This is a genomic window from Burkholderia sp. FW306-1C-G01B (assembly GCF_058781685.1).
Genome location: NZ_JBYSWZ010000007.1, coordinates 259,545 through 372,302, shown reverse-complemented (window position 1 = coordinate 372,302; position 112,758 = coordinate 259,545). Strand labels below are relative to the sequence as shown.

Annotated in this window: 104 protein-coding genes, 2 tRNA genes and 1 pseudogene (1 of these 107 cut by a window edge); 53 read left to right on the top strand and 54 right to left on the bottom strand. The window is 67.0% G+C overall.

Annotated elements, in window-relative coordinates:
- Positions 1–1,632 carry the 3' portion of a membrane protein insertase YidC gene (yidC, locus tag AC3WLY_RS16910; protein WP_492310844.1) on the top strand. The gene continues 33 nt to the left of window position 1, outside the view, so 1,632 of the gene's 1,665 nt are visible here — the last part of the coding sequence; its start codon lies off the left edge, out of view; it ends in the stop codon at positions 1,630–1,632.
- Positions 1,633–1,761: 129 nt separating this feature from the next.
- Here yidC and AC3WLY_RS16905 read toward each other — a convergent pair whose 3' ends face one another.
- Positions 1,762–2,196 (bottom strand): transcriptional regulator, encoded by a 435-nt coding sequence (locus AC3WLY_RS16905; protein ID WP_175964359.1) that lies wholly within the window; start codon positions 2,194–2,196, stop codon positions 1,762–1,764.
- A gap of 338 nt (positions 2,197–2,534) precedes the next feature.
- Here AC3WLY_RS16905 and mnmE point away from each other — a divergent pair, with 338 nt between their 5' ends.
- Positions 2,535–3,929 (top strand): tRNA uridine-5-carboxymethylaminomethyl(34) synthesis GTPase MnmE, encoded by a 1,395-nt coding sequence (gene mnmE / locus AC3WLY_RS16900; RefSeq protein WP_492310845.1) that lies wholly within the window; start codon positions 2,535–2,537, stop codon positions 3,927–3,929.
- A gap of 495 nt (positions 3,930–4,424) precedes the next feature.
- Here the strand turns inward: mnmE and AC3WLY_RS16895 are convergent, their stop codons facing one another.
- The 5 genes from AC3WLY_RS16895 to AC3WLY_RS16875 form a co-directional block, all read right to left on the bottom strand.
- Positions 4,425–5,642: a DUF6402 family protein gene (locus tag AC3WLY_RS16895; protein WP_492310846.1), complete on the bottom strand. Its 1,218-nt coding sequence runs from the start codon at positions 5,640–5,642 to the stop codon at positions 4,425–4,427.
- Between the two features lie 1,180 nt (positions 5,643–6,822).
- Positions 6,823–6,945 carry a hypothetical protein gene (locus AC3WLY_RS16890; RefSeq protein WP_256260617.1) on the bottom strand — a complete coding sequence of 41 codons (123 nt, stop codon included), beginning with the start codon at positions 6,943–6,945 and terminating at the stop codon, positions 6,823–6,825.
- 151 nt (positions 6,946–7,096) lie between these two features.
- The gene (locus tag AC3WLY_RS16885; protein ID WP_310135836.1) at positions 7,097–8,455 is read right to left on the bottom strand and encodes a diguanylate cyclase; all 1,359 of its coding nucleotides are present in this window, start codon (positions 8,453–8,455) and stop codon (positions 7,097–7,099) included.
- Positions 8,456–8,565: 110 nt separating this feature from the next.
- The gene (locus AC3WLY_RS16880; protein ID WP_425132063.1) at positions 8,566–8,814 is read right to left on the bottom strand and encodes a DUF2795 domain-containing protein; all 249 of its coding nucleotides are present in this window, start codon (positions 8,812–8,814) and stop codon (positions 8,566–8,568) included.
- A gap of 115 nt (positions 8,815–8,929) precedes the next feature.
- The gene (locus AC3WLY_RS16875; protein ID WP_034179470.1) at positions 8,930–9,100 is read right to left on the bottom strand and encodes a hypothetical protein; all 171 of its coding nucleotides are present in this window, start codon (positions 9,098–9,100) and stop codon (positions 8,930–8,932) included.
- Between the two features lie 151 nt (positions 9,101–9,251).
- On the opposite strand from AC3WLY_RS16875, the gene speG reads away from it, so the two are divergent.
- From speG to AC3WLY_RS16860, 3 genes are all read left to right on the top strand, one after another.
- A complete protein-coding gene (gene speG / locus AC3WLY_RS16870; protein ID WP_175963260.1) occupies positions 9,252–9,794 on the top strand; it encodes a spermidine N1-acetyltransferase in 543 nt (180 codons plus the stop codon).
- A 491-nt stretch (positions 9,795–10,285) separates the two neighbouring features.
- Entirely contained in the window at positions 10,286–10,633 is a 348-nt protein-coding gene (sap1, locus tag AC3WLY_RS16865; RefSeq protein ID WP_034179393.1) for a surface attachment protein Sap1, read from the top strand.
- A 189-nt stretch (positions 10,634–10,822) separates the two neighbouring features.
- A complete protein-coding gene (locus AC3WLY_RS16860; RefSeq protein WP_072437633.1) occupies positions 10,823–11,377 on the top strand; it encodes a YaeQ family protein in 555 nt (184 codons plus the stop codon).
- A gap of 21 nt (positions 11,378–11,398) precedes the next feature.
- Here the strand turns inward: AC3WLY_RS16860 and AC3WLY_RS16855 are convergent, their stop codons facing one another.
- Positions 11,399–11,812, bottom strand: coding sequence for a VOC family protein (locus AC3WLY_RS16855; RefSeq protein WP_034179392.1), 414 nt, complete (start codon positions 11,810–11,812; stop codon positions 11,399–11,401).
- 430 nt (positions 11,813–12,242) lie between these two features.
- Between AC3WLY_RS16855 and ada the strand changes: the two genes are divergently transcribed.
- The 3 genes from ada to gshA all read left to right on the top strand — a co-directional run bounded on the left by ada (position 12,243) and on the right by gshA (position 16,199).
- Entirely contained in the window at positions 12,243–13,334 is a 1,092-nt protein-coding gene (gene ada / locus AC3WLY_RS16850) for a bifunctional DNA-binding transcriptional regulator/O6-methylguanine-DNA methyltransferase Ada (protein ID WP_492310062.1), read from the top strand.
- A complete protein-coding gene (locus AC3WLY_RS16845) occupies positions 13,331–14,290 on the top strand; it encodes a DNA-3-methyladenine glycosylase family protein (protein WP_492310063.1) in 960 nt (319 codons plus the stop codon). Before ada ends, AC3WLY_RS16845 begins: the two co-directional genes overlap by 4 nt.
- A 295-nt stretch (positions 14,291–14,585) precedes the next feature.
- The gene (gene gshA, locus AC3WLY_RS16840) at positions 14,586–16,199 is read left to right on the top strand and encodes a glutamate--cysteine ligase (protein ID WP_175963263.1); all 1,614 of its coding nucleotides are present in this window, start codon (positions 14,586–14,588) and stop codon (positions 16,197–16,199) included.
- A 103-nt stretch (positions 16,200–16,302) separates the two neighbouring features.
- Here gshA and AC3WLY_RS16835 read toward each other — a convergent pair whose 3' ends face one another.
- Positions 16,303–16,614: a DUF4148 domain-containing protein gene (locus tag AC3WLY_RS16835; RefSeq protein ID WP_175963264.1), complete on the bottom strand. Its 312-nt coding sequence runs from the start codon at positions 16,612–16,614 to the stop codon at positions 16,303–16,305.
- A gap of 432 nt (positions 16,615–17,046) precedes the next feature.
- Here AC3WLY_RS16835 and AC3WLY_RS16830 point away from each other — a divergent pair, with 432 nt between their 5' ends.
- Complete coding sequence (locus AC3WLY_RS16830) at positions 17,047–18,687, top strand: L-lactate permease (protein WP_425132067.1); 1,641 nt, start codon at positions 17,047–17,049, stop codon at positions 18,685–18,687.
- A gap of 100 nt (positions 18,688–18,787) precedes the next feature.
- Here AC3WLY_RS16830 and AC3WLY_RS16825 read toward each other — a convergent pair whose 3' ends face one another.
- Positions 18,788–19,687, bottom strand: coding sequence for a LysR family transcriptional regulator (locus AC3WLY_RS16825; RefSeq protein ID WP_492310064.1), 900 nt, complete (start codon positions 19,685–19,687; stop codon positions 18,788–18,790).
- Between the two features lie 229 nt (positions 19,688–19,916).
- Between AC3WLY_RS16825 and AC3WLY_RS16820 the strand changes: the two genes are divergently transcribed.
- Together AC3WLY_RS16820 and AC3WLY_RS16815 are read left to right on the top strand one after the other, a co-directional pair.
- Positions 19,917–22,088, top strand: coding sequence for a phosphocholine-specific phospholipase C (locus AC3WLY_RS16820; protein WP_492310065.1), 2,172 nt, complete (start codon positions 19,917–19,919; stop codon positions 22,086–22,088).
- Positions 22,089–22,283: 195 nt separating this feature from the next.
- The gene (locus AC3WLY_RS16815) at positions 22,284–23,012 is read left to right on the top strand and encodes a phosphonate utilization associated transcriptional regulator (RefSeq protein ID WP_492310066.1); all 729 of its coding nucleotides are present in this window, start codon (positions 22,284–22,286) and stop codon (positions 23,010–23,012) included.
- Positions 23,013–23,106: 94 nt separating this feature from the next.
- Here AC3WLY_RS16815 and AC3WLY_RS16810 read toward each other — a convergent pair whose 3' ends face one another.
- The gene (locus AC3WLY_RS16810; protein WP_492310067.1) at positions 23,107–24,495 is read right to left on the bottom strand and encodes an FAD-dependent oxidoreductase; all 1,389 of its coding nucleotides are present in this window, start codon (positions 24,493–24,495) and stop codon (positions 23,107–23,109) included.
- A 119-nt stretch (positions 24,496–24,614) separates the two neighbouring features.
- Positions 24,615–24,827 (bottom strand): annotated as a pseudogene (locus tag AC3WLY_RS16805) (2-aminoethylphosphonate--pyruvate transaminase); the annotation flags it as partial.
- Positions 24,828–25,032: 205 nt separating this feature from the next.
- On the opposite strand from AC3WLY_RS16805, the gene phnA reads away from it, so the two are divergent.
- Together phnA and phnY are read left to right on the top strand one after the other, a co-directional pair.
- Positions 25,033–26,271, top strand: coding sequence for a phosphonoacetate hydrolase (gene phnA, locus AC3WLY_RS16800; protein ID WP_492310068.1), 1,239 nt, complete (start codon positions 25,033–25,035; stop codon positions 26,269–26,271).
- Between the two features lie 29 nt (positions 26,272–26,300).
- On the top strand, positions 26,301–27,755 hold the full coding sequence (gene phnY / locus AC3WLY_RS16795; protein ID WP_492310069.1) for a phosphonoacetaldehyde dehydrogenase: 1,455 nt from the start codon (positions 26,301–26,303) through the stop codon (positions 27,753–27,755).
- An 89-nt stretch (positions 27,756–27,844) separates the two neighbouring features.
- On the opposite strand, the gene AC3WLY_RS16790 is transcribed toward phnY, so the two are convergent.
- Positions 27,845–28,120, bottom strand: coding sequence for a hypothetical protein (locus tag AC3WLY_RS16790; RefSeq protein ID WP_152860875.1), 276 nt, complete (start codon positions 28,118–28,120; stop codon positions 27,845–27,847).
- Between the two features lie 325 nt (positions 28,121–28,445).
- On the opposite strand from AC3WLY_RS16790, the gene AC3WLY_RS16785 reads away from it, so the two are divergent.
- The 3 genes from AC3WLY_RS16785 to AC3WLY_RS16775 are packed head-to-tail and all read left to right on the top strand — an operon-like array spanning position 28,446 to position 30,678.
- Positions 28,446–29,228: an amino acid ABC transporter substrate-binding protein gene (locus AC3WLY_RS16785; protein WP_492310070.1), complete on the top strand. Its 783-nt coding sequence runs from the start codon at positions 28,446–28,448 to the stop codon at positions 29,226–29,228.
- 14 nt (positions 29,229–29,242) lie between these two features.
- Positions 29,243–29,923, top strand: a complete 681-nt coding sequence (locus AC3WLY_RS16780) for an amino acid ABC transporter permease (protein WP_034179381.1) — start codon at positions 29,243–29,245, stop codon at positions 29,921–29,923.
- The gene (locus tag AC3WLY_RS16775) at positions 29,920–30,678 is read left to right on the top strand and encodes an amino acid ABC transporter ATP-binding protein (RefSeq protein ID WP_425132075.1); all 759 of its coding nucleotides are present in this window, start codon (positions 29,920–29,922) and stop codon (positions 30,676–30,678) included. The genes AC3WLY_RS16780 and AC3WLY_RS16775 overlap by 4 nt, the downstream gene beginning before the upstream one ends.
- A gap of 24 nt (positions 30,679–30,702) precedes the next feature.
- Here AC3WLY_RS16775 and AC3WLY_RS16770 read toward each other — a convergent pair whose 3' ends face one another.
- Positions 30,703–31,518 carry an alpha/beta fold hydrolase gene (locus AC3WLY_RS16770; RefSeq protein ID WP_492310071.1) on the bottom strand — a complete coding sequence of 272 codons (816 nt, stop codon included), beginning with the start codon at positions 31,516–31,518 and terminating at the stop codon, positions 30,703–30,705.
- 81 nt (positions 31,519–31,599) lie between these two features.
- Between AC3WLY_RS16770 and AC3WLY_RS16765 the strand changes: the two genes are divergently transcribed.
- Positions 31,600–32,214: a CGNR zinc finger domain-containing protein gene (locus tag AC3WLY_RS16765; RefSeq protein WP_492310072.1), complete on the top strand. Its 615-nt coding sequence runs from the start codon at positions 31,600–31,602 to the stop codon at positions 32,212–32,214.
- A gap of 49 nt (positions 32,215–32,263) precedes the next feature.
- Here AC3WLY_RS16765 and AC3WLY_RS16760 read toward each other — a convergent pair whose 3' ends face one another.
- Together AC3WLY_RS16760 and AC3WLY_RS16755 are read right to left on the bottom strand one after the other, a co-directional pair.
- A complete protein-coding gene (locus AC3WLY_RS16760) occupies positions 32,264–33,313 on the bottom strand; it encodes a DUF3592 domain-containing protein (protein WP_492332695.1) in 1,050 nt (349 codons plus the stop codon).
- 186 nt (positions 33,314–33,499) lie between these two features.
- Positions 33,500–33,575: transfer RNA gene (locus AC3WLY_RS16755), tRNA-Lys, on the bottom strand.
- A gap of 190 nt (positions 33,576–33,765) precedes the next feature.
- Here AC3WLY_RS16755 and AC3WLY_RS16750 point away from each other — a divergent pair.
- Together AC3WLY_RS16750 and AC3WLY_RS16745 are read left to right on the top strand one after the other, a co-directional pair.
- Positions 33,766–34,170 (top strand): PaaI family thioesterase, encoded by a 405-nt coding sequence (locus AC3WLY_RS16750; protein WP_175963278.1) that lies wholly within the window; start codon positions 33,766–33,768, stop codon positions 34,168–34,170.
- 8 nt (positions 34,171–34,178) lie between these two features.
- The gene (locus tag AC3WLY_RS16745) at positions 34,179–35,045 is read left to right on the top strand and encodes a patatin-like phospholipase family protein (protein ID WP_492310073.1); all 867 of its coding nucleotides are present in this window, start codon (positions 34,179–34,181) and stop codon (positions 35,043–35,045) included.
- A gap of 48 nt (positions 35,046–35,093) precedes the next feature.
- On the opposite strand, the gene AC3WLY_RS16740 is transcribed toward AC3WLY_RS16745, so the two are convergent.
- The gene (locus AC3WLY_RS16740; RefSeq protein ID WP_175749050.1) at positions 35,094–36,107 is read right to left on the bottom strand and encodes a D-2-hydroxyacid dehydrogenase family protein; all 1,014 of its coding nucleotides are present in this window, start codon (positions 36,105–36,107) and stop codon (positions 35,094–35,096) included.
- Positions 36,108–36,533: 426 nt separating this feature from the next.
- On the opposite strand from AC3WLY_RS16740, the gene AC3WLY_RS16735 reads away from it, so the two are divergent.
- Positions 36,534–37,583 (top strand): LysR family transcriptional regulator, encoded by a 1,050-nt coding sequence (locus AC3WLY_RS16735; RefSeq protein ID WP_492310074.1) that lies wholly within the window; start codon positions 36,534–36,536, stop codon positions 37,581–37,583.
- A gap of 128 nt (positions 37,584–37,711) precedes the next feature.
- On the opposite strand, the gene AC3WLY_RS16730 is transcribed toward AC3WLY_RS16735, so the two are convergent.
- The 3 genes from AC3WLY_RS16730 to dprA all read right to left on the bottom strand — a co-directional run bounded on the left by AC3WLY_RS16730 (position 37,712) and on the right by dprA (position 42,390).
- Positions 37,712–40,336, bottom strand: a complete 2,625-nt coding sequence (locus AC3WLY_RS16730; protein WP_492310075.1) for a DNA topoisomerase III — start codon at positions 40,334–40,336, stop codon at positions 37,712–37,714.
- A 194-nt stretch (positions 40,337–40,530) separates the two neighbouring features.
- A complete protein-coding gene (locus AC3WLY_RS16725) occupies positions 40,531–40,911 on the bottom strand; it encodes a thioredoxin family protein (RefSeq protein WP_072437616.1) in 381 nt (126 codons plus the stop codon).
- Positions 40,912–40,947: 36 nt separating this feature from the next.
- Positions 40,948–42,390, bottom strand: a complete 1,443-nt coding sequence (dprA, locus tag AC3WLY_RS16720) for a DNA-processing protein DprA (protein ID WP_175963282.1) — start codon at positions 42,388–42,390, stop codon at positions 40,948–40,950.
- Positions 42,391–42,461: 71 nt separating this feature from the next.
- Between dprA and def the strand changes: the two genes are divergently transcribed.
- The 14 genes from def to AC3WLY_RS16650 all read left to right on the top strand — a co-directional run bounded on the left by def (position 42,462) and on the right by AC3WLY_RS16650 (position 55,258).
- Positions 42,462–42,965: a peptide deformylase gene (gene def / locus AC3WLY_RS16715; protein WP_034179358.1), complete on the top strand. Its 504-nt coding sequence runs from the start codon at positions 42,462–42,464 to the stop codon at positions 42,963–42,965.
- Between the two features lie 34 nt (positions 42,966–42,999).
- Entirely contained in the window at positions 43,000–43,983 is a 984-nt protein-coding gene (gene fmt, locus AC3WLY_RS16710) for a methionyl-tRNA formyltransferase (protein WP_175963283.1), read from the top strand.
- Between the two features lie 120 nt (positions 43,984–44,103).
- Complete coding sequence (locus AC3WLY_RS16705; protein WP_072437613.1) at positions 44,104–44,739, top strand: LysE family translocator; 636 nt, start codon at positions 44,104–44,106, stop codon at positions 44,737–44,739.
- Between the two features lie 100 nt (positions 44,740–44,839).
- Positions 44,840–45,697, top strand: a complete 858-nt coding sequence (gene htpX / locus AC3WLY_RS16700) for a zinc metalloprotease HtpX (RefSeq protein ID WP_006485774.1) — start codon at positions 44,840–44,842, stop codon at positions 45,695–45,697.
- 220 nt (positions 45,698–45,917) lie between these two features.
- Entirely contained in the window at positions 45,918–47,309 is a 1,392-nt protein-coding gene (gene rsmB, locus AC3WLY_RS16695) for a 16S rRNA (cytosine(967)-C(5))-methyltransferase RsmB (RefSeq protein WP_175963284.1), read from the top strand.
- Complete coding sequence (locus AC3WLY_RS16690; RefSeq protein WP_034179354.1) at positions 47,306–47,896, top strand: DUF4390 domain-containing protein; 591 nt, start codon at positions 47,306–47,308, stop codon at positions 47,894–47,896. The genes rsmB and AC3WLY_RS16690 overlap by 4 nt, the downstream gene beginning before the upstream one ends.
- Positions 47,886–50,300 carry a sensor histidine kinase EsaS gene (gene esaS / locus AC3WLY_RS16685; RefSeq protein WP_492310076.1) on the top strand — a complete coding sequence of 805 codons (2,415 nt, stop codon included), beginning with the start codon at positions 47,886–47,888 and terminating at the stop codon, positions 50,298–50,300. The genes AC3WLY_RS16690 and esaS overlap by 11 nt, the downstream gene beginning before the upstream one ends.
- The gene (gene esaR / locus AC3WLY_RS16680; RefSeq protein WP_175963286.1) at positions 50,301–51,002 is read left to right on the top strand and encodes a response regulator transcription factor EsaR; all 702 of its coding nucleotides are present in this window, start codon (positions 50,301–50,303) and stop codon (positions 51,000–51,002) included.
- 60 nt (positions 51,003–51,062) lie between these two features.
- A tRNA-Phe gene (locus AC3WLY_RS16675) sits at positions 51,063–51,138 on the top strand.
- A 333-nt stretch (positions 51,139–51,471) separates the two neighbouring features.
- Positions 51,472–52,206: a 7-cyano-7-deazaguanine synthase QueC gene (gene queC, locus AC3WLY_RS16670; protein ID WP_175963287.1), complete on the top strand. Its 735-nt coding sequence runs from the start codon at positions 51,472–51,474 to the stop codon at positions 52,204–52,206.
- A 75-nt stretch (positions 52,207–52,281) separates the two neighbouring features.
- Complete coding sequence (gene queE, locus AC3WLY_RS16665) at positions 52,282–52,914, top strand: 7-carboxy-7-deazaguanine synthase (protein ID WP_175963288.1); 633 nt, start codon at positions 52,282–52,284, stop codon at positions 52,912–52,914.
- 18 nt (positions 52,915–52,932) lie between these two features.
- Positions 52,933–53,385 carry a 6-carboxytetrahydropterin synthase QueD gene (gene queD / locus AC3WLY_RS16660; protein ID WP_006477472.1) on the top strand — a complete coding sequence of 151 codons (453 nt, stop codon included), beginning with the start codon at positions 52,933–52,935 and terminating at the stop codon, positions 53,383–53,385.
- Between the two features lie 314 nt (positions 53,386–53,699).
- On the top strand, positions 53,700–54,485 hold the full coding sequence (locus AC3WLY_RS16655; RefSeq protein WP_492332694.1) for an HpcH/HpaI aldolase family protein: 786 nt from the start codon (positions 53,700–53,702) through the stop codon (positions 54,483–54,485).
- Positions 54,482–55,258 (top strand): tetratricopeptide repeat protein, encoded by a 777-nt coding sequence (locus AC3WLY_RS16650; RefSeq protein ID WP_105389501.1) that lies wholly within the window; start codon positions 54,482–54,484, stop codon positions 55,256–55,258. Before AC3WLY_RS16655 ends, AC3WLY_RS16650 begins: the two co-directional genes overlap by 4 nt.
- Before the next feature lie 81 nt (positions 55,259–55,339).
- Here AC3WLY_RS16650 and rodA read toward each other — a convergent pair whose 3' ends face one another.
- The 5 genes from rodA to AC3WLY_RS16625 form a co-directional block, all read right to left on the bottom strand.
- On the bottom strand, positions 55,340–56,488 hold the full coding sequence (rodA, locus tag AC3WLY_RS16645) for a rod shape-determining protein RodA (RefSeq protein ID WP_175963290.1): 1,149 nt from the start codon (positions 56,486–56,488) through the stop codon (positions 55,340–55,342).
- A gap of 11 nt (positions 56,489–56,499) precedes the next feature.
- Positions 56,500–58,779 carry a penicillin-binding protein 2 gene (mrdA, locus tag AC3WLY_RS16640; RefSeq protein WP_492310078.1) on the bottom strand — a complete coding sequence of 760 codons (2,280 nt, stop codon included), beginning with the start codon at positions 58,777–58,779 and terminating at the stop codon, positions 56,500–56,502.
- Positions 58,780–58,882: 103 nt separating this feature from the next.
- A complete protein-coding gene (gene mreD / locus AC3WLY_RS16635) occupies positions 58,883–59,395 on the bottom strand; it encodes a rod shape-determining protein MreD (protein WP_006482567.1) in 513 nt (170 codons plus the stop codon).
- Complete coding sequence (mreC, locus tag AC3WLY_RS16630) at positions 59,392–60,444, bottom strand: rod shape-determining protein MreC (RefSeq protein WP_492310079.1); 1,053 nt, start codon at positions 60,442–60,444, stop codon at positions 59,392–59,394. The genes mreD and mreC overlap by 4 nt, the downstream gene beginning before the upstream one ends.
- A 409-nt stretch (positions 60,445–60,853) precedes the next feature.
- A complete protein-coding gene (locus AC3WLY_RS16625) occupies positions 60,854–61,897 on the bottom strand; it encodes a rod shape-determining protein (protein WP_004189550.1) in 1,044 nt (347 codons plus the stop codon).
- A gap of 369 nt (positions 61,898–62,266) precedes the next feature.
- Here AC3WLY_RS16625 and gatC point away from each other — a divergent pair, with 369 nt between their 5' ends.
- The 5 genes from gatC to AC3WLY_RS16600 all read left to right on the top strand — a co-directional run bounded on the left by gatC (position 62,267) and on the right by AC3WLY_RS16600 (position 67,372).
- The gene (gatC, locus tag AC3WLY_RS16620) at positions 62,267–62,566 is read left to right on the top strand and encodes an Asp-tRNA(Asn)/Glu-tRNA(Gln) amidotransferase subunit GatC (RefSeq protein WP_072437604.1); all 300 of its coding nucleotides are present in this window, start codon (positions 62,267–62,269) and stop codon (positions 62,564–62,566) included.
- 65 nt (positions 62,567–62,631) lie between these two features.
- On the top strand, positions 62,632–64,122 hold the full coding sequence (gene gatA / locus AC3WLY_RS16615) for an Asp-tRNA(Asn)/Glu-tRNA(Gln) amidotransferase subunit GatA (protein WP_175963293.1): 1,491 nt from the start codon (positions 62,632–62,634) through the stop codon (positions 64,120–64,122).
- A 5-nt stretch (positions 64,123–64,127) separates the two neighbouring features.
- Complete coding sequence (gene gatB / locus AC3WLY_RS16610; protein ID WP_425133228.1) at positions 64,128–65,600, top strand: Asp-tRNA(Asn)/Glu-tRNA(Gln) amidotransferase subunit GatB; 1,473 nt, start codon at positions 64,128–64,130, stop codon at positions 65,598–65,600.
- A gap of 118 nt (positions 65,601–65,718) precedes the next feature.
- Positions 65,719–66,558 (top strand): polyphosphate kinase 2 family protein, encoded by an 840-nt coding sequence (locus AC3WLY_RS16605; RefSeq protein WP_175963295.1) that lies wholly within the window; start codon positions 65,719–65,721, stop codon positions 66,556–66,558.
- Positions 66,559–66,598: 40 nt separating this feature from the next.
- Positions 66,599–67,372, top strand: a complete 774-nt coding sequence (locus AC3WLY_RS16600) for an exodeoxyribonuclease III (RefSeq protein WP_175963296.1) — start codon at positions 66,599–66,601, stop codon at positions 67,370–67,372.
- A gap of 132 nt (positions 67,373–67,504) precedes the next feature.
- Here AC3WLY_RS16600 and AC3WLY_RS16595 read toward each other — a convergent pair whose 3' ends face one another.
- Positions 67,505–68,557: an NAD(P)-dependent alcohol dehydrogenase gene (locus AC3WLY_RS16595; RefSeq protein ID WP_492310080.1), complete on the bottom strand. Its 1,053-nt coding sequence runs from the start codon at positions 68,555–68,557 to the stop codon at positions 67,505–67,507.
- A gap of 229 nt (positions 68,558–68,786) precedes the next feature.
- On the opposite strand from AC3WLY_RS16595, the gene AC3WLY_RS16590 reads away from it, so the two are divergent.
- The gene (locus AC3WLY_RS16590) at positions 68,787–69,755 is read left to right on the top strand and encodes an AraC family transcriptional regulator (protein WP_175963298.1); all 969 of its coding nucleotides are present in this window, start codon (positions 68,787–68,789) and stop codon (positions 69,753–69,755) included.
- A 20-nt stretch (positions 69,756–69,775) separates the two neighbouring features.
- Here the strand turns inward: AC3WLY_RS16590 and AC3WLY_RS16585 are convergent, their stop codons facing one another.
- The 7 genes from AC3WLY_RS16585 to argB all read right to left on the bottom strand — a co-directional run bounded on the left by AC3WLY_RS16585 (position 69,776) and on the right by argB (position 76,773).
- Positions 69,776–70,828, bottom strand: coding sequence for a M48 family metallopeptidase (locus AC3WLY_RS16585; RefSeq protein ID WP_492310081.1), 1,053 nt, complete (start codon positions 70,826–70,828; stop codon positions 69,776–69,778).
- Positions 70,818–72,239 carry an AmpG family muropeptide MFS transporter gene (locus AC3WLY_RS16580; protein ID WP_034179338.1) on the bottom strand — a complete coding sequence of 474 codons (1,422 nt, stop codon included), beginning with the start codon at positions 72,237–72,239 and terminating at the stop codon, positions 70,818–70,820. Before AC3WLY_RS16580 ends, AC3WLY_RS16585 begins: the two co-directional genes overlap by 11 nt.
- A 96-nt stretch (positions 72,240–72,335) precedes the next feature.
- Positions 72,336–72,944, bottom strand: coding sequence for a methionine biosynthesis protein MetW (gene metW / locus AC3WLY_RS16575; protein WP_034179337.1), 609 nt, complete (start codon positions 72,942–72,944; stop codon positions 72,336–72,338).
- Positions 72,941–74,086 (bottom strand): homoserine O-succinyltransferase MetX, encoded by a 1,146-nt coding sequence (gene metX, locus AC3WLY_RS16570; protein WP_175963300.1) that lies wholly within the window; start codon positions 74,084–74,086, stop codon positions 72,941–72,943. The genes metW and metX overlap by 4 nt, the downstream gene beginning before the upstream one ends.
- A gap of 367 nt (positions 74,087–74,453) precedes the next feature.
- A complete protein-coding gene (gene slmA / locus AC3WLY_RS16565) occupies positions 74,454–75,119 on the bottom strand; it encodes a nucleoid occlusion factor SlmA (RefSeq protein WP_175963301.1) in 666 nt (221 codons plus the stop codon).
- The gene (locus tag AC3WLY_RS16560) at positions 75,086–75,877 is read right to left on the bottom strand and encodes a pyrimidine 5'-nucleotidase (protein ID WP_492310083.1); all 792 of its coding nucleotides are present in this window, start codon (positions 75,875–75,877) and stop codon (positions 75,086–75,088) included. Before AC3WLY_RS16560 ends, slmA begins: the two co-directional genes overlap by 34 nt.
- Positions 75,874–76,773: an acetylglutamate kinase gene (gene argB, locus AC3WLY_RS16555; RefSeq protein WP_006754950.1), complete on the bottom strand. Its 900-nt coding sequence runs from the start codon at positions 76,771–76,773 to the stop codon at positions 75,874–75,876. The genes AC3WLY_RS16560 and argB overlap by 4 nt, the downstream gene beginning before the upstream one ends.
- Before the next feature lie 294 nt (positions 76,774–77,067).
- Between argB and AC3WLY_RS16550 the strand changes: the two genes are divergently transcribed.
- From AC3WLY_RS16550 to AC3WLY_RS16540, 3 genes are all read left to right on the top strand, one after another.
- On the top strand, positions 77,068–77,292 hold the full coding sequence (locus AC3WLY_RS16550) for a cysteine-rich CWC family protein (protein ID WP_175963303.1): 225 nt from the start codon (positions 77,068–77,070) through the stop codon (positions 77,290–77,292).
- A 91-nt stretch (positions 77,293–77,383) separates the two neighbouring features.
- Positions 77,384–78,802: an ATP-binding protein gene (locus AC3WLY_RS16545; RefSeq protein ID WP_175963304.1), complete on the top strand. Its 1,419-nt coding sequence runs from the start codon at positions 77,384–77,386 to the stop codon at positions 78,800–78,802.
- Positions 78,803–78,815: 13 nt separating this feature from the next.
- Positions 78,816–79,358 carry a response regulator transcription factor gene (locus AC3WLY_RS16540; RefSeq protein ID WP_011546464.1) on the top strand — a complete coding sequence of 181 codons (543 nt, stop codon included), beginning with the start codon at positions 78,816–78,818 and terminating at the stop codon, positions 79,356–79,358.
- 172 nt (positions 79,359–79,530) lie between these two features.
- Here AC3WLY_RS16540 and AC3WLY_RS16535 read toward each other — a convergent pair whose 3' ends face one another.
- On the bottom strand, positions 79,531–80,649 hold the full coding sequence (locus AC3WLY_RS16535; protein WP_492310094.1) for a helix-turn-helix transcriptional regulator: 1,119 nt from the start codon (positions 80,647–80,649) through the stop codon (positions 79,531–79,533).
- Between the two features lie 251 nt (positions 80,650–80,900).
- Between AC3WLY_RS16535 and AC3WLY_RS16530 the strand changes: the two genes are divergently transcribed.
- A complete protein-coding gene (locus AC3WLY_RS16530; protein WP_492310084.1) occupies positions 80,901–82,973 on the top strand; it encodes a hypothetical protein in 2,073 nt (690 codons plus the stop codon).
- A 93-nt stretch (positions 82,974–83,066) separates the two neighbouring features.
- On the opposite strand, the gene hslU is transcribed toward AC3WLY_RS16530, so the two are convergent.
- The 8 genes from hslU to dapF all read right to left on the bottom strand — a co-directional run bounded on the left by hslU (position 83,067) and on the right by dapF (position 91,246).
- Entirely contained in the window at positions 83,067–84,410 is a 1,344-nt protein-coding gene (gene hslU / locus AC3WLY_RS16525; protein ID WP_175963306.1) for an ATP-dependent protease ATPase subunit HslU, read from the bottom strand.
- A gap of 10 nt (positions 84,411–84,420) precedes the next feature.
- Complete coding sequence (gene hslV, locus AC3WLY_RS16520) at positions 84,421–84,957, bottom strand: ATP-dependent protease subunit HslV (RefSeq protein ID WP_057924603.1); 537 nt, start codon at positions 84,955–84,957, stop codon at positions 84,421–84,423.
- Between the two features lie 235 nt (positions 84,958–85,192).
- Entirely contained in the window at positions 85,193–85,609 is a 417-nt protein-coding gene (gene dksA, locus AC3WLY_RS16515; protein ID WP_006477498.1) for an RNA polymerase-binding protein DksA, read from the bottom strand.
- 508 nt (positions 85,610–86,117) lie between these two features.
- The gene (locus AC3WLY_RS16510; protein WP_034179458.1) at positions 86,118–87,197 is read right to left on the bottom strand and encodes a CobW family GTP-binding protein; all 1,080 of its coding nucleotides are present in this window, start codon (positions 87,195–87,197) and stop codon (positions 86,118–86,120) included.
- Between the two features lie 193 nt (positions 87,198–87,390).
- Positions 87,391–88,605, bottom strand: a complete 1,215-nt coding sequence (locus AC3WLY_RS16505; protein WP_174421409.1) for a class I SAM-dependent rRNA methyltransferase — start codon at positions 88,603–88,605, stop codon at positions 87,391–87,393.
- Positions 88,606–88,681: 76 nt separating this feature from the next.
- Entirely contained in the window at positions 88,682–89,602 is a 921-nt protein-coding gene (gene xerC / locus AC3WLY_RS16500) for a tyrosine recombinase XerC (protein ID WP_492310085.1), read from the bottom strand.
- 11 nt (positions 89,603–89,613) lie between these two features.
- Complete coding sequence (locus tag AC3WLY_RS16495; RefSeq protein ID WP_310135693.1) at positions 89,614–90,339, bottom strand: DUF484 family protein; 726 nt, start codon at positions 90,337–90,339, stop codon at positions 89,614–89,616.
- 37 nt (positions 90,340–90,376) lie between these two features.
- Entirely contained in the window at positions 90,377–91,246 is an 870-nt protein-coding gene (gene dapF, locus AC3WLY_RS16490) for a diaminopimelate epimerase (protein ID WP_175963308.1), read from the bottom strand.
- Between the two features lie 417 nt (positions 91,247–91,663).
- Between dapF and AC3WLY_RS16485 the strand changes: the two genes are divergently transcribed.
- Positions 91,664–91,942: a type II toxin-antitoxin system RelE/ParE family toxin gene (locus AC3WLY_RS16485; RefSeq protein ID WP_492310086.1), complete on the top strand. Its 279-nt coding sequence runs from the start codon at positions 91,664–91,666 to the stop codon at positions 91,940–91,942.
- Between the two features lie 13 nt (positions 91,943–91,955).
- Positions 91,956–92,264 (top strand): HigA family addiction module antitoxin, encoded by a 309-nt coding sequence (locus tag AC3WLY_RS16480; RefSeq protein ID WP_175963310.1) that lies wholly within the window; start codon positions 91,956–91,958, stop codon positions 92,262–92,264.
- A 30-nt stretch (positions 92,265–92,294) separates the two neighbouring features.
- On the opposite strand, the gene lpxL is transcribed toward AC3WLY_RS16480, so the two are convergent.
- Complete coding sequence (lpxL, locus tag AC3WLY_RS16475; RefSeq protein WP_175963311.1) at positions 92,295–93,179, bottom strand: lauroyl acyltransferase LpxL; 885 nt, start codon at positions 93,177–93,179, stop codon at positions 92,295–92,297.
- 265 nt (positions 93,180–93,444) lie between these two features.
- Here lpxL and metK point away from each other — a divergent pair, with 265 nt between their 5' ends.
- Positions 93,445–94,632: a methionine adenosyltransferase gene (gene metK / locus AC3WLY_RS16470; RefSeq protein ID WP_175963312.1), complete on the top strand. Its 1,188-nt coding sequence runs from the start codon at positions 93,445–93,447 to the stop codon at positions 94,630–94,632.
- A 110-nt stretch (positions 94,633–94,742) separates the two neighbouring features.
- Here metK and AC3WLY_RS16465 read toward each other — a convergent pair whose 3' ends face one another.
- The gene (locus AC3WLY_RS16465) at positions 94,743–95,084 is read right to left on the bottom strand and encodes a hypothetical protein (RefSeq protein ID WP_072437584.1); all 342 of its coding nucleotides are present in this window, start codon (positions 95,082–95,084) and stop codon (positions 94,743–94,745) included.
- A 353-nt stretch (positions 95,085–95,437) separates the two neighbouring features.
- Between AC3WLY_RS16465 and AC3WLY_RS16460 the strand changes: the two genes are divergently transcribed.
- On the top strand, positions 95,438–96,211 hold the full coding sequence (locus tag AC3WLY_RS16460; RefSeq protein WP_492310087.1) for a phytanoyl-CoA dioxygenase family protein: 774 nt from the start codon (positions 95,438–95,440) through the stop codon (positions 96,209–96,211).
- 144 nt (positions 96,212–96,355) lie between these two features.
- Here AC3WLY_RS16460 and AC3WLY_RS16455 read toward each other — a convergent pair whose 3' ends face one another.
- Positions 96,356–96,562: a DUF3185 family protein gene (locus AC3WLY_RS16455; RefSeq protein WP_034179318.1), complete on the bottom strand. Its 207-nt coding sequence runs from the start codon at positions 96,560–96,562 to the stop codon at positions 96,356–96,358.
- 185 nt (positions 96,563–96,747) lie between these two features.
- Here AC3WLY_RS16455 and mgrA point away from each other — a divergent pair, with 185 nt between their 5' ends.
- Entirely contained in the window at positions 96,748–97,791 is a 1,044-nt protein-coding gene (mgrA, locus tag AC3WLY_RS16450) for an L-glyceraldehyde 3-phosphate reductase (RefSeq protein ID WP_131947895.1), read from the top strand.
- A gap of 100 nt (positions 97,792–97,891) precedes the next feature.
- On the opposite strand, the gene AC3WLY_RS16445 is transcribed toward mgrA, so the two are convergent.
- Together AC3WLY_RS16445 and AC3WLY_RS16440 are read right to left on the bottom strand one after the other, a co-directional pair.
- The gene (locus AC3WLY_RS16445) at positions 97,892–98,077 is read right to left on the bottom strand and encodes a hypothetical protein (RefSeq protein ID WP_072437673.1); all 186 of its coding nucleotides are present in this window, start codon (positions 98,075–98,077) and stop codon (positions 97,892–97,894) included.
- Between the two features lie 303 nt (positions 98,078–98,380).
- The gene (locus AC3WLY_RS16440; RefSeq protein ID WP_492310088.1) at positions 98,381–99,262 is read right to left on the bottom strand and encodes a DMT family transporter; all 882 of its coding nucleotides are present in this window, start codon (positions 99,260–99,262) and stop codon (positions 98,381–98,383) included.
- Between the two features lie 813 nt (positions 99,263–100,075).
- On the opposite strand from AC3WLY_RS16440, the gene AC3WLY_RS16435 reads away from it, so the two are divergent.
- Together AC3WLY_RS16435 and AC3WLY_RS16430 are read left to right on the top strand one after the other, a co-directional pair.
- The gene (locus AC3WLY_RS16435; protein WP_004198969.1) at positions 100,076–100,288 is read left to right on the top strand and encodes a hypothetical protein; all 213 of its coding nucleotides are present in this window, start codon (positions 100,076–100,078) and stop codon (positions 100,286–100,288) included.
- A 56-nt stretch (positions 100,289–100,344) separates the two neighbouring features.
- Positions 100,345–101,367 carry a serine/threonine protein kinase gene (locus tag AC3WLY_RS16430; protein ID WP_492310089.1) on the top strand — a complete coding sequence of 341 codons (1,023 nt, stop codon included), beginning with the start codon at positions 100,345–100,347 and terminating at the stop codon, positions 101,365–101,367.
- 72 nt (positions 101,368–101,439) lie between these two features.
- Here the strand turns inward: AC3WLY_RS16430 and AC3WLY_RS16425 are convergent, their stop codons facing one another.
- Positions 101,440–102,882 (bottom strand): coniferyl aldehyde dehydrogenase, encoded by a 1,443-nt coding sequence (locus AC3WLY_RS16425; protein WP_175963316.1) that lies wholly within the window; start codon positions 102,880–102,882, stop codon positions 101,440–101,442.
- 39 nt (positions 102,883–102,921) lie between these two features.
- On the bottom strand, positions 102,922–103,278 hold the full coding sequence (locus tag AC3WLY_RS16420) for a hypothetical protein (protein ID WP_492310090.1): 357 nt from the start codon (positions 103,276–103,278) through the stop codon (positions 102,922–102,924).
- A gap of 329 nt (positions 103,279–103,607) precedes the next feature.
- Here AC3WLY_RS16420 and AC3WLY_RS16415 point away from each other — a divergent pair, with 329 nt between their 5' ends.
- Positions 103,608–105,248 (top strand): GMC family oxidoreductase, encoded by a 1,641-nt coding sequence (locus AC3WLY_RS16415; protein WP_492310091.1) that lies wholly within the window; start codon positions 103,608–103,610, stop codon positions 105,246–105,248.
- Positions 105,249–105,302: 54 nt separating this feature from the next.
- On the opposite strand, the gene AC3WLY_RS16410 is transcribed toward AC3WLY_RS16415, so the two are convergent.
- Genes AC3WLY_RS16410 through fliF form a run of 6 tightly spaced genes read right to left on the bottom strand, consistent with a single transcriptional unit; the run spans position 105,303 to position 112,161 of the window.
- Positions 105,303–106,691 carry a flagellar hook-length control protein FliK gene (locus AC3WLY_RS16410; protein WP_492310092.1) on the bottom strand — a complete coding sequence of 463 codons (1,389 nt, stop codon included), beginning with the start codon at positions 106,689–106,691 and terminating at the stop codon, positions 105,303–105,305.
- Positions 106,692–106,722: 31 nt separating this feature from the next.
- Positions 106,723–107,181: a flagellar export protein FliJ gene (gene fliJ / locus AC3WLY_RS16405; protein WP_072437578.1), complete on the bottom strand. Its 459-nt coding sequence runs from the start codon at positions 107,179–107,181 to the stop codon at positions 106,723–106,725.
- 5 nt (positions 107,182–107,186) lie between these two features.
- On the bottom strand, positions 107,187–108,740 hold the full coding sequence (gene fliI, locus AC3WLY_RS16400; RefSeq protein ID WP_072437577.1) for a flagellar protein export ATPase FliI: 1,554 nt from the start codon (positions 108,738–108,740) through the stop codon (positions 107,187–107,189).
- Positions 108,734–109,417 (bottom strand): flagellar assembly protein FliH, encoded by a 684-nt coding sequence (gene fliH, locus AC3WLY_RS16395; protein ID WP_175963321.1) that lies wholly within the window; start codon positions 109,415–109,417, stop codon positions 108,734–108,736. The genes fliI and fliH overlap by 7 nt, the downstream gene beginning before the upstream one ends.
- A complete protein-coding gene (gene fliG / locus AC3WLY_RS16390) occupies positions 109,410–110,405 on the bottom strand; it encodes a flagellar motor switch protein FliG (RefSeq protein ID WP_175963322.1) in 996 nt (331 codons plus the stop codon). The genes fliH and fliG overlap by 8 nt, the downstream gene beginning before the upstream one ends.
- Complete coding sequence (gene fliF, locus AC3WLY_RS16385; protein WP_310135647.1) at positions 110,395–112,161, bottom strand: flagellar basal-body MS-ring/collar protein FliF; 1,767 nt, start codon at positions 112,159–112,161, stop codon at positions 110,395–110,397. The genes fliG and fliF overlap by 11 nt, the downstream gene beginning before the upstream one ends.
- Before the next feature lie 250 nt (positions 112,162–112,411).
- On the opposite strand from fliF, the gene fliE reads away from it, so the two are divergent.
- Positions 112,412–112,756, top strand: a complete 345-nt coding sequence (gene fliE, locus AC3WLY_RS16380; protein WP_072437573.1) for a flagellar hook-basal body complex protein FliE — start codon at positions 112,412–112,414, stop codon at positions 112,754–112,756.
- Positions 112,757–112,758 lie beyond the last annotated feature (2 nt).

Below are 112,758 nucleotides of genomic sequence, written 5' to 3'. Positions count from 1 at the left end.
TTCTTCATGTCAGCTGTCATGCTGTACGACAACTGGCAGCGGTCCCATGGACGCCCGTCGATGTTCTTCCCGAGCGCCACGCAGACGGCCCCCGCGGCCGCGGCCGGCGGCGCATCGGGCACGGGCGCGACGACGACCGCAGGTGAAGCGCCTGCCGCCGCAGCCGGCGCCGCACCGTCTACGACGGCACCGGCCGCCCAGGCGCAGCTCGTGAAGTTCTCGACCGACGTCTACGACGGCGAAATCGACACGCGCGGCGGCACGCTCGCGAAGCTGACGCTGAAGAAGCAGGGCGACGGCAAGCAGCCCGACCTGTACATCACGCTGTTCGACCACACGGCCGGCCACACGTACCTCGCACGCTCGGGCCTGCTCGGTGGCGACTTCCCGAACCACAACGACGTCTACACGCAGGTGAGCGCCGGCTCGACGTCGCTGACGGGCGACCAGAACACGCTGAAGCTGTCGTTCGAATCGCCGGTGAAGGGCGGCGTGAAGGTCATCAAGACCTACACGTTCACGCGCGGCAGCTACGTGATCGGCGTCGACACCAAGATCGACAACGTCGGCACGGCGCCCGTCACGCCGACGGTCTACATGGAACTCGTCCGCGACAACACGGCCGTCGAAACGCCGATGTTCTCGCACACGTTCCTCGGGCCGGCGGTCTATACGGACGCGAAGCACTTCCAGAAGATCGACTTCAGCGACCTCGACAAGAACAAGGCGAACTTCGAGAAGTCCGCCGACAACGGCTGGGTCGCGATGGTGCAGCACTACTTCGCGTCGGCATGGATTCCGCAGTCGGGCGTGAAGCGCGACATCTACGCTGAAAAGATCGATCCGGCGCTGTACCGCGTCGGCGTGAAGCAGCCGGTCGCGGCGATCGCCCCGGGCCAGTCGGCCGACGTGCAGGCACGCCTGTTCGCCGGTCCGGAAGAAGAGCGCATGCTCGAAGGCATCGCGCCGGGCCTGGAGCTCGTGAAGGACTACGGCTGGGTGACGATCATCGCGAAGCCGCTGTTCTGGCTGCTCGAGAAGATCCACGGCTACGTCGGCAACTGGGGCTGGGCGATCGTGCTGCTGACGGTGCTGATCAAGGCCGTGTTCTTCCCGCTGTCGGCCGCGAGCTACAAGTCGATGGCGCGCATGAAGGAAATCACGCCGCGCATGCAGGCGCTGCGCGAACGCTTCAAGAGCGATCCGCAGAAGATGAACTCCGCGCTGATGGAGCTGTACAAGACCGAGAAGGTCAATCCGTTCGGCGGCTGTCTGCCGGTCGTGATCCAGATCCCGGTGTTCATCTCGCTGTACTGGGTGTTGCTCGCGTCGGTCGAAATGCGCGGCGCGCCGTGGATTCTGTGGATTCACGACCTGTCGCAGCGCGATCCGTTCTTCATCCTGCCGGTGCTGATGGCCGTGTCGATGTTCGTGCAGACGAGCCTGAACCCGACGCCGCCGGACCCTGTCCAGGCGAAGATGATGAAGTTCATGCCGATCGCGTTCTCGGTCATGTTCTTCTTCTTCCCGGCCGGCCTCGTGCTGTACTACGTCGTGAACAACGTGCTGTCGATCGCGCAGCAGTACTACATCACGCGCAAGCTCGGCGGGGTCAAGAAGAAACCGGCCTGACGTCCTTGGCACACGCGGGCGGTGAGCCGCTCGCGATGCGCGCAAAAAACAAAGCCGCATGGTTCACCCATGCGGCTTTGTTGTTTCTTGGCGGCGGCGCGCGGTGTGCGATGCGCGAGCCGCTCCCGGTCAGGATTTCTTCGTTTCGATTTTCGGTTCGCCGTAGAACTGCTCGACCAGTTCCTGAACGAGGTAGCGGTGATGCGGAGACAGTGCCTCGATCTTCGACGCGAGTTCGATCGTTTCGGGCGTCGGCGGATAGCGTTCGTCGCGCGGCAGCGGTTGCGGCGTCGGGCGTTCGATCACGCTCGGCGACGGCCCGTAATGCAGCCAGTGCAGGTCGACGCGCAGCCATTCGGCGAGCGTTTCGAGTTTGTCCGACGTCGGAATCGTTCGGCCCGTCAGCCATTTGTGCGCGGTTTGCGGCGAAACGGGATGCGTTCCGCGGTGGCGCAGATTGAACTTGTTCGCAAGCTCCGTCGCGCCGGTGACCTTCTCCGGACTGCGCCGCAGGGCGAATTTCAGGCGTTCCGAGAACGCGGCTTTTTCTTCGGATGTCGGCATGGGGGAGATTGTGCAATTCCACCGACGTCTTTCAGACAACCATATGAGATAAACATATCTCATTCGGACTAATCCCGGACTTGGGCAGGATGAGCAGCGGAATTGAGGGACGCAGTGTCAGGCCGCTCCGGTAGGCAGACTTGTCCGAAACGGTGGCTGTGTCATCGCGCTGGGTTGATACTCGACTTATCCCCCGTGGGATAAATTCGGGTGAATCCGAATCCCGCGTGGCGCCCGGTGGCGTGTGAGCCGGCACGCTACAATGCCGGCGTTCCGATGCCCGAACTGTTGCGCGGGCGCACCACTCACTGCCTGATCACCCGATTCATCCGATTCCCATGCTCGCTACCGATTCCGATCCGATCGTCGCCATTGCCACTGCTGCCGGCCGGGGCGGCATCGGCGTCGTCCGCGTGTCGTTCGGGCGCGGCGGTGAGGCGATCGCGCTGCCGCTGATCGACGCGTTGTGCGGGCAGAAGCTCGCGCCGCGCCATGCGAGCTACGTGCCGTTCCTCGACGAGCACGGCGCGCCGCTCGACCGCGGGATCGCGTTGTACTTCCCGGCGCCGCATTCGTACACCGGCGAGCATGTGCTCGAGCTGCAGGGGCATGGCGGGCCGATCGTGATGCAACTGCTGCTGCAGCGCTGCCTGGATGCGGGGCGCGGCTTCGGGCTGCGGCTCGCGGAGCCGGGCGAGTTCACGCGGCGTGCGTTCCTGAACGACAAGCTCGACCTCGCGCAGGCCGAGGCCGTTGCCGACTTGATCGAGGCAAGCACCGAGGCGGCGGCGCGCTCGGCCGGGCGCTCGCTCGATGGCGCGTTCTCGCGGCAGATCCATGCGCTCGTCGAAGACGTGATCACGCTGCGGATGCTGGTCGAGGCGACGCTCGATTTTCCGGAAGAGGAAATCGACTTCCTGGAGGCCGCCGATGCACGCGGCAAGCTCGCGAAGATCCGCGCGCAGCTCGCGCACGTGCTCGGCGATGCGCGGCAGGGTGCGCTATTGCGCGAAGGGTTGTCGGTCGTGCTTGCCGGACAGCCGAACGTCGGCAAGTCGTCGCTGCTGAATGCGCTGGCCGGCGCGGAACTGGCGATCGTCACGCCGATCGCCGGGACGACGCGCGACAAGGTTGCGCAGACGATCCAGGTCGAAGGAATTCCGCTGCACATCATCGATACGGCCGGGTTGCGCGAGACGGAGGATGAAGTCGAGCGGATCGGGATTGCGCGCACGTGGAGCGAGATCGAGCGCGCGGACGTCGTGTTGCATCTGCTCGATTCGCGCACGGGGCTGACGCCGGATGACGAGACGATCGCGGCGCGGTTTCCGGGCGGCGTGCCGGTGGTGCGGGTGCTGAACAAGACGGATCTGACCGGTGTGCCGGCTTGCGTCGAGCATCCGGCGGCGGAAGGGGATCTGACCGAGGTGCATCTGTCGGCGAAGCGCGGCGACGGGATCGACATGCTGCGCGCGGAACTGCTGCGGATCGCGGGGTGGCAGGCGGGGGCCGAAGGCGTGTATCTCGCGCGCGAGCGGCATTTGATCGCGTTGCGGGCTGCGCAGGAGCATCTGGCGCAGGCGGCGGATCATGCGGAGCAAAGGGCGCAGTCGCTGGATCTGTTTGCCGAGGAACTGCGGCTCGCGCAGGAACAGCTCAATGCGATTACCGGGGAGTTCACTTCGGACGATCTACTGGGGGTGATTTTCAGCAGGTTTTGTATCGGGAAATAGAAGCGAAAAGGATTGCAGGGCGGGAATGGCACAGCCATCGCCCGGCAATAGAACGTGCCTGCATCCGCGTGACGACTGCAAGTCAGATTGACACTGTGGTTTTACAGATGCGGACGGGCCGCTAGCATCCGATCGATAAACGATGGCGGCAGCGATATATATACGGAATCATCTCCGCCGTCACCTTTTGAAAAGGACACGTAGGCCTCGCTATAACTATTCCAGGAAATTTCGGGAATCGGTATGCTGAATGTGTGCTGGGCTATTAACCTCCCAGTTTGTGCGATGTATACGCGACCAACATACCGCGAATCTCCACCCGGAACCCAAGCTAAAAGGCACAGGTCGGCAAGATACATCCCATCTGGAGATGTCGACGTTCTACACTCTTCCCCTCGAGGCGTTCGGTCAAAGGCAAAGGTACCAATCAGTGCCATGATGAGCAGTGTATGAGTAATTTTCAAAGAAATCGTCATGATTTATTGTTGAATTTGATCATAGTGAAATTTCTATGGGAGGGGAGATTGGGATGAATTTTTTGTCAGAGTAGATGATAAAGTCGCCGCCTCTGTCATGTATCTTAGACCATTTTCTAAAATCGATATTTTCTACCGGATAGTGGACGTTCCCCTTGATGAGTGAGTCGCCTCTGGCGACGGCGTATTTGACATATGGGATATGCTCGGAGTTCGAGAATGCAGCGATTGCACTATATGGAACAATGATGACGCCGTCGCTACTCCAATGCCCTAAGTATTGGGATCGCTCATTAGATTTGTCGGTGAATGTATAGTTGTCTTTCACATACACCCACACTCCGGTCACTTCAGCTATTGTTCTGTGTGAATCCACGTCCCACGAGAAGCGCGCGCTTCCGAGCGCCACATAGATATTGAAGGACCCGAGTGCTCCGGATAGGTCGTCAGGTACACCATTGTTGCGAAGTTGTGCATCTAGTTGAGTTTCGATTTTCTGCCCAAACGTGCTGTCTACTTTTGAGTATTGAAATTGGAATCTTCGGTGCAAATCGCGAAGATCATTGCCACATATGTCGTCGGTGTAGAGTCGCGCTGCGCAGTCTTTATGCGGGATCAGCAGTTTGTAAAGCCGGATTCTGGATTTTGGTGAGCGAATCATTTCATTAATAAGGTAGTCGAATTGCCGCTTCGCTCGGGGGAAGCGCAGAATCCAATCCAATTTAATGGTAGACATGTCATACATGTCGGATGGATATGGTTTTCCATATTGATTGATTTCTAACGACTCATCCGAGGAAGTCCGTGAATAATTTAATTTTCCAGAGAACCATCGCTCCATAAGTTTGGCAGATGTCGGAAGGTACATTTTGCGCATTGCTGCGGGAATCTCTTGGATATCGAACGCTGGTACGGGATCGCCCTTTTTTAGTTTCACGATGGCGGGTTTGGGAGGGGGGGAGGCATTTAGCCAAACTTGAAAGCGTGCCAGCGCCTTGCCGGCCCTTTCCAAGTCATCAACCATTTTGTCAAGCGAATCGCGCTTGGGCGTGGCGGAGGAATGTTTTAGTTCAGTTGCGTTCGATTTTTGTTGCATCGGAAGCAGTGGCGCAGGTTTATCCATGGATAACGAGATGTTTGGAACAATCTTGCATCCATCAGCGCCGTCATGGAGTTTCCACTTCCAAAAAATTTTATTTATCGTGAAATAGGGAATTTTTTCCTTGTTTGATGGCATTTCTATTTTAGATCCGGTGATGTTGGGCGGTTTGCGCGATGCCTGTTACGCTAGCGTGATCGCACCCGTAAAATCAATCGAGCTAGTTCGAAATCGTTGTTAACGTGACTGGGTTTAGGGTCAAATATTCTTGGGGTTTTCTTGGCCGTCGATAGGTATGCAGATATTCAAAGGAGTTGCGACTTTTTATTTTTCTTGGCAAGGTGACGGGTCGGGCGTTAGCTATCATTGTGCTGGCGTCAACGGTGGCCGGCGCAGCGGGTATTCCACGGGTAGAATATCCCGTTGCGGTCGGTGATATGCGAGTCGCGGGGAATGTCTATTACCCGGTCCGGAATGGCTCATTTCGCGAGTGGTAGCGGCGTCATCATCGAGGCGGCGATTTTGTTATTTTTTTCGGACTACTGCTAAGTGACGTTGCAGGAACCCATCAAACTTCGGCTCACATGAATCTTCGTATTAATGATTCGGGCGTGTTGTTAATGATAGCCCTCCTGACGATAATATTGCCCGTTGTCGTGCTCGCTTCGGCAGTGAGATTGCTGAATGCTTTCTTATCTGGCTCAAGAGGTTGGGCTGATGTTATTGCGAGTGAGATTAGGATTTTCATTCGGCGCGCATTCGTTTCGGCTGCCGTCGTCACTGTCCTCGGGTTTGGCTGAAGCTACTGGAAAGACGTACAACTGCGCGCGATTTGCGATTCACGCGAACAAAAGATCGAGCGTTCTTCGCACGGTGGCTATTGGGCACGGTACTGTTATTTTGGAGATACGATCGTTCTCAGGCTCTACGACAGGGGGGGCGAGCACCTCGTCGCCGAGCGAACGTATCGGGACGGGTCTCGCTTACCTGTTGAGCTTCATTGGGCGAAGGAGGCATTGATGTACCCCCAAGGGCTCGAGTTCGGCGCAATCAGTTTGCCGCCGACTTTTCTTGACCGGATGTTGGCGCGGCTTCCCTAGCAGACCACGTTCGGCGCTTATGCTTCGCAAGCACATCGCGCTCAAGGGAGTGGGGCTCCGATTGGGCGACGGTCGATGCAAATGCGATCGACAGCGTGCCAGGTGAATGTAGCTGCTGGCGTGCAGAGTGACTACGCCGGCCTGATTGAGTTGCGGTCCGGATCATCGATCCAGCATGGGCGAGCATGCTGATCGACTCGTCCGGACCCCCACCCGCATCAATCCCAATGCCGATGATGGTGGTAATACCCGCCACCACCATAATACCCGCCGTCCGGCACGACGATACAGCCGCTCAGCAACACGGCGACGCCGGCAATCAGCAAAAGGGTTTTCTTCATGGCGCTCACCTGCTCGGGTTCGATATGAAACCGAGCATAGCGAGCGCCCCGAACACCGGCTGTAAGCATTGGTATCCCTGCCCCGCATTGCGTAACGGCGCATTATTCCGGTCAAAATGACCGTAACAAATACCCCAAACAGCAGACGTATTCAGGCGACCACAACCCTGTTCCGCCCCGCATCCTTCGCACGATACAGAGCGGCATCGGCGGCTTCGATCAATGCATCGGGCGTGGACAGATCGTCGGCCGACACGGTCGCACAGCCGACGCTGACGCTTACGCGTCCTGCCGGCGAAGCAGGCATCGCGAGGTCCAGCCGCAGCACCGCTTCGTGCGCCTCCTCGGCAACGACCCGCGCGCCGCGCACACCCGTGTTCGGCAGCACGATCGCGAACTCCTCGCCGCCGTAACGCGCGACGATATCCGCTGGCCGCCTCACCGCGCCGGCCAGCGCATTTGCGATCGCGATCAGGCACGCATCGCCCTTCACGTGACCGAACGCATCGTTGTATGCCTTGAAGTGATCGACGTCGACCATCAGCAGCGACAGCGGTTCGCCTTGCCGCCGCGCCTGCAGGAACAGCGTGTGGAAATGATCGTTGAAGTGGCTGCGGTTGAACGCGCCCGTCAGCCCGTCGCGAGCGGAAGAACGAATCAGCATTGCATGCGCCTCGAACAACTGCTGGTACAGCATCGTCACTTCCCACGCGAGCACGCACACGAGCACACCGGGCGTGAACATGCTGAACACGCGCGCGACGTACCAGCCGACCGTGAAGCGGTTCGTGGTCAGCAGGTTCAGCGTCGTGTCGGTGAGACACGCGAGCACCGCGATCGCGAGCCAGAGGTCGAGCGTCGTGCGCAGCCGACCGGTGGCCAGCACGGCCACGAGCGCAAGCGCGTTGAGTATCCACACGACGAGCGCGACGCCGTTGAAGGGCAGCACGGCCGCGTCGCCGGGCGGATGGAACGCGGGCGGCAGCGGCACGTTCAGCGCGAGCGCGCACAGCAGCGCTGCCGCGATGGCCGGCCCGCCGACGAGCGCGACGGTCCACCGGCGCGTCTGCTGTTCGCCGACCGGTGCGCGCGTCAGTCGTTCGCGCGCGAGCAGCGCGGCCATCACGAAGCACGGGAAGCCCGCATGCCAGAAGATCCACATCCACGCGGCGCTTTGCGGGCGTGCGCCGAGCAGGCCGTGCGGCGCGAACACGCCCGGAAAGGTGAGCAACTGCAGCGCGACGGCGAGCGCGGTGAACGCATAGGCGCCGCCGAGCGCGCCGAGCACGGGCTGGCGCGTCACAGTGAACTGCGCGCCGAGGAAGAACGCGGCGATGCTTGCGGTCGTGAACACGGTGAGCGCGCACATTGGCATGAACGGCTCGACGGCCGGCAGCGTGACGTTCGCGTGCGGCGCGGCGATTCCGAGCGCGAGCAGGATGACGAGCGCCGTCAGCGCGCCGAACCAGAGCTGACGACGCGTCGTGTGCTGGATCAGGATGCCTTCCATGGAGTCCCCCGGACACGCGTGCGCAAACGCCCGCTCTTGCGCCGGGCGTCGCGCATCCCGGCCGCGACGCGACCGGTGCGGCCCGATCCTATCGCGTTATTGGCGCGCGCTCAAATGCCGAGCCCCGGGCCGAAGTTGCCGGCGACCCAGTGTGTGACGGCGTCGACGTCCGCGTAGTCCTGTTCGGGCAGGCCGTCGAGCATCGACAGCACCTCGTTGCTGGCGCCGGCGTCGCGCGCGGCATCGACGATCGCATCCTTGTTCGCCGGGTAGCGGACGGCCGCCAGCACGTCGGCGATCTGCAGGTCGATCGTTTCGTTGGGAATATCGTGCGGAGGGAGGGTGGGCTTGTCGTTCACGTCGGCGTCTCGCGGGTTGGGCGGGAATCGGATCGAAGCGGAATAAGGGTGCACTACGCGTTGTCCGACCCGGGGTGGCCCGGCCGGCGCGTGCCGCGGATCGACGGCGATCGGCTTAATGCCCGCGTCGCACGCGGCGCCACGGATGCTTCCAGTCGATGTGCGGGGCGTTTTCGTCGCGCGGATGCTGGCGCCGATGTTCCTGCCAAAGTTCGTCGGAAAACAGCGCCGTGACGATCACGAGCGGCAGTACGAGAAAAATACCGAGTATGACTTGCTCGATCACGATAGCCTCCTTGCGGTGGCAGGAACCCTTGCTCACATTCTAGGCTCTGAACTTCGCCGGCGTTCAACTTCTTGCAGTGCGGAACAGACCCGAGCGCGGCCGCGCCGCGCGGGCGTTCCGCACGTGCGCCGGCATCAAAAAGGACATGAACATGCAACTCCAGAACGATACCAACACGCTTGCGCTGCGGCCGCTGGAGCGCCAGGACCTGCGCTTCGTCCACGAGTTGAACAACGACGCGAAGATCATGCGCTACTGGTTCGAGGAGCCGTACGAAACCTTCTCGGAACTGTCGCAACTGTACGACCGCCACGTGCACGACCAGCGCGAGCGCCGTTTCGTCGCGGTCGATGCGCAAGGCGAACTGGTTGGTCTCGTCGAATTGATCGAGCTCGACTACATCCATCGCCGCGGCGAGTTCCAGATCATCATCGCGCCGCAATGCCAGGGGCGCGGCTATGCGGGCCAGGCGACGCGCCTCGCGATCAAGTACGCATTCAACGTACTGAACATGCGCAAGCTGTACCTGATCGTCGATACGACGAATGCGGCGGCGATTCACGTGTACGAAAAATGCGGGTTCCAGCACGAGGCTGAATTGAAGGAAGAATTTTTCGGCAACGGCGCGTATCACAATGCTTATCGCATGTGCATCTTCCAGCGCGATTATTTCGAGCGCCAGAAATCGGCCTGAATAAAGCAGGGTAAACACGCTGACGAAAGACGCCTGCGGCACGGCCTCCGCGGGCGCAGGATGCATGCGGGGAAACACGGATAAATACGGATGCGCTTATACCTGGCATTTTTCTTGTATCAGGTAAATGCGATTCCGCGCTGCGGTAAAGTCGGATCGTTTCGAATGACTTTATGTGCGGCGCATCAAAATGATCCGGATATCGAAATGGATTATCCAAACCGTTCAATCGCCGCCTTGTAACTTTGCTGAAAGTCTTGCCGGGTAATGCTTTCCGCCCGGCGCCACGAGCCTGTCCACCACGCGGCAGCCGTGGTCCCGCACGGAAAACACGCTGCGCACGGGGTGCGACAATCCGCCGCTATTGCGGTCGCACAACAAATGTGCTTGCTATCGCTTGCCGGTCTTCTAAAGTGAAAAACGTGGGTTCACGATCACCTTTAAACACATAGCTAACCCAAGCCTGGTGCCCGCAAGCCTGGAGACAAAAAATGATGAAGCGTACCGGTATCCTTTTTGCCCTCGTCGGCGCATTTTGCGCAGTGTCGATTGCCCAGGCCGGCGGCGATTCGGCCGTCAAGCCGAAGCAGGAAATCCAGCTGACGAAGAATGCCTGGGGCTGCCTGTCGAAAGACAATCTGGATTCCGTACTGAATCACGAGCGCGACGGCAAGTCGCAGGCGAAGCAGCAGTACTTCGACGACTACCGCTGCCTGTCGGTGCCGGAAGGCCAGCGTTTCCGCGTGGTGTCGGTCGACCAGGGCGACGTGCAGTTCGTCAGCGCAGACAACAGCGACCAGCAGGGTCTCTGGGCCGATTCGCGCTTCGTCAAGCAATAACCGCACAGTCCTGCGCAGTCGCACGACGCGCGAGCGCGCCGGCCCGATCAGCCGGCGGCGCGAACCGAACACGGCCCGGTGCATGCCGGGCCGTTGCGCTGTGAGGGCACACATGACACGCGCCGGACGGCGCGCATTCGGTATCATCACGGCCCGACCGAACCGAATGCCCGCCCGGGCCGCATCCGCATGGCGCTGAAATCCACGATCTACAAAGCCGAACTGCAAATTGCCGACATGGATCGGCATTACTACGCCGATCACGCGCTGACGGTGGCGCGCCATCCGTCGGAAACCGACGACCGGATGATGGTGCGCATCGTCGCGTTCGCACTGTTCGCGCACGAGCGGCTCGAATTCTGCAAGGGGCTGTCGGACGTCGACGAGCCCGATCTGTGGCAGAAGGACCTGACGGGCGCGATCGACGTGTGGATCGAGGCCGGCCAGCCCGACGAACGGCGCATCTCGAAGGCGGCCGGCCGCGCCGGGCAGGTCACGGTGATCGCGTACGGCGGCAAGACGTCGGATATCTGGTGGCAGGGCGTGCGCAGCAAGGTCGAGCGGCTGCGCAACGTGCAGGTGCTGTCGCTCGCCGATGGCGTCGCGGCCGAGCTTGGGCAGCTCGCGGAGCGCACGATGCGCCTGCAGTGCACGGTGCAGGACGGCGCGGCGTGGATCTCGAGCGCGGACCACGATCCGGTCGCGGTCGAATGGACGGTGCTGAAGGCGCGCGCGGGCGCGTGACGGCCCGCGCACCGGCCGTGCTCAGCCGATCGCGGCCGGCGGCCCCTTGAATTCCAGCATGTTGCCTTCGGGATCGAACAGGTAGATCGACGGCCCGTAGCCGCCGGCGCCGTAGCGCTCCGCGGGGGCGCCCGGCCGCGCGCCATGCGCGGCGAAATGCGCGATCAGTGCGTCGGGGTCGAACGGCTCGACGCGCAGGCACAGGTGATCGAGGTTGCGCCCCGTGCCGGGCGGGCCGCTGTCGGGACGGTCGATCGGGCCGCCAACCGACAGCAGGTCGATCAGCGCATCGCCGGCGCGCAACTGCACGAGGCCCAGATCGGGCTGTTCCTTCTCCACGTGACAGCCGACGGCGTCGCAGTAAAAGCGCGTCATCGCCGCCATGTCGGTCACGCGCAGCACGATGTGATCGATCGCGCGGATGGTGGGTTTCATGGGCAGGCTCCGTTCGTAGTCGACGAGCATCGAGTGTAGACGCAACGCGCCTGCGACGCCGGCCGGAACGCGGCACAATCGACAGACGAAAAAAAGCCCGTTCACGCAGAGCGGAACGGGCTTAATCCATATCAGGAGGAGACATGGAGGAGACAGTTCCAACTATACACACGGCGATGGTGCGACGCAATATTCAGAATGCAAAAAAACGTCAGGACGGCGATTTGTCGCATCCGCACTGCAGCAAATTGGTGACGGGACAATGACGAAAACCGCGCCGGATCAGCCGGAGCGGGCGTTTTGTCCGATTTATTTCGGGGTGATCCGCCCCCGGTTCGCCGGCGCGAATCACAGAGCAAGATTCAGGGCGCGACGGCACGTGCCGGTGTCTAGAGTAGGCACCATCTACACTAGAGAGTGCGAGGTTCAGATGAAAACCGCCTATCCGACCGACGATGCCCGCTGGGGCGCCGTGACCGAGCGCGATCCGCATGCGGACGGCGCGTTCTTCTATGCCGTGAGCACGACCGGCGTGTTTTGCCGTCCGACCTGCGCGTCGCGGCTGCCGCGCCGCGAGCATGTGTCCTTCTTCGCCGATCCGGCGGCCGCGCGTGCGGCCGGCTTCCGGCCCTGCAAGCGGTGCCAGCCGGAAGGGCTGCCGCGCGAACTCGAGATCGTCAACCGCGCGTGCGCGGTGCTCGACGCGCATGGCGAGCGGCTCACGCTTCAGCAACTGAGCGATGCCGTGCACGTGAGCCCGTTCCACCTGCAGCGGCTCTTCAAGCGCGTGGTTGGCGTGTCGCCGCGGCAGTACCAGGCCGCGCAGCGCGGCGCCGCGTTGCGGCAGGCGCTGCAAAGCGGGCAGCCGGTCACGCAGGCGGCCGTCGATGCGGGCTTCAACTCGCCGTCGCGGCTCTATGCGTCGGTGCCGCGCGAGCTCGGGATGGCGCCGTCCGCGTTCCGCCGCCAGGGCGCCGGCCTGCGGATCGACTATGCGACCGCGTCGACGTCGCTCGGCACGGTGCTCGTCGCCGCGACCGGACAGGGCATCTGCCGGATCGCGTTCGGCGACGAACCGGCGTTGCTGGTCGGCGAGCTGAAGGACGCGTTCGCGCGCGCCGAACTGGTCGAATCGTCCGCGCGGCTCGCGCCGTTCGTCACGCAGATCCGCGCGTACCTGGACGGCACGCGGCACGCATTCGACCTGCCGCTCGATATCGCGCCGACCGCGTTCCAGCAGCGCGTGTGGGAAGCGCTGACGCATATTCCGTACGGCGAAACGCGCAGCTACTCGGAGATCGCCGAGGCGCTCGGCTCGCCGCGCGCGGTGCGCGCCGTCGCGTCCGCGTGTGCGTCGAACCCGGTCGCGCTCGCGATCCCGTGCCACCGCGTCGTGCAAAAGGGCGGCGCGCTCGCCGGGTATCGCTGGGGCGTGCGCCGCAAGGCGACGCTGCTCGCGTCCGAGGCGCGCCATGCGCATCACGATGAAACCGAAGCCGTGACGGAGGGAAGTGCGGTTTGAGCATCGCTAAAACAACAATCACGTCAACCGTGAACGGCGGCCATGTGCCGCCGTCCGCGCAGATGGAACTGCGCTTCAACGCGCCCTACGACTGGGCGCGTGTTCTGCGCTTCTTCAGCGGGCGCGCGATTCCGGGTGTCGAGCAGGTCGCGGACGGCGTGTATCGCCGCATCGTCGACCTGCATGGCGACTCCGGCCGGCTCACCGTCACGAAACATCCGCGCAAGCATTGCCTGATCGCGACGGTCGAAGGGGCGGTCGCGCGTCATGTCGACGATGCATTCGCCGCGCGTGTCGCGACGATGTTCGACCTCGGCGCCGATCCGGCCGCGATCGGCGGCGGGCTCGCGCGCGATCCGTGGTTCGCGCCGCTCGTCGAGGCCGCGCCGGGGCTGCGCGTGCCGGGTGCATGGTCGGGGTTCGAGCTGGCCGTGCGCGCGATCGTCGGCCAGCAGGTGAGCGTGAAGGCTGCGACGACGATCGTCGGCCGGCTCGTCGAACGGGCCGGCGAGCGCGTGGTGCATATCGACGACGGCGCGCCCGCATGGCGTTTCCCGACACCCGACGCGCTGGCCGCGTGCGATCTCGACAAGATCGGGATGCCCGGCAAGCGCGTTGCGGCACTGACGGGCGTGGCGCGCGCGGTGGCGGCCGGCGACGTGCCGGTCGATCGCGCGCATGCCGATCTCGCGACGCTGCGCGGCGCGTGGCTCGATCTGCCCGGCATCGGCCCGTGGACCGTCGAATACATCGCGATGCGCGCGTGGCGCGACCCGGACGCGTGGCCGGCATCCGATCTCGTGCTGATGCAGTCGATCGCCGCACGCGATCCGGCGCTCGACCGGCTGGCGAGCCAGAAGCGCCGCACCGAAGGCTGGCGGCCGTGGCGCGCGTATGCGGCGCTGCATTTGTGGAACGAAGTGGCCGACCGGGCGGGCGGCGCGCGCGGCGGGTGACGGCGGCGGCCCGCGCTCGGGTGCGACCGGACGAGGCCGCAACGCGCGTCACGATCCGTCGGACGAATTCGCGTGACCGACGTGCCGATCGGTGCCGCCTGAATCCGGTAACACAGGCTGCGACAGCCGCGATCGGCCCGTCCGGCGGCCCGCTCCGGCCCGCGAGCCATGCCCGCGGCCACCTCAAGCGCGTGTTCCGGCGAGATGTTAAAGTGCCCGCTACCAACGAAGCGACCAACAATCCAGCCGGCCGCGCGCGGCGTTCTGCGCGCGGCCGTCACGCACTTGCGTCTCCATGTCGAACACCATGACTCACCGCCAGTCCGAACTGCTGCTGAATCGCCTCGAAGCACTGAGCTCGGGCCCGACGCGGCAGCATCTGCCCGACGGCCTGCGCGGCATCGAAAAGGAAAGCCTGCGCGTGACGCGCGACGGGATGATCGCGTTCACGCCGCATCCGCGCGCGCTCGGTTCGGCACTCACGCACCCGTCGCTGACGACCGACTACTCCGAAGCGCTGATCGAGCTGATCACGCCCGCGGAACCGGACGCCGCGATCACGCTCGAACGCCTCGACGAGCTGCATCGCTACGTCTATGCATCGCTCGGCGACGAGATGCTGTGGAACGACTCGATGCCGGGCCTGCTGCCGGCCGACGACCAGATTCCGATCGCCGACTACGGCACGTCGAACATCGGCCGCCTGAAGACGGTGTACCGGCGCGGCCTCGCGTATCGCTACGGCCGCACGATGCAGTGCATCGCCGGCATCCACTACAACTACTCGCTGCACGAGGAAGTGTGGCGGCGCCTGCACGCGGAAGAAGGGTCGACGGCCACGCTCGTCGATTACCAGTCGGAGCGCTATCTCGCGCAGATTCGCAACTTCCGCCGCCGCAGCTGGCTGTTGATGTACCTGTTCGGCGCGTCGCCCGCGCTCGACACGAAATTCCTGCGCGGCAAGCCGCACAAGCTCGATACGTTCGACGCCGATACGCTGTACCAGCCGTATGCGACGAGCCTGCGGATGAGCGATCTCGGCTACTCGAACACGACCGCGCAAGCCGCGCTGCACGTCGACTACAACACGCTGCCCGGCTATCTCGACGCGCTGTCGAAGGCCGTCAGCGAGCCGTATCCCGCCTACGAGGCGATCGGCACGCATCGCGACGGCGAGTGGATCCAGATCAACACGAACGTGCTGCAGATCGAGAACGAGTTCTACTCGACGATCCGGCCGAAGCGCGTCACGTATTCGGGCGAACGTCCGCTGCATGCGCTCGCATCGCGCGGCGTGCAGTACATCGAGGTGCGCTGCCTCGACATCGATCCGTTCGCGCCGACCGGCATCGCGCTGGAGACCGCGCGCTTCATCGACGCATTCCTGCTCGCGTGCGCGCTCGACGACAGCGCGCCGCTCGACTGCGACGCGTACAAGGAAGCGAACGCGAACTTCGGCAGCGTGACGATGGAAGGCCGCAAGCCGGGGCTCACGCTGTCGCGAGACGGGCAGCCGATCACGCTGCAGGCGTGGGCGGACGATCTGATGGCCGATATCGAAACCGTCGGCCGCCGTCTCGATGAAATCCGCGGCGGCGACGAGCATGCGCGCGCGATCGCCGCGCAGCGCGAGAAGCTCGCCGATCCGGAGCGCACGCCGTCCGCGCGCGTGCTGCGCACGATGCGCGAGAACGGGCAGTCGTTCCTTGCGTTCGCGCTGGCGCAGAGCGAAGCGCATGCCGCGTATTTCCGCGCACATCCGCCGTCGGCGGACACGCTGCGCACCGAGCAGGCGCTCGCCGCGAAGTCGCTGGCCGAGCAGGCTGAACTCGAAGCGAAGGAGGCCGGATCGTTCGACGCGTTCGTCGCAGCCTATCGCGCGTATACGCTGAACCGCTTCAGCGTCTGAGGATCGCGCACGCGGCCGCACGCGTTGGTGTGCAGGCCGCGTGCGTGTCGGCCGGCGCTGGTCGCGCCGCGCCGTTACCGGTTCAGTCCGGTTCAGTCCGCGTTCAGTGATGCGCGTACGTGCCGCGATCGATCGCGTGCGGCAGCGCCGGCTTGCCCGATTCTACGTGCGCCGGGCCGTTGTTGCCGTAACCGGCATCGTCGCCGCGTGCCTGCGCGGCGCGCCGCATGATCGCCTGCATGTTCTCCGGAAAGTCGGGACTGCTCGCGAGGCTCGTCCGGTAGCCGGCGGCCTCCAGTTCCGCGAGTTCCTGGCGGACCTCCGCGCGCGTCAGCGTCGATGCGGCCTGTGCATGGGCGGCGAAAACCGCGCCGATCAGCAGGAATGCGCATGCCGCCTGTTTCATCGTCTTCATCGTGTTCGCTCCGTGAGGTGCCGCGCCGTCGTCGGCGCGGGCGGAATCGATGCGGCCAGTCTAGGCTTCGGATGCCAAACGAAACATCCCGCTTGCCGGTAGTCTCCTTTGTCGCGCGCGCAACATTGCGCAGGTGATGATGTCGCGCACGCCGATGGGCCGTTCGCGACGGGTTTCCTGTCGGGTGCGACAGCGGCCCGCCAACTGCCGGTCATCGTGCGTCGGATGGTCCGTATCGGGTTGCTGCATTTCGGGCTTGTCCCCCTTGTACAAGCGCCGTACGCCTCCTAACCTCTTTTAAGCGACCGATCGGTTGGCCGTGCAACGTAGTTGCGTGCACAAGTGCCCGATCGTTGGCGCGACTGCAGAACGTCGCTTTGCACCGAATCCGGGGGCGCTGACGCGCCAACCCGGGTCGCCTTTGGAGACACGATGAATCCCACCGACGCCCTACCGCCCGGCATCGTCTTCGCGCAGCCGCTGACGCCGATCGCCAACTCGCTGTTCCTGTCCTTCCTCGTCGCCGTGATCCCGATCGCGGTCGCACTGATCGCGCTCGGCGTGCTGCGCCGCCCCGCTTGGCAGGCGTCGCTCGCCGGGCTCGTCACCGGCCTCGCGGTCGCGATCGGCGCGTGGGGCATGCCGGCCGGGCTCGCGTTCAACGCGGTCGGTGCGGGCATGGCGCTCGCGGTCGTGCCCGTGATGTGGATCGTCTTCAACGCGCTGCTGCTGTACAACATCGCGGTGAAATCGGGCCGCTTCGACCAGTTCCGGCAGTGGATGCTCGACAACCTGCCCGACGACCGCCGCCTCGTGCTGCTCGTCGTCGCGTTCTCGTTCGGCTGCCTGCTCGAAGGGATCTCCGGATTCGGCACGCCGGTCGCCATCACGAGCGCACTGTTGATCGCGCTCGGCTTCCCCGCGCTCGAAGCGCTCACCTATACGCTGCTGTTCAACACGGCGCCGGTCGCGTTCGGCGCGCTCGGCGTGCCGATCACCGTGCTCGGCGCGGTCACGTCGCTGCCGCCCGCGACGCTCGCGCAGATGGTCGGCCGCCAGCTGCCGTTCTTCGCGCTGCTGCTGCCGTTCTATGTGGTCGGCGCGTATGGCGGGCTGCGTTCGATCAAGCAGCTGTGGCCCGCGCTGCTCGTGTCGGGCGCCAGCTTCGCGCTCGCGCAGTTCGTCACGTCGAACTTCCTCGGCTACCAGCTCACCGACGTGCTGTCGTCGCTCACGTCGCTGATCGTCACGATCGGCTTTCTGCAGCTGTGGAAGCCGCAGCCCGATCCGCAATACGCGCTCGCGCGCAGCGTGCCCGCGGCGGCCGGCGCCGCGCGCGCGGGCTTCGGCGGCTGGCTGCCGTGGCTCGTCGTGTCGGTGGTCGTGATCGTATGGGTGCACGCGAACGTCGCGGCGATCGGCGACGTGAAGATCAAGTGGCCGGGCCTGCACAACGCGGTGTTCGTGTCGCTGTACCACAAGCCGTACGCGGCGATCTGGGATTTCCAGCCGCTCGGCACGGGCACCGCGATCCTGCTCTCGGCGATCGTCACGGCCGCGCTGACGCGCACCGGCGTCGGCGCGTTCCTCGAATGCGTGGTCAAGACCTGGCGGCAGACGTGGATCGCGATCGTCACGGTGATGATGATCGTCGGGCTCGCGTACCTGCTGAACTACTCGGGGATCAGCTACACGCTCGGCACCGGCGTCGCGTCGACGGGCGCGCTGTTCCCGCTGGTGTCCGCGTCGCTCGGCTGGATCGCCGTGTTCCTGTCCGGCAGCGACACGTCGGGCAATGCGCTGTTCGGCAACCTGCAGGTCGTCGCCGCCAGGCAGCTCGGCCTTGATCCGGTGCTGATGGCCGCGACCAACTCGTCGGGCGGCGTGATGGGCAAGATGATCTCGCCGCAGAACATCGCGACGGGCGTGTCGACGACGGACCTGAAGGGGCAGGAAGGCGTCGTGTTCGCGCGCACCTTCTGGCACAGCGTGATCCTCACGCTGCTGCTCGGCGTGCTCGTGTTCCTGCAGCAGCACGTGTTCACGTGGATGATCCCGGCGCTGCCGAAGTGACGCGTGGCCGGACGCGATAAGGAAGGCGCAAGGAAAAAACGCGGGAAGGCGCGACGAAAAGCGCCAGGAAATGCGCAAAACGCGGCGAACGCGCGGCGACTCAGCGCGCGTTCGCCCGCCGCGTCGCATCGCGCGTTGCGTGCTCCGCCGGCAGGATGCAGGCGAGGAACGCGTCGATCGCCGGGCTCTGGCGGCGCGCCTTCAGGTAGTACACGTACTCGTCGATCGTCGTGTCGATGCCGCGCAGCGCGATCACGCGCAGGTCCGGATGGCGCTCGGCTTCGCCGAGCGGAAACAGGCTGCCGCCCACGCCATGCAGGATCGCCTCGCGGATCGCTTCGCGGCTGCCGATCTCGGCGACCGACGCGGCCGCGACGCCGGCCGTCGCGAGGATCGTCTCCGTGCAGCGGCGCGTGACCGAGCCTTCCTCGCGCATCAGCAGCCGCACGTCGGCGAGCTGCACCGGGTCGATCGTGTCGAAACGCGCGAGCGGATGGTTGCGATGCACGACGAGCACGAGCGGATCGGTCGAGATCACCTTGCGTTCGAGGCCGTCGGCGTCGTTGCGCTGCGACGAGACGGCGAGATCGATGCGGAATTCCTGCAGCGCCTGCAGGATTTCCTCGGAGTTGCCGATCCGGCACGTGAGCGCGATCGACGGATGCGCGTTCGAGAAGCGGCCGACCGCGTCCATGATGTAGTACGGGCCCGTCGCGCCGATCCGCAGGTGGCCTTCGAACAGGCCGCCGACGTTGCGCAGCATGATGTCGGCCTGCGCTTCGAGCGCGATCATCTTCTCGACGAGCGGCAGCAGGTCGATACCGGTCTCGGTGACTTCGAGCTTGCGGCCGCTGCGGTAGAACAGCTCGACGCCGTACACTTGTTCGACCTGCCGGATCTGCGCGGCAATCGTCGGCTGGCTCACACCCAGGTGGCGCGCGGCGCGCGTGATGCTGCCCTGTCGGACGGTCGCGTGGAACGCCTTCAGCTGATCGAACACGACTCGGCTTCTCCCCCTCTTGATCGCGCGTCAGCGTAGCGCATGCGTGTGTCGGCCGCATGAAAGGCGCGTCGTATGCCGCTTCGAAAAAAAGCTGGGGGTAACCGCAAGAAACCTGCTGGAACCGGTCACGGCCGGGACATGCCGGTGCGGGGTAATAACGGCAACGCACCGACCGCCGGCCCCGCTCGACCGGCGCCCCACTCCTACCGACCACAGGGTCTTCTTCATGTCCTCGAACAATCGACGCGATTTCCTGCGCCTCGCCGCGCAGTCGGCCGGCGCGATGGCCGCTTACGCGGGCTTCCCGCCCGCGATCCGCAATGCGCTGGCGATGCCGGCCGCCTATCGCACCGGCACGATCCGCGACGTCGAACACGTCGTGATCTTCATGCAGGAAAACCGCTCGTTCGACCATTACTTCGGCGGCCTGCGCGGCGTGCGCGGCTTCAACGACCCGCGCCCGCACCTGCTGCCGAGCGGCGCACCGGTGTGGCAGCAGCCGCCGGCGTCGGTGTTCACGAAGAACTACCATTCGCGCGGCCTCGATCCGTCGGCGCCGTACGTGCTGCCGTTCTACCTCGATCCGAAGCAGACGACCGAATTCCAGCCGGGCACCAACCACGGCTGGAGCAGCGGCCACCTCGCCTGGAACAACGGCCAGTGGGACCAGTGGGTGAACCAGAAGCAGGACGTGCTGACGATGGGCTACCTGAAGCGCCAGGATCTCACGTACCACTACGCATTGGCCGACGCGTTCACGATCTGCGATTCGTACTTCTGCTCCGCGCACGCCGACACGGCGCCGAACCGCATCTACCTGTGGACCGGCACGGTCGACCCGCGCAACATCTACGGCAACCCGCCGAACGGCCCGGGCATCGGCGAGCGCGACGACGTGAACGGCTACACGTGGACGACCTACGCCGAGCGCCTCGAAAACGCGAAGATCAGCTGGAAGGTGTACCAGGGCGGCACGGGCATCCCGGGCGACCCGACCGACAACTACACCGACAACTCGCTGATGTTCTTCAAGCGCTTCCAGGTGAAGGAAGGCGCGAGCGGCCCGCTGGTCGACAAGGGCGCGTCGGACCACACGCTCGCCGAGCTGAAGGCCGACGTGCAGGCGAACCGGCTGCCGCAGGTGTCGTGGATCGTGTCGCCGTACAAGTACAGCGAGCACCCGCAGGCATCGCCGACCGACGGCGCGTTCTACATCAACATGGTGCTCGAGGCGCTGACGTCGAACCCCGAGGTGTGGGCGAAGACGGTGTTCATCCTCAACTACGACGAGAACGACGGGCTGTTCGACCACGTGGTGCCGCCGGTGCCGCCGGTGACGAGCGGCGTGGGCGGCCAGGGCATCGTGTCGTCGAACCTGCTGTCGAACCTCGGCGACGAGCTGCTCGACCTCAACAAGTACCCGGGCGAGATGAGCCCGCTCGTGCCGGGCGCCGACCCGGGCGGCATCCAGCCGATCGGCCTTGGGCCGCGCGTGCCGCTGATCATCATCTCGCCGTGGACGAAGGGCGGCTGGGTGTGCTCGGAGACGTTCGACCACACGTCGGTGCTGCGCTTCCTCGAAGCGCGCTTCGGCGTGCAGGAGCCGAACATCAGCGCGTGGCGCCGGTCGATCTGCGGCGACCTCACGTCGGCATTCGACTTCTCCGCGCGCCCCGACACGCGCACGGTGAGCTTCACGGTGCCGCAGCACATCGCGACGGCCGGCCACGCATACCAGGTGCCCGCGCAGCAGTCGATGCCGGCGCAGGAGCCCGGCACGCGTCCCGCGCGTGCGCTGCCGTACGAGCTGTTCGTGCACAGCCGCGTGAGCGGGCACGACGACAGCGTGTCGCTCGACTTCGCGAACTCGGGCGACGCGGGCGCGGCGTTCTACGTGTACGACCGCCGCAACCCGGCGACGCCGCCGCGTCGTTATGCGGTGTCCGCGCACGACCGCATCGTCGATACGTGGAGCACGTCGGCCGCGCACGGCGAGTACCATCTCGCCGCATACGGCCCGAACGGCTATCTGTGCGAGTTCCAGGGCAACGCGCGGCTCGCCGCGGACGGCCGCCACGCGAACCCCGAAGCGAAGATCGGCTACGACGTGCGCAACCGCCACGTGTACCTGCAACTGCGCAACAGCGGGCGCGCGACGTGCCGCGTGACGGTCGACAACGCGTACAGCCATGCGCATGCGCGCACCTACACGCTGGAGCCGGGCGAGCGCGTCGAGGATCACTTCGCGCTGTCGTCGAGCCACGGCTGGTACGATCTGACGATCACCGCGACGACGCTGCGCGGCGGCGACGACAAGGTCGTGCGCCGCTTCGCGGGCCACGTAGAAACGGGCCGGCCGAGCCACAGCGACCCGGGGCCGGTGAAGCACACGGCCTGACGGGCGGCACACGTCGCGCGGTTCGGGCAAGCTTCGCCCGCCGTGCGACGGCCGCCTGCCGGATGCACCCCGGCAGATGGAATTGGTTTTTGGAAACTGAAGACTGTTGACAATGTGTCGGGCCGAGGGTATAGAAGGATCATTCGCCGATCCGGCGCCCTCGTTTTCACCCGCAGCCCCGCTGCCTGCCCGACCATGACTGCCCCGAACACGCTCAGTGCCATCGAACTCCTGCAAAGCCAGTCGCTCGCGATGATCGTCCAGGACATGCTCGAGCGCGCGATCGTCTCCGGCGAATACGCACCAGGCGAGAAGCTCAACGAAGTCGAGATCGCGACGAAGCTGAACGTGTCGCGCGGCCCCGTGCGCGAAGCGTTCCGCGCGCTGGAGCAGGCCGGACTGTTGCGCAACGAGAAGAACCGCGGCGTGACCGTGCGCGTCGTGCCGCTGCGCGAGGCCGAGGAGATCTACGAAGTGCGCGCGATGCTCGACGAGTCGGTCGCGCGCGCGCTCGCGAAGCGCATCTCGCCCGACACGCTGAAAGTGCTGAAGGGCATTATCCAGTCGATGAAGGGCGCCGCGAAGTCGCACGACGTCACGCGCTATACCGAGCTGAACGTGCAGTTCCACGATGCGATGGTCGTCGGCGTCGGCAATACGCACCTGACCGACACCTACCGCCGGCTCGTGCGTCAGCTCGGGCTGCTGCGCCAGGCCGCGATCGAGGCCGAGGAAGATGCGATCGCGGTGTCGGCGGCCGAGCACGACAAGATCGTGCAGGCGCTCGCGAGCGGCGACGAGAAGAAGGCTGTCGCGCTGGTGCGCGAGCACGTCGCGCATGGCCTCGCGCGGATGCGCCGCACGCATGAGCAGGGGCTGCCGGTAGCGGGCAAGGCGGCGCGGGAGAAAACCGCGCGCGCTTGACGCAGCCGCAAGAATCGCCGGATAAAAAGCAAAGGGACGCCTTGCAGCGTCCCTTTTGCATTGCGTCGTTACCGTCGTCACGTCGAACGCATCGTCACGCCTTGTCGGCCTTCCCGGCCGCGCTCGCGAACTTCGCGAGCCACGTATCGAAGGCCGACGGCTGCCGGCTCTCGTCCTCCGCGCGCTCCTTGCGGCGGATCGCATTGCGCACGACGTGCGCGCCGGCATAGCGGATCGGCTCCGGCGGGAAATGGCCGAGCGGGCCGCGCGCGATCGGGCTGCGCGTCCACGCGTTGTCGATGCCGAGCACGAGCGACGACAGGATCTGCCCGCCCATGTAGGTCGGCCCGACGCCGTTGCCCGAATAGCCGAAACCGTAGAACACGTTCGGCGCGCCGTCGAGGCGGCCGAAGAACGGGAAGCCCGTCACCGAGCGATCCGACGGGCCGTTCCAGCTTGCGGTGACCGGCACGCCCGCGAGCGACGGGAAGAACTCGCGCAGGCTTTGCGTGAGCTGCGCCTCGTACGGCGAACGCCGGTCGAACACCGGCGCGATGCGACTGCGCCACGAGAACGTGTTGCCGCCCTTGCCGAGCATCAGCCGCCCGTCGGCCGTCGTGCGGTAGTAGTAGACGAAGATCCGCGAATCGAGCACCGACACGCCGTCCACGAGCCCGGTCTTATCGAGCAGCTCCGGGCATTTCTCGGTGATGACCATGTCGCTCGACACGACCGCGATCGTGCGCTCGAACTGCGGGAAGCGGCTCGCCATCCACGCATTGATCGCGAACACGAGCTTGCCCGCCGCGACGCTGCCGGACGGCGTGCGCACGACGGCCGGCTGCCCGGGCGTGAAGTCGAGCATCGGCGTGCGTTCATGGATCCGGATGCCCATCGCGAGCGCGACGCGGCGCAGCCCGCGCACGAGCTTGCCGGGGTGCACGGTCGCGGCGATCGGCGAGTAGACGCCGTCGAGATTGCGCGCGGAACCCGAGCGGCGCGCGACTTCGGCGGGCGGCAGCGGCTCGTAGCTGTGGATGCCGCATGCGGCGAGCGCGTCGAGCACCGGCGCGAGGGTGCCGACCTGCGCGCGCGAAGTCGCGGTGTACAGCGTGCCGTCGAGCCGCAATTCGGCGTCGATGTCGTGTGCGCGGCAGAAATCGGCGATGTGCTGTACGGCCGCTTCCGACGCCTTCACGAGCCGGATCGCCTCGGCTTCGCCGAACAGGCGCCGCAGCGTCAGGAATTTCGCGGACCACGTGAGCAGGCAGCCGCCGTTGCGGCCGCTCGCGCCGGCGCCGCACAGGTCGGCTTCGAGTATCGCGATGTCGAGCGCCGGGTTCTGCTGCTTCGCCTGGATCGCGGTCCAGAGCCCGGTGAAGCCGCCGCCGACGATGCAGACGTCGGCCTGCGTTGCGCCCTGCAGCGCGGGGGCGAGATCGCCGTCGTTGAACAGCGCTTGTTCGATCCAGAAGGGTCGCATCGGATGGTTCTTCAGTAAGGGTCGGTATCGTGCACGGCCGGAAAACCTCGCCGCCGCGTGGCGACACACGGCGGGATTGGCCGCGCGCACGGGCACGCGGCCGGGTGCATCGCGTCACGTCAGGCCGCCGCTCCTGCCGGTACACGGCTCACGCCCATCGCCCGCAGCATGTCGGCGATTGCGGTGACGGCGCCCGGAATGCCGGCCTCATCGAAGTGGCCGATGCAGCCGACGCGGAACGTCTCGACTTCGGTGAGCTTGGCCGGATACGGAATGTAGTCGCGCTTTTTGACCTCCTGATAAAACCGCTTGAAGTCGTAGTTCGGTTCATCTTCGGAATCCTTGACCGAGATGCCGCGGCACGCGGCGGATGAGTCGAGCCCTCTCTTTTCACTGCGCTACTTTGCTTTCTGTTCTCTGCATGTTGTTGACAATCTACAAATCATCAATTTTAATGTCAAGCATCGAAAACACCTCCCTTCGGCGCGGCGCGGGCGCCGACGGCTCAATCCCGTCGAACTGAAAGGAACGAACGTCATGACTGGAACGCCTGTTTCCGTGGAAGTGAACGGCCGCCGCTACAACTGGATGAGCCGGCCCGTGGTGGTGATCTGCGTCGATGGCTGCGCATACGAATATCTGGAAGAAGCGGCCGAGGCCGGCGTCGCGCCGTTCCTGCGCACGCTGCTGAAGCCCGGCACGGCGCTCAAGGGCGAATGCGTGGTGCCGAGCTTCACGAACCCGAACAACCTGTCGATCGTTACCGGCGTGCCGCCGGCGATCCACGGGATAAGCGGCAACTATTTCTACGATCGCGACACCGGTGCCGAGGTGCTGATGAACGATCCGAAGTACCTGGTCGCGCCCACCGTGCTCGCGACTTTCGCCGAACAGGGCGCGCGCGTCGCGGTCGTCACCGCGAAGGACAAGCTGCGTCGCCTGCTCGGCAAGGGGCTGAAGGGCATCTGCTTCTCGTCGGAAAAGGCAGACGAAGCGAGCCTCGAGGAAAACGGTATCGACAACGTGCTTGAGCTGGTCGGCAAACCGGTGCCGGGCGTGTACAGCGCGGATCTGTCGGAATTCGTGTTCGCGGCCGGCGTGCGCCTGCTCGAGACGCGGCCGATCGACCTGATGTACCTGTCGACGACCGACTACGTGCAGCACAAGTGCGCGCCCGGCACGCCCGGCGCGAATGCGTTCTACGCAATGATGGACAAGTACCTGCAGCGCCTCGATGCGCTCGGCGCGATCGTCGCGATCACGGCCGACCACGGGATGAATGCGAAGCACGACGCCACCACCGGCGAGCCGAACGTGATCTACCTGCAGGAGCTGTTCGACGAATGGATCGGCCACGACGCGGCGCGCGTGATCCTGCCGATCACCGATCCGTACGTCATGCACCACGGCGCGCTCGGCTCGTTCGCGACCGTCTACGTGCCGGCGTCGGCCGATGTCGATGCGCTGCGCGCGCGTCTTGCGGCGGTGGACGGTATCGAGATCGTGCTGACGGGCGCCGAGGGCTGCGCGCGCTTCGAACTGCCGCCGGCGCGGATGGGCGACCTGATCGTGATCTCGAAGCGGGACGTCGTGCTCGGCACGCGCCGCATCAGGCACGACCTGTCGGGGCTCGACGTGCCGCTGCGCTCGCACGGCGGGATCTCCGAGCAGATCGTGCCGCTGATCTTCAGCAAGCCGGTCGCCGCCGACGTCACGGGCCGCGCGCGGCTGCGCAACTTCGACATCGTCGACATCGCGCTCAACCATCTGCAGTGATGCGCATGCATCCGCAAGGGAACACACTCATGAACGTCATTGCGGCCTCGACGGCCGTCCGCGAGATTCGTCGCGAAGCACTGCGAATCGACGGCGAACGGATTCACCGGGATGCGGTGATCGACGTGCGCAACCCGTACGAAGGCTCGCTGGTCGGCACCGTGCCGAAGGCGACGCTGGAAGACGTGCGGCGCGCATTCGCGGTCGCGCGCGCGTACCGGCCGACGCTCACGCGCCACGAGCGTGCGGCGATCCTGCGCCGCGCGGCCGACATCGTGTGCTCGCGCACTGCCGAGATCGCGGCGCTGATCACGGCCGAGGCCGGGTTGTGCATCAAGGATTCGACGTACGAAGCGGGCCGCGTGGCCGACGTGCTGACGTTCGGCGCCGGTGAAGTGCTGAAGGACGACGGGCAGATCTTCTCGTGCGATCTGACGCCGCACGGCAAGAAGCGCCGCGTGTACACGCAGCGCGATCCGCTGCTCGGCGTGATTTCCGCGATCACGCCGTTCAACCACCCGATGAACCAGGTCGCGCACAAGATCGTGCCGTCGGTCGCGACCAACAACCGGATCGTCGTCAAGCCGTCGGAGAAGGTGCCGCTGTCGTGCTACCTGTTCGCGGACATCCTGTACGAAGCCGGCCTGCCGCCGCAGATGCTGCAGGTGCTCACCGGCGACCCGGCGGAGATCGCGGACGAGCTGATCACGAACCCGGCGATCGACCTGATCACGTTCACCGGCGGCGTATCGATCGGCAAGTCGATCGCCGCGCGGATGGGCTACCGGCGCGCGGTGCTCGAACTCGGCGGCAACGATCCGATCATCGTGATGGAAGACGCCGATCTCGACGAAGCGAGCACGCTCGCGGTGTCGGGCTCGTACCGGAACTCGGGGCAGCGCTGCACGGCGATCAAGCGGATGCTCGTGCACGAAGCGGTGGCCGATCGTTTCACCGAACTGGTCGTCGAGAAGACGCGCGCGTGGTCGTACGGGAATCCGTCGGATCCGTCGGTCGACATGGGCACCGTGATCGACGAAGCGGCCGCGAAGTTCTGCGAGCAGCAGGTGAACGACGCGATCGCGCGCGGTGCGCGGCTGCTGGTCGGCAACGTGCGCGACGGTGCGCTGTATTCGCCGACGGTGATCGATCGCGCGACGCCCGACATGCCGCTGGTGAAGCATGAAACCTTCGGCCCCGTGTCGCCGATCATGCGCTTTCGCGACATCGACGAAGCGATCCGGATGTCGAACAGCACCGACTATGCGCTGTCGTCGTCGGTCTGCACGAACCGCTTCGACAACATCACGCGCTTCATCACCGAGCTGGAAGTCGGCAGCGTGAACGTGCGCGAGGTGCCGGGCTACCGGCTCGAGCTGACGCCGTTCGGCGGCGTGAAGGATTCGGGGCTCGGCTACAAGGAAGGTGTGCAGGAAGCGATGAAGAGCTTCACGAATACGAAGACGTATTCGCTGCCGTGGTAAGCGGCGCGTGATGCGGACGCGCCGGCTCGAAGGCCGGCGCGCGGAATTTCCTCCGGCGGGACGCGGCCGCGACGGCCGCCAGGCGACGGTCAATCGTCGTCATGGTGGTGATGACGCCAGCCGCGATGCCAGCCGTTGTCGTGCCGGTAGTAGCGGTAACGGTAGTCGCCATAGTACGGGCCGTAATAAACGGGTGCCGGCTCGTACACGACGGGCGGCGGCGGCGCGTAGTAGACCGGCGGCGGTGCTTCGATCACGGGCCCCGGCACGCCGAAATACACGCCGATGTCGGCACGCGCGAATGCGCTTGCCGACAGGCAGGCGGCCGCGATGCCGAGGGCGCAGGACAACAGGATGCGTTTCATTTGCCGTTCCCTCCGTTCGCGGGCGGCAAGGCCCGCGAGCAATCGATTCACCTGTTTTCATGGTATGTAGCGCGTGCCGAATGGGTGATACCGCGTTGTCGTTTCTGTAACCGCCGGTAACGAAACGTCGGACGATTGCCGCGCCGTATCGCGACGGATTTCGTCTGCGGAATGCGTGGCTGGCCGGCGCGTTATTCGACGCGCTCATATCGTTAGCGGATTTGCGTTTTTGCCGGGCATCGGCGCGTCGGTAGAATTCGCGGACCTCTCGCGCGGCCGCTCGGGCCGGCGGGTTCACTCCCTTCCATCGTTCGGGGTCCGCACCATGAAATTCATCCGCTCCATTCTGCTCGTCGCGCTGCTGCAGGCCGTCGCGGCCACGAGCGCATTCGCCGCCGACGATCTCGCGCAGATCAAGTCGTCCGGCGTGTTCCGGGTCGGCACCGAAGGCACGTACGCGCCGTTCACGTACCACGACGAGACGGGCAAGCTCACGGGCTTCGATGTCGACATCGCCACCGCGATCGCGCAGCGTCTCGGTGTGAAGCCGCAATTCGTCGAAGGAAAGTGGGATGGGCTGATCGCGGGCCTCGACGTGAACCGTTACGACGCGGTCGTCAACGAAGTGTCGATCACCGACGCGCGCAAGGCGAAATACGCTTTCTCGTCGCCGTACATCACGTCGCGCGCGGTGCTGATCGTGCGCACGGACAACACGACGATCCGCTCGTTCGCCGACCTGAAGGGCAAAAAATCCGCGAACACGCTGACGAGCAATTTCGGCAAGCTCGCGGCCGCCCATGGCGCCGACGTGGTGCCCGTGCAGGGCTTCAACGAATCGATCGACCTGCTGAGCTCCGGGCGTGTCGACGCGACGATCAACGATTCGCTGTCGTACCTCGATTTCCGCAAGCACAAGCCCGACGCGAAACTGAAGATCGCCGCGACCGATACGACCGGCGCCGACGACGCGTCGGGCGTGCTGCTGCGCAAGGGCAGCCCCGAGCTGGTGGCCGCGATCGACAAGGCGCTCGCGGACATCAAGGCGGACGGCACCTACGCGAAGATCTCGCAGAAGTACTTCGGCCGCGACGTGTCGCAGCCGTGACGCGAGGCTGAACGATGCCGCCCTGGCTGCACCTGATGGCGGAATCGCTGCGGCCCCTGCTTTACGCGGGGCTCGTGTTCACGGTTCCGCTCACGCTCGCGTCGTTCGCGATCGGCCTGCTGCTCGCGTTCGGCGCGGCGCTCGCGCGGCTGTTCGGGCCGCGCTGGGCGCAGGCCGTCGTGCGTTTCTATATCTGGCTGTTTCGCGGCTCGCCGTTGCTCGTGCAACTGTTCGTGATCTTCTACGGGCTGCCGAGCGTCGGCATCGTGCTCGATCCGCTGACGGCCGCCGTGATCGGCTTCTCGCTGAACGTCGGCGCGTACAACGCCGAGGTGATCCGCGGCGTGATCGAATCGATCCCGAAGGGGCAGTGGGAAGCCGCGTACTCGATGGCGATGACGCGTGCCCAGGCGTTGCGCCGCGCGATCCTGCCGCAGGCCGCGCGCGTCGCGCTGCCCGCGCTGTCGAATTCGTTCATTTCGCTCGTGAAGGACACGTCGCTTGCGGCCGTGCTGACCGTGCCCGAGATCTTCCAGGCCGCGCAGCGCATCGCGGCCGTGACCTACGAGCCGCTGATCCTCTATACCGAAGCCGCGCTGATCTACCTGCTGTTCAGTTCGGTGCTCTCCACGCTGCAACGTCGCCTCGAAATCCGTTTCGGCCGTCATGCGTTGTTCCAGGCGGAGTTGCGATGATCCGTCTCGAACGCATCGACAAATCGTTCGGCACGCATCGCGTGCTGAGCGCGATCGACCTCGCATTGCAGCCGGGCAGCGTGACCGCGCTGATCGGGCCGTCCGGCAGCGGCAAGAGCACGCTGCTGCGCTGCGTGAACCTGCTCGAAGTGCCCGAGGCGGGCGCGCTCACGGTGGGCGACGCGCGCATCGACTTTGCACCGGCGCGCCGGCCGTCGCGCGACGCCGTGTTCGCGGTGCGCCGGCAGACCGGCATGGTGTTCCAGAACTTCCAGTTGTTTCCGCACCTGAGCGTCGTGCAGAACGTGATGGAAGGGCTCGTGACCGTGCAGCGCTGGCCGCGCGAGCGCGCGCGCGAACGGGCGCTCGCGCTGCTCGACAAGGTCGGCATCGAGGACAAGGCCGACGCATGGCCCGCGACGCTGTCGGGCGGCCAGCAGCAGCGCGTGGCCATCGCGCGCGCACTTGCGCCGTCGCCGCAGGTGCTGCTGTGCGACGAGCCGACGTCGGCGCTCGATCCCGAGCTGTCCATCGAGGTGGTCGAGGTGCTGCGCCAGCTCGCACGCGAAGGCACGACGATGCTGATGGCCACGCACGACCTGCGCCTGGCCGCGTCGATCGCGCACGATGCAGTGTTTCTCGCCGATGGCCGCATCGTCGAGGCCGGTGCATCGCGCGACCTGTTCGGCCGGCCGCGCGACCCGCGCACCGCCAAATTCATCGCGACGCTCGCGCAAGGCGCGCCGGCGTTCTGACGCGATATACGATTCCGGCGGTGCTCAGCCCTGCGCTTGCCCGTCGAGCACCGCTGCGACGATCGCCTCCGGCGCGTCTTCCTGCACGAGATGGCCCGCGCGCGGCACCCGGATCAATTCGCCGTTCGCGATGCGATCGGCGAGCGCCTGCCCCTGTTCGAGCGGAATCCACGCATCGTCCTCGCCCCACACGATGCGCACCGGAAAGTCCGGCGGCGCATAACGAGCCTCCGCTTCCTCGATGTAGCGCTGGCGCATCTGCTCGATCTGGCGATAGAACGCGGATTGCCCGGACGGCGTGAGCCACGGCGAACGGTAGATCGACAGCGCATCGTCGCTCAGTGGCCGTGCCACGGCATTGCCGATGTAGGCCGATACGAGCGCGTGATGCGCATACGCCGGCAATCCGGTGAACGCGGCCTCATGCTGCGCGACGTGGCGCACGAACGGCGAACCCTGCGGCGCGATCGCGACCGGGTTCACGAGCGTGAGGTCCGCGTACGGGATGCCGTCGAGGAAGTGCGCGCGCAGCACGGTCGCACCGCCGTAGTCATGCGCGAGCACACGCGGGCGCGCAATTTTCCATTCATCCAGCATCGCGCCGAACAGTACGTTCTGGCGGCCGAGCGACACATCCGCGTCCGGCATGTCGGACTGGCCATAGCCGAGCAGGTCGTAGAAGTACACGCGGTGACGCCGCGCGAGCCACGGCGCGATCCGGCGCCACACCTGCGATGAAAACGGCGTGCCATGAACGAGCACGAGCGGCGGGCCTTCGCCGAACGTTCCCCATGCAATCCGGTGGCCTTCGAACATGAAGCGGTTGGCGAGTTCGAGCATCGGCATCTCCGTGATAACCTGTTTTCGCTGTAAACAGGTTACTCCGGATGGCCCGGACATGAAACCGATAGGTGAAAATAAATGGTTACTCGATACGAGCCTGCGCGACACGCGCACGAATGGGGCGCGGCCGATTTCGTCGGCGGCCATCCGGCGCTCGACTTCCTGAACACGGTGGCCGATACGGGCAAGACGCGCGACGAGGACAAGCTCGTCGACTGGCCGGCCGTGCGCGCGTGGGCCGAGCAAGCGGGATTGCTGGCGCCGGCCGATCTGGCGCGGCTTCTGCGTCATGCGCGGCAGGACGGCCTGGACGAGCTGGTGGCGCTGCATCGTTTTCGAGAGGATGCATACGCCGCGATCGTGCACCTGACGGCCGGAGGCGGCGGTAGCGCCGGTGCGCGTGCGGCGGACCGGCTCGCCGTCGCGATCCGCGATGCGATCGGGCGCAGCGCGTTCGACGCGGTCGACGGCCGGTTCGCGTGGCGGCCCGACGCGCGCGCCGCGTCGCGCTGGATCGATGCGGCCGCGCTCGGTTTCGAGCATCTGCTGCGCAGCGACGATTTCGCGCGCGTGCGGCAGTGCGGCCGTTGTACGTGGTTCTTCGTCGATCGCGGCCGCGGCGTCGGGCGGCGCTGGTGCGACATGCGCACGTGCGGGAACCGCGCGAAGGTGGAGGCGTTCAGGGAACGGTGAAGCGCGCGCCGTTACGGTTGCCGCGCCGCGCGCGGCCGGCGCGCGAGCGTCATTGAGCGGCTTCGTGCGGCCGATGGTCCGGCCATAGCGTCGCGGCGACGAACAGCCCGGCCGCGAGGAACGGCGCGCCGATCGCGAACAGGATGGCCGTGAGGCCCCAGCGATCCCAGAAGCGGTCGACGACCGCGCGTTCGGGAGTGACGGGGTCGTACAGCACGTTGACCGCTTCGCCTTCGCGCAGGCCCGGATGCGACGACGCCGCGCCCTGCGCGAACGTGATCTGGCGCCCGCTGTCGGTCGTGAACGCGACGATTGCCGAATACAGCGACGTGCGCGCCCGGGACGACCGCGCGTTTTTCGCGATATCGACGACATGGCCGGTCGAGTGCGCATAGTGGCGGACGATCTGCCACTGACGCAGGCCGGCCGCGCCGGCACCGGCGAGGAAACCCGTACCGATCGCGATCGGGATCAGCACGACCGCGATATCCCAGCGGCGCCGCGCCTGCTTGCGTGCGGCGCGGGCCGGCGGCGGGTCGGGCGGTCGGCGGCGGCGCTCGCCGGCGATCAGCAGGCCGCCGATCGCGAACGACGCGATGGCGAGCAGCGTGGGCACCGCAACCGGAAACCAGCGTTGCGCGAAATCGTCGATCAGTGCGGGGCGGTCGGGATGGGCGGGGTCGAGCAGGATGTCGACGCTCTCGCCGATGTCGTACGCGGGGACGGTCGACGCGGTATTGCCGGCGATTTCGCGGCGCTGGCCGTCGTTCGCGAGGTAGGCGACGATCGGCCGGTACGCGCGCATCGCGTCGCTGTCCTGCACGATGCGCACGACCGTGCCTGGCGCGCGGACCAGATGGCCGGTCGCGCGGTCGGTCGTGACCGCGAGTACGGCTGCGAGCACGAGCAGCACGACGCCGAGCGCCAGCGCGGCGAGCGCGTCCTTACCCGGCATGACCGGATCCGGCTGGTGCGTCGCGCGGCGGATTCGGGGGCGATCGGGTGAATGGCGTGTCCCGACGGACAGGCCGATATCGGCGCAACCAGGCCCTTTGAATGGTCGCGTCTCGTTCACATGCTTCCATGTATGACGTCCCATGTTCTCTCTGTGCCGGCGGGCAAACGACAGTACCTGCGCCGGTCGTGTGATATTTGTCGGACGATTCTAGCGGAAACGGTGCGGAAGGGGCGTGCGGATGCGCGCGCGCGAGGGAGCGCGCCACGAACGTGGCGCGCGGAAATGAAAAAGGCCGGTCAGCTTTCGCTGACCGGCCTTTTGAAATCCTGGTGGGGCGTGAGTGACTCGAACACTCGACCTACGGATTAAGAGTCCGCTGCTCTACCAACTGAGCTAACGCCCCCAACAGAAAAAAGATTATGCACGGGTTTTTGGGGCATGGCAAGCCCTTTGTGCAAATTTCCTGAAAATATTTCGTCACGCCAACGGCGGCCGTCGCCGCGGTAACGAGCGGTCGCAGTTTGCGCGCTCCCGGTATGATGACGCCACACGCGTTGCGCGGCGGTCGCGCAACGTTTTCTGGACATTCGAAGATGGACGAAAACGCAGTCCGCGAATTGCTGGATCGCCTGCTGGCCCCGTGGGTCCGCTCGCTCGGTCTGGTCCCCGTGTCGATCGGCGACGACAGCGTCACGATGCGCCTGCCGTTTTCCGGCGAATTCCGCCATTCGGGCGGCGTGATCTGCGGCCAGGTGTTCACGGCGGCCGCCGACACTGCGATGGTGGTCGCGATCTCGGCTTCGCTCGGCGAGTTCCGGCCGATGACGACCGTGTCGCTGAACACGAACTTCATGCGCCCCGTGCGCAAGGGCGACGTGCTCGTCACCGCGCGCGTGCTGCGGATGGGCCGCAACCTCGTGTTCGGCGAAGTCGAGCTGTTCGACGAGGACGGCAAGATGGCCGTCCACGCGACGTCGACCTACGCGCTCGTCAGCTGAGCGGCGCGATGTTCGACCAGATCGTTTTTGCGGGCGGCGGCAATCGCTGCTGGTGGCAGGCCGGCTTCTGGGACGTCGCGCAGCCGGCCCTCGGGCTGCGCCCGCGCGTGATCACCGGCATCTCGGCCGGCGCGGCGACCGCGTGCATGCTGTATACGCGCGACGCCGCTTGGGTGATGCGCTATTACGAAGAGGCGCTGCGCCACAACCGGAAGAACGCATACTGGGGCAACCTGTTCGGGCGCGAGCCCGTGTTTCCGCATTACCGGATTTATCGCCAGGCATTGCTCGACATCTACGGCGAGCCGTTCGCGAAGCTGGCCGAGGCGCCGGAGATCCGCATCGGCGTGTCGCACGTGCCGCGCTGGCTCGGTGCGCGCAGTGCGGTCGCTGCCGGCCTCGTCGCGTACAACATCGAGAAGTACGTGCGCAAGACGCTGCACCCGACGCTCGGGCGCGCGCTCGGCTTTCAGCCTGAATTCGTGCGGGCGCAGGCCTGCACGCAAGTCGACGAACTCGCCGACCTGATCCTGCAGTCGTCCTGTACGCCGCCGTTCACGCCGGTGCTGCGCCGCGGCGGCCGGCCCGTGCTTGACGGCGGAATGGTCGACAACGTGCCGGTCGACGCGCTCGACCCGTCGCCGGGCGACGTGCTGGTGCTCGTCACGCGGCTGTATCCGCGCCCGCAGATGTTCACGGTCGTGCACGGCGACCAGCGGCGGCTGTACGTACAGCCGTCGAGCAAGGTGCCGATTTCGAGCTGGGATTACACGAGCCCGTCGCAGATGCGGCATGCGTACGACCTCGGGCGGCGCGACGGCGAGCATTTCCTCACGCGCGTCGGTGCGATGACAGGCGGCCGCGTGGCCGCCTGATGGCGGGGAATGGAGCAGCGGAGCCGCGCGGGTGCGCAGCCCGCGCGATCAGCGCTTGCGGATCGGCGTCAGCGCTTCCGGATTGGCGACGCTCGACATGTCGCCGTCGTCGAACGCGAGGATGTTCCTGAACGCCGCGCTGAAATAGAGTTCGTAGCTCTCGCGCTCGACATAGCCGATGTGCGGCGTGCAGATCACGTTCTCCATCCGCAGCAGGCTGTAGCCCTGCAGGATCGGCTCGCTCTCGAACACGTCGATTGCGACCATCCCCGGACGGTTGTGCGACAGCGCGTTGACGAGCGCGTTTTCCTCGAGCAGCTCCGCGCGGCTCGTGTTGACGAGCAGCGACGTCGGCTTCATCCGCATCAGGTCTTCCTGCTTGACGATCCCGCGCGTGTCGTCGTGCATGCGCAGGTGCAGCGACAGCACGTCGCTCTGCTCGAACAGCGCCTCGCGGCTCTCGGCGGCCGTGTAGCCGTCGGCGCGCGCGGCCTCGAGCGAATGCTCGCGGCCCCAGATCAGCACGTTCATCCCGAACGCCTTGCCGTAGCCGGCGACGAGCCGGCCGATCTTGCCGTAGCCCCAGATGCCGAGCGTCTGGCCGCGCAGCACCTGGCCGAGGCCGAAGTTCGGCGGCAGCGCCGACGTCTTCAGGCCCGACTGCTGCCATGCGCCCTGCTTCAGGTTCGCGACGTACTGCGGAATGCGGCGCTGGGCGGCCATCACCAGTGCCCAGGTCAGCTCGGCGGGCGCGACCGGCGAACCCGTGCCTTCGAGCACCGCGATGCCGCGGTCGGTACACGCTTCGAGGTCGATATGGCTCGAGACGCGGCCGGTCTGACTGATCATGCGCAGGTTCGGCAGCTTGGCGAGCAGTTGCGACGAAATCGGGGTCCGTTCACGAATCAGCACGAGCGCCTCGACTTCCGCCAGACGGCTTGCGAGCTGTCCCAGGCCGCGCACCGTATTGTTGAAGACCTTCACGTCGTGGTCGGCAAGCATCTCGAAGCAGTTCAGCTTGCGGACGGCGTCCTGGTAGTCGTCGAGGATGGCAATTTTCATGGTGAACGGGTGTCGCGCGTTGAAAGCGGCAGTGGCGGCGGCGCACGTCGCGCACCCGTCCCGCCCGGCCGGGGCCGACATGATGCTACGTCGGCCGCGTTCGTGGTGTCTTTTTAACAGGTTGTTACGCTCCGCCGCAATTGGCGGCAGCCACACCCGGCGCCGCTTGCGTGCGGTGCGCAAGGGTGCGCTGTTGTGTCGCATCAAATACGTCCTTCCTGATTCGGCCGCTTACTCGACGAGGTTCACCCAATTGTTGCTCCAATCAGAATAGTTGGATCAACTATCCACAAATGGCGAGGATTTTTGACTATTTTTATCGTCAACCGGCACCTTGTTGAGCAACTCTGCATCATTTCCGCTGTCGTAGGAGAATTACGCATTTGCTTCATCTTTTTGAAGTTGTAACAGCGGCAGGAGTCGTTTATGGATCATTTGCAGTCGATGCGCGTGTTCGTCAAGGTTGCAGATCTCGGCAGTTTTGCGCGGGCCGCGAGTGCAATGGATATTTCCAACGCGGTCGCGACGCGTCACGTCGCCGATCTGGAAGGCCGGCTCGGCACGCGTTTGCTGAACCGCACCACGCGCAGCCTTTCCCTGACGGAGTCGGGCCAGGTCTATCTGGAGCGTGCTCGCCAGATCCTCGATGAGCTCGAGGATGTCGAGCAGATGGTCGTTGCGCGCAATCACGAGCCGGTCGGCACGCTGCGCATCGTCGCGCCGGTCGTGTTCGGCCTGCATAACCTCGCGCCCGTGTTGCAGACGTACACGGAGAATTTCCCGAAAGTGGTGCCGGATCTCACGCTGGTCGACCGGCAGGTCGATCTCGTCGAGGAAGGCTTCGATGTCGGCATTGTCGTCACGCGACAGATGCGCAGCGCGAGCATCGTCACGCGGCGGCTGACCACGGGCTGCATGACCGTGTGCGCGACGCCGAGCTATCTGGAGAAGCACGGCGTGCCGACCCATCCAGAGCAGCTCGTCGCGCACCCGAGCCTGAGCCTGCCGGCCGAATACTGGGGCGACGAGCGCGTGTTCACGGGGCCGGACGGCGAAGTGCGCGTGCGCCCGACCAACGTGATCGTCGCGAACAACACCGCGATGCTGCGCCAGTTCGCGCTGCTCGGGATGGGCGTCGCGATCCTGCCGAGCTACCTGATCGGCAGCGACATCGCGCGCGGCGCGCTGGTGCGGCTGCTGCCGGATTTCCGGCTGCCGCAGGTCGAAATCAACATCGCTTACCCGAGCCGGCGCCATTTGCCCGCGAAGGTGCGCACGTTCATCGACCACCTCGTCGAGTATTTCAGTCACTCGACCGATGCGACGATCGGCGAGCAGTGGGCAGCGCAGGGTGCGGCGCTCGCGTCGATCGGCGTCGAGACGCGCGCCGAGCAGCCCGAATCGGCCGACCCGAACCTGTCGCCGCGCCTGCCGCGTTCGACACGCACGCGCGTCGCGGTGCCGTCGCCGCTGTAACGGCGCGACGGCCGGGCGGCCTTTGCCGCCGGCACAAAGAAAAAACGCGGATCGAGCGATCGATCCGCGTTTTTTTTCGGCTGTCTGCCAGCGCCCGGTACGCCGGGGGAAGCCCCGGCGGCCCGCCGTTACGAGCCCGTCTTGCGCGCCGTCGTCTTGCGGGCGGCAGTCTTGGTCGCTGCGGTCTTGGTTGCGGTCTTGCGGGCCGGTGCCGGTTTCTCTTCGGCGCCTTCCGTCACGGTTTCGGCATCCTTCGTCGCCGATTTCGCCGTCTTCTTCGCGGCAGCGGCCTTCGGTTCCTTCTTCTCGAACTCGAAGCCGATCTTGCCGTCCGGCTGCTTCACGAGGAACGCCTTGAAGTTGCGGCCCGTGCGCGACGACTTGAAGTTCGGCAGCAGGTCCGTGCGGCCGTCGGCAAGCAGCTTGCCCATCTGCTCGCGCGTGATTTCCTGCTGCAGGATCACCTTGCCCGAGCGGAAGTCGCAGGTCTTCGGGTTCGCAACCGAGTGCTCGCACACGTAGCTCATCCCGTGCTCGAACACGCGGCCCTTGCACTTCGGGCACGCGCCGACCGGCTCCTGCGCGGAGAAGTCGGGCGCTTCGCCTTCCTCGCCGCCCTGGTCCTGGCCGAAATCGAACTCGAGCTTGTAGTTCTTCGTCTCGTCGTCGAAGGACAGCTTGAGGATCGCCGAGAACGGGCGGCCCATCTTGCTGCGGAACCCGGACAGCGGACCGATTTCCTTCTTCTGCAGCAGCTCCTCGACTTCGGGGATCTCGAACTGCCGGCTGCCCGGGATCTTCGAGATCGAGAACTCGCACTTCGTGCACGCGAAGCGGCGGTAATTTTCCTTCACCTGGCCGCCGCAGTTCGGGCACGGCGTCTCGAGCGTCGCGTAGTCGCCGGGAATCGTGTCGGAATCGTATTCCTTCGCGCGCTTGACGATCTGCTGCGTCATGCGGGCGATTTCCTGCATGAACGCGTCGCGCCCGAGGTTGCCGCGCTCCATCTGCGACAGCTTGTATTCCCATTCGCCGGTGAGCTCCGGCGCGGTCAGCTCCTTCACGCCGAGCCCGCGCAACAGCGTCATCAGCTGGAATGCCTTCGCGGTCGGGATCAGCTCGCGGCCTTCGCGCAACAGGTATTTCTCGCCGAGCAGGCCTTCGATGATCGCCGCTCGAGTGGCCGGCGTGCCGAGGCCCTTCGCGGCCATCGCCTCGCGCAGCTCGTCGTCCTCGACGAGCTTGCCCGCGCCTTCCATCGCGGACAGCAGTGTCGCTTCCGAGTAGCGTGCGGGCGGCTTCGTCACGAGCGCGACGGCGGCGATTTCGTCCGTCTTCACCTTCTCGTCCTTCTGCACCGGCACGAGGTTCGCGTCCGCGCCTTCGGCGTCGCGGCCGTACACCTGCAGCCAGCCCGGCTCGACGAGCACCTTGCCTTCGGTCTTGAAGTGATGGCCGGCGACTTCGGTGATCCGCGTCGTGACGCGGAATTCGGCCGCCGGGAAGAACACGGCGAGGAAGCGCTTCACGACCAGGTCGTACAGCTTCTGCTCCGGCTCGGACAGCGACTTCGGCGCCTGCAGCGTCGGGATGATTGCAAAGTGGTCGCTGATCTTCGAGTTGTCGAAGATCCGCTTGTTCGGCTTCACCCAGCCCTTGTCGAGCACCTGCTTCGCATGCGGCAGGTAGTTGTTGCTCTCCTTGAGCATCTCGAGCGTGGACTGGACCGTCGAAAGGTAGTCTTCCGGCAGCGCGCGCGCGTCGGTACGCGGGTAGGTCAGCACCTTGTGCTTTTCATACAGCGCCTGCGCGAGGCCAAGCGTGTTCTTCGCGGAGAAGCCGAAGCGGCCGTTCGCCTCGCGCTGCAGGCTCGTCAGGTCGAACAGCAGCGGCGACAGCTGTGTCGACGGCTTCGATTCCTCGGAGACCGTGCCGACCTGGTCGCGACATGCGGCGACGATCGTTTCGGCAGCCGGCAGGCTCCACAGGCGGGAGTCGCGCTTTTCCGGGTCGAATTCGTCGCGCTTGAATTTCGGGTCGTACCACTTGCCTTCATAGAAACCGCCCGCGCACGCGAATGCGGCCTTCACTTCCCAGTAGTCGCGCGGGATGAAGCGGCGGATTTTCTCTTCGCGTTCGACGACGATCGACAGCGTTGGCGTCTGAACGCGGCCGACTGTCGTCAGGAAGAAGCCGCCGCCCTTGCTGTTGAACGCGGTCATCGCGCGGGTGCCGTTGATCCCGACGAGCCAGTCGGCTTCCGAGCGGCAGCGTGCGGCGTCGGCGAGCGGCTGCATGTCCGTGTCGCTGCGCAGGTTCGCGAAACCGTCGCGGATCGCCTGCGGCGTCATCGACTGCAGCCACAGGCGCTGGACCGGCTGCTTCGCCTTCGCGTGCTGCGCGATCAGGCGGAAAATCAGTTCGCCCTCGCGCCCCGCGTCACATGCGTTGATCAGGCGGTCGACGTCCTTGCGCTTCATCAGCTTGGTGAGCACCTTGAGGCGCGACTCGCTTTTTGCGATCGGGTTCAGGTCGAAATGCGGGGGGATGACGGGCAGATGCGCGAAGCTCCATTTCCCGCGCTTGACCTCGTACTCTTCCGGGGCGGCGATTTCGAGCAAGTGGCCGACAGCGGACGAAAGGACGAATTCGTCGCTTTCATAGTATTCGTCATGCTTGGTAAAGCCGCCCAAAGCGCGCGCGATGTCGTTCGCGACAGAAGGCTTTTCCGCAATGATCAGTGCTTTGGACATGACAGGTGTGTGATGGTAGACCGGGTTCGCCGGTTGAGGGTCCCTTTTACGACCGCTTTATAGCACACGCCGGAGCGACGGCGGCTCGGCGTGCAAAAAGCGGCTCATCATAGAGGGGGGCTGCAACGGCGGCAAGCGCCCGGCGCGGCGGGCGCGCGCAAACGCGCGAAAAACCGTTGGGCTGGCACGCGAATTCAGGCTTCGACGTTCAGGACGTTGCGCAATTTCGGTGCGTGTGGCGCACCGGGTACCGCACTCAGGTCGGACAGCATTCGTTCGACGATCGCCGCGTGCGGCAGCACCGTGCCGAAGAAGCGTGCGGTGTTGGCATCCTCGATCAGGATCGTCGGGAAGTTCTCGACGTCGAGATCGTCGAGGCGGTCGGCATGCGTTTCGATGTCGATCCAGGCGAAGCAGGCGTCGGGATGCGCGTCGGCGAGCTGGTCGAAGGCCGTCCGGTAGTCGCGGCACGTGCCGCACCACTCGGCGCACAGGCAGGCGACAAGCAACGTGCCGGGATCGGCGAGGCGCTCGGCGATCCGATCCGCATCGGTGTCGAGATTCAGCGCGGGCATGGATTTCCTTGAGTATCGTCGGCGGCGCGGCCGCCCCTATTCGGGGAAATGTAGCACGCCGCGCGCGGGCGGGGTGGGCGCGGCGTCAAGCCGCGCGAAGCGTCCGCCGGGGAGGCTCGCGACGCGACCGGCCAGTTCGAGCGCGAGCAGCGCGCGGTGCAGCATGTCGTCGGACAGGCCGCTGTGCTCGGCGAGCCATTCGAATGTGACGGGGCCGTATCCCAGTGCGGCGAGCACGGCCTGTTCGAATGGGGTGCAGGGCGAAGGCGGCGGTGATGCTTCGATTCGGGCTGGCGCGGCGGCCGGACCGGCGGGGGGCGCTTCCATGATGGCGGCGCCGGCGCGCTGGCCGGAGGCTTCGGTTTCGCGAACCTCGTCGGGATTCGCGCCCCGAATTCCGGGGCGCGCCGCACCGGTCGTCGGTTCGCCCAGCCCGTATTCCTCGAGAATATCGAGCGGCGCCGCCGTGAGCTTCGCGCCGTCGCGGATCAGCGCGTGGCAGCCCTGCGCGAGCGGTGCGTGGATCGAGCCCGGCACCGCGAACACATCGCGCCCCAGTTCGTTCGCGAGCCGCGCGGTGATCAGCGAGCCGGAGCGCGGGGCGGCTTCGACGACGAGCGCGCCGATCGCCAGCGCCGCGATCAGCCGGTTGCGCTGCGGGAAATGCGCTGCGCGGGCCGGTGTGCCGAGCGGCCATTCCGACAGGATCGCACCGTGCGCGGCGATCTCGTGGGCGAGTGCGCGGTGCCGCGCCGGATAGACGAGATCGGCACCCGTCGCGATCACCGCGACCGTGCCCGACCGGCCGTCGAGCCCGCCGCGATGCGCGGCGCCGTCGATCCCGAGCGCGAGGCCCGACGCGATCGGGAGCCCCGCGTCGGACAGCGCGCGTGCGAAGTGCGTCGCATCGGCGAGCCCCTGCGGCGTCGCGTGGCGGCTGCCGACCACGGCGAGGCTGCGTGCGTGCAGCAGGTCGAGCCGGCCCTTTACATATAGCAGTGGCGGCGGGTCGTGCAGGTCGCGCAGCCGCGGCGGGTAGGCCGGATCGCTGAGCGTGACGAGCGCGTTGCCCGGCGCATCGAGCCATGCGAGCGCGGCGTCGGTGCGCGCATCGAGATCGTCGCGTTCGCTTGCGCGCACGGCCTGCGCGGCGGCGGGGCTGCTCACGGCGGCAATGGCCTGGTCGGACGCGCGCAGCAGCGCCGCCGGCGAGCCGAACGCGTCGAGCAGCGCCTGCAGTACGGCGGGTGCGAGGCCAGGCGCATGCCCGAGCTGCAGCCACGCGCGCAACGCGGAGGTGGTCAGCGCTTGAGGCGACATGAGGCTGCCCTCGAACGCGACGGCCAGCGGACCGCGTGGCGCCATGATAAAATTTTCATCATCCGAAATACTCGACAGGGCCGCGCGCGCAGGCGCCCGGCCAATTGCAGGAGGCGCGATCCGCGGCATTGATACGCCGCGCATCCGCCTCATCTTCATTGCATCGCGGCGGCGGCGCCAGCCGGCCGGATGGCCGATGCCGCACCCTGCTCTACCGAATACCGAACGCCATGGCTTTGCTCAACATTCTTCACTACCCCGACAAGCGGCTGCACAAGGTCGCCAAGCCCGTCGACAAGGTCGACGACCGAATCCGCAAGCTCGTCGCCGACATGGCCGAGACCATGTACGCGGCGCCCGGCATCGGCCTTGCGGCCACGCAGGTCGACGTGCACGAGCGCGTGATCGTGATCGACGTTTCCGAGGAAAAGAACGAGCTGCGCGCGTTCATCAACCCCGAGATCGTCTGGTCGAGCGACGTGAAGCAGATCTATGAAGAGGGCTGCCTGTCGGTGCCCGGCATCTACGACGAAGTCGAGCGTCCCGACCACGTGCGCGTGCGCGCGCTCAACGAGCAGGGCGAGGCCTTCGAGCTCGACTGCGAGGGCCTGCTCGCCGTATGCGTCCAGCACGAGATGGATCATCTGATGGGGCGCGTGTTCGTCGAATACCTGTCGCCGCTCAAGCAGACGCGCATCAAGACGAAGATGAAGAAACTCGAACGCGCGATGTGACGCGCGTTCATCCTGCCCGACCCCGAACGCTGTCATGACCCATACGTTGCGCGTGATTTTTGCCGGCACGCCGGAATTTGCCGCGGCTGCCCTCGCCGCGATCCACGAGGCTGGTTTTCCGGTGCCGCTCGTGCTCACCCAGCCCGATCGCCCGGCCGGCCGCGGGATGAAACTGCAGGCGAGCGCCGTGAAGCGCTACGCCGTCGAGCATGGCATGCCCGTCGCGCAGCCGCCGTCGCTGCGCCGCGCGGGCAAGTACCCCGCGGAGGCGGCCGACGCGCTCGAGCTGCTGCGCACGACGCCGCACGACGTGATGGTGGTCGCCGCGTACGGCCTGCTGCTGCCGCAGGAGGTGCTCGACATTCCGCGCAGCGGTTGCATCAACATCCATGCGTCGCTGCTGCCGCGCTGGCGCGGCGCCGCGCCGATCCACCGCGCGATCGAGGCCGGCGACGCCGAGACGGGCGTCACGCTGATGCAGATGGACGTCGGCCTCGACACCGGCGCGATGATCGAAGAGGCGCGCATCGCGATCGCGCCCGACGACACGACCGCGACGCTGCACGACCGGCTGGCCGCCGACGGCGCGCGGCTGATCGTCGACGCGCTCGTGCGGCTCGAGCGCGACGGTACGCTGCCGGCGACGCCGCAGCCGGCCGACGGCGTGACCTATGCGGAAAAGATCGGCAAGCACGAAGCGGCGCTCGACTGGCGCAAGCCTGCCGACGTGCTCGCGCGCCAGGTGCGTGCGTTCGATCCGTTCCCCGGCGGCGTCGCGACGCTCGACGGCGCGGCAATCAAGCTGTGGGCTGCCGAGCCGGTGGCGGCGCGCGGCGACGCAGCGCCGGGCATGATCGTCGAAGCCGCGCCGGAAGGCGTGGTCGTCGCGTGCGGCAGTGGCGCGCTGCGCGTCACGCAGTTGCAGAAGCCGGGCGGCAAGCGGCTGCCCGCGCGCGAATTCCTCGCCGGCTCGCCGCTCGCCGCGGGGCAGCGTTTCGCGCTGCCTGACGTTGCCTAACGTGACCTGACCGCCATTCGACACGGCCTGCCGGCCCTGCGCAATCGGCCGAACGGTCGAGTCGCGCAGCGCGGCAGGCGCGCGTAGAATTTCCCTGCGCTCTCCGGTTTCGAGGTTTTCATGTTCGGCATCACCCATTTCGGCTTCTTCGTGCTGGCAGTTTTCTTGCTGAACGTCACGCCCGGCCCCGACACGGCCTACATCGTCGGCCGCAGCGTCGCGCAGGGCCGCGGCGCGGGGCTGATGTCGGCGCTCGGCATTTCGGCCGGCTGCTGCGTTCACGCACTCGCGTGCGCATTCGGCCTCACGGCGCTGCTTGCGGCGTCGGCTGCCGCGTTCACGGTGATCAAGCTGGTCGGCGCCGCGTACCTGATCTATCTCGGCGTGCGGATGATCGTCGCGAAGCAGGCCGCCGCGCCGTCGGGCGCCGAGGCCGCCACGGCAGCAAAGCCGCTGCGCCAGCTGTTCATGCAGGGCTTCTGGACCAACGTGTTGAACCCGAAGGTCGTGCTGTTCTTCGTGTCGTTCTTCCCGCAGTTCGTGTCGGCCGACAGCCCGCACAAGGCATTGGCGTTCCTGACCCTCGGCGCGGTGTTCGTCGCGATGAGCACGGTCTGGACCAGCCTGGTCGCATGGGTCGCGGGCAGCGTCACGCAGCGCTTTTCCGACAAGCCGGGCGTCAGGAAGTGGCTCGACCGCACGGTCGGCAGCGCTTTCGTCGGCCTCGGCCTGCGTCTTGCAACATCGCAACGCTGAGATTGAATTTTTCCGGCAAGACCTTATCTAACAAATCGCTTACAATTTTCCGTCGCGCCCTGTGATGCGCGGCGGGTTCCCTGACGGATAAGGAGTGGGTATGTTCAATTGGGTCAAAACGGCGATGCTGATGGCCGCGATCACGGCCCTGTTCATCGTGATCGGCGGAATGATCGGCGGCTCGCGCGGCATGACGATCGCGCTGCTGTTCGCGCTCGGCATGAATTTCTTCTCGTACTGGTTCTCCGACAAGATGGTGCTGCGCATGTACAACGCGCAGGAAGTCGACGAGAACACGGCGCCGCAGTTCTACCGGATGGTGCGCGAGCTGGCCACGCGCGCGAACCTGCCGATGCCGCGCGTCTACCTGATCAACGAGGATGCGCCGAACGCGTTCGCGACGGGCCGCAACCCCGAGCACGCGGCGGTCGCCGCGACGACAGGCATCCTGCGCGTGCTGTCGGAGCGCGAAATGCGCGGGGTGATGGCGCACGAGCTCGCGCACGTGAAGCACCGCGACATCCTGATCTCGACGATCACCGCGACGATGGCGGGCGCGATCTCGGCGCTTGCGAACTTCGCGATGTTCTTCGGCGGGCGCGACGAGAACGGCCGGCCGGCCAACCCGATCGCGGGTATTGCGGTCGCGCTGCTCGCGCCGATCGCCGGCGCGCTGATCCAGATGGCGATTTCGCGGGCACGCGAGTTCGAGGCCGACCGCGGCGGCGCGCAGATTTCCGGCGATCCGCAGTCGCTCGCGACCGCGCTCGACAAGATCCATCGCTATGCGGCCGGCATCCCGTTCCAGGCGGCCGAAGCGCATCCGGCCACCGCGCAGATGATGATCATGAACCCGCTGCACGGCGGCGGCCTACAGAACCTGTTCTCGACGCACCCGGCCACCGAGGAACGCATCGCGCGCCTGATGGAGATGGCGCGTACCGGCCGCTTCGATTAAACCTCGGCGCACCGCGCGGCCGTTGCCGCGCGGCGTCCGCCTCGCCACCCCGCACGCTTCGCGCTGCGGGGTGTTTCATTTGTGCGCGCCCTAAAGGGGCCAAAGGGGCCGCATGGTCGCACGCTACAATGCGCGGTTTGGGATCGCAGGGCCGCGCGGCCGCCGCAATCCCGCCGTTTGCCGCATTTGTTAGCTGCGCTTGTTTGCCGATTCCGCTCCGATGACACGAACCCGTTCTCCCGCTCCGTCTTCTTCCGGCCGCCCGGCGCGCCTGTCCGCGCCGCATCTTGCGCCCGATTCGCTCGGCTTCGCACTCGACGCGGCCGCGCAGGCGGTCGATGCGGTACGGCGCGGCACTGCGCTGCCGGCAGCGCTCTCGGCGGTATTCGCGCAGATGGCGTCCGGTGCGCAGGCGCTCGCGCGCGGCGCGACGCAGGACGTCGCGTACCGGACGATGCGTCGCCTCGGCAGCGTGGACTGGCTGATCGGCCGGCTCGTCAGCAAGGCGCCGCCCGCGCACGTGAACGCGGTGCTCGCCGGTGCGCTCGCGCTGCTGCTCGATCCGGCGGACGATGCCGCATACTCGGCGTTCACGGTGGTTGACCAGGCCGTGACCGTGATCGGCGCGCGCCGCGAATACGCATTCGCGAAGGGGTTGGTCAACGCGGTGCTGCGTCGGTTCCTGCGCGAGCGCGACGTGCTCGTCGCGGCGATGCAGGACGACGCCGTTGCGCGCTGGAATTACCGCGCATGGTGGGTCGATGCGGTGAAGCGCGCATGGCCCGACGCATGGCAGGCGATCCTCGCGGCCGGCGAGCGCCAGGGGCCGCTGACGCTGCGCGTGAATGCGCGTCGCGCGAGCGTCGACGCGTATCTCGATACGCTGCGCGCGAGCGGCATCGACGCGACCGCGATCGGCCGGCATGCGGTGCGGCTCGCATCGGCGCTGCCGGTCGAGCGCATTCCGGGATTCGCCGACGGCGTGGTGTCGGTGCAGGACGCTGGCGCGCAGCTCGCGGCCGAATGGCTCGGTGCGCGCGACGGCATGCGCGTACTCGACGCATGCGCGGCGCCCGGCGGTAAGACCGGCCATATTCTCGAGCTGGCCAACGCGGAAGTCGTCGCGCTCGAAAGCGACGCGACGCGCGCGGCGCGCATCGGCGAGAACCTCGTGCGCCTGTCGCTCGCAGCAGACGTGCGTGTCGGCGATGCGGGTGCGCCCGGCGCGTGGTACGACGGGCGCCCGTTCGACCGCATCCTGGCCGATGTGCCGTGCTCGGCATCGGGCATCGTGCGGCGGCATCCCGACATTCGCTGGCTGCGCCGCGAGGCCGACATCCCGGCGCTCGTCGCGGAACAGCGCCGCATCCTGTCGGCGCTGTGGCCGCTCGTGAAGCCGGGCGGCGAACTGCTTTACGTGACCTGCTCGATCTTCCCCGAAGAAGGCGAGTTGCAGGCCCGCTGGTTTGAAGCGGTCTGTGAAGATGCGGTACGATTGGACGCTCCCGGCCAGCTGCTGCCGGGCGGAGTGCAGGGAGGGGCTGCCGCCGGCGCACTCGACCAGAACACCGATCACGACGGATTTTTCTACGCGCGGTTTCAGAAACGGTGACGATCAAACACCTTTTTCCACTTCGGCTCGCGGCCGTCCTGATGGTCGCGTTGACGCTGTGCCTGGCCGTCGTCCGGCCGGCGCATGCCCAGTCGATCGCCGTGCAGCGCGCGTCGCTCCAGGCCGACGGAAGCGGCTGGAGCCTCGATGCCCGCTTCGATTTCGAGCTGAATCCGAACCTCGAGGATGCCGTCAACAAGGGCATCCCGCTTTACTTCACGACCGACTTCGAGCTGAGCCGCGCGCGCTGGTACTGGTTCGACGAGCAGCCGGTGTCGGTGACGCAGACGATCCGCCTGTCGTTCCAGCCGCTCACGCGCGAATACCGCGTGTCGACGGGCGGCCTGCAGCTCGGCTTCCCGTCGCTGAAGGATGCGCTCGCGGTCGTCAGGCACATCACGTCGTGGCATGTGATCGACCGCAACCAGGTGCGCCTGGGGGAAACCTACATGGCGTCGGTGCGGATGCAGCTCGATACGGCGCTGATGCCGAAGCCGTTCCAGGTCGACGCCGTGAACAATCGCGACTGGACGCTCGGGTCGGACTGGAAGCGCTTCAACTTCACGGTGACCGAACGTGCTAAATAAAGTGCGCCGCGCGGCCAGCGGGAAGAGCCTCCTTGTTCGCGTGATCGTCTCGACCGTCGCGTTCACCGCGCTGCTGCTGCTCGTGCTGCTCGCGGCCGCGAGCGCGAATACCGAATTCTTCGATCGCTACTACTCGTGGCTGTACGCGACCAACATCGTCGTCGCGCTGGTGTTCCTGCTCGTGGTGCTCGGGCTGATCGGGATGATCGTCGTGCGCCTGAGGAAGGGCAAGTTCGGCACGCGGCTGCTCGCGAAGCTCGCGGTGTTCTTCGCGCTCGTCGGCGTGGTGCCGGGCGGGATCATCTACATCGTGTCGTACCAGTTCGTGTCGCGCAGCATCGAGTCGTGGTTCGACGTGAACGTCGAGACGGCGCTGACGGCCGGCCTGAACCTCGGCCGCGGGATGCTCGATGCGTCGCTGTCCGATCTGCAGACGAAGGCGCGACTGATGTCCGACCAGCTCGCGAGCGTCGACGCGAACACGAACGGCACGACGCTCACGCTGCTGCGGCTGCGCGACCAGTTCGGCGTGCAGGACGCGACGATTGTCGAGCCGAGCCGCGGCGGCTCGGGCGCGGCGCCCGACCTGCACATCGTCGCGCAGGCGTCGGGCAATTTCGCGGCGCTGATTCCGGACGACCTGCCGACGCCGCTGATGCTGAGCCAGGCGCGCGAACACGGCGCGTACGCGGCGATCGAAGGCGAAGTCGATGGCGACCCGCGCGCGCACGGCGCGAAGGGTGCGCTGCGGCTGCGCGTCGTGCGGCCGATTCCCGATGCGACGACGTCGCTGCTGCAGCCGGCCGAACGCTTCCTGCAGCTCACGCAGCCGGTGCCGCCGACGCTCGCGCACAACGCGGACGCCGTGCAGCGCGCGTACCGCGAGTATCAGGAAAAGGCGCTCGGCCGCACGGGCCTGCGCAAGATGTACATCGGCACGCTGACGCTCGCGCTGTTCCTCGCGACCTTCATCGCGATGATGCTCGCGCTCGCGCTCGGCCAGCAGCTCGCGCGGCCGCTGTTCCTGCTCGCGCAGGGCACCAAGGAGATCACGGAAGGCGACTACACGCCGAAGCGCGAGATCAAGACGCGCGACGAGCTCGGCTTCCTCACACAGTCGTTCAACGCGATGACGCGCCAGTTGTCCGAGGCGCGGCTCGCGGTCGAAAAGAACCGCATCGCGCTCGAGCATTCGAAGACGTATCTCGAGAGCATCCTCGCGAACCTGACGGCCGGCGTGTTCGTGCTCGACCGCCAGTTCCGGCTGACGACGGCCAACCGCGGCGCCGAGCGGATCTTCCGGCAGCCGTTCAACGCGCTGATCGGCACGACGCTCGACCAGATCGGCGTTGCGGCGGGATTCGGCGCGATGGTGCGCAAGGCATTCGCCGATCGCGAGGCGGCATCCGACGGCGGCAGCGGCGATCGAGGCCACTGGCAGCAGCAGTTCGCGATCGAGATGCCGGGCGAAACCGAACCGCTGACACTGCTCGTGCGCGGCGCGCGCCTCGTGTCGACGGTCGAGGGGCAGGCCGACGATCCGCAGACGTCCGGTTACGTCGTGGTATTCGACGACATTTCCGACGTGATTTCCGCGCAGCGCTCGGTTGCGTGGGGCGAGGTCGCGCGGCGGCTCGCGCACGAGATCAAGAATCCGCTGACGCCGATCCAGTTGTCGGCCGAGCGGCTGCAGATGAAGCTGTCCGACAAGCTCGCGCCGTCCGACGCGGATGTGCTCAAGCGCGGCGCGACGATGATCGTCAACCAGGTGGCCGCGATGAAGCGGATGGTCGACGATTTCCGCGAATACGCGCGCACGCCGCCGGCGGTGCTCGCGAACCTGCAGTTGAACGAACTGGCGAGCGAGGTGCTCGGGCTGTACGGCGTCGGCGAAGGCAAGAGCCCGATCGTCGCCGAGCTCGCGCCATCGCTGCCGGTGATTCGCGGCGACGCGACGCAATTGCGCCAGGTGATACACAACCTGCTGCAGAATGCGCAGGATTCGGTCGCGGAAGCCGAGCATCCGCGTGTGTTGATCGAAACCAAGACAGTAGAATATGGCGATCCCGACGCCGAGGGCAAAACGCGCGTCGCGGTACGTCTTACCGTGTCCGACAACGGGCCCGGTTTTCCGGCACGCATCCTGACCCGCGCGTTCGAGCCTTACGTGACGACGAAGGCGAAGGGCACGGGGCTCGGGTTGGCCACGGTCAAGAAGATCGTCGACGAGCACGGTGCGCGGATCGATCTGCGCAATCGCATGCACGGCGAGACCGTCGAGGGTGCGCAGGTGTCGATCCTGTTCCTGCAGATGGCGAGCGATGCGCCAGGCGCCGAACCGGGCGCGCAGGGCGGGACGACCCCCGCTAAGACAAAAGCAAGTGAGCAGACAAGGGCAGCGTAAATGGCAACCATCCTGGTGGTAGATGATGAAATGGGCATCCGGGAATTGCTCTCGGAGATCCTCAGCGATGAAGGACATGTCGTCGAGGCAGCGGAGAACGCGCAGGCCGCGCGGGAATACCGGCTGAATCAGGCGCCCGATCTCGTGCTGCTCGATATCTGGATGCCCGATACCGACGGCGTCACGTTGCTCAAGGAATGGGCGGCGCAGGGGCTGCTGACGATGCCCGTGATCATGATGTCCGGGCACGCGACGATCGACACGGCCGTCGAGGCGACGAAGATCGGCGCGCTCGATTTCCTCGAGAAGCCGATCGCGCTGCAGAAGCTGCTGAAGTCCGTCGAGCACGGTCTCGCACGCGGCGCGGCGCCGGTGTCCGCCAACGCGGCGGCGAAGGGCGGCGCCGGACAGGCAGCGGGGCCCGCGGCGGTTGCGTCCGCGGCTGCGCTGCCGACGCTCGGCGACGACATGGCGGCGGCGCTCGGCCTCGCGGGGCAGACGGCCGCGATCCCGTTCGACATCCCGTTGCGCGAAGCGCGCGATGCGTTCGAGCGCGCGTACTTCGAATATCACCTCGCGCGCGAGAACGGCAGCATGACGCGCGTCGCGGAGAAGACGGGCCTCGAGCGCACGCACCTGTATCGCAAGCTCAAGCAGCTCGGCGTCGAGTTGGGCAAGAAGCCGTCCGAAGGCGCGGCATAAATTTTTTTGCGAAAACGCTTGAGCAGGTGGGGAAAGCTCGATATACTTTCATTCTTCGTTGGCCCGGTAGCTCAGTTGGTAGAGCAGCGGATTGAAAATCCGCGTGTCGATGGTTCGATTCCGTCCCAGGCCACCAGCAGTTCCAACCCCAAGAATCGGAAGGTTCTTGGGGTTTTTCGTTTGTGGTGGGCATCGCGTGCGCGGCAGCATTCGCGCAGGCATGATAAAATCCGTTCCCGCTCAATGACTTAGCGCATCGCTGCGCACGGCAGGCTGCCGGTGATGCGCCGCCGTGACGCGCGGCAACGATGCCGCGCGATGGGCGGTATAAGCGCTCCGCCGCGTTCGCGGCCGACCGCGCTGCCTATACTGGTCGAGCCGGCGCAGGCCGGTACGCGTCGGGCCGCCCGGCGGCAGCCGGCCCCGGGGCGCAGCGCGACGCGAGCCTACACATTCACGGAGTATCACGGTGATTCGGACAGACGCTAAAGACGGCGCGCTCGTGTTGTTTTCCGGCGGGCAGGACTCGGCCACGTGCGTGGCGTGGGCCCTCGAACGCTACCAGACGGTCGAGACCCTCGGCTTCGATTACGGCCAGCGTCATCGTGTCGAGCTCGAATGCCGCGAAGGCGTGCGCGAAGCGCTGAAGCGCGACTTTTCCGCGTGGACGGACCGGCTCGGCGACGATCACATGATCGACCTGTCGGTGCTCGGCGCGATCAGCGATACCGCGATGACGCGCACGATCGAGATCGAGACGACGGCGAACGGCCTGCCGAACACGTTCGTGCCGGGCCGCAACCTGCTGTTCATGACGATCGCCGCGGCGATCGCGTATCGCCGCGGGCTGCGTGTGCTGGTCGGCGGGATGTGCGAGACCGATTTTTCGGGCTACCCCGACTGCCGCGACGATACGATGAAGGCGCTGCAGGTCGCGCTGAATCTCGGGATGGACACGCGCATCGTGCTCGAGACGCCGCTGATGTGGCTCGACAAGGCGCAGACGTGGCAGCTCGCCGAACAGCTCGGCGGCGAAGCGCTCGTCGAACTGATCCGCGTCGAGACGCACACGTGCTACGTGGGCGAGCGCGCGGAACTGCACGACTGGGGCTTCGGCTGCGGCGAGTGCCCGGCCTGCAAGCTGCGCAAGCGCGGCTACGAGGCCTACCTGAAGGGCGAGCGGGTGACCGAAGCGCCGCTGTGACGCGGCTGCGCCGGCAGCGCTTGATGAATAACGGATTCTGATCGACAACGAGCGGCGCGAGCCGGACGACGGACGATGACTTACGCGGTCAAGGAAATTTTCTACACGTTGCAGGGCGAGGGCGCGAACGCGGGCCGGCCGGCCGTGTTCTGCCGGTTCGCCGGCTGCAACCTGTGGTCGGGCCGCGAAGAGGATCGCGAAGAGGCCGTGTGCCGCTTCTGCGATACGGACTTCGTCGGCACCGACGGCGAGAACGGCGGCAAGTTCAAGGACGCCGAAGCGCTCGTCGCGACGATCGCCGGCCTGTGGCCGGGCGGCGAAGCGCACCGCTTCGTCGTCTGCACGGGCGGCGAGCCGATGCTGCAGCTCGACCAGCCGCTCGTCGACGCGCTGCACGCGGCCGGCTTCGAGATCGCGATCGAGACCAACGGCTCGCTGCCGGTGCTCGAATCGATCGACTGGATCTGCGTGAGCCCGAAGGCCGACGCGCCGCTCGTCGTCACGAAGGGCAATGAACTGAAGGTCGTGATCCCGCAGGACAACCAGCGGCTGGCCGATTATGCGAAGCTCGACTTCGAGTATTTCCTCGTCCAGCCGATGGACGGCCCGTCGCGCGACCTCAATACGAAGCTCGCGATCGACTGGTGCAAGCGTCATCCGCAGTGGCGCCTGTCGATGCAGACCCACAAATATCTGAACATTCCCTGAGCCCCGGCTTTTGACATCGTGCTGATTACCCGAAAACTCGAATTCGACGCGGGCCACCGCATTCCCGATCACCGCAGCCAATGCAGGAACCTGCACGGCCATCGCTACGTGCTCGAAATCACGTTGCGCGGCGATCTCGTCGATACCGAGGGCGCTCCCGACCGCGGCATGGTGATGGATTTCGCCGACGTGAAGGCGCTCGCGATGGAGCACCTAGTCAGCAAGTGGGACCATGCATTCCTGGTCTATGCGCGCGACGACGTCGTGCGCTCGTTCCTCGAACAGATGGCCGACCACAAGACTGTCGTGATCGACCGGATCCCGACCGTCGAGAACCTCGCGGCGATCGCGTTCGACCTCCTCGCGAACGTGTACGACGCGCACTACGGCGTGAACCTGCGCCTCGAGCGCGTGCGCCTGTACGAAACGCCGAACTGCTGGGCCGACGTCGAGCGCCAGCCCGGCCGCTGATCCTGCCTTCCCGGCAGCCCCGCCGGCCGGCGCGGGCTGCCCGTCACCGTGCCCTGCGGCCTCGTCCCGCGCCGGCGCTGCTTCCCGTCCGTTCCCACATTCCGCGTAACGCCGCGCTATGATCGTTGCGTGGCACTCGTAAAACGCACCCGTGCGCGGTCGCGCGGCCCGCGCTGTCAGATCGGCTGTTCACGGCCGACTAACGCTGAAGGGCGCGGTCTGGCGCCGCCGCGCTGTGCTGCCCGGCGTGTTGCGCCCCGCTTCGCCCGATGCTTGTCCCGTTCGATTGCCGTTCCGTCCAGGAGGCCGTATCGATGAGCACGCTCACCAATTCCCTCAAACAACGCCTGCGCGACGGCGACGAGCCGCTGTATGGCCTGTGGCTGTCGCTCGGCAGCGACTCGGCCGCGGAAGCGCTCGCGCACGCCGGCTACGACTGGCTCTGCATCGACATGGAGCACGCGCCGAACGACAGCCGCGACGTCGTGTCGCAGTTGCGCGCGATCGCCGCCGCGCACCTGCCGAGCGAACCCGTCGTGCGCGTGCCGGCGCGCGAGCCGTGGCTCGTGAAGCGCGCGCTCGACGCCGGCGCGCGCACGCTGATGTTTCCGTGCATCGAGACGCCCGACGGCGCCGCGCACGCGGTGCGGCTCACGCGCTTCCCGTCGCCGGAGTCGCCTGACGGGCTGCGCGGCGTCGCGGGCATGGTGCGTGCGGCGGCGTTCGGCATGCGCCGCGATTACGTGCAGACGGCGAACGCGCAGGTCGCGGTGATCGTGCAGATCGAATCGGCGCGCGGCGTCGACGAAGTCGAGCGGATCGCGGCGACGCCCGGTGTCGACTGCCTGTTCATCGGCCCGGCCGATCTCGCGGCGAGCCTCGGGCATCTCGGCGACATCCGCCACCCGGACGTCGAAACCGCGATGGCGCGCGTGCTCGCGGCCGGCAAGCAGGCCGGCGTCGCGGTCGGCATTTTCGCGGGCGACACGGCGGGCGCGCGGCAGTACCGCGACGCCGGCTATCGGATGATCACGCTGTCGGCCGACGTGAGCTGGCTGCTGCGTGCGACGCGGCAAGCGCTGCAGGAGGTACGGTCATGAACGGCGGCGACGGCGCGTCTTGCGGGCGCGCGCAGGGTGCGGCCGGTGCGCGCGGGCGGTTCGGCGCGATGCTCGGCCTGTGGGCCGTGTGTGTCGCGGCGGCCGCGCAGGGTGCGCCGCAAGCGAAGCCCGATCCGTCGCGCGAGACGCAATCGGCGGTCGCCGACTACAACGCCGGCGACTATCGCGCGGCGCTGGTGCAGTTCCACGACGCGGCCGAGCGCGGCGACCGTCTCGCGCAGTTCAACTACGCGATGATGCTGCTGACGGGCGAAGGCGTGACGGCGAACGTCGACGAAGGGTTGCGCTGGCTGAAGCGCGCGGCCGACGCGAACATGTCGCATGCGCAGTACGTGTACGGCCGGATGTTCGACGACGGCGAGTTCGTCGCGCGCAATCCGGCCGAAGCGCATCGCTGGTTCCTGCGGGCGGCGAAGCAGGGGCACGTGCAGGCCGAGCTGTCGCTCGCGAACCAGTTCCTCGACGGGCGCGGCACGCCGCGCGACAACCGGCAGGCGTTCGCGTGGTACAAGCAGGCCGCCGATGCGGGCGAGCCAACCGCGCAGTACGTGACCGCGTCGTTCTACGAGCGCGGCGGCGACGGCGTTGCGCAGAACCTGAACATCGCGCGGGCCTATTACGCGGCGGCTGCCGCGCAGGGCGACGAGACGGCCGGATTGAAATTCAAGGAGTTGAGCGCGCGGCTGAAGGCGCAGGGGCCGGCGTCGGGCGTCGGTGCTGAGCCGGGGAGCCCGCGCGCGGCACCGCAGTGAGTGGGCGCCGCGCCGCGTTGCCGCGTTCGAAACGCACGATAAAAAAACGGCGCCGGGGCGCCGTTCTTCTTTGCCGCGTGGTCAGCTCTTCATCAGCCGCCGCTGTCGCCCGACGCTCATGATCATCCCGATCGCGATGCCGAGCGTCGCGAGCGCGGTGCCGCCGTAGCTCATGAACGGCAACGGCACGCCGACGACCGGCAGCACGCCGCTCACCATCCCGATGTTGACGAACGCATAGACGAAGAACGCGAGCGTGAGCGAGCCCGCGAGCAGGCGGCCGAACAGCGTCGCGCCCTGCGCGGCGATATAGAGCCCGCGCGCGATCAGCGCCATATACAGCGTCAGCAGCACGATCCCGCCGACCAGCCCCCATTCCTCCGAGAACACCGCGAAGATGAAGTCGGTGTGCTTCTCCGGAATGAATTCGAGGTGCGCCTGCGTGCCTTTCAGGTAGCCCTTGCCGAGCGCGCCGCCCGAGCCGATCGCGATCACGGCCTGGATCGTGTGGAAGCCCTTGCCGAGCGGGTCGGAGGTCGGGTCGAGCAGCGTGCACACGCGGTGCTTCTGGTAGTCGTGCATCAGCGGCCACTGCACTTCGGGCTGGCAGATGCGATCCTCGAACACGGCGATCGACCCGACCGCGATCACGCCCGCGACGAGCACCGGCACGATCAGCTTGAACGACAGGCCGGCGAGGTAGATCACGAAGAAGCCGGCCGCGAACACGAGCAGGCCCGTGCCGAGGTCGGGCTGCTTCGCGATCAGTCCGACCGGCACCATCAGGATCCCGAACGCGGCGAGGAAGTCGTACCAGCGCAGCCCGCCTTCGCGGCGCTGGTAGTACCACGCGAGCATCAGCGGCGTCGCGATCTTGAGGATCTCCGACGGCTGGATCACGACGCCGACGTTCAGCCAGCGCTTCGCGCCCTTCTTCGTCATCCCGAACAGCGCGACCGCGATCAGCAGCGCGACCCCGAACGTATAGAGCGGGACCGCGAAGCGCATCAGCGTGGTCGGCGGGATGTTGGCGATCACCCACATCAGCACGAACGTCAGCAGGATGTTGCGCAACTGGTCCTCGACGCGGCCCGGCATGTCGATCGCCGCGCTGTACAGCGTGACGATGCCGACGCACAGCAGCAGGAACACGATGAGGGCGAGCGGGCGGTCGAAGCCCGCGAACATCTGCTTGATCTTGTCGAGCCAGGCGCGCTTGTCGAATTGCATGCCTTTCTCCGTTAATGAGCGGCGCCGGTGTCCGCCGCTTTCGCGGGGGCCGTCGCGCGGTGGTTGTCGTCCCGCGGCGTGGCGACGAGCGGCTGCGCATCGCTGGCGGGCCGGCGCGGCCGGTGCGGGCGCCGGATCGGCGGCAGGCTCGCGGCCATCGGCGCCGCGGCGCTCGCCGGCTGCGCTGCGTTTGCACCGGCCGCACCCGACGCATCGGGCGCCGACGCGGCCGATGCCGCATCCGCCGCGCTGGCCGCGGTCGGCACGACGGGCTGCGGCAGCGTCTTGAAGCCGGCCGCGACGGCGGCGGGCTTGTTCGCATCGCCGATCACCGGTGCATTGACGGGTTCGGTCGCCGACGCCGCGGCAGCCACGGCCGCGGCTTCGTTCTGCGGGTTCTGGCGCTCGACGAGGAAGAAGTCGAGCACGCGGCGCGCGATCGGGCCCGCGGCCTGCGCGCCCCAGCCGCCGTTCTCGACGACCAGCGCCAAGGCGATCTGCGGATGGTCGACCGGCGCGTACGCGATGAACAGCGCGTGGTCGCGCAGATGCTCGGCGAGCAGGTGGCCCTTGTAGTTGGAGCCCTGCAGCGAGAACACCTGAGCGGTACCGGTCTTGCCGGCGGCGAGATACGGCACGCCGCGGAACACCTTGTAAGCGGTGCCGGACGGGTTCTCGATCACGTTCTCCATCCCGCGCTTCACGACGTCGATGTCGGCTTGCTTGAGCGGGATCGTTTCACTTTCCTTCGGCACGGTCAGGCGGCGCCCGCGCGTGATCGGATCCTCGACTTCCTTCACGAGGTGCGGCTTCATCACGATGCCGTTGTTCGCGAGCGTCGCGGTTGCGTGCGCGAGCTGCAGGATCGTGAACGAGTTGTAGCCCTGGCCGATCCCGAGGCTGATCGTCTCGCCGTCGAACCACTTCTGCTGCGCGGCCTTCTTGAACGCCTTCTTCTTCCAGTCGGTCGACGGCAGGATCCCGCGCGCCTCGCCCTGGATGTCGATCCCGGTGATCTGGCCGAAGCCGAACGGCTTCATGAAGTTCGCGATCGCGTTCACGCCGAGGTCGCGCGCGAGCATGTAGAAGTAGGTGTCGTTCGACACCATGATCGCCTTGTTCATGTCGACCCAGCCCTGGCCCGAGCGCACGTCGTTGCGGAACGTGTGGCCGCCGAACGTGAAGTAGCCGGGATCCTGGAACCCCCAGCCCGGCGAGCGCTTGCCGAGCGTCAGGCCCGCGAGCGCCATGAACGGCTTGTACGTCGAGCCGGGCGGGTAGGTGCCGTGCAGCGGGCGGTTCAGCAGCGGCTTGTCGGTCGAGTTGTTCAGCTCGTCCCAGGTCTGCTGGTCGATGCCGTCGACGAACGAATTCGGGTCGAAGCTCGGCGACGACACGAACGCGAGCACGTCGCCCGTCTTCGGCTCGATCGCGACGAGCGCGCCGCGCTTGCCGGCGAACGCCTGCTCGGCGACCTGCTGCAACCCGATGTCGAGCGACAGCACGAGATTGTTGCCGGGCGTCGCCTGCGTGCGCGACAGCGTGCGCACGGGCCGGCCGCCGGCCGTCACCTCGACTTCCTCGAAGCCGGTCAGCCCGTGCAGCTCGGTCTCGTAGCTCTGCTCGACGCCGATCTTGCCGATGTAGTCGGTGCCCTTGTAGTTGTTCGCGTCGCGGCGCGGATCGTAGTTTTCCTGGTCGCTGTCGTTGTCGTCGCTCATCGCGTCGATGCGATCCTGGTCGCGCTTCGAGATTCGGCCGATGTAGCCGATCACGTGTGCGGCCGTCGTGCCGAGCGGATATTGGCGGAACAGCCGCGCGCGCACGTCGACGCCGGGGAAGCGGAAACGCTGCGCGGTGAAGCGCGCGACTTCCGCGTCGGTGAGCCGCGTGCGGATCGGCAGGCTCTCGAAGTTCTTCGAGTCTTCCTGCAGCTTCTTGAAGCGGCGGCGGTCGCGTGCGTCGATCGGGATGATCTCGGACAGCTTGTCGATCGTGTTGTCGAGCGTGTCGTCGAGCTTCGACGGCGTGATCTCGAGCGTGTACGCCGAATAGTTCTTCGCGAGGATCACGCCGTTGCGGTCGGTGATGATCCCGCGGTTCGGCACGATCGGCGCGACCGAGATGCGGTTTTCCTCGGCCTGCAGCGCGTATTTGCCGTGTTGCATCAACTGCAGGTAGAAGAAGCGGCTCGCGAGCAGCCCGAAGCAGACGAACACGAACACGCCCGCCGCCGCGACGCGCAGGCGGAACTTCGAGAGCTGCTGTTGGGTGTCGTTGAATTCGGTCATGCGGTTGAGCGTCTATCCGACCCGCGCGCGGGCGGGCGAGGTGCCGCCCCGGAGCGCGGCGCGCGGCGGGTTTGGGGGCGGCGGGTATTCAAGGTCGTCCGGCTCAGATGGGGCGCGTGTCGTCCGGATCGACCGGGCGACGTTGCGGCATCAGCAGCAGGTGGCTCGCGATCGGCCACAGCGCGGCCTCGACGAAGCCGTCGACCAGGTAGCGCCAGCCCGGGAACGCGGCGCCCATCAAGAGACGGATCACGAACGGCACGAGCTGCGCGACGACGAGCAGCGGCGTGACATACAGCACCTGCACGCCGATCGGCATCCACAGCACGCGGCGGTGGATCGTGATCGCGCCGTACGACAGCAGCGTATAGGCGAGCGCGTGCTCGCCGAGCAGCCCCGCGTCATGCACGTCCATCAGGATGCCGAGCGCGAACGCGACGCCCATCCCGACCTTGCGCGGCTGGTGGATGTTCCAGAACAGCAGCACGAGCGCGACGAAGTCGGGCACGCCGGGCAGGCGGCCCCACGGCATCAGGTTCAGCAGGAATGCGGCGGCGAGGCTGAAGACGATGAAGTACGGATTGACCGGCTGCAGGATGTATTGCGGGCGGTTCATCGCTGGGCTCCTGGTTGCCCGGCCGCGGGCTTCGCGGGTGCAGCGGCGGGCGCAGCCGGCGCGGGCTTCGCGCCGGGCTGGGCGGCGGCGGCCGGCTTTGCGTTCGCGTCGGCCTTGTCGGCTTTCTCGCCCTTCGCGGCGGCTTTCGCGCCCTTCTTGCCGCCCTTCGCGTTCTTGTCGGCGGCCGGTTCGAGCTCGGCCGGGCGCGGCGGGATGTCGTTCTGGTAATGCAGCACGAGCATCTGGCGCGCGCCGCGCACGGCCGCGACCGGCGCGCACGTCACGCGCGCGAATGCGGTATCGGCGAGCTTGTCGACGCGCACGACCTTCGCGACCGGCAGGCCGGGCGGATAGACGCCGTCGAGGCCGCTCGTGACGAGCTCGTCGCCGGCGAGGAGATCCGCGCTCGTCGGCACGAAGCGCAGGTCGAGCGAATCGCCCTTCGGCGTGCCGTAGATCACGCTGCGCAGGCCGGTGCGCAGCACCTGCACCGGAATCGCGAGATCGCGGTCGGTGACCAGCGTGACTTCGGACTGCAGCGGGAACACGCGCGTGACCTGGCCGACCACGCCGTCCTCGCTGACCACGGGCGCGCCGTTCTGGATGCCCTGCTGCGAACCTTGCCCGACCACGATCTTCTGCGTGAACGGATCGCTCGTGTCGTACTGGATCTCGACCGGCGTTGATTGCGTCGCGATGTGCTGGCGCAGCTCGAGCACCGCGCGCAGGTGCATGTTTTCCTGCGCGAGCACGGCGGCCTGGTTGGCCTGCGTCGACAGTTGCAGGTTGCGCTTGCGGAGGTTGTCGTTCTCGTGGCGCAGCGATGCGCCGGTGACAGCGATGTCGGCCGCGCCCATGAACAGGTCGCGCGGCACGAGCGCCACGCGCTGCAGCGGATAGAGCACGGTGCCGAGCACGCCGCGCAGGATTTCGAGCGTGCTGAAGCGCGCGTCCGACACGAGGAGCGCGATGGCGAGGGCAACGAAGAAGATGAGCCGCGCGAGCGCGGGCGGACCTTGCTTGAAGAGGGGCGGCGGACTGTATTCCATGGTCGGCGCCGGGCGCGTGTGATCGGTTAAATGATGCTCAGACGCGCAAACGGCGCGGCGGTTCGTTCTGAACGAGCGATCCGGCCACGCCGCAGGTGCGTCATGTCAAGAAATCTGGGGGGCTGTTTTCCCATGAAACGTGCGTGCGTTGACCCGAAACGGGCCGCTCGCAAGGATCGCGACGCCGCGAATACTTGACGTATTCGCAAGGAGCATGACGCAGCGAGCGGCCCGTTTCGGGTCAACCCCAAATTTAAAATTCGTTTCACGGGAATGCCCGAAATCGGCCGCATGGCGGCGTCGTTCGTCGCTTGTTTGGCGCGGCCAAACGGCGCTCCTCACTTCTTGCCCTGCGACCGATTTCGGGCATTCGCACGTACGTTTCATGGGAAAACAGCCCCCTAGACGATCACTCGTACGAGAAGATGCTGCCCAGCTTGTCCATGCGCTCGAGCGCCATGCCCGAACCGCGCACGACGCAGGTGAGCGGATCTTCCGCGACGAGCACCGGCAGGCCGGTTTCTTCCGCGAGCAGGCGGTCGAGGTCGCGCAGCAGCGCGCCGCCGCCCGTCAGCATCATCCCGCGTTCGGCGATGTCGGCGCCGAGTTCCGGCGGCGTTTGTTCGAGCGCGATCTTCACCGACGACACGATCTGGTTCAGCGGATCGGTCAGCGCTTCGAGGATTTCGTTGCTGGAGATCGTGAAGCTGCGCGGAATGCCTTCCGACAGGTTGCGGCCCTTCACTTCCATTTCCTTGACTTCGGAGCCCGGGAACGCGGAGCCGATTTCCTTCTTGATCGCCTCGGCCGTTTGTTCGCCGATCAGCATCCCGTAGTTGCGGCGGATGTAGTTGACGATCGCTTCGTCGAACTTGTCGCCGCCGACGCGCACCGAGCCCTTGTATACGATGCCGCCGAGCGAGATCACGCCGACTTCCGTCGTGCCGCCGCCGATGTCGACGACCATCGAGCCGGTGGCTTCCGATACCGGCAGGCCCGCGCCGATCGCGGCCGCCATCGGCTCCTCGATCAGGTAGACCTGCGATGCGCCGGCGCCGTGCGCGGCTTCCTTGATCGCGCGGCGCTCGACCTGGGTCGAGCCGCACGGCACGCAGATGATGATGCGCGGCGACGGCGAGAACATGCGCGACTCGTGCGCCGTCTTGATGAACTGCTTGATCATCTGCTCGGTGACGGTGAAGTCGGCGATCACGCCGTCCTTCATCGGGCGGATCGCCTCGATGTTGCCCGGCACCTTGCCGAGCATCTGCTTGGCTTCCTTGCCGACCGCCTGGATCGTCTTCTTGCCGTTGGGGCCGCCTTCCTGACGAATCGACACGACGGACGGTTCATCGAGCACGATGCCCTTGCCGCGCATGTAGATCAGGGTGTTTGCGGTGCCGAGATCGATCGCGAGATCGTTGGAGAAGTAGCTGCGCAAAAAACCGAACATTCAGAATCCTGTTTCGCTCTGGGCCGGCCCTGCATAGCGAACGCTGAGGGCGGGCAGCGGAAAAAATAACAGCCTCGGGAAGCGTGGCGGAAGCGACCGCCGCGGCGCACGAAGCTGCGAGTGATGTCTACCGGGGATCGCACGAAGCACGCACGGCTTGCCGAAGCGGGGCGAAACGGTGCGGGAAAAGGCTGCCGGGTTTGGGTCGAACGCGTAATGATACCTTATAATTTCACGGTATTTGAATCGAAACGGGCGGTATTTTTGCCGCTTCGGTCCCGATTTTTGAGGGTGGGATCGCACCCTCCAACCCCCCGCAGCAGCGCTGCTTTCGATGCGCTGCACAGCCTTGTTTTTTCCGGTGATCGCATGGCCCTGACCCTGACCGATGTGAAACGCATCGCGCACCTGGCGCGACTCGAAATGGCCGACGCCGACGCCGAGCACATGCTCGGCCAGCTCAATGAATTCTTCGGCCTCGTCGAGCAGATGCAGGCGGTCGACACCGCCGGCATCGCGCCGCTCGCCCACCCGATCGAACAGATCCAGGAAGTCGCGCAGCGCCTGCGCGACGACGCCGTGACGGAAATCGTCCATCGCGACGACAACCAGCGCCCGGCGCCGGCCGTCCAGGACGGCCTCTATCTCGTGCCGAAGGTGATCGAGTAAGCATTCGACGACAAGCGCGCCGGCCAGCGCCGCGCGCCACCCAGAATTCCCAGGAAAACCACTCAATGCACGCAAAAAGCCTGACCGAACTGCGCGCCGCGCTCGCCGCCAAGGAATGCTCGGCCGTCGAGCTCGCGCAGCACTACCTGAAACGGATCGACGCCGCGCGCGGCCTGAACGCGTTCGTCCACGTCGACGCCGATCTGACCCTCGCGCAGGCGAAAGCCGCCGATGCCGAGCTCGCGCGCGGCGCGGGCGGCGCGCTGACCGGCCTGCCGATCGCGCACAAGGATGTGTTCGTCACGCGCGGCTGGCGCTCGACCGCCGGCTCGAAGATGCTCGCGAATTATGAAAGCCCGTTCGACGCGACCGTCGTCGCCCGCCTGCAGGCGGCCGGCATGGTCACGCTTGGCAAGACCAACATGGACGAGTTCGCGATGGGCTCGTCGAACGAGAACTCGGCGTTCGGCGCGGTGAAGAACCCGTGGGACACGAACGCGGTGCCGGGCGGCAGCTCGGGCGGCAGCTCGGCCGCCGTCGCCGCGCGCCTCGCGCCGGCCGCGACCGGCACCGACACCGGCGGCTCGATCCGCCAGCCCGCGTCGTTCGCGGGCGTGACGGGCATCAAGCCGACCTACGGCCGCGTGTCGCGCTACGGGATGATCGCGTTCGCGTCGTCGCTCGACCAGGGCGGCCCGATGGCGCAGAGCGCGTCCGACTGCGCGCTGCTGCTGAACGCGATGGCCGGTTTCGACGAGCGCGACTCGACGAGCCTCGAGCGCGACGACGAGGATTTCACGCGCCACCTCGGCCAGCCGTGGGCGGCCGGCAACGATGCGGGCAAGCCGCTCGCGGGCCTGCGCATCGGCCTGCCGAACGAGTATTTCGGCGACGGCCTCGCCGACGACGTGCGCGCGGCGATCGACGCGGCACTTAAAGCATATGAAGCGCTCGGCGCGACGCTCGTGCCCGTGTCGCTGCCGAAGACGGAACTGTCGATCCCCGTGTACTACGTGATCGCGCCGGCCGAGGCGTCGTCGAACCTGTCGCGTTTCGACGGCGTGCGCTTCGGCCATCGCGCCGCGCAGTACGGCGACCTGCTCGACATGTACAAGAAGTCGCGCGCCGAAGGCTTCGGCCCCGAGGTGAAGCGCCGGATTCTCGTCGGCGCGTACGTGCTGTCGCACGGCTACTACGACGCGTACTACCTGCAGGCGCAGAAGATCCGCCGCATCATCGCGCAGGATTTCCAGGAAGCGTTCAAGTCCTGCGACGTGATCATGGGCCCGGCATCGCCGACGGTCGCATGGGATCTCGGCGCGAAGGGCGACGATCCGGTGCAGATGTATCTCGCGGATATCTACACGCTGTCGGTGAGCCTCGCCGGCCTGCCCGGCATGAGCGTGCCGTGCGGCTTCGGCGCGGGCGCGAACGCGAAGCGCCCGGTCGGCCTGCAGATCATCGGCAACTATTTCAACGAAGCCCGGATGCTGCAGGTCGCCGACGCGTTCCAGCGCGCGACCGACTGGCACAAGCAAGTTCCGGCGGGAGTGTAAGCACCATGACTCAATGGGAAGTCGTTATCGGTCTCGAGACGCACGCGCAACTGTCGACCGTCTCGAAGATTTTCTCGGGCGCGTCGACGCAGTTCGGCGCCGAGCCGAACACGCAGGCCTGCCCGGTCGACCTGGCACTGCCGGGCGTGCTGCCGGTGTTGAACCGCGGTGCGGTCGAACGCGCGATCCGCTTCGGTCTCGCGATCGGCTCGACCATCGCGCCGCGCAGCATCTTCGCGCGCAAGAATTATTTCTACCCCGATCTGCCGAAGGGCTATCAGATCAGCCAGTACGAGATTCCGGTCGTGCAGGGCGGCTCGATCACGATCCAGGTGCCCGCCAACGAAAAGGCCGGCAAGCCGGCGTACGAGAAGACGGTCAACCTGACCCGCGCGCACCTCGAGGAAGATGCGGGCAAGTCGCTGCATGAAGACTTCGCCGGGATGACGGGGATCGACCTGAACCGCGCGGGCACGCCGCTGCTCGAGATCGTCACCGAGCCGGAAATGCGCAGTGCGGCCGAGGCCGTGGCCTATGCGAAGGCGCTGCACGGCCTCGTCGTGTGGCTCGGCATCTGCGACGGCAACATGCAGGAAGGCTCGTTCCGCTGCGACGCGAACGTGTCGGTGCGCCCGGTCGGCCAGGAGAAGTTCGGCACGCGCGCGGAAATCAAGAACCTGAACTCGTTCCGGTTCCTCGAGGAAGCGATCAACTACGAAGTGCGACGCCAGATCGAGCTGATCGAGGACGGCGGCGAAGTCGTGCAGGAAACCCGGCTCTACGACCCGGACAAGCGCGAGACGCGTTCGATGCGCAGCAAGGAAGACGCGCACGACTACCGCTACTTCCCCGACCCCGACCTGATGCCGCTCGTGATCGGCCAGGACTGGATCGAGCGCGTGCAGTCCGGGATGCCCGAGCTGCCGGCCGCGATGCAGCAGCGCTTCGTCGAGCAGTACGGCGTGTCCGCGTACGACGCGGGCGTGCTGACGTCGAGCAAGGCGATGGCCGCGTATTTCGAGGCCGTGGTCGCGAAGGCCGGCGCCGCGAACGCGAAGATCGCCGCGAACTGGCTGATGGGCGACGTGTCGTCGCAACTGAACCGCGACGGCATCGAGATCGACGCGATTCCGGTGTCGGCGGCCCAGCTTGCACTCGTGCTGCAGCGCATCGCCGACGGCACGATCTCGAACAAGATCGCGAAGGAAATCTTCGCAACGATCTGGGACGAGAAGGCGGACGACGAAGGCGCGGCCGACCGCATCATCGACGCGAAGGGGCTGAAGCAGATCTCCGACACCGGCGCGCTGGAAGCGATCATCGACGAGGTGCTCGCGGCGAACGCGAAGTCGGTCGAGGAATTCCGCGCGGGCAAGGAAAAGGCGTTCAACGCGCTGATCGGCCAGGCGATGAAGGCGACGAAGGGCAAGGCCAATCCGCAGCAGGTCAACGAACTGCTGAAGAAGAAGCTCGGCTGAACATGATCGCGCGCCTGAGCCGCGCTTGACGACGGGCCGCCCCGAACCTGTTCGGGGCGGCCCGTCGCGTTTGGTGGATGCGTTATCGTATGCACCACACCGCCCAACGGAGGAACGAATGGCGAAACAACCGTCGCTCGACGATTTCCGCGTGCCGTACAGCACGCGCGAGAAGGAAGCCGCCGCATTCAAGCTCGATGCGTTCGACCCGGCCGCGAAGCCGTTCTCGTCCGGTTCGAAGGAAGCCGACCGCGAACGGCTGTCGGCCGTGTCGACCGAGCTCGACGTGCAGCAGGAACGCCTGCACACGCAGCAGAAGAAGCGCGTGCTGCTCGTGCTGCAGGGGATGGATACCAGCGGCAAGGACGGCACCGTGCGCGCGGTGTTCCGCGAGGTCGATCCGCTCGGCCTGCGCGTCGTGTCGTTCAAGGCGCCGACGCCGATCGAAGCCGCGCACGATTTCCTGTGGCGCGTGCACGCGCAGGTGCCGGCCGCGGGCGAGCTCGCGATCTTCAATCGCAGCCACTATGAAGACGTGCTCGTGCCGCGCGTGCTCGATACGATCGACAGCAAGGAATGCGAGCGCCGCTACCGGCAGATCCGCGATTTCGAGACGATGCTCTTCGAGAACGGCACGACGATCGTCAAATGCTTCCTGCACATCTCGAAGGACGAGCAGCGCGAGCGGCTGCAGGCGCGCATCGACGATCCGACCAAGCACTGGAAGTTCGACATCGCCGATCTCGACGCGCGCAAGCACTGGGACGCGTACCAGTCCGCATACCGCGACGCGCTCGCCGCGACGTCGGCCGAGCATGCGCCGTGGTACGTGATCCCGGCGGACTCGAAGACGCATCGCAACGTGATGATCGCCGAGCTGCTGCTGCGCACGATGACCGACATGAAGCTGGAATTCCCGCCGCCGAAGCCCGAGCTCGAAGGCGTGAAGATCCGTTAAGCTGCCACCCTGTAAAACATCGAACTGAACGGAACCCGACATGATGCGAGTGATTACCGCCAACCTGAACGGCATCCGCTCCGCCGCGAAGAAGGGCTTCTTCGACTGGCTCGGCGAGCAGAACGCCGATTGCGTGTGCGTGCAGGAAATCAAGGTATCGGCCGACGACCTGCCGACCGAATTCGTCGAGCCGCACGGCTTCAGGAGCTATTTCCACCACGCCGAGAAGAAGGGCTACAGCGGCGCGGGCGTGTACAGCCGCCACGAGCCCGACGACGTGATCATCGGTTTCGGCAGCAGCGAATTCGATGCCGAGGGGCGCTACGTCGAGGCGCGCTACGGCAAGCTGTCGGTCGTGTCGGTGTACGTGCCGTCCGGCTCGAGCGGCGAAGAGCGCCAGCAGGCGAAGTACCGCTTCATGGACGAGTTCATGCCGCACCTCGCCCAGCTCAAGAAGAAGCGCGAAGTGATCCTGTGCGGCGACGTGAACATCGTCCACAAGGAAATCGACATCAAGAACTGGAAGAGCAACCAGAAGAACTCGGGCTGCCTGCCGGAGGAACGCGAGTGGCTCACGAAGCTGTTCGACGATGTCGGTTATGTCGACGTGTTCCGCACGCTCGACCAGCGCCCCGAGCAGTACACGTGGTGGAGCAACCGCGGCCAGGCGTACGCGAAGAACGTCGGGTGGCGGATCGACTACCAGATCGCGACGCCCGGCGTGGCCGGTACCGCGAAAAGCACGTCGATCTTCAAGGACATCAAGTTCAGCGATCATGCGCCGCTGACGGTGGACTACGACTACAAGAAGTGACCGCCGGCGCTACGCAGAGTGCGTAGCGGTCGAACCATCCGGTCGCCGGATGCAGAACGGGCCGCATGTCGAACATGCGGCCCGTTTCGTTTTTGCTTCGGCGCGGCGATCGTGCATGCCGCCCGGCGGCGCTCACTGCTTGATCGACGCCATGTCCACCACGAACCGGTACTTCACGTCGCTCTTCAGCATCCGCTCGTAGGCCTCGTTGATCTGCTGCATCGGGATCGTTTCGATATCCGACGTGATGCCGTGCTCCGCGCAGAAGTCGAGCATTTCCTGCGTTTCCGCGATCCCGCCGATCAGCGAGCCCGCGAGGCGGCGGCGCTTGAAGATCAGGTTGAACACCTGCGGCGACGGATGGTCGTGCTCCGGCGCGCCGACGAGCGTCATCGTGCCGTCGCGCTTCAGCAGGTTCAGGAACGGGTTCAGGTCGTGCTGCGCGGCGACGGTGTTCAGGATGAAGTCGAAGCTGTTCAGGTGCGCGTTCATCTGCGCTGCGTCCTTCGAGATCACGACTTCGTGCGCGCCGACGCGCTTGCCGTCCTCGATCTTCGACGGCGACGTCGTGAACAGCACGACGTGCGCGCCCATCGCACGCGCCAGCTTCACGCCCATGTGGCCGAGCCCGCCGAGGCCGACGATGCCGACCTTCTTGCCGGGGCCGACGTTCCACTGCCGCAGCGGCGAGTAGGTCGTGATCCCCGCGCACAGCAGCGGCGCGGCGCCGGCCGGGTCGAGCGTCTCCGGCACGCGCAGCACGAACGCCTCGTCGACGACGAGCTGCGTCGAATAGCCGCCGTACGTGACGTCGCCCGTCACGCGATCCTGGCCGTTGTAGGTGCCGACGAAGCCGTTCTCGCAATACTGCTCGAGGCCGTCGGCGCAGCTCGCGCAGGTGCGGCACGAATCGACGAGGCAACCGACGCCGACCAGCTCGCCGACCTTGAAGCGCGATACCTGCGGGCCGGTCGCGGTCACGCGGCCGACGATTTCATGGCCCGGCACGACCGGGTAGATCGTGTTGCGCCATTCGTTGCGTGCCTGGTGCAGGTCCGAGTGGCAGACGCCGCAGTAGAGGACGTCGATCTGGACGTCGAGATCGCGCAGCGCGCGACGCTGGAATTCGAACGGGGCGAGCGGCGATTGCGAATCGGTCGCCGCGTAAGCGTAGGTGGTGCTCATGCAGGGGGCTCCTTGTCCGGGAAAAACATCCGGCGAAACAGACTGCCGTCGCATCATGTGGCGATGCGGCGAGGCAGGACGTCATCGTAAGGAGCGCGGCGCCGCGGCGAAATACACGAAGGTCTGGAAGATTTGCCTATTCCTCTCGAATTGCACGCGAACGGCCGTCAAAACACATTCACGGTGCTACATTTCAAGCCAGATTCTCTTGCCGGACAGGACCGCGCCGATGAGCTTCCAGCCCCTTTTCGCCGACACGGGCGAGCGCGTGCAGCGCCGCATGATCGAACTGCACACGCGCCTCGCGCCGAACGAGGGCGACACGCTCGCGGCGCTCGACGGCGTGCGCTTCATCCGCGTGAGCCGTCCCGTGCCGCGCATGCCCGTGCTGTACGAACCGAGCATCATCGTGGTGTGCCAGGGGCGCAAGCTCGGTTATCTCGGCGACCGCTCGTTCGTCTACGACGCGCAGCAGTATCTCGTGCTGTCGGTGCCGCTGCCGTTCGAATGCGAGACTTTCGCGAGCATGGACGAGCCGTTTCTCGCGATCTCGATCCGCGTCGATCTCGCGGTGATCGCCGAACTCGCGATCCTGCTCGACGAGACGCTCGGCGCGGCCGCCAGCGAGCCGCTCGGCGTCTATTCGACGCCGCTCGACGCGCCGCTGGCCGACGCGGTCGTGCGGCTGCTCGAAGCGCTCGCGTCGCCGCACGACACGTGTGTGCTGGGGCCGGCAATCATGCGCGAGATCGCGTATCGCGTGCTGACGGGCGCGCAGGGCGACGCGATCCGCGCGGCGCTCGTGCAGCAGCATCACTTCGGCCGCATCGCGAAGGCGCTGCGGCGCATTCACGTCGACCTGAAGGCCGACCTCGACGTCGAGACGCTCGCGCGCGAGGCCGGGATGAGCCTCGCGGTGTTCCACGCGCAGTTCAAGCACGTGACGGCGACGTCGCCGATGCAGTACGTGAAAGCCGCGCGGCTGCATCAGGCGCGGCTGATGATGGTGCAGGACGGAGTCGGCGCCGGCACGGCCGCTGCCCGCGTCGGTTATGCGAGCGCGTCGCAGTTCAGCCGCGAGTTCAAGCGGCTGTTCGGCCGCAGCCCGGGTGACGAAGTGCGCTGGATGCGCGAGAGCGGCAGCCGTCCGGCGGGCGCAGCGTCGGCCAAGCCGGCCGCGGCGGATGTCGGCGCATGACGATCGGCGTCGCGCGCCGCTCAGCGCCGCACGATCTTGCGTCGCTGCGCGCTGATGCCCGCGTAGTCGGGCAGCGTGTCGATGCGCTTGGCCGTAGCCTTCGCGTACAGCGGCATCAGGTCCGGCAGGCGGTTCAGCAGATCCTGGCGCCGGGCCGTGCTGTACGGGTGCGTGTAGATGAAGCCCGACGCCTTGTTCGCGCGTGTCGCGACCGCGAGCTTGTCCCACAGCGTGATCGCCGCGCGCGGATCGAAGCCCGCGCGTGCGGCGATGTCGCCGCCGATCACGTCGGCTTCGGTCTCGTCGGTCGGGTCGTAACGGAGCGCCTGCAGGCGCTCGCCGAGGTTCAGTGCCTGAGGCAGCGGATCGCCGACGCCGAACAGCGGCGGCAGCGTAGCCGCGCGCAGCGACGTCTGCGAGGTTGCGCTGAAGTTGCTGCGCGCGTGTTCGCGCAGCGCGTGCGCGATGCCGTGTGCGAGCAGCACGCCGAGTTCGTCGTCGTTCAGGCGGATGCGCTCGAGCAGGCCGCCGTACACGAGCACCTTGCCGCCCGGCAGGCAGGTCAGGCGGATGTCGCGCGAGCGGATCACGTTGACGTCCCACGCCCAGTTCTTCACGCGATCGTTCCACTTCACCGAATACGGCGCGAGCTTCGCGACGATCGCGCGCAGGCGCTTCACGCGCGGCTGGTTCGCGCCGAGCAGACGGTTGCTGTCGGCGGCCGCCTGCACGATCTGCGCGTATTCGTTCCCGGTGAGCTGCTCGAGCAGCGGCGACGGAAGCAGCGTGCGGAACGCGATCTCGTTACCGTAGCGAACTTGCTGCGGCGTCGGCGTATACGCCTTCGCCGACACGGCGGCGCCGGTCGGCTGCGCGGCTTCGGCGGCGGACGGCGGGACGGGCGTGGCGGAAGTCGCCGGCGTGGATGACGTTGCCTGCGCAGCGGCCGGCGCGGAGCCCGCCGCGGTCGCGCCGGCGTCGGCCGCATGCGCGAACCCCGCGGCGAGTGCCGCGGCACCGACGCTCAGCGAAGCCGTAACGCGCGCGACGCGGTGCAGGCGGTTACTGAGCACGGCTGGCCTCGCCGTTGCGTGCGGCACCGTTCCACGGCGCGATCCTGAACAGCAGCAGCATGCCGGGAATCGCGAGCGCGGTGCACACGATGAAGTAGTCGAACCAGCCGATCTTCGCGACGATGAAGCCGCTCGCGGCCGATGCGAGCGTGCGCGGCACCGATGCGAGGCTCGTGAACAACGCGAACTGCGTGGCCGTGTAGCGCGGGTCGGTCGTGCTGGCGATATACGCGACGAACGCGGCCATCGTCAGGCCCGTCGTGAAGGTTTCGACGCCGTACACGATCGCGAGCGCGACCGTCATCGGGCTGAATTGCGGCGCGACGGCAATGCCGAACACCGACAGCGCCGATGCGATCGCATGGCTCGTCGAAACGGTGAAGTCGTAGAGCACCGCGAGCACGGGCGAACCGGGGCCGAGCTGCGCGAGCCACGCGAAGCCGAGCGTCGACACCATCTGCAGCGCGCCGAAGATCCACAGCCCGCGGCCGATGCCGATCTTCACGAGCCAGACGCCGCCGATGATGCCGCCGGCGACGCTCGCGACGAGCGCGGTGGTTTTCGCGACGATGCCGATCTCGGTGCGCGTGAAGCCGATGTCGAGGAAGAACGACGTCGACAGCGTGGTCGCCATCGTGTCGCCGATCTTGAACAGGAAGATGAACGCGATGACGAGCAGCGCGCCGGTCCAGCCGTCGCGCTGGATGAATTCGCGGAACGGCAGCACGATTGCGTCGCGCAGGTTGCGCGGCGGTGCGCCGACCACTTCGGGCTCGCGCACGACGAGCGTCATCAGGATGCCCGGCAGCATGAACGCGCCGGTAATCGCGAACACGACGTCCCACGGCATGTGATCCGACAGGATCAGCGCCAGCGAGCCGGGGATCAGCGCGGCGAGCTTGTACGCGTTCACGTGCACCGCGTTGCCGAGGCCCTGCTCGGTGTCGCGCAGCAGCTCGCGGCGGTACGCGTCGATCACGATGTCGGAGCTCGCGCCGAAGAACGCGACGAGCGTCGTGAGCGCGGCAACCGTCCAGATCGAATCGCGCGGCGACACGAAGCCGAGCGCGGCGATCGCGCCCGCGACCAGCACCTGCGTGAGCAGCATCCAGCCGCGCCGCCTGCCCGGCTGCCAGCCGGGCAGGCGCGGCAGGTAGCGGTCCATCAGCGGCGCCCACAGGAACTTCCACGTATACGGGAACTGGATCAGCGCGAACAGGCCGATTTCCTTCAGGTTCACGCCCTCGGAGCGCAGCCAGGCCTGCACGAGGTAGACGAGCGTGAACAGGGGCAGGCCCGACGTGAAGCCCAGGAACACGCAGATCAGCATGTGCGTGTTCAGATAGGCTCGCCAGCCGGGGTGATCCTCGTGAGCGGTGAGTGCGGGCGCCTCGTGTGGCGTTTTCGACATGGACTGGAACTGGGTAGCGTTGACTGATTGCGGCGGCAGCGCGCGGCGGGGGGAGCTGCGCGGGCCGGGCCCGGCGTCCGTCAACGGCCCCCCGGCTCAGCTGCGCTTGACGCGGTAGACAGCAAGACTACCACGCCAGTTCGCTCCCCATCGAATCGGCTGGCCTTCGTGCAGCACGACGCGATCGAGGATCGTGACGCCGACTTCGGGCGCGAGCGCCTCGAAATCCTTGATCGTCAGCACCCGCACGTTCGGCGTGTTGTGCCACTGGTACGGCAGCGATTTCGACACGGGCATCCGGCCGTGCAGCACCGACAGCCGGTGCGGCCAGTAGCCGAAGTTCGGGAACGACACGATGCACTCGCGGCCGACGCGCGCCGTCTCGCGCAGGATCGCGGCCGTCTGGTGGATCGTCTGCAGCGTTTGCGACAGGATCGCGATGTCGAAGCTGTGGTCCTCGAACAGGCGCAGGCCGTCCTCGAGGTTCTGCTGGATCACGTTGATGCCGTTCTTCGCGCTTGCGAGCACGCCCGCGTCGTTCAGTTCGATCCCGTAGCCGGTGACGTCCAGTTCCTCCATCAGCAGCGCGAGCAGCGAGCCGTCGCCGCAGCCGAGGTCGAGCACGGTCGAGCGCGGCTCGACCCAGCGTGCGATCGTGCGGAAGTCCGCGCGCGCGGACAGGGAATTCAGCGCTTGCTGGTTCATACGCCCACCTCGTTGGCGATTCGTTCGTAATACGCGCGGATCAGGTTGTGATAGCGCGCGTCGTCGAGCAGGAACGCGTCGTGGCCGTGCGGCGCGTCGATCTCCGCGTAGCTGACCGTGCGCTTGTTGTCGAGCAGCGCCTTCACGATTTCGCGCGAACGCGCGGGCGCGAAACGCCAGTCGGTCGAGAAGCTCGCGATCAGGTATTTCGCCTGCGTTTGCGCAAGCGCGGCGGTCAGGTTGCCGTCGAACGCCTTCGCCGGATCGAAGTAGTCGAGCGCACGCGTGATCAGCAGGTAGGTGTTCGCGTCGAAGTAGTCGGCAAACTTGTCGCCCTGGTAGCGCAGGTACGACTCGACCTCGAACTCGACGTCGAAGCTGAAGTTGTACGCGTCGAGCGCGCCGTCGGCGCGGCGCAGCGCGCGGCCGAATTTCTCGGCCATGTCGTCGTCCGAAAGATACGTGATGTGGCCGATCATCCGCGCGACGCGCAGGCCGCGCTTCGGCTTCACGCCGTGCGCGTAGTAGTCGCCGCCGTGGAAGTCGGGATCGGACAGGATCGCCGAGCGCGCGACCTCGTTGAACGCGATGTTCTGCGCGGACAGCTTCGGCGTCGACGCGATGTCGATGCAGTGCGCGACGCGCTCCGGATACATCAGGCTCCATGCGAGTGCCTGCATCCCGCCGAGGCTGCCGCCCATCACGGCGGCGAAGCGCTCGATGCCGAACGCATCGGCGACGCGCGCCTGCGCATGCACCCAGTCCTCGACGGTGACGACCGGAAAGCGTGCGCCGTACGGCTTGCCCGACGACGGGTCGATGCTCATCGGGCCGGTCGAGCCGAAACACGAGCCGAGGTTGTTCACGCCGATCACGAAGAAGCGGTTGGTGTCGAGGGGCTTGCCGGGGCCGACCATGTTGTCCCACCAGCCGGTGCTGCGCGGATCGTCCGCGTAGACGCCGGCGACGTGATGCGACGCGTTGAGCGCGTGGCAGACGAGCACCGCGTTCGAGCGCGCGGCGTTGAGCTCGCCGTACGTCTCGACGACGAGCTGATAGTTGCCGAGCGCGCTGCCGCTTTGCAAGCGCAGCGGTTCGGCGAAGTGCATGGTCTGTGGAGCGACGATGCCGATCGATTCCATTCGTTCCGCCTTATGACTGGGCGGCTAAATGGTGTCGGCGAGGCGCGGAGTCGGAGATGCGCGGCTGACGACCTCTTTAGCCGCATTTGTAGTGAACCGCCGGGGCAAAGACAAAATCAAGGCCCGGCCGGTTCGCGCGCCCGCAATCGAGTCAGCAAATCGGCGCGCTTCCGACCTGCCGCCAAGGGGGCGGCAGGTCGGCAAAGTATAGCGGAAATCCGTAGGGCACGGATTTCACGACGCAGCCATCGGTTTTCAGGCGCGAATCGTCGAGTGTCGCGGTGGAGGCGCCCGGCACGAGGGGCGACACGCAGTCGCCAGTCGTGCCGGAGCCGCGAGAGGGGTTGTGCTGTCGGCAACGCTTCGCTTACTGCAAAATCAGCCGCAAATGCGCGTCGGCCTGCTCGCCGGGCGATTTCTGGAACCCGCCTTTCGCGAAGCGGTGCCACCTGCCGATCACGTAGCTGACGAGCAGGCTCGCCCGTGCAGCCGGATCGTAATCGGCCGGCAGCGCGAACGGCGCCGCGCCGTCCGGCGGCGCATTTGCTTCCGTGCGCGCAACCCGCAGGCATTGCTTGACGGTCGCTTCGATGCGGTCGAGCAACTGGTTCACGCGCTCGGTGAGCCGCTCGTCCTCGCCGACCAGCGCCTCGCCCGTCAGCACGCGCGTCATCCCCGGGTTCTTCGCGGCGAAATTGAGCATCGTCAGCGCGATCGTGCGCGCCTGCAGCACGCCGTTCGGCTCCTTCGCGACGATCTGGTTGACGAGGCCGAACAGCGACTGCTCGATGAACTCGATCAGCCCTTCGTACATCTTCGCCTTGCTCGGGAAGTGGCGGTACAGCGCGGCTTCCGACACGTCGAGCCGGGCCGCGAGCGCGGCCGTCGTGATCTTCTCGCGCTTCGGTGCCTCGAGCATCGTCGCGAGCGTCTGCAGGATCATCACGCGGCGCTCGCCCGGCTTCGGGCGCGGGCGGGAGGGTGTGGCCTGGCCTTCCGTTACGGCTTGGTCCTGCGGGTAAGTCGGCTGCATTTCTGTCGCCCCGATCGTGTGCCCAGTCGCAGCGATTTTAACGAACGAATCCGCTGGTCGACGTAATGCGGGCGGCCGGTGCCCGGCAAATGGCCGGGCAGGTGGCCGGTGATCCATACCGTGCCGATGCCGAGACGCTTGTAGCGCTTCAGGTGGTCGCGCGTATCCTCGACGAGGATCGCATCCGAAAAGCGCGCATGCGCGGCGCGCAGCGTCCGGCGCAGCATCGTGTGGTCGGGCTTCGCGCGCCACGTGCGGCGGTCGCGCATGTGCTCGATCGCGATCACGCGCTCGAACAGCCGTTCGATGCGCAGTTCGCGCAGCACCGCGCGCGCGTAGTTCTCCGGCGCGTTGGTCAGCACGAGCTTGCGGCCCGGCAGCGCGGCGATGATGTGTGCGAGGCCGCGCTCGGCGCGCACCATCGCGGGGAGATCGGAAAACGTGTGAACCGCGCGCAGGAAGTCGTGCGGATCGATCGGGTGATGGCGCGTGAGGCCGAGGAGCGCGGCGCCGTAGCGCTGCGTATAGCCGGTGCGCAAGCGGTCGGCTTCGGCGCGCTCGACCTTGAGCGCATCGATGATGTATTGCGTCATCGCACGGTTGATCTCGGGAAAGATCGCGTGCGATGCGTGGTGCAGCGTGTTGTCGAGATCGAACAGCCAGACGGGCGCACCGGCGCGCGGCCGGCTGCGCGAGATGCGCCGGCGCCGCAGCGGGGCCGGCAGGTCGGGGCTGGCGGTCTTGCGGCGCGTGCTCAATGCGAGCGGATCATCGTGCCGAACGGCTGCTCGGTCAGGATTTCCAGCAGCACCGAGTGCTCGATCCGGCCGTCGACGATGTGCACCGACTTCACGCCGCTCTTCGCCGCATCGAGCGCCGACGAGATCTTCGGCAGCATGCCGCCGGAGATCGTGCCGTCCTCGAACAGCGCGTCGATCTCGCGCGCGGACAAATCGGTCAGCAGGTTGCCGTCCTTGTCCATCACGCCCGGGATGTTGGTCATCATCAGCAGCTTCTCGGCGTTCAGCACCGTGGCGAGCTTGCCCGCGACGAGGTCTGCGTTGATGTTGTACGACAGGCCGTCTTCGCCGAAGCCGATCGGCGAGATCACCGGGATGAACGCGTCGTCCTGCAGCGCCTTCACGACTGCCGGGTTGATCGCCTCGACTTCGCCGACCTGGCCGATGTCGATGTACTGGCCCGGGTTGTCGCGGTCCGGCATCAGCAGCTTGCGTGCGTGGATCAGGCCGCCGTCCTTGCCCGTCAGGCCCACCGCGTGGCCGCCGAAGTGGTTGATCAGCGTCACGATGTCCTGCTGCACTTCGCCGCCCAGCACCCATTCGACGACTTCCATCGTCTCTTCGTCGGTCACGCGCATGCCCTGGATGAAGGTGCCGGCCTTGCCGATCTTTTTCAGCGCCTGGTCGATCTGCGGACCGCCGCCGTGGACGATCACCGGATTGATGCCGACCAGTTTCAGCAGGATCACGTCGCGCGCGAAGCCTTGCTTGAGCCGCTCTTCCGTCATCGCGTTGCCGCCGTATTTGATGACCACGGTCTTGCCGTGGTAGCGGCGGATGTACGGCAGCGCCTCGGCGAGGATTTCTGCTTTCAGCGTGGGGGCGATCTGCGAGAGGTCGATGGGCTCGGACATGGCGGCGGCTCAGGCTGGGAACGGTTGAAACACGGCGAATTGTACAGGAGTGGCGCAGCGCAGCATCGTGTTTTTGGGTGGGCCGGAGCGCTGGCGGCGCGGCTCGGACACCGCACGCGGCGGCCCGCCGGCTATGGCGTTGCGCGATGCGGGCGACGGTGCGCGGGCGGCGGCGGTGGGCAGGTTCGCGTGTGCTCGCGACGAACCTCGGCCGGGCGGCCGGCGCGCAAAATCCGTGCGCCGCGCTATGCTTGTCGCGTGGGGCGACTTCACGCCCGTTTCCGCGATTGCGCCATGACCGATTCCGCCGCCGACGCCCGTTCCGCCCCGCGCCGCGCGCGCTGCCCGCACTGCGGGCGCGGCTTCGATTGCGGCGCGCACACGCAGCCGTTCGACTGCTGGTGCGCGTCGATGCCGGCGCTGCCCGGCGGCACGCAGCCCGCGGCCGGCATGCGCTGCCGGTGCCCCGAGTGCCTGGCCGACGAGATCGCGCGGCGCATGGCCGGCGCGGCCGGCTGACGGCGCCGGCCGGGCACGCGGTGCGCTCCGTGCCCCCGCTTCGATCCGGCCCCGCTGGAGGCGCCGCCCGCTAAACGGGTAAACTGCCCGGATGCAACGAATCACCACCACCGGGCGCGTCAACCTCAGTCACCTGTTCTGGCTCCGCAATCTCGCGATCGTCGGCCAGCTCGTGACGATCGGCGTCGTGCAGACCTATTTCGGCGTGCATCTGCCGCTGCCGGCGATGCTGATGGTCATCGCGCTCGAAATCGTTTTCAACGCGCTGACGTGGGTGCGCGTGCTGCGCGCGCGGCCGGAAACCAATTTCGAGCTGCTCGGCCAGCTGTGGGTCGACCTCGGCGCGCTGTCCGCGCTGCTGTTCCTGTCGGGCGGCACGACCAACCCGTTCGTGTCGCTGTACCTGCCGTCGCTCGCGATCGCGGCGGCCGTGCTGCCGTGGCACCTGATGATCTGGCTCGCGGCGTTCGCGGTCGCGTGCTATGCGGCGCTCGGCTTCGATTCGGTGCCGCTCAACATGGACAATCCCGCGAACCTGTTCGACTACTACCGCACCGGGATGTGGGCGAACTTCATGGTCAGCGTCGGGCTGATCGCGTGGTTCGTCGCGCGCATGTCGAATGCGCTGCGCCAGCGCGATGCGGCGCTCGGCGAAGCGCAGCAGCACCTGCTGCGCGACGAGCGTGCGGTCGCACTCGGCGTGCAGGCCGCCACCGTCGCGCACGAGATGGGCACGCCGCTGTCGACGATCGCGATGCTCGCCGAGGAATTGCGCGACGCGGCGCGCGCCGATCCGGGGCTGGCCCGCTACGAGGCCGACCTGAAGGTGCTCGAGGAACAGATGACGCTCTGCACGTCGGCGCTCGCGCGCCTGCGCAGCCGCGCGAGCGCGCCCGCGAGCCGCCAGCCGGTGGACGACTGGCTCGACACGTTCGTCGAACACTGGCGCCTGCGGCATCCGCACGTGCAGTTCGAGCTGCTCGGCGCGCGTCCGGCGGGCGTCGCGCTCGACGACACGGTCGCGGCCGGCCAGATCCTGACGATCCTGCTCGACAACGCCGCGCGCGCGAGCCCGCAGCGTGTGACGCTGGCCGCGAAGGTCGCGCACGACCGCGCGGCCGACGAGATCGAATTCGAGGTATGCGACGACGGGCCCGGCATTCCGGCCGCGCTGCGCGAATCGCTCGGCGCGATGCCGGTCGACAGCACGCAGGGCGGGCATGGAGTCGGCCTGTATCTCGCGTTCAGTGCGGCCGTGCGGCTCGGCGGCGCGATCGAATTGTCCGATGTCACGCCGCGCGCGGCGGGCGGCAACGGGCGGGCCGGCGGTGCGGCGAACGGCCAGGCTGCGGCTGCATCGGGCCAACGCGCGGGCGAACGCATGGCCGAACGAACGGCCGGCACGCCGGACAGCCGCGCGGCCGGCGCAACCGCCGGGCGCGGTACGCGGGCCGTGCTGCGCCTGCCGGTCGTGCGCGTCGCGGCGCCGGCGGCCTCAACCAACACGTAGACGGAGAAACCACATGAGCGAGAACAATTTCCTGGTGATCGACGACAACGAGGTGTTCGCGGGCACGCTCGCGCGCGGCCTCGAGCGCCGCGGTTACGCGGTTCAGCAGGCGCACGACAAGGAGACGGCGCTCAGGCTCGCCGCGGGCGGCAAGTTCCAGTTCATCACCGTCGACCTGCATCTCGGCGAGGATTCGGGCCTGAGCCTGATCGCGCCGCTGTGCGACCTGCAGCCCGATGCGCGGATTCTGGTGCTGACCGGCTACGCGAGCATCGCGACCGCCGTGCAGGCCGTGAAGGAAGGCGCCGACAACTATCTCGCGAAGCCCGCGAACGTCGAGTCGATCCTGGCCGCGTTGCAGACCAACGCGACCGAAGTGCAGGCCGACGAGGCGCTCGAGAATCCGGTCGTGCTGTCGGTCGACCGGCTCGAATGGGAGCACATCCAGCGCGTGCTCGCGGAGAACAACAACAACATCTCGGCGACCGCGCGCGCGCTGAACATGCACCGCCGCACGCTGCAGCGCAAGCTCGCGAAGAAGCCGGTGCGGCAGTAAGTCCGGCGCGCGCGGTTTCGCGCGGCAAGCCGTTCGCGCGAGGGCGCCGGCGTCGGGCCGCGCGCCGGCTGCCGCAGCCGTCGCCTCGGACGCATGCGGTTGCGGTTCGCTGCGAGGATCGCCGCGGGAGCGCACCGGCGGCCGGGTGCGCGACACCTGCCGATTCGTTGCGTCAGTTTTCGCGTGGGCGCCGCGGAAGTACCCACAGCATTCTTCCCACCGCCTCGGCCTGGTTTCGCGAATGCGTTTTTTCGTAGATCGCGCGCAACTGGGTGCGGATGGTGGCGAGCGACACCCGGGCGCTCGCCGCGCATTCCTCGGGCGTTTTGCCGCCGATCAACGCCTCCGCAACGGCGGCTTCGGCACTCGACAGGCCGAACGCCTGCCGCAGTTGTTGCGCGACGACGAGCGGCGCGGCGCTTCGCTGTCTGGCCGTCACGAGCATCGTCGCGCCGCCGAACGCGGCATGGAGCGCCGGCCCGGCCAGCGCGGCGATGCCGAGAAAGATTTCGTGGGCGCCGTCCAGCGAGCCCGCCAGCGCGAGGCTCTCGCCGTTGCGGGTCTTCGCGACGCGTGCCAGCGCGGCCTTCAATGCATCGTTGTGCGGCGCGCTCGCGGCACTCAGGTGTCCATGCTCGAGCTTGAGACAGGTCGTCGCGCGCAACATCGACTCCGCTGCCCGATTGACGAAGACGACACGCGCATGCCGGTCCAGCGCGAACACGGCCAGACCCAGCTCTTCCATCAGTTCGGCGCCGAGCGCGGCGTCGCGGTGCAGCACGTTCGCATCCTGCCAGAGGTTGATCGCGCGTTGCAGATGTCCGGCCATGCCCGACAGCGCCGCGCGTTCCTCGGGCGAGTAAGGCGGGCGGCCGCAAGCCCTCAGCAACCCGAGCAGGATGTCGTCGCCGCCCGGGCGCGCCAGGCGGACGCCCATCAGATAACGAATGCCTGACGGAATCTGGTAGTCCTGGAAGAATTCGCTGCGCGCGACATCCTGCTCGGTGAGGTGATCCTGACAGCAGACGAATTGCCCGAGCGGTGCCTGCTCGACAAAGCTGCGGCGCGGATCGAGTGCGCCGTAGTACTGGTCGTAGAGCGCGACGACACTTTCCAGTTCCGCGCGCGGGGAGTAGATCGAGAACTGCGGCGCATTGCGCGCGGAGTCCCAGCTGAACATGTGAAAAACGTTTGCGCCGAGTGATTCGGATATCTGATGAAAGACTTCGAGAAAGCTGTCCGGGCGCAGCGCGGCCTCATAGAGGTCGCCGATGAGGTGGTCTCTTTGCATTGTTCTTCCCCGCTCCCGTTGGCTCGCGTGGAAATCGCGGCGCATCGGTCTTTGGTCTGATGATTTGCTTCGAACCCCGAATGTTCGGTCAGGCTATCACAGGTCCTTTGCGAACAGGGGTATGCGCGATCGCGATTTTCATCTACCTGGATGATGATCCGGAAAATCGGTTTTGCGAGAATCCCCGCCATTCAGCGTGCGTGCGCGACGCGTATGTCACGCAATAACCAGAAGGTCCTCGGGGAAAAGCAATGAAACGCACACCTGTCGTACTCGGTATTGCCGCACTGGTCCTGACTGCTTGCGGGGGCGGCAGCGATTCGTCGTCCGGCGGCTCGCCGCCGCCGGCCGCGCAGACGGTCAGCGGCGTCGCGGCGGCGGGTGCCGCGATGCAGGGGGCGACCGTCACGCTCGTCGACGCGACGGGCAAATCGGCCGACTGTCCGGCCGACGCGACCACCGGTGCGTTCCATTGCACGGTGACCGGCATGACCGCGCCCTTCGCGCTGTCGGCCGTCGGCAATGTCGCCGATTCGCAGGCGACGCTGATCTCGCTCAGCGCCACCGCGGGCACGCAGACGATCAACATCACGCCGCTCACGAATGCGATCGCCGCCACGATCGTCGGCGACAATCCCACGAAATTGCTGGGCAACACCGGACTGTTGCAGAGCAAGGTGACGGCGCAGGCCGTCGCCGGCACCGTGCAGGCCTACTCCGCCGCGCTGGCCGACGTGCTGGCCGCGACCGGCAACACCGGCGCCGACCTGATCGCCGGGCCGCTGACCGCCGGCGCGCCCGGGCTCGACCGGCTGCTCGACCAGTTGAAGGTCAACGTGCTGCCGGACGGCGGCGTGCAGATCAGCTCGGTGGCGGGCACTTCGAGCGATACGCCCGCGCAGCTTCAGCTCGCGCCCGGCGTCGCACCGCAAGCCGGCGACAAGGCCAGCCTGCCGGTCGTCGCGACCATCAACGGCGTGCCGCTGTCGAGCCTGCCGAGCGCCAGCGATCTCGCGTCGCTGCAGGCCGCGTTCAACCAATGCTTCGCCGGCACTACCGCCGTCGCGCGTCTCGGCGGCGGCGTGCCGGCCTGCAGCCGGCTCGTCGTCGACGACGTCGCGTCCGGCGCGTTGAACGCCGGCGTGCCCGCGGCCTACCTCAACAACGGGATGTCGTCGCAACAGGAGTTCGGCACGGCGCCGGGCATCGTGGCCGACGATGCGATGAACAACGCGAGCTTCAGCCTGCCGGAAGTGATTCGTGTGGTGGCCGGCGACACGATGTGGGTCAAGCTGTCGTGGACGCGCGCGGACGGCATTCGCGACGGCATGCAGCAGCATGTGCAGCTGGCGGTGAAGGAGGGCGCCCGAACGAGCGGCGACGCCGGCTGGCGCGTGATCGGCAACCGGCGCGCGGTGCTGAGCAAGGTGAATGCGAACGCGCAGAAGTGGGACTGGCTGAATCCGGCCAATCCGTCGACCGGCACCAACGCGTTCGTCGACTCGCTGAACCTGCAGGTCGGAATCGTCGATGCTGATGGCAAGGCCGTGGATTTCGCGATCGTCAAGGGCCCGGGCTTGCGCAACGGCGTGTTCCTGCAGCCGTCGAGCGGCACGTGCGACACGCTCAATATCCGCGCGCAGATCGCCAGCGGGCAGACGCCGGCCCAGCTCGCCGCGCTCGCGAAGGGCAGCCAATGCCGCAACAACTATCGGCTGGCCGGCGTCGCGCAGGACCCGGCGAACCAGGGTGTGTTCACGTGGCCGGGCGACGCGCCGCGCAACAACACCGCGTGGTCGAAGCCGCAATTGAGCGCAGCGGAGCTGGCCGACATCAAGCCGTTCAGCGCCTATACGATCGACCTCTACCAGAACGGCAGCACGGCCGCGCCGGCAAAGAGCTATACGGTCCGGCTGCGTACTCCGTCGCCGTTGCCCGACGCGCTGCGCCAGTATCAGTGGCACGACCCCGCGCAGTCGACGCGCGACATGCTGACGCCGGGCACGGCCGGCACGTTCGCGGGCGGCGCGACCTTCCCGCTCGGCTGGACCTCGAAAGCGGGGCTGCCGTTCGTCAAGCGCGGCAACGTGCAGATTCGCGCGACACCGGCGGGGCAGGCGTCGGCGGTCTTCGTCAACGGGACCGCGCGCGCCACGCCCGCGCAGCCGGGCACCGCCGTGACACTCAACGTGCCGGGCGATCAGGGTGTGGCGTTTCCGTCGGTGGCCGGCTGGACGGGCAGCACCGATTTTTCGTTCGCGAGTCTGAGCTGGTCGGATCCGTTCGACATGCAATTTACGGTGTCGGTCGAGTACGACCGCTGACGGGCCGGCGTCGGCGGGCCGCCACGCCCGCTCCAAAAAAAACGGGCGACTCCACTGGAGCCGCCCGTTTTTCGTCGGATGCCGGGTGCCGCGTTACAGCACGTAGCGCGACAGATCCTCGTCCTGCGCCACTTCGCCGAGCGCGCGGTCGACATACGTCGCGTCGATCGTCACGCGCTCGCCGGCGTGATTGCCGGCCGAGAACGACACTTCCTCGAGCAGTTTCTCGATCACCGTGTACAGCCGGCGCGCGCCGATGTTCTCAGTCTTCTCGTTGACCGAATACGCGATCTCCGCGAGGCGGCGGATGCCGTCCCGGGCAAATTCGAGCTGCACGTCTTCGGTCGCGAGCAGCGCCTGGTACTGCTTGACGAGGCTCGCGTCGGTTGCATCGAGGATCGCCTCGAAGTCCTCCACCGACAGCGATTCGAGCTCGACGCGGATCGGGAAGCGGCCCTGCAGTTCCGGAATCAGGTCGCTCGGCTTCGCGAGGTGGAACGCGCCGCTCGCGATGAACAGGATGTGATCGGTCTTCACCATCCCGTACTTCGTGTTGATCGTCGTGCCTTCGACGAGCGGCAGCAGGTCGCGCTGCACGCCCTGGCGCGACACTTCGCCGCCGCTGCCTTCATTGTTGCGCGACGTGATCTTGTCGATCTCGTCGAGGAACACGATGCCGTTCTGCTCGACGTTCTGCACGGCCTTCGTCTTCACTTCCTCGTCGTTGAGCATCTTCGCCGCTTCCTCGTCGGTCAGCAGCTTCAGCGCTTCCTTGATCTTCACCTTGCGGCGCTGTTTCTTGCCGCTGCCGAGGTTCGAGAACATCGAGCGGATCTGCTCGGTCATCTCTTCCATCCCGGGCGGCGCCATGATGTCCATGCCGACCGACGGCTGCTCGAGGTCGAGCTCGACTTCCTTGTCGTCGAGCTGGCCTTCGCGCAGGCGCTTGCGGAACGTCTGGCGCGTCGTGTTGTTGTCGTCGTTCGCGTGCTCGGCATTGCCGCCGAAGCCCACCGCGCGCGGTTGCGGCAGCAGGATGTCGAGGATGCGGTCTTCCGCCTGGTCGGTCGCCTTGCTGCGCACCTTGCGCATCTCGGATTCGCGCGTCTGCTTGACCGAGATCTCGATCAGGTCGCGCACGATGCTGTCGACGTCGCGGCCGACGTAGCCGACTTCGGTGAACTTGGTCGCTTCGATCTTGATGAACGGCGCATCGGCGAGCTTCGCGAGGCGGCGCGCGATTTCGGTCTTGCCGACGCCCGTCGGCCCGATCATCAGGATGTTCTTCGGCGTGATTTCCGTGCGCAGCGGATCGGCGACCTGCTGGCGGCGCCAGCGGTTGCGCAGCGCGACCGCGACGGCCTTCTTCGCCTTGTTCTGGCCGATGATGTGCTTGTCGAGTTCCGAGACGATCTCGGCAGGGGTCATGGTGCTCATGGGGCGGTCCTTACTCGATCGTTTCGATGATGCGGTTGTGGTTCGTGTAGATGCACATGTCGCCGGCGATCGCGAGCGACTTCTCGACGATCTCGCGCGGCGACAGCTCGGTGTTCTCGGCGAGCGCGCGGGCCGCGGCCTGCGCGTACGCGCCGCCCGAGCCGATCGCGCAGATGCCGCCTTCGGGGTCGAGCACGTCGCCGTTGCCGGTGATCACGAGCGTGGTGGTCGCATCGGCCGTGATCAGCATCGCCTCGAGGCGGCGCAGCATCCGGTCGGTGCGCCAGTCCTTCGCGAGCTCGACGGCCGCACGGGTCAGGTTGCCCTGGTGCTTCTCGAGCTTCGCCTCGAAGCGGTCGAGCAGCGAGAACGCATCGGCGGTGCCGCCCGCGAATCCGACCAGAACCTGGTTGTTGTAGATCCGCCGCACTTTCCGCGCGCCACCCTTCATGACGATGTTGCCGAGGGTTACCTGGCCGTCGCCGCCAAGCGCGACCTTGTCGCCGCGCCGGACCGAAACGATGGTCGTGCCGTGAAATTGCTCCATCTGCGTTCCTTGAGAAAAACGGGGAAGAGTCGGGCGGCGCGAGGCGCCGCCGCGTGAATCGCAGTGCGCCGGGGAGCGACCCGGCGCGCGTCCGTTTCATTTTAGGGCGGGCGCGGCGATATCAAGAGGCGGGAGGCAAATCGACCGGTGGGGAAACCGGTGCAGGAAAAACAAAAAGCGCGCGGCAGGCCGCGCGCTTTCGGGAAGCAGCGTGTCGGAGCGGAACGCCGCTCGATCAGTCGCCGAACAGCTTCTGGCGCAACTCGCGGCGCTCCTGCGCCTCGAGCGACAGCGTGGCCGTCGGACGCGCGAGCAGGCGCGGAATGCCGATCGGCTCGCCGGTTTCCTCGCACCAGCCGTAATCGCCGGAATCGATGCGGGCGAGCGACTGCTGAACCTTCTTGAGGAGCTTGCGTTCGCGATCGCGCGTGCGCAACTCGAGCGCGTGCTCTTCCTCGATCGTCGCGCGATCGGCGGGATCGGGGACGATCACCGTCTCGCGCAGGTTCTCGGTCGTCTGGCCTGCATTCTTGAGGATGTCCGCCTGCAACTGTTCGAGCCGATTTTTGAAGAAGGCGAGCTGATCCTCATTCATGTAATCCTTGTCGCTCATCTTCAGGATTTCGGCTTCGGTCAAGAGTTTCTTCGTCATCTGCTTGCTTCTTCAATGTGCGGCAAATCAACAGATATTGCCTGCACTTTGGGATTACCCGCAACCGCGTTTGCATTCATTTGCGATTTGCCGCCGCGGGGCCGAAAGCCTCTGGAAAAACCGGTTCTCAAATACCAGGATAGGCCTGGCGCGGATTTGCGCGCGCGGCGAACCGGTGTGCTGCGCGGCAGATCGCATCGGCCGCGGCCGGGTGGCGGATTGGCGATCCGGCGCGGTTGCGATGCCCGGAAAACTGGTTCAGCAAGAACCGGGCCTGTTTGTTGCCGTACTCCAGCGGGCACGTATTGTAACTGAATCGCAAGCGGGCGCCGTATCGGGTCGATCCCCGTCGGCTGCGCCAATATCTAGAAAATATAACGCGCAAATCGCGAAAAAGCGATGACGGCGAAACCCTGCCCGTACGCCGCCGCCGGGGCCGCCGCGAAAGCGGCGGCGCGGGCGGGGCGCAAAGGGGCAAAAAGGGCCGCAAACGCGCCGCCCGCGCGCGTCAGGCGAGGCAGGCGTCGAGGCCGTCGGTGATCAGGTCCTGCGGCAGGTCGACGCCGATGAAGACCATCTTGTTGGTCTTCTTTTCGGCCGGCAGCCACTTGGCGGCGAGGTCGCTGCCCATCATCTGGTGCACGCCCTGGAACACGACCTTGCGGTCGACGCCCTTCATGAACAGCACGCCCTTGTAGCGCAGCATCCGCTCGCCGTAGATCTGCAGGATGCCGCCGAGGAAGTCTTCCAGCTTGTTCGGGTCGAACGGGCGGTCGTTGCGGTACACGAACGACTTGATCTTGTCGTCGTGGTGCGCGTGGTGGTGATGGTGATGGCCGTGGTCGTGATCGTGCGCGCATTGACCGTGATCGTGGTCGCAATCGGCGTGATCGTGATCATGGTCGTGATCGTGGTGGTGGTGCGCGTGATCGTCCTCGGCGAGGAAGTCGGGGTCGATCTCGAGCTTCGCGTTCAGGTTGAAGCCGCGCAGGTCGAAGATTTCCTTGATGTCGGCTTCGCCGAAATTCACGACCTTGATCGCGGCCCTCGGGTTCATGTGCATCAGGCGGTGCTTGAGATCGGCGACGGTCTGGTCGTCGACGAGGTCCGACTTCGTGATGAACAGGCGGTCGGCGAAACCGACCTGGCGCTGCACGACTTCGTGTTCGTCGAGCTGTGCGTCCGCGTGCTTCGCGTCGACGAGCGTGATGACCGCGTCGAGCAGGAAGTCGTCGGCGATTTCGCTGTCGATGAAGAAGGTTTGCGCGACGGGGCCCGGGTTCGCGAGGCCGGTCGTCTCGATCACGATGCGGTCGAAGTCGAGCTTGCCTTCGCGCTTCTTCGCGGCCAGATCGCCGAGCGCGCGTGCGAGGTCGCCGCGGATCGTGCAGCAGATGCAGCCGTTGCTCATCTGGATGATCTGCTCGTTCGAATCCTGCACGAGGATTTCGTTGTCGATGTTCTCTTCGCCGAACTCGTTCTCGATCACGGCGATCTTCATGCCGTGCTGTTCGTTCAGGATGCGCTTGAGCAGCGTCGTCTTGCCGCTGCCGAGAAAGCCGGTGAGGATGGTGACGGGAGTGGCCATGTCGGTCGCCTGTGGTTCGTGAATCGGGGTCAAAACCAGGATGTGCGTCGCGCCCTCGCGCTGCGAGCCGGGGCGCACAACCATCCATTGAAACATACCTGTCAAGCCCCCGCCCGTCGTCCGGACGACAGGCGAAAGCGCTGGCCCGCCAGGCGGGGCCGGCGGACCAGGGTGTCCGCCAAGATCGGGGCGATCAGACGATTTGCAACAGCAGGCCCTTCAGATATTCGCCTTCCGGGAACGCGGCGAGCAGCGGGTGATCGACGCCCGCGCCGAGCCGCTTCAGGATGCGTGCGTCGACCTTCGCGTCGGCTGCCGCGCCCGCGACGATCTTCTGGAACAGGTCCATGTCGATCGCGCCCGAGCACGAGTACGTGAACAGCAGGCCGCCCGGGCGCAGCAGCTTGAAGCCGCTCAGGTTGATGTCCTTGTACGCGCGCGCCGCGCGATCGACGCTGTCTCGGGTCGGCGCGAACTTCGGCGGATCGAGCACGATCAGGTCGAAACGCTCGCCTTCGTCGACGAGGCGGCGCAGCGTCTTGAATGCGTCGGCGTCCAGCCAGGTCGCGCGTTCGGCATCGAAGCCGTTGGCGACGACGTTCTGCTGCGCGAGCGCGAGCGCATCGCCCGACGAGTCGATCGACACGACGCGTTTTGCGCCGCCCTTGAGCGCCGCGAGCGAGAAGCCGCCCGTGTAGCAGAAGCAGTTCAGCACGTCGCGGTCGGCCGCGTACTGCGCGACGAGCGCGCGGTTGTCGCGCTGGTCGACGTAGAAGCCCGTCTTGTGGCCGTTCGGCACGTCGACGTGATAGCGCACGCCGTTTTCGTTCGCGATCAGCGTCGCGGGCGGCGCATCGCCGGCCAGCACGCCGGTCGTCTGTTCGAGCCCTTCCTTGTCGCGGATCGACACGTCCGAGCGCTCGTACACGTTCGGGCAGCCCGTCGCACCGGTGAGCGCCGCGACGATCGCGTCCTTCCATGCTTCGACGCCCGCGGCCATGAACTGGCAGACGAGCTGGCCGCGCGGCGCCGCGCCGGCTTCCGCGGTGTCCGCCACGTAGTAGTCGACGATCAGCCCCGGCAGCCCGTCGGCCTCGCCGAACACAAGCCGCACCGCGCCGGTGCCGGACACCATCGTCGTGCGGTGCGCGACCGCGCGCTGCACGCGGCGCTTGAAGAACGCGTGGTCGATCGGCTCGTTCTCGTCGAAGCTCCACACGCGCACGCGGATCTGCGACTGCGGGCTGTACGCGCCGCGCGCGAGGAAGCGGCCGTCGTGCGTGCGCACGATCACGGTTGCACCGGGCGCGGGCTTGCCGTCGACGCGGTCGATCGCATTGGCGTAGATCCAGGGATGGCGGCGCAGCAGCGATTTTTCCTTGGACGGCTTGAGTGTGACGGTTTGCATGATGGGATCGAAATGGGCCGCGCCCGAAGCCGACCGTTGCCGGTCGCCGCGCGCGGTGGGTAACACGGGACGCGCGTCAGTCGCGCTTCTTCGCGCGCGGATGCGCGCTGTCGTAAATCTTCGCGAGATGCTGGAAGTCGAGCGACGTATAGACCTGCGTCGCGGCGACGCTCGCGTGGCCGAGCAGTTCCTGCACCGCGCGCAGGTCGCCGCTCGACTGCAGCACGTGCGTCGCGAACGAGTGGCGCAGCACGTGCGGATGGACGTTGGCGGGAATGCCGGCGGCGAGCGCCGCGCGCTTCACGCGCTCGCGCACGACGCCGGGCGACATCCGGTTGCCGCGCACGGACACGAACAGCGGATGCGGGTCGTGCTTCACGAATTCGCCGCGCACCGCAAGCCATGCATTCAGCGCATCGATCGCCTTGCGGCCGACCGGCACCTTGCGCTCCTTGTTGCCCTTGCCGCGCACGGTGACCTCGGCTTCGGCGAGATCGAGCCAGCCGGCCGAGCGGTAGCCGTCGACCTGCGTGTACATCACGTCGAGCCCGATCAGCTCGGCCAGGCGCAGCCCGGACGAATAGAACAGCTCGAGGATCGCGTGATCGCGGATGCTCTCGGTCGTGCCGGCGAGCGGTGCGTCCATCAGCGCCGACGCGTCGTCGACCGACAGCGCCTTCGGCAGCGTTTTCGGGCGCTTCGGCGCGCGCACCGCGGCAACCGGGTTCGCGGGCATCTCGATGCGCTGCGCGAGCCAGCGGTAGAACGCGCGCCATGCCGAAAGGCGGTGCGAGATCGAGCGCGCGGACAGCCCGCCCGCATGCGCGCGCGCGACCGCGCCGCGCATGTCGACGGCCGTCAGCGTGTCGAGCGGCCGGCCGGCCGCGAGCTTCTTCAGTTCGTCGAGTTCGTGCGTGTACGCGCGCAGCGTATGTTCCGACAGCTGCCTGACGTGCTTCAGGTTCGACAGGTAGGCGGCGACCGGATCGTCTGTCATCGCGTGCGCGGTCAGTGCGGCAGCAGGCGCGTGAGCGCCGCGCTCGCGAGCGTCGCGATCTGCGCGAGGAAGTCGGTGGCCATCCCGTCGTGGAAGCGGCGCGGATCGGGCGAGCCGAGCACCAGCAGGCCGAACGCGGGCGCGTCGGCGCCGGCGAGCGGCGCGCGCAGTGCGAGCAGTGCGACCGATGCGGCCGAGCCGTCGCCGGCCGGCGCGGCTTCAGCGCCTTCCGCCGCATTCGCGGCCGAGGCGGCTACCGCGGGCGCGAGCCACTGCGCGGCCTCGAAGCCCGTGTTTGCGCCGCAGTACGGCGTCGACAGGCCGTTCGTGAACAGCCGCACTTCCTCGCCGACCTGGCGCGCGAAGTCGGCCTGCGCGTAGGTGTCGGCGACGTCCCACACGCGCAGCGCGGTTTGCGGCACGTCGAACACGTCGGCGATGCCGTCGGCGATCGTGCGCGGCAGCGCGTACGGATCGCGTTCCGCGATCACGCGTGCGGTCCAGCGGCTGAACTTCGCGGACAGGCTGTCGTTCTCGTGGCCATAGCGCACGAGTTCGGCGAGGCGGCGCTCGAGATGCTTGTTCTTGTCGCGCAGCATCTCCATCTGCCGCTCCTGCAGCGAGATCGCGGCCTTGCCGTGCGGGTTCGCGAGACGGATCGTCGCGAGCAGTTCGGCGTGCTGCGCGAAGAATTCGGGATTGGCGAGCAGGTAGTCGGCGACTTCGCGATCGTTCATGTGGCTGGAGCGTTCAATTATCAAGGACGTTGCAGGGTCAGGCGTTCAGGTCGATCTCGCCTTCGAACACGGTCGTGGCGGGCCCGGCCATCATCAGCGCGGCGGTTTCGTCGCGCGCGCCGTCCCAGGCGATGGTCAGCGTGCCGCCGTGCGTGTGCACGGTCACCGGCGAATCGAGCAGGCCGCGCCGGATGCCGGCCGCGACCGCCGCGCACGCACCCGTGCCGCACGCGAGCGTCTCGCCCGCGCCGCGCTCGTACACGCGCAGCTTCACTTCATTGCGCGACACGATCTGCATGAAGCCGGCGTTCACGCGCTGCGGGAAGCGCGCGTGGCGCTCGATCAGCGGGCCTTCTTCCAGCACGGGATACGCTTCGACATCGTCGACGACCTGCACCGCATGCGGATTGCCCATCGACACCGTCGAAATCCAGCGCGTCGCGCCGCCGACGTCGAGCGGCCACAGCGTGTCGCGGCCTTCGGTGCGGCCGTCGAGGCCCGACGCATCGTACGGCACCTGTGCCGGCGCGAACACGGGCGCACCCATGTCGACGACGACTTCGCCGTTGTCCTGCAGCGTCAGCGTGATCAAGCCCTTCATGACCTGCACGCGCACGCTGCGCTGGTCGGTCAGGCCGCGGTCGCTGACGAACTTCACGAAGCAGCGCGCGCCGTTGCCGCAGTGTTCGACTTCGCCGCCGTCGCAGTTGAAGATCCGGTACTTGAAATCCGCGCCTTCGACGGTCGGTTTTTCGACGAGCAGCAACTGATCGGCGCCGATGCCGAAGTGCCGGTTGGCGAGCGCGCGCACCTGCGCTTCGGTGAGCGGCGGCAACGCGCGCGAATAGCCGTCGAGCACGACGAAGTCGTTGCCCGCGCCGTGCATCTTGGTGAACGAGAGTTTCACTGGGTCCGGGATTCCATGGCGAACAAGGCGGCCAGCACGACGCGAACGGCCCGCGGCCATGCCGGGCGGTCTCGTTCGTCGTGCTGATCTCAGCCGTAAATGATACATGCAGCCGACAGGGGCGTCCCGCGCGGACGGGCGTTTCGCGTCGCCAGTGGAGATGGGATGGGCGGTATCTATCGATCGGTCGACTGGTCGCGTCAGCGGCGAGGGGACAAATTGACGCAGTGTGGTGGGCGTTGTCGCAGCGCAGGCGAGGCTTGGCGATGCGTGCCCGACGCACGGTAAAAGCACGGGACGACCCGGATGAGCGTTTTCGTACGGGTCAAATTGACAAGGTTATCAAGCGATTCGTATAGTCTGGCTATACGCCTGTAGGCCATGCTGTCGACATCGCGACTTGAGTGTGGGAGGTCCATGATCAAGTCATGGCAGCACAAGGGGCTGGAAGCGTTTTTCATGAACGGGAGCAAGGCGTGCATCCTGCCGGACCATGCTCCAAGACTGCGGCGCCAGCTTGCCCGTCTCGACGTGGCGAGCCGGCCGCTCGACATGAACGTGCCGGGCTGGCGGTTCCACGGTCTTGCCGGCGGGCTGGAAGGTTACTACGCGGTGAGCGTGAGCGGTAACTGGCGCCTGACGTTCAGGTTTGAGGGCTCCGATGTCGTCCTGGTCAATTACCAGGATTACCACTGAGGTGATTTAAGCCATGACACGCATCTTCAATCCGCCTCATCCGGGCGAAGCGCTGCGCGATGACGTGCTGCCGGCGCTCGGCCTGACCGTCACCGAGGCCGCCGCGCAGCTCGGCGTGACGCGCGCGGCGCTGTCGCGGATCCTGCACGGCCATGCCGGCATCTCGCCGGAAATGGCGCTGCGTCTCGAAGCGTGGCTGGGCGAGGACAGCGGCGGCAGTGCGGATCTATGGCTCGCGCAGCAGGTTGCGTTCGATCTCTGGCAGGCGCGCGCGAAAGGCGCGCCGAAGGTGGCGAGAGCGCGAGCGCAGGCGCGCGCATGACGGCGCGCCCGCGGGTTTCGCCCGGCAGGGTCAGTACAGGCTCGGCTCGCCGGGCGGGCGCGTCTTGAAGCGCTTGTGGACCCAGTAGTACTGCTCGGGCATCAGCGGGATCTGTTCCTCGAGGAATTCGTTCATCCGCCGCGCGTCGAGATCGTCGTCGCCGGTCGGGTACCGATCCCACGGCTTGAATACCTTCAGCCGGTAGCCCTTGTAGTTCGGCAGCACCTCGCCGATGAACGGCACGAGCTGCGCTCGGCCCGTCTTCGCGAGCCGGCCGACGGCCGTCAGCGTGCAGGCCGGCACGCCGAAGAACGGAACGAACGTCGAGTTGCGCAGCCCGTAGTCCATGTCGGCGCCGAGCATCACGGGCTTGCGGTCGCGCAGCCAGCGCAGCACGACGCGCGCACTGTCCGCGCGGCCGACCATCTCGGCGTCGAAGCGCCCGCGCGCCTTCTTCGCTTCTTCCTCGAGCACCGCGTTCGAGAATGGCTGGTAAAGCGACCCGCAGCGGCGCTGCAGCGACCGGTTGAGCCAGATCGAACCGGCTTCGATGCCGACGAAGTGCAGGCCGAGGAACAGCGTCGGCGGCAGGTCGGGATCGGTGAGGTCGACCGCGCTGTCGACCTGGATCAGCTTCTCGAGCTTCTTCGCGGAGCCGAACCACTGCACGCTGCGCTCGACGTAGCTGCGGATCGCATGGCGGAAATGCAGGCCGGCCACTTCCTCGCGCCGTTCGTCGCTCCAGTCCGGGAAGCAGAGTTTCAGGTTGGTGTGTACGATGCGTTTTCGCCGGCTGGGGATCTGGTACAGCATCCAGCCGAGACCGTCGCCGAGCCGCGCGGTCAGGCCGTACGGCAACAGGGCGAGCAGCTTCAGGAAGCCGATGGCGAGATGCGTGCCGAGGCGGCCTAGCATGCGGCACCTCCGTGGGGCCGGATGGCCGGCGCGTTGCGAGCAGGGTGGTAAGACAGCGGAAGAAACAGCACGGGCGGCGCTCTGTGACAATTCAGGAAAGCCGCTATAATACGGGCTTCGCCGAGTTAACTGACAACTTGCGGGGCGAAGCCGGCTGGCGCGAAGCGCGCTGCCCGGTCCTGGTAATCCGCTAAAGCGTCGCCGCTTCAGGCCCAACGAAGCTGGCTACGTGAAACCAACCGTAACCACACAGGAGCCTGAAAAAGTGGCAAACGATTATCTCTTCACGTCCGAATCCGTCTCCGAAGGCCATCCGGACAAAGTCGCGGACCAAATCTCGGACGCGATTCTCGACGCCATCCTCGAGCAGGACAAATATTCGCGCGTTGCGGCGGAAACGCTGTGCAACACGGGTCTCGTCGTGCTGGCCGGTGAAATCACCACGACGGCCAACATCGATTACATCCAGATCGCGCGCGACACGATCAAGCGCATCGGCTACGACAACACCGACTACGGCATCGACTACAAGGGTTGCGCGGTGCTCGTCGCATACGACAAGCAGTCGCCGGACATCGCCCAGGGCGTCGATCGTGCCCACGACGACAACCTCGACCAGGGTGCGGGCGACCAAGGCCTGATGTTCGGTTATGCGTGCGACGAAACACCGGAACTGATGCCGCTGCCGATCCACCTGTCGCACCGTCTCGTCGAGCGCCAGGCCAGCCTGCGCCGCGACGGCCGCCTGCAGTGGCTGCGTCCGGACGCGAAGTCGCAGGTGACGGTCCGCTACGTCGACGGCAAGCCCGATTCGATCGACACCGTCGTGCTGTCGACGCAGCACGCACCGGACATCGAGTTGCCCGCGCTGCGCGAAGCCGTGATCGAGGAAATCATCAAGCCGACGCTGCCGGCCGACCTGATCAAGGGCGACATCAAGTTCCTCGTGAACCCGACCGGCCGGTTCGTGATCGGCGGCCCGCAGGGCGACTGCGGCCTGACGGGCCGCAAGATCATCGTCGATACGTACGGCGGTGCCGCACCGCACGGCGGCGGCGCGTTCTCGGGCAAGGATCCGTCGAAGGTCGACCGTTCGGCTGCGTATGCAGGCCGCTACGTCGCGAAGAACATCGTCGCCGCCGGCCTCGCGTCGCGCGCGCTGATCCAGGTGTCGTACGCGATCGGCGTTGCCGAGCCGACCTCGGTGATGGTCAACACGTTCGGCACGGGCCGCGTGTCGGATGCGGTGATCACGAAGCTCGTGCGCGAGCACTTCGACCTGCGTCCGAAGGGCATCATCAAGATGCTCGACCTGCTGCGCCCGATCTACGAGAAGACCGCTGCTTACGGCCACTTCGGCCGCGAAGAGCCGGAATTCTCGTGGGAAGCGACCGACAAGGCGCTCGCGCTGGCCGAAGCGGCCGGCGTGGAGCCGACGGCACGCGTCGCGTAAGCGTCGTTCGCCCGAAACGAAAAACCCCGGCATTGCCGGGGTTTTTTTATGGATTCCGATCGCCGGCGCAACGGCGGCGATCATGGCGGGCAGTGCCCGCCGGCGCAGCTTCAGCGCGCGCCGAACCCGAACCAGCCATTGCTGGCCGCGAGGCGGCGCGGGCGGTTGACGCGGCGTTGCGGGCCGAGCGCGCGGCGCAGCGCGAGCGCGCGCAGCGACGACGGCTTTTGCAGCAGCGAGCGCAGGCCGGCACGGCGTGCGAACGTCTGCGCGCTCATCATCGAGAAAAACGCGTGGAACCACGCGCGGATGCCGTCGAGCCGGCCGTGCGCGGGCGCGCGCTCGGCCAGCGCCTGCGTGCGTGCGCGGTGATGGCGCAGCGGGCGGGCAGGAGCGGACGGCGCGACGCGCTTCGCAGCGCGGTTGAGACGGGAAGTCAGACGGAATGGCATGTGAACGATGCTTCGCTTGTATGGATGGCGCCCTTGAAGAGCGCACTGGTATGAACGGCCTCGGATGACGCAACGGATCATATCGAAAGCCGCTGCGCGCCGCGCCCGCCAGAATTGACAGGCCGCGACAGGCTACAGGGGATTCATGACGGGCAAAAGTCGCGATAAACCCTTGTGCCGCAAGGCGTGTGCCGCATACCGCCTGTCGGTGAGGCCAGCGCCGTGCCGCACAGTTCCCTTGCGCCAGATCAAATCGGCGATTGGCATGCCCCTGCGTACGACAATGGCGCTGTTCGCGGCATCCGGCGCCGATTTACAATCGTCACATTCACACAATAAACGTCTGGCATCCCATGTCGTCTCCATTGCAGTCGGAATCGATCCGCGCGCAAGTCGCGGAATTGCGCGAACGCGGGTTCGTCGTCGCGCGTGGCCTCGTCGGCGAGCAGCAATGCGCGGCGCTCAAGCGGATTGCAGAGCGGCAGTTGCAGGAGGCTGCCGAGCCGATCGAGTTCGAGGCGGACCTGCGCTACCCGGGCGCACCCGAGTCGAAGCATGCGCCGGGCGGGCACACGGTGCGGCGGCTGCTCGATGCGTACTCGCGCGATCCGGCATTTGCCGAGCGCGCGGTCGCACCCGAAATCGGCGCGTGGATGCGCGAGTATTTCGGCGAAGAGCCCGTGCTGTCGCGCGCGCATCACAACTGCATGATGACGAAGCACCCCGCGTACGGCAGCCTGACGGGCTGGCATCGAGACTTCCGCTACTGGGCGTTCGAGCGTTCGGACATGGTGTCGGTATGGCTCGCGCTGGGGCCGGAAACGAACGAGAACGGTGCGTTGTGGCTCGTGCCGGGTTCGCATACGGCCGAATTCGGGCCTGAAGCGTTTGACGATGCGAAGTTCTTCCGCAGCGACCTGCCGGAGAACCGGAAGATGATCGACGCGGCCACGTGCCCGTCGCTCCAGGCGGGCGACGTCGTGTTCTTCCACAGCAACACGCTGCATTCGGCCGGGCAGAACCGTTCCAACCAGGTGAAGTTCTCGCTCGTGTACACGTATCACGGCGCGAGCAACCGGCCGGTGCCCGGCACGCGCTCGGCGGCGAAGCCGGAAGTGCAGTTCTAGGTGCGGATCGGTCGGCGCGGCGAGGCCGCGACGATCACGCGATGCGGCGCATCGCGGGCGAATGAAGCAACGGGCGGCCTGGCCGCCCGTTTCGTTTTGCGCGGCCCGATCAGGGTGACGCGGGCCGTTCGCGCGGCTGCGCGATCAGCGCTTGCCGCCCGGCATCGCGAGGCCGATCAGGCCGACGAACGAAGCGACGGCGCCGCCCACGATCAGCAGGATCGTCTTCGTGGCGGGCGAGCCGGTGAAGAGGCGCGACATGTTGTCGTTGATCGAATGGAACGACTGGCCGCCGAAATACAGCAGCACGACGCCGCCGACGAGCAGCGCAACCGAGATGACGCGGGACATACCAACCTCGCTGAAACGGTGATTCGAGACGCCGCAGTGTAGGCGACGACCGCGGTCGCGTCCATCGCCGTGCGCGCATCGGCCGCCTTCGTTACCATAGCCGTCGTGCGTTTTCTTCGCCGCCGTCGCGCCCTGTGCGCGGCCGGCGCGCGCCCCTCCCTCCGACGTCCTGACGGGAAATACTCATGGCCTACGAAGCAGCTTCCGAACGTTATGCGGACATGCAATACCGCACCTGCGGCAAATCCGGGCTCAAACTGCCCGCGCTGTCGCTCGGCTTGTGGCACAACTTCGGCGACTCGACGCCGATCTCGACGCAGCGCGAGATCCTGCGCACCGCGTTCGACCTCGGCATCAACCACTTCGATCTCGCGAACAACTACGGGCCGCCGTACGGCAGCGCCGAAACCAACTTCGGCCGGCTGCTGAAGGAGGATTTCCTGCCGTATCGCGACGAGCTGCTGATCTCGACGAAAGCCGGCTGGGACATGTGGCCGGGGCCGTACGGCAGCGGCGGCGGGTCTCGCAAGTACGTGCTCGCGAGTCTCGACCAGAGCCTGCAGCGGATGGGGCTCGACTACGTCGACATCTTCTATTCGCACCGCTTCGACGCGCACACGCCGCTCGAGGAAACGGCGGGCGCGCTCGCGTCGGCCGTGCAGCAGGGCAAGGCGCTCTACATCGGCATTTCGTCGTATTCGGCGGCGAAGACGCGCGAGATGGCCGAGTTGCTCGCGCAGTACAAGGTGCCGCTGCTGATCCACCAGCCTTCGTACAACATGCTGAACCGCTGGATCGAGAGCGACCTGCTCGGCGCGCTCGACGACGTCGGCGCGGGCAGCATCGCGTTCACGCCGCTTGCGCAGGGGCTGCTCACGTCGAAGTACCTGAACGGCGTGCCGGCCGACGCGCGCGTGAACAAGCCGGGCGGCGGCTCGCTGAAGCAGGATCACCTGAGCGCGGACAACCTCGAGCATGTGCGCAAGCTCAACGCGATCGCCGAACGGCGCGGTCAGAGCCTCGCGCAGATGGCGCTTGCGTGGGTGCTGCGCAATGGCCGCGTGACGTCCGCGCTGATCGGCGCGAGCCGTGCCGAGCAGGTGCGTGAAAACGTCGGCGCGCTGAAGAACCTCGAATTCTCGGCGGAGGAACTCGCGGAGATCGATCGTTACGCGACGGAAGGCGGCATCAATCTGTGGGAAAAGCCGTCCACCGATCAGGCGATCTGACCGGCAGTCGATACGGCATGCGAAACATCGCATGCCGTATTGCGGGCAGCCTGCCGCATCGATGCGGCGCAGCGATGCGCGTCAGGCACGGGGCGCGCGGCTAGAGCAGTGCTGGCAAGCCTTCGACCAGCAATACCGCGACGCCGACGCCGAGGATGACGCCCAGCACGCGCATCAGGTTGTGGCGGAATTCGGTTGCGCACGGCACCGCGCCGAGAAATAGCGCTCCGGCCAGCGCCATCGGGATCAACAGAATGAAGTCGCCGATCGTGAAATAGGTCGTCATGCGTGTCTCCAGTGTCGGCCGGAGTTGGCGCTTCAGCGCTTACTTCGGCCCCATGCCGGGTATTTCTAGTATTGGTCCGACCCGATTGCGAGCGGGGCGGTCAATTCGAGTATAGGCAACCCGGCGATGTTTTCGCTATCCGAACCATTAAAAATCAGCGGAAAAGCCTCGCGAGTCGCGCATTTTTCCCGCAAGTTCGACGAACGCCTTGCACGCATCTTTCCCGTTCCTTTCGATTTTCGCGGAATTGTCGTATGTGTCCGATGCAGGCCGCCGCACCTGCGGGCGCAGCGGCCTGTCCGCTTATGTGCGGTCGGGTTGCGTGCGTGCGGCCGGCGCGCGGAACACGAGCGCGAGCCCGGCGATGATCGCGCCCATACCGGCGAGCGCGAGCGGTTCGGGCCGGTTGCCGAGCGACACGGCATCCATCAGCGTGGTGACGACGGGCACGAGATAGAACAGGCTCGTCACGTTGACGAGATCGCCGCGCTGCATCAACCGGTAGAACAGCAGTTGCGCGATCACCGAAATCACGATGCCGAGCCACAGGAGCGGCACGACGAACGCCCAGCTCATGTCGAACGAAATCGGCCGGAACGGCACGATCGCCACGCACAGCGCGAGGCCGATCGCATTCTGCAGCGGCAACACGTCGGCGGGTGCCGCGCGTACGCGTTTTTGCAGCAGCGAGCCGACGGTCAGTGCGACGAGCGCCGTGAGCGCGCACGCGATGCCCGCGAGCGGCAGGCCGGCATCGCCCACACCGCGGCATACGACGAGCGCGAGACCGGCCAGCGACAGCGCGAGCCCCGCGACGCGGACGGGCTGCCAGTGCCGCTCGACGATCGCCAGCGTGAGGATCGGCTGCACGCCGAGGATCGTTGCGAGCACGCCCGGCGCGATCCCGCGCTCGAGCGCGAGCAGGTAGAAGATCGAATAGCCGCCCATCATCAGCAAGCCGGTCAGCGCGGCCATGCGCCGCTCGCCGCGCGGCGGCAGCCAGCGTTTGCGCACGAAGGCCAGCGCAAGCAGCACGAGCGATGCGAGCGCAAAACGCGCGGTGAGAAAGACGAACGCGGATGCGTGACGCAGACCGAGTTCAGCGAAGATTGCGCCGCTGCTCCACAGCAGCACGAAGAGCGACGTCGCTCCATGCGCGGCAAGCGCGCGTTTGAACGAAACCATGTGAATTCACCTGTCGAACGGATCGGAACGTTCCATCCGCGCGCGCAGCAAGGCGCCGTGCGTCAAGACGCACGAACGAAGCCGACGGGCGAATGAAAGACGAAACGGAAGCCGGCTGGTCAGCCGGCGCGTGCCGCCGGAGGGGGCGGCGCGGCGCCGACGAGCGGCGGTGCGACAGGAGGCGGGAGGACCGACGGATGCGCGCACGCCTGCGGCCGCGCGTCGAACTGCGGCCGGGATTTTGCGAGGGCGGACGTGAGCGGATGCATCGTGTCGGAATGCGGTTGAACGCGAATGAACGTCAAAGGTACTGCAAGGCCGGCATCCGGCGCAACAACTGTCGGCGGCCCCGCATGGCGAAAGACGCGTTGCGGTGATGCCGGGCGACGCTTGTGCGCGGCGGCTGCGCGAGCCGTGTTCGAGACGGGGGAAGGAGGCTGTAGCGTGCGAGGCAAGCGGCGTGGTTCCGGCAGGCTCGGTCACGCGAAATCTCCTGGCGGCCCGGCACGCGGCAAACGATGTGCGCATTGCGTCGATCGCGGGTGCGCCGCAGTGCCGGGCGGATTCGGCGGGCAGTCACATTCGACAGGGTATGATGGGGGTGTCCGCCCGTGCAAGCGCACGCGCGGCGCAGTGGTTGATTGGAGACATTCGACGAATTCGCGGCACTTCGCCTGCTTCTTCTTCTTTTCGCGCTTCGATAAACCGTGAACAATGGGATTACGCGCAACGCTCCGTCGAGAGCGGCGCGGATCGCGCATTTGCCGGCTCGCCAGCGGGCCGGGTTTCAAGATTCAAGAGTGGGGAACCATCATGCATGTCGGGTCGATTGTCTGCACTACCCATATCGCGGTGCCGAAGGGCGCGCGCGGCATCGTCCAGCGCATCCTGGGCGACATGGCCATGGTGACCTGGTACGCGGGCGTGCCGGGTGAGTCGAAAGAACTCAACACCGAGCCGTTCTTTCTCGAGGATCTGATCGACACCGGCGAATCCGTGCTGCCGGCCGGCGCGGCGCTCCACTAAGCGAACACCGCACCGGACGCTCGTCTTTCGGCCCGGCTGGCGGCACAATGCGGGGCATGACAGACGCCACTTCCGCTCCCGCTTCTCCCGCCGGCCCGCCGTTCGCCGGCCTCACGCCCGAGTGCGTGCTCGACGCGCTCGACAGCGTGCTGATGCCGGCCGGCCTGCGCACCGACGGGCGCCTGCTCGCCCTCAACAGCTACGAAAACCGCGTCTACCAGGTCGGCATCGAAGACGGCCCGCCGGTCGTCGCGAAGTTCTACCGCCCGGCGCGCTGGTCGGACGATGCGATCCTCGAAGAGCATGCGTTCGTCGCCGAACTCGCCGAGCGCGAGATTCCGGCGGTGCCTGCGCGCACTTTCGACGGCCGCACGCTGCACGCGTTCGACGGTTTTCGTTTCTCGATCTTCGAGCGGCGCGGCGGCCGCGCACCCGATCTCGATCGCAGCGACACGCTCGAATGGCTCGGCCGCTTCATCGGCCGGATTCATGCGGTCGGCGCGACGCAGCCGTATGTCGCGCGTCCCGTGCTCGACATCGAGACGTTCGGCCATGAGCCGCGCGACTACCTGCTCGCGCACGATTTCATTCCGGATGACGTACGACCCGCGTACGAGACGGCAGTCGCGCTCGCGCTCGAAGGTGTCGAGGCCGCGTTCGAACGTGCGGGCGAGATTCGCCTGCTGCGCACGCACGGCGACTGTCATCCGAGCAACGTGCTGTGGACCGATGGCGGCCCGCACTTCGTCGATTTCGACGACAGCCGGATGGCGCCCGCGATCCAGGATCTGTGGCTGCTGCTGCCGGGCGACCGCGAAGGCGCGTCGCGCGCGCTGGCGGACCTGCTGACCGGCTACGAGGATTTCTGCGAATTCGAGCCGCGCGAGCTGCATCTCGTCGAAGCGCTGCGCACGCTGCGACTGATCCACTACGCGGCGTGGCTCGCACGGCGCTGGGACGATCCCGCGTTCCCGGCCGCGTTTCCGTGGTTCAACACGCATCGTTACTGGGAAGCGCGCGTGCTCGAACTGCGCGAGCAGATCGGCGCGATGCAGGAAGGGCCGCTCTGGCCCGTGTGACGGCGCGCGCGGCACCGGTGCCGCGCGGCAGGCTTGCGCGGGCCGCGGCGCGATGCGCGCGGCCCGTCCGGTTCAGAACTTCAGCATCAGCTTGATCAGCGCGGCGAAGCGCTTGCCGTACGGCGGCGCGAGCAGGTTGCGCGCGTTCAGGCGCGCCTGCGTGAGCACGGGCTTCATCTTCGAGAACGTCACGAAGCCGTCGTAGCCGTGGTACGCACCCATGCCGCTCGCACCGACGCCGCCGAACGGCAGGCTGCCGCACGCAATGTGCATCAGCGTTTCGTTGACCGACACGCCACCCGAGATCGTTTCGTGCATCACGCGGTCGATCGTGCCGCCGTCCTCGTCGAACAGATAGAGCGCGAGCGGACGCGGGCGCGCATTCACGTATGCGATCGCCTCGTCGAGCCGCTCGTACGGCACGAGCGGCAGCAGCGGCCCGAAGATTTCCTCCTGCATCAGTTGCGACGCGGCCGGCACTTGCGTGATCGCGCACGGCACGAAGCGGCGCGACGCAGGGTCGGACTGCGCGTCGGACAGCGGGTGCAGTTGCGCGCCGGCCGCCTGCGCATCGCTCGCGAGTTGCTGCAGCCGCGCGTAATGGCGCGGCGACACGATCGTCGTGTAGTCGCCGTTGGCCGACAGGTCGGGATACATCTTCGCGAATCGTGCTCGCGCCCGCTCGATGAACGCGGCTTCCATGCCGCGCGGCAGCAACACGTAGTCGGGCGCGATGCAGGTCTGGCCCGCGTTCAGCGTCTTGCCCGCGACGATCGCGTCGACGGCCGCGTCGAAGCGTGCATTCGGTCCGACGATCGCCGGCGACTTGCCGCCGAGTTCGAGCGTGACGGGCGTGAGGTTGTCGGCGGCCGCGCGCATCACATGGCGGCCGACCTGCGTCGAGCCGGTGAACAGCAGATGATCGAACGGCAGCCCGCTGAACGCGGCGCCGACCTCCGCATCGCCGTTCACGACCGCGACGTGGTCGCGCGTGAAGGTCTTCGCGATCAATTGCTCGAACAGCGCCGACGTGCGCGGCGTCAGTTCGGACATCTTGACGATCGCGCGGTTGCCGGCCGCGAGCGCGCAGATCAGCGGGCCGGCCGCGAGCAGCACCGGGTAGTTCCATGGCACGACGATGCCGACCACGCCGAGCGGCTGCGGAATCACCTTCGCGCGCGCCGGGCGCAGCCACTTGTTCATCGGCTTGCGGATCGGTTTCATCCAGCGCTTGCCGTGCTTGAGCGCGTCGTCGATCTCTTCCTTCGCCATCCAGATTTCCGACAGCAGCACTTCCTGCTTCGCGCGATGGCCGAAATCGGCGCTGATCGCTTCGGCGAGCGCGTCCGCGTTGTCGATCAGCATCGTGCGCAGCGCGCGCAGGTGCTGCGCGCGCGTCTCCCATGCCGGGTACGGTGCGCGCAGGTAGGCCGCGCGCTGGTCGCGCAGCAGCGACGTCAGCGCGTCGGCCGGCGACAGTGCTTGCGGGGCCAGTTCGGGCAGGTCGTTCTTCATGTTGTCTCCTCCAGTTGGGCCTGGCTTGTCGGCCAGCCGTCACGCCGCACGCGAGCGCTCGGCGAGCGCGGCGACGCGGATCGGGGTGGTGCGCGTCGCGCGGCGCGGGGCCTGATGCGACGCATGCTCGAAAACCGGTTGCAGCGTGGGGCGGGCGTCGCATCCGCGCGACGGTATCCGCATCCGAAAATCGCACCGCGGCGTGTTCGCGTGCCGCGCGATACGACTGTTGCCGGGCGCGCGACGCCGCAGCGCGAGCGCTTGCCGGTGCACCGAAGCGTGGCCGTGCGACGCGCACGCCGATACGGGCCGCAGCACTTCGTGCCGCTGCGGCGGACAGCCGTCCAAACGGTCGGCGACCACGCGCGCCGTTCGATTTCGATCGGCCGCGCGCATGTCGCTGCAGGTCCCCGCGCGGGCAGTCGTTTGAAATGAAATGCAGGCCACGCGCGTCGCATCCGGGCAACCCGGTCGGCACGCGGCCTGCAGAACCTGGCGCTGCATCGTCGTCTCTCCCGTTTCGCGACGGATCGGCTTCTCGTGGCCGGCGTGTCGCGCGAAGCGAATCGATACATCTTAAATTTAGTTCACGCGGGCGTTTAGAGGAATCGCTCTTGAATCCGCGCGCCGCGCGCATGACGGCCATTCCTACAATGCCCGAACATTACAGGGACGCGGTCGCGCGGCGGTGCCGGGCGCCTTCCATGACACGACGGAGACGCGACATGCAATACGACTACATCATCGTCGGCGGCGGTTCGGGCGGTTCGAGCCTGGCAGGCCGTCTCGCCGATGCCTGCCCCGACGCGACGATCGCGCTGATCGAAGCCGGCTCGCATACGGAGCGCAACCTGCTCGTCAACATGCCGGTCGGCATCGCGGCGCTGGTGCCGTTCAAGCTCGGCACGAACTACGGCTACGAGACGGTGCCGCAGCCGGGCCTCGGCGGGCGGCGCGGCTACCAGCCGCGCGGGCGCGGGATGGGCGGTTCGAGCGCGATCAACGCGATGATCTATACGCGCGGCCACCCGGGCGACTACGACGAGTGGGCGCGGCTCGGCGCAACGGGCTGGGGCTGGCAGGACGTGCTGCCGTATTTCCGCCGCGCGGAAGGCAACGAGCGCGGTGCCGATGCGTGGCACGGCGCGGACGGCCCGCTGTCGGTGTCGGATCTGCGTTTTCGCAATCCGTTCTCCGAACGATTCATCCAGGCCGCGCACGCGGCCGGCTATCCGCTGAACGACGACTTCAACGGCGCGACGCAGGAAGGCGTCGGCTTCTATCAGGTCACGCACCGCGACGGTTCGCGCTGCAGCGTCGCGCGTGCTTACATCTATGGCCGCAACCGGCCGAACCTGCACGTGATCACCGATGCGACGGTGCTGCGCGTCGGCTTCGACGGCAAGCGCGCGGTCGGCGTCGCGATATCGCGCAACGGCCGCGTCGAGACGCTCGGCGCGCGCGCGGAAGTGATCCTGTCGGCCGGTGCGTTCAATTCGCCGCAACTGCTGATGTGCTCGGGGATCGGCCCGGCGGAGCAATTGCGCCGGCACGGGATCGCGGTCGTGCAGGATGCGCCGGACGTCGGCACGAACCTGATCGACCACATCGACTTCATCATCAACACGCGCGTGAATTCGTCTGAACTGGTCGGCGTGTGCATGCGCGGGATCGCGAAGATGACACCCGCACTCGCGCGCTATTTCTCGAGCCGCACGGGGATGATGACGAGCAATGTCGCGGAGGCTGGCGGCTTCATCAAGAGCGATCCGTCGCTCGAGCGTCCCGACCTGCAGCTGCATTTCTGCACGGCGCTCGTCGACGACCACAACCGCAAGATGCACTGGGGCTTCGGCTATTCGCTGCACGTATGCGCGCTGCGGCCGTTCAGCCGCGGCACGGTGGCGCTCGCGAGCGGCGATGCGCGCGACGCGCCGCTGATCGATCCGCGTTTCTTCAGCGATACGCGCGATCTCGACCTGCTCGTGCGCGGCACGCAGGCGATGCGCCGCATCCTGTCGCAGGCGCCGCTCGCATCGCAGGGCGGGCGCGAGCTGTACACGCGGGCGGACCAGAGCGAAGCCGAGCTGCGCGCGACGATCGTCGCGCATGCCGACACGATCTATCACCCGGTCGGCACGTGCCGGATGGGCTCCGATGCGCGCGCGGTCGTCGATCCGCAATTGCGCGTGCGCGGCGTCGAAGGGTTGCGCGTGGTGGATGCGTCGGTGATGCCGACGCTGGTCGGCGGGAACACGAATGCGCCGTCGGTGATGATCGGCGAACGCGCGGCGGACTTCATCGTCGCGGCGCGCAGGGGCGGCGTGCCGCGCGGCGAGGCGGCCGCGGCGGTGCACGGCCGCTGAGCGGCGCGCACCGGGCGGCGGCCGGCGCAAGCCCGTTATTGGCGGGAACAGGCCCTATGCAAACGTATCGACGAGGCCGGCGCGGCTCACGCTCGCGGCGGCCGGTGCGGATTGCGCAGCGTCGGCGGGTGCATCGACGGCTGACGATCCGCCGTGCCCGCGGCGCGGCGACTGGCCGCCGGCGAAGGTCTGTTGCGGGTTCTGCTGCTGCGATGCGAAGCCGCCGTCGCTGACGGTCGCGCTGCCGAGCCCGAGCCCGCCCGCTTCCATCGCTTCGCGCAGCTTCGGCAGCGCGGCTTCGACCGCGTCGCGCACCTGCGCATGCTGCGACACGAACAGCGCGTGCGCGTGGTTGTCCGCGACGCGCAGCACCACCTGCAGCGGCCCGAGATCGGGCGGGTTGAGCGTCAGCTCGGCGCTCTGCTGGTGCGCGTTCGACAGGAACACGACCTTCTGGCTCAGCGCGTCCGTCCAGTCGGCGGTGCCGACGTGCGGCGCGAGCACGTGCGTGTTGGCGGCGGCGATCGCGCTCGCTGCCGGCGACAACTGCAGGTTCGCCTGAGCCGCGGCCGCAGCCGATGCACCGGCCGCGAGCGTCGCGCTGGCGGCCGGGTCCGTTGCGTTGCTGGCGGCCGCGAGCGCATGCTGCGCGCCGGTCTGCGCGCTCGCGTCGGCCTGCAGCGCCTGCGCGGTGGCCTGCGTCGGCGTCTGCTGCGTGGCGAGCGCCCCTTTCGCGTCGGCGAGCGTGCGGTCGAACGTCGGCACCTTCGGCGTCAGCGGTGCGGCGGCGGTCGATGCAGAAGATGCCGACGATGCCGGTGCCGATGTCGAAGCCGTCGTGCCGCTTGCGGGTGTCGCGATCGCGCCCGAGCCGCCGGTCAGCTTGGCGAGCGCCGCTTGCAGCGCGTCGCGGCTCGACGCCGGCGTGGCCGGCTGGGCGGCCGCATCCCCGGCCGCGTGGTCCGCCAGCGCGGCCGTCGCATCGGGCTGGCCGGACACGGCCGTCTTTTGCACGGTAGCGGTGGCGGTAGCGGTAGCGGTAGCGGTAGCCGTAGTCGTAGCGATAGCGGCGGCATCGGCCGGCGTCGCATTGTCCGTGCGCGCCTGCAGTTGTGCCTGCACGGCCGCGGCGGCCGCGAGCGCTCCGGCGTCGGGGTTGGTGGTGGCGTTCGCGGCGTCGGTCGACTGATCGTCGTCGGTGCCGGACGGCTTCGTGCCGGCAGCCGGCTTCGACGCGGCCTGCGTCGTCGACGCATCCGGCGTGGCGGAATTCGCCGCGTCGCGCCGCGTGGCGACGCTTTGCTTCAGCGTCTGCGCGAACGGCCCGGCGGCCGTGACGGCATCGTTGCCGGCGGCGGTGCCGGACGAACCCGCGCCGCGGGCGGCCTTGAGTGCGGCGCCGGCGGTGTCGATCAGCGCGCCGAGCAGGGGCAGGGGAGGCATGGCGGTTCTCTCGTTCGAATGCGGTGGTCGGTTACGACGAGCGGGCCGCGTCGGCCCGCATGCGCAGGATTTTCGCGGCGTGTTCGTCGGCGTCGCGCTGTTCGCGACGGGCGTCGAGCCGCGCTTCCTGCGCGACGCCGCGCGCCTGCAGGATTTCATACGAACCGACGGTGCGTTTCTTCTGTTGCCAGTTCGGGCGCGCCTCGTCGATGCGGACTTCGGCCGCGGCCAGCACGTTGCGCTGCTGCGCGATCGCGGCGTCGAGCGTGTCGATGAATGCCTGGAAATTGCGCCAGTTGCCGGCCGGCATCCCGTGCTGCGCGGATTGCGCGAAGCGCGCGTGGTATTCGTCGCGATAGCGCAGCAGCGCGTCGAGCTGCTCGGTAGCCGCGGTGCGGTCGCGCTGTGCGGTGCCGAGCTGCTTCGCGGCCGTGTCGAGGTCCTCCTGCGCGCGGTCGAGCAGCAGTTGAAGGGGAAAGCCGTGAGCCATCTTGATCAGCCTCCGTAAGCGTCGAACAGCGCATCGAGCCCGGCGAGGCTCGACGCGAACGGCGCGCATTCGCGAAAGCCCTGCTGCAGGAACGCCTCGATGCGCGGATAGAGCGCGATCGCGCGGTCGAGCTGCGCGTCGCGTCCGGGGGCGTACGCGCCGACCGCGATCAGGTCGCGATTGCGCTGGTAGCGCGACAGCATCTGCTTGAACTGCCGCACGTGGTCGAGATGCGTTTCGTCGATCAGCGCGGTCATCGCGCGGCTGATCGACGCCTCGATGTCGATTGCCGGATAGTGGCCGGCCTCGGCGAGCGTGCGCGACAGCACGATGTGGCCGTCGAGGATCGCGCGCGCCGAATCGGCGATCGGGTCCTGCTGGTCGTCGCCTTCGGTCAGCACCGTGTAGAACGCGGTGATCGAGCCGCCGCCCTCCGGCCCGTTGCCGGTGCGTTCGACGAGCGCGGGCAGCTTCGCGAACACCGACGGCGGATAGCCCTTGGTCGCGGGCGGCTCGCCGATCGCCAGCGCGATCTCGCGCTGCGCCATCGCGTAGCGCGTCAGCGAATCCATCAGCAGCAGCACGTGCTTGCCCTGGTCGCGGAAATATTCGGCGAGCGACGTCGCGTAGGCCGCGCCCTGCATCCGCAGCAGCGGCGACACGTCGGCCGGCGCCGCGACGACGACCGAGCGCGCGAGCCCGTCCTCGCCGAGGATCTGTTCGATGAATTCCTTCACTTCGCGGCCGCGTTCGCCGATCAGCCCGATCACGATCACTTCCGCGCTCGTATAGCGCGCCATCGTGCCGAGCAGCACCGACTTGCCGACGCCGGAACCCGCGAACAGGCCCATCCGCTGCCCGCGGCCGACGGTGAGCAGCGCGTTGATCGCGCGCACGCCGACATCGAGCACGTGGTGGATCGGTTCGCGTTCGAGCGGGTTGATCGACGGCGCCGACAGCGGCGCATCGACCTTCGATGCGAGCGGGCCGAGGCCATCGAGCGGGCGGCCCGACGCATCGACGACGCGCCCGAGCATCTCCCAGCCGACCGGCAGCCGCTTCGCGCCCGCGAGCGGATCGGCGACGGGCGCGCTTTCGAGCGGCCACACGCGTGCGCCGGGCAGCACGCCGGCGACGTCGGTGGTCGGCATCAGGAACAGGCGGTCGCCGGCAAAGCCGACGACTTCCGCTTCCGCGTGCGGCAGCGTGCTGCCGGGCGGCAATTCGATCGTGCATTCGGCGCCGACCGACAGGCGCAGCCCGATCGCCTCGAGCACGAGGCCCGCCGCGCGCGTGAGGCGCCCGCACGGCCGCAGCGGCAGCGCGCGGTGGCTGCGGGCGGCGAGCCCGTTCAGGTGCGTGCGCCAGTGCGCGAGATGCGGATTGTGCGGCGCGCGCGGCGCGGCGTCGGGTGCGGCGGCCGTTGAAGCGGTCGCATGCGGTTTCGTGTCGTGTGCGGTGTCGTGCGCGCCAGCGGGGCCGAACGACGCGAGCGCGAGTTCGCGCTCGAGCGGCGTCATGCCGTCATGCGCGAGCGATTCGGGCGACCGCGTCACCACGTGCTCACCTTGCCGATCGCGGCGGCGACGCGCTGCCAGCGCGTGGGCAGCGTGGCGTCGACCTCGCCGGTCGCGGCGTGCGCGCGGCAGCCGCCGCGCTCGATCGATGCGTCGGTGCGCACGTTCCAGCCGAGCGTATCGAGATCGTCCTGCAGATAGGCTTCGACGACGGGCAGGTCGGCCGGATTCACCGCGAGATGCGGCGCGCCGGACAGCGCGGGTTCGGCCGCGAGCACGTCGCGCACGGCCGCGACGAGCGCGGCCGGGTCGTGCTTCACGTGCTGGCGCACGACCTGCTGCGCGATATCGAGCGCGAGTTGCGCGATGTCGGAGGCGAGGTCGTGCTCGGCGGTCGACACGGCCTCGCGGAACGACGCGGCGAGCGCCGTGAGCTGCGCGGCCTGTTCGCGCGCATCGGCCTGGCCGGCCTCGAAACCCTGCTCGCGGCCCTGCTCGAAACCGGCCCGATAGCCGAGCGCCTGGCCTTCGACGTGGCCGGCCGCATGGCCTTCGGCGTGCGCGGCGTCGCGCACGCGCTGCAGTTCCTCGGCGAGCGCGGCGGCGGCCGCTGCCGCGTCGTCGGGCGGCGGCGGGGGCGGCGGCGGGTCGAACGACGCCATCTCCCACCGCTGGTAGGCGGTGAGGGTGCCCGCGCGATCGCTCGCCGAATCAGACATACGCGTCTTCCGCCTTGCCGCCGATCGCGATCTGGCCGCTCTCGGCGAGGTTGCGCACGATCTGCAGGATGCGGCGCTGCTGCGTCTCGACATCGGACACGCGCACCGGGCCGCGCGCGTCGAGATCCTCGGCGAGCAGTTCGGCCGCGCGCTGCGACATGTTCGCGAGGAACTTCTGGCGCAGCGCGGGCGGCGCGCCCTTCAGCGCGATGATCAGCGTTTCCGATTCGACTTCCTTCAGCACCATCTGGATCGCGCGATCCTCGAGGTCGAGCAGGTTCTCGAACACGAACATCTGGTCGATGATCTTCTGCGCGAGATCGGCGTCGTACTGGCGCACGCTTTCGAGCACGCCTTCCTCATGCACGCTCGTCATGAAGTTCAGGATCTCGGCCGCGGTGCGGATGCCGCCCATCGGGCTGCGCTTCAGGTTGTCGCTGCCGGACAGCAGGCCGGTCAGCACGTCGTCGAGCTCGCGCAGCGCGGCCGGCTGGATGCCGTCGAGCGTCGCGATCCGCAGCAGCACGTCGTTGCGCAGCCGCTCGGTGAAGCACGACGCGATCTCGGACGCCTGGTCGCGGTCGAGGTGCACGAGGATCGTCGCGATGATCTGCGGATGCTCGTTCTTGATCAGTTCGGCCACCGCGCCCGAGTCCATCCACTTCAGGCCCTCGATGCCGCTCGTGTCGCTGCCCTGCAGGATGCGGTCGATCAGCACGCCGGCCTTGTCCTCGCCGAGCGCCTTGGTCAGCACCGAGCGGATGTAATCGCTCGAATCGAGCGACAGCGCGGTGTGCTCCTCGGCTTCCTTCACGAAGTCCTGCAGCACGCTCTCGACCTGCTCGCGCGTGACGTTCTTCAGCGCGGCCATCGCGGCGCCGATCTTCTGCACCTCGCGCGGCGCGAGGAACTTGAATACCTCAGCGGCCTCTTCCTCGCCGATCGACATCAGCAGCAGCGCGCTCTTGGTCAAGCCTTCAGCGTTCATCGGACACCCAGTTCTTCACGACGGTGGCGACGATCTTCGGATCCTGGCGGGCGATCGTGCGCGCGTAGTCGAGGTTGCGTTCGTAGCGGTTCTTCTCGGATTCGAAGCCGAGCAGCAGCGGATCGGGCTCGTCGTCGGCCTTGACCGGCGCCGGCAGGCCGTCGAGCACGACCGGATCTTCCGGCGCCGCGAGCGCCGGCGCGGCCGGCTCGGGCGGCGGGAACGCGCGGCGCATGGCCGGGCGCACGAACATGAAGTAGAGCGCCGCCGCGGCCGCCGCGATGCCGAGCCACTTCGCGGCTTCCTTCGCCATCGCGATCATGTCGGGCTGGCGCCACCACGGCAGGTCGGCGTACGGATCGCTCGCGGTCGAGAACGCGCTGTTCACGACGTTCACCGAGTCGCCGCGCTTCTCGTCGTAGCCCATTGCGTCCTTCACGAGCTGCTCGACCTGCGCGAGCTTCGCGGGCGGCAGCGGCTGCATCGTCACGTGGCCCTTCGCGTCGGCGACCGGCTGGTAGTTGACGACGACCGCGACCGACAGCCGCTTCACGCTGCCCATCGGCTGTTCGAGATGGCGGATCGTCTTGTCGAGCTCGTAGTTGGTCGTCTGGTCCTTGCGGTCGCTGACCGGCGTCGTCTGCGGCGCGTTCTGGCCGTTGCCGGCGACGACCGGCGCGGAGGCCGGCTGCGGCGGCGTGTTCGACAGCGCGCCCGGCACGCCCGACGCGCCGCCCTGCGCGAGTTCGGTCGCGCTGCTGGTCTGCTGGCTGCGGATCGCGGCCTGCTGCGGCACGCCGTTCGGGCCGTAGCTTTCCGACGTCTGCTCGATCTTCGAGAAATCGAGGTCCGCGCTGACCTGCGAGCGCGCATTGCCGGCGCCGAAGATCGGCGCGAGGATCGCGTCGATGCGCTTTTGCGTGTTGTGCTCGACCTGCTGCACGTACTTGAGCTGGCTCGCGTCGAGGCCGGACGCCGACGCCGACTGGGTCAGCAGGTTGCCGTCCTGGTCGACGATCGTCACGTTCTTCGCGGGCATGTCGGGCACGCCGGACGACACCATCCGCGTGATCGCCTGGACCTGTCCCTCGTCGAGCACGCGGCCCGGGTAGAGGTCGACGAACACCGACGCGCTCGGCGCTTCCTTGTCGCGCACGAATACCGACGGTTTCGGGATCGCGAGATGCACGCGCGCGCCGCGCACGGCGTTGATCGATTCGATGGTGCGCTGCAGTTCGCCTTCGAGCGCGCGCTGGTAGTTGATCTGTTCGGCGAACTGGCTGATGCCGAATTTCTGGTTGTCCATCAGCTCGAAGCCGACCGAGCCGCCCTTCGGCAGCCCCATCGCGGCGAGCTTCAGGCGCGTTTCATGCACCTGGCTCGACGGCACGAGGATCGCGCCGCCGGCATCGGCGAACTTGTAGGGAACGTTTGCCTGCTGGAGCGCGGTGATGATCGCGCCGCCGTCGCGGTCCGACAGGTTGCTGTACAGCACGCGGTAGTCGGGCGTCCGGCTCCACAGCACGAGCGCGGTAATCGCGGCGATCGCGAGCGCGGCGGCGATCAGGAACGGCAGCTTCGGGTTGCCCTTCATCCGCGAGATGCCGGGAATGCGCTCCGCGAAGCCGCCGAGCCCGAAGTCCGCGCCGGCGACGCCCGCGCCCGGCAACGCGGCGGCCGCGGCGGCGCCGGGCGCCGGGCTGGCGAGGCCCGCGCGGGCGTCGGGGTTGATCAGCGAGTTGGCCTGCGAATCCATGCGTCGAGTTTCTCCGGAGCGGGACGACTGAGCTCGCTCGGGCGAGCGGGCGGACAATGACACGATGCGATTATCGTGATCCGGGCCGTACTCCGATCGACCGAAAAGAGCGGGGTTTCCCCCGTACTTTCTCGGCTTTGCCGCGCGGCGCGCTGCTATCCTTTTTCGCGATCCGGCATGGTGCGCGTGGTGCGGCGCCGGCGGAAACGCCCGGTGCGTCCGGGTCTCTTCTCTTATGTCTGGGGACAGCATGGCTGCGAACGTCAGCGGAATCGGTTCGGTGTTGCAACAGATGCAGTCGATGGCCGCGCAGGCGTCGGGCGGCGTCGCGAGCCCGACGGCGGCGCTTGCCGGCTCGGGCGCGGCGACGGCCGGCACGTTCGCGAGCGCGATGAAGGCGTCGCTCGACAAGATCAGCGGCGACCAGCAGCACGCGCTCGGCGAGGCACAGGCGTTCGAGGTCGGCGCGCCGAACGTGTCGCTGAACGACGTGATGGTCGACATGCAGAAAGCGAACGTCGGCTTCCAGTTCGGGCTTCAGGTCCGCAACAAGCTAGTGAGCGCTTACAACGACATCATGCAGATGTCGGTGTGACG

Coding starts and splice junctions, on each gene's coding strand:
- gatB (WP_425133228.1), top strand. CDS start 64,128: ATGACTCAATGGGAAGTCGTTATCGGTCTCGAGACGCACGCGCAACTG.
- AC3WLY_RS16895 (WP_492310846.1), bottom strand. CDS start 5,642: ATGCCATCAAACAAGGAAAAAATTCCCTATTTCACGATAAATAAAATT.
- AC3WLY_RS16415 (WP_492310091.1), top strand. CDS start 103,608: ATGCAATACGACTACATCATCGTCGGCGGCGGTTCGGGCGGTTCGAGC.
- hslV (WP_057924603.1), bottom strand. CDS start 84,957: ATGGAGCAATTTCACGGCACGACCATCGTTTCGGTCCGGCGCGGCGAC.
- AC3WLY_RS16905 (WP_175964359.1), bottom strand. CDS start 2,196: ATGCCGACATCCGAAGAAAAAGCCGCGTTCTCGGAACGCCTGAAATTC.
- AC3WLY_RS16600 (WP_175963296.1), top strand. CDS start 66,599: ATGATGCGAGTGATTACCGCCAACCTGAACGGCATCCGCTCCGCCGCG.
- AC3WLY_RS16765 (WP_492310072.1), top strand. CDS start 31,600: ATGGTTACTCGATACGAGCCTGCGCGACACGCGCACGAATGGGGCGCG.
- AC3WLY_RS16495 (WP_310135693.1), bottom strand. CDS start 90,339: ATGAACGATCGCGAAGTCGCCGACTACCTGCTCGCCAATCCCGAATTC.
- AC3WLY_RS16535 (WP_492310094.1), bottom strand. CDS start 80,649: ATGCAAAGAGACCACCTCATCGGCGACCTCTATGAGGCCGCGCTGCGC.
- metW (WP_034179337.1), bottom strand. CDS start 72,944: ATGAACCAGCAAGCGCTGAATTCCCTGTCCGCGCGCGCGGACTTCCGC.
- AC3WLY_RS16775 (WP_425132075.1), top strand. CDS start 29,920: ATGATCCGTCTCGAACGCATCGACAAATCGTTCGGCACGCATCGCGTG.
- mnmE (WP_492310845.1), top strand. CDS start 2,535: ATGCTCGCTACCGATTCCGATCCGATCGTCGCCATTGCCACTGCTGCC.
- AC3WLY_RS16550 (WP_175963303.1), top strand. CDS start 77,068: ATGACCGATTCCGCCGCCGACGCCCGTTCCGCCCCGCGCCGCGCGCGC.
- AC3WLY_RS16650 (WP_105389501.1), top strand. CDS start 54,482: ATGAACGGCGGCGACGGCGCGTCTTGCGGGCGCGCGCAGGGTGCGGCC.
- AC3WLY_RS16460 (WP_492310087.1), top strand. CDS start 95,438: ATGTCGTCTCCATTGCAGTCGGAATCGATCCGCGCGCAAGTCGCGGAA.
- mreD (WP_006482567.1), bottom strand. CDS start 59,395: ATGAACCGCCCGCAATACATCCTGCAGCCGGTCAATCCGTACTTCATC.
- fliH (WP_175963321.1), bottom strand. CDS start 109,417: ATGTCTGATTCGGCGAGCGATCGCGCGGGCACCCTCACCGCCTACCAG.
- AC3WLY_RS16595 (WP_492310080.1), bottom strand. CDS start 68,557: ATGAGCACCACCTACGCTTACGCGGCGACCGATTCGCAATCGCCGCTC.
- hslU (WP_175963306.1), bottom strand. CDS start 84,410: ATGAGCACCATGACCCCTGCCGAGATCGTCTCGGAACTCGACAAGCAC.
- AC3WLY_RS16725 (WP_072437616.1), bottom strand. CDS start 40,911: ATGCCCGCGCTGAATCTCGACACCGATGCGGATCGGATCGCCGAGCGC.
- dksA (WP_006477498.1), bottom strand. CDS start 85,609: ATGACGAAGAAACTCTTGACCGAAGCCGAAATCCTGAAGATGAGCGAC.
- AC3WLY_RS16885 (WP_310135836.1), bottom strand. CDS start 8,455: ATGGAAGGCATCCTGATCCAGCACACGACGCGTCGTCAGCTCTGGTTC.
- speG (WP_175963260.1), top strand. CDS start 9,252: ATGCAACTCCAGAACGATACCAACACGCTTGCGCTGCGGCCGCTGGAG.
- htpX (WP_006485774.1), top strand. CDS start 44,840: ATGTTCAATTGGGTCAAAACGGCGATGCTGATGGCCGCGATCACGGCC.
- gatC (WP_072437604.1), top strand. CDS start 62,267: ATGGCCCTGACCCTGACCGATGTGAAACGCATCGCGCACCTGGCGCGA.
- AC3WLY_RS16785 (WP_492310070.1), top strand. CDS start 28,446: ATGAAATTCATCCGCTCCATTCTGCTCGTCGCGCTGCTGCAGGCCGTC.
- AC3WLY_RS16655 (WP_492332694.1), top strand. CDS start 53,700: ATGAGCACGCTCACCAATTCCCTCAAACAACGCCTGCGCGACGGCGAC.
- AC3WLY_RS16625 (WP_004189550.1), bottom strand. CDS start 61,897: ATGTTCGGTTTTTTGCGCAGCTACTTCTCCAACGATCTCGCGATCGAT.
- gatA (WP_175963293.1), top strand. CDS start 62,632: ATGCACGCAAAAAGCCTGACCGAACTGCGCGCCGCGCTCGCCGCCAAG.
- AC3WLY_RS16545 (WP_175963304.1), top strand. CDS start 77,384: ATGCAACGAATCACCACCACCGGGCGCGTCAACCTCAGTCACCTGTTC.
- AC3WLY_RS16830 (WP_425132067.1), top strand. CDS start 17,047: ATGAATCCCACCGACGCCCTACCGCCCGGCATCGTCTTCGCGCAGCCG.
- AC3WLY_RS16835 (WP_175963264.1), bottom strand. CDS start 16,614: ATGAAGACGATGAAACAGGCGGCATGCGCATTCCTGCTGATCGGCGCG.
- gshA (WP_175963263.1), top strand. CDS start 14,586: ATGTCGAACACCATGACTCACCGCCAGTCCGAACTGCTGCTGAATCGC.
- AC3WLY_RS16410 (WP_492310092.1), bottom strand. CDS start 106,691: ATGCCTCCCCTGCCCCTGCTCGGCGCGCTGATCGACACCGCCGGCGCC.
- mrdA (WP_492310078.1), bottom strand. CDS start 58,779: ATGACCGAATTCAACGACACCCAACAGCAGCTCTCGAAGTTCCGCCTG.
- esaR (WP_175963286.1), top strand. CDS start 50,301: ATGGCAACCATCCTGGTGGTAGATGATGAAATGGGCATCCGGGAATTG.
- AC3WLY_RS16740 (WP_175749050.1), bottom strand. CDS start 36,107: ATGAAAATTGCCATCCTCGACGACTACCAGGACGCCGTCCGCAAGCTG.
- dprA (WP_175963282.1), bottom strand. CDS start 42,390: ATGAAGATGAGGCGGATGCGCGGCGTATCAATGCCGCGGATCGCGCCT.
- AC3WLY_RS16855 (WP_034179392.1), bottom strand. CDS start 11,812: ATGAAACCCACCATCCGCGCGATCGATCACATCGTGCTGCGCGTGACC.
- AC3WLY_RS16860 (WP_072437633.1), top strand. CDS start 10,823: ATGGCGCTGAAATCCACGATCTACAAAGCCGAACTGCAAATTGCCGAC.
- metX (WP_175963300.1), bottom strand. CDS start 74,086: ATGGAATCGATCGGCATCGTCGCTCCACAGACCATGCACTTCGCCGAA.
- xerC (WP_492310085.1), bottom strand. CDS start 89,602: ATGACAGACGATCCGGTCGCCGCCTACCTGTCGAACCTGAAGCACGTC.
- AC3WLY_RS16780 (WP_034179381.1), top strand. CDS start 29,243: ATGCCGCCCTGGCTGCACCTGATGGCGGAATCGCTGCGGCCCCTGCTT.
- AC3WLY_RS16420 (WP_492310090.1), bottom strand. CDS start 103,278: ATGCGCGCGGCCGATCGAAATCGAACGGCGCGCGTGGTCGCCGACCGT.
- AC3WLY_RS16735 (WP_492310074.1), top strand. CDS start 36,534: ATGGATCATTTGCAGTCGATGCGCGTGTTCGTCAAGGTTGCAGATCTC.
- AC3WLY_RS16465 (WP_072437584.1), bottom strand. CDS start 95,084: ATGCCATTCCGTCTGACTTCCCGTCTCAACCGCGCTGCGAAGCGCGTC.
- AC3WLY_RS16745 (WP_492310073.1), top strand. CDS start 34,179: ATGTTCGACCAGATCGTTTTTGCGGGCGGCGGCAATCGCTGCTGGTGG.
- fliJ (WP_072437578.1), bottom strand. CDS start 107,181: ATGGCTCACGGCTTTCCCCTTCAACTGCTGCTCGACCGCGCGCAGGAG.
- AC3WLY_RS16430 (WP_492310089.1), top strand. CDS start 100,345: ATGACAGACGCCACTTCCGCTCCCGCTTCTCCCGCCGGCCCGCCGTTC.
- rsmB (WP_175963284.1), top strand. CDS start 45,918: ATGACACGAACCCGTTCTCCCGCTCCGTCTTCTTCCGGCCGCCCGGCG.
- AC3WLY_RS16435 (WP_004198969.1), top strand. CDS start 100,076: ATGCATGTCGGGTCGATTGTCTGCACTACCCATATCGCGGTGCCGAAG.
- AC3WLY_RS16750 (WP_175963278.1), top strand. CDS start 33,766: ATGGACGAAAACGCAGTCCGCGAATTGCTGGATCGCCTGCTGGCCCCG.
- AC3WLY_RS16485 (WP_492310086.1), top strand. CDS start 91,664: ATGATCAAGTCATGGCAGCACAAGGGGCTGGAAGCGTTTTTCATGAAC.
- sap1 (WP_034179393.1), top strand. CDS start 10,286: ATGATGAAGCGTACCGGTATCCTTTTTGCCCTCGTCGGCGCATTTTGC.
- AC3WLY_RS16770 (WP_492310071.1), bottom strand. CDS start 31,518: ATGCTCGAACTCGCCAACCGCTTCATGTTCGAAGGCCACCGGATTGCA.
- fmt (WP_175963283.1), top strand. CDS start 43,000: ATGACCCATACGTTGCGCGTGATTTTTGCCGGCACGCCGGAATTTGCC.
- AC3WLY_RS16605 (WP_175963295.1), top strand. CDS start 65,719: ATGGCGAAACAACCGTCGCTCGACGATTTCCGCGTGCCGTACAGCACG.
- rodA (WP_175963290.1), bottom strand. CDS start 56,488: ATGCAATTCGACAAGCGCGCCTGGCTCGACAAGATCAAGCAGATGTTC.
- def (WP_034179358.1), top strand. CDS start 42,462: ATGGCTTTGCTCAACATTCTTCACTACCCCGACAAGCGGCTGCACAAG.
- fliG (WP_175963322.1), bottom strand. CDS start 110,405: ATGAACGCTGAAGGCTTGACCAAGAGCGCGCTGCTGCTGATGTCGATC.
- mreC (WP_492310079.1), bottom strand. CDS start 60,444: ATGGAATACAGTCCGCCGCCCCTCTTCAAGCAAGGTCCGCCCGCGCTC.
- ada (WP_492310062.1), top strand. CDS start 12,243: ATGAAAACCGCCTATCCGACCGACGATGCCCGCTGGGGCGCCGTGACC.
- AC3WLY_RS16730 (WP_492310075.1), bottom strand. CDS start 40,336: ATGTCCAAAGCACTGATCATTGCGGAAAAGCCTTCTGTCGCGAACGAC.
- AC3WLY_RS16480 (WP_175963310.1), top strand. CDS start 91,956: ATGACACGCATCTTCAATCCGCCTCATCCGGGCGAAGCGCTGCGCGAT.
- fliE (WP_072437573.1), top strand. CDS start 112,412: ATGGCTGCGAACGTCAGCGGAATCGGTTCGGTGTTGCAACAGATGCAG.
- AC3WLY_RS16815 (WP_492310066.1), top strand. CDS start 22,284: ATGACTGCCCCGAACACGCTCAGTGCCATCGAACTCCTGCAAAGCCAG.
- argB (WP_006754950.1), bottom strand. CDS start 76,773: ATGTCCGAGCCCATCGACCTCTCGCAGATCGCCCCCACGCTGAAAGCA.
- AC3WLY_RS16510 (WP_034179458.1), bottom strand. CDS start 87,197: ATGGCCACTCCCGTCACCATCCTCACCGGCTTTCTCGGCAGCGGCAAG.
- phnA (WP_492310068.1), top strand. CDS start 25,033: ATGACTGGAACGCCTGTTTCCGTGGAAGTGAACGGCCGCCGCTACAAC.
- queE (WP_175963288.1), top strand. CDS start 52,282: ATGACTTACGCGGTCAAGGAAATTTTCTACACGTTGCAGGGCGAGGGC.
- AC3WLY_RS16590 (WP_175963298.1), top strand. CDS start 68,787: ATGAGCTTCCAGCCCCTTTTCGCCGACACGGGCGAGCGCGTGCAGCGC.
- AC3WLY_RS16440 (WP_492310088.1), bottom strand. CDS start 99,262: ATGGTTTCGTTCAAACGCGCGCTTGCCGCGCATGGAGCGACGTCGCTC.
- slmA (WP_175963301.1), bottom strand. CDS start 75,119: ATGCAGCCGACTTACCCGCAGGACCAAGCCGTAACGGAAGGCCAGGCC.
- AC3WLY_RS16580 (WP_034179338.1), bottom strand. CDS start 72,239: ATGTCGAAAACGCCACACGAGGCGCCCGCACTCACCGCTCACGAGGAT.
- AC3WLY_RS16890 (WP_256260617.1), bottom strand. CDS start 6,945: ATGAAGAAAACCCTTTTGCTGATTGCCGGCGTCGCCGTGTTGCTGAGC.
- AC3WLY_RS16540 (WP_011546464.1), top strand. CDS start 78,816: ATGAGCGAGAACAATTTCCTGGTGATCGACGACAACGAGGTGTTCGCG.
- phnY (WP_492310069.1), top strand. CDS start 26,301: ATGAACGTCATTGCGGCCTCGACGGCCGTCCGCGAGATTCGTCGCGAA.
- AC3WLY_RS16445 (WP_072437673.1), bottom strand. CDS start 98,077: ATGACGACCTATTTCACGATCGGCGACTTCATTCTGTTGATCCCGATG.
- AC3WLY_RS16790 (WP_152860875.1), bottom strand. CDS start 28,120: ATGAAACGCATCCTGTTGTCCTGCGCCCTCGGCATCGCGGCCGCCTGC.
- AC3WLY_RS16820 (WP_492310065.1), top strand. CDS start 19,917: ATGTCCTCGAACAATCGACGCGATTTCCTGCGCCTCGCCGCGCAGTCG.
- AC3WLY_RS16425 (WP_175963316.1), bottom strand. CDS start 102,882: ATGAAGAACGACCTGCCCGAACTGGCCCCGCAAGCACTGTCGCCGGCC.
- AC3WLY_RS16810 (WP_492310067.1), bottom strand. CDS start 24,495: ATGCGACCCTTCTGGATCGAACAAGCGCTGTTCAACGACGGCGATCTC.
- AC3WLY_RS16705 (WP_072437613.1), top strand. CDS start 44,104: ATGTTCGGCATCACCCATTTCGGCTTCTTCGTGCTGGCAGTTTTCTTG.
- mgrA (WP_131947895.1), top strand. CDS start 96,748: ATGGCCTACGAAGCAGCTTCCGAACGTTATGCGGACATGCAATACCGC.
- fliF (WP_310135647.1), bottom strand. CDS start 112,161: ATGGATTCGCAGGCCAACTCGCTGATCAACCCCGACGCCCGCGCGGGC.
- AC3WLY_RS16530 (WP_492310084.1), top strand. CDS start 80,901: ATGAAACGCACACCTGTCGTACTCGGTATTGCCGCACTGGTCCTGACT.
- AC3WLY_RS16505 (WP_174421409.1), bottom strand. CDS start 88,605: ATGCAAACCGTCACACTCAAGCCGTCCAAGGAAAAATCGCTGCTGCGC.
- AC3WLY_RS16455 (WP_034179318.1), bottom strand. CDS start 96,562: ATGTCCCGCGTCATCTCGGTTGCGCTGCTCGTCGGCGGCGTCGTGCTG.
- lpxL (WP_175963311.1), bottom strand. CDS start 93,179: ATGCTAGGCCGCCTCGGCACGCATCTCGCCATCGGCTTCCTGAAGCTG.
- AC3WLY_RS16760 (WP_492332695.1), bottom strand. CDS start 33,313: ATGGGACGTCATACATGGAAGCATGTGAACGAGACGCGACCATTCAAA.